The organism is Streptomyces sp. NPDC001410 (genome assembly GCF_042895235.1).
In the GTDB taxonomy this organism is placed as follows: Bacteria; Actinomycetota; Actinomycetes; order Streptomycetales; family Streptomycetaceae; genus Streptomyces.
Genome location: NZ_JBIAWE010000010.1, coordinates 170,679 through 283,492 on the forward strand (window position 1 = coordinate 170,679; position 112,814 = coordinate 283,492).

Annotated in this window: 103 protein-coding genes, 5 tRNA genes and 1 pseudogene (2 of these 109 cut by a window edge); 33 read left to right on the top strand and 76 right to left on the bottom strand. The window is 70.9% G+C overall.

The window, feature by feature from the left end:
* A protein-coding gene (gene rpsB, locus ACFY3C_RS23255) for a 30S ribosomal protein S2 (RefSeq protein WP_390772091.1) crosses the window boundary here: on the bottom strand, nt 1-383 show its beginning. 484 nt of this gene lie to the left of the window's left edge; the window shows 383 of its 867 coding nt (coding positions 1-383); it begins with the start codon at nt 381-383; its stop codon lies beyond the left edge, outside the window.
* Nucleotides 384-654: 271 nt separating this feature from the next.
* Here rpsB and ACFY3C_RS23260 point away from each other — a divergent pair, with 271 nt between their 5' ends.
* Nucleotides 655-1,218, top strand: coding sequence for a murein hydrolase activator EnvC family protein (locus tag ACFY3C_RS23260; RefSeq protein WP_386576473.1), 564 nt, complete (start codon nt 655-657; stop codon nt 1,216-1,218).
* A gap of 170 nt (nt 1,219-1,388) precedes the next feature.
* Here the strand turns inward: ACFY3C_RS23260 and ACFY3C_RS23265 are convergent, their stop codons facing one another.
* The 17 genes from ACFY3C_RS23265 to ACFY3C_RS23345 form a co-directional block, all read right to left on the bottom strand.
* On the bottom strand, nt 1,389-1,946 hold the full coding sequence (locus ACFY3C_RS23265) for a TetR/AcrR family transcriptional regulator (RefSeq protein WP_386576660.1): 558 nt from the start codon (nt 1,944-1,946) through the stop codon (nt 1,389-1,391).
* Nucleotides 1,947-2,010: 64 nt separating this feature from the next.
* Entirely contained in the window at nt 2,011-2,853 is an 843-nt protein-coding gene (whiG, locus tag ACFY3C_RS23270; RefSeq protein WP_145883421.1) for an RNA polymerase sigma factor WhiG, read from the bottom strand.
* Nucleotides 2,854-3,116: 263 nt separating this feature from the next.
* A complete protein-coding gene (gene dprA, locus ACFY3C_RS23275) occupies nt 3,117-4,277 on the bottom strand; it encodes a DNA-processing protein DprA (protein ID WP_390772092.1) in 1,161 nt (386 codons plus the stop codon).
* A complete protein-coding gene (locus tag ACFY3C_RS23280) occupies nt 4,274-5,899 on the bottom strand; it encodes a YifB family Mg chelatase-like AAA ATPase (protein ID WP_390772093.1) in 1,626 nt (541 codons plus the stop codon). Before ACFY3C_RS23280 ends, dprA begins: the two co-directional genes overlap by 4 nt.
* Nucleotide 5,900: 1 nt before the next feature.
* Complete coding sequence (locus tag ACFY3C_RS23285) at nt 5,901-6,296, bottom strand: YraN family protein (RefSeq protein ID WP_386576476.1); 396 nt, start codon at nt 6,294-6,296, stop codon at nt 5,901-5,903.
* Nucleotides 6,297-6,354: 58 nt separating this feature from the next.
* Nucleotides 6,355-6,663, bottom strand: coding sequence for a DUF2469 domain-containing protein (locus tag ACFY3C_RS23290; protein WP_386576477.1), 309 nt, complete (start codon nt 6,661-6,663; stop codon nt 6,355-6,357).
* A 56-nt stretch (nt 6,664-6,719) separates the two neighbouring features.
* Nucleotides 6,720-7,244, bottom strand: coding sequence for an NUDIX hydrolase (locus tag ACFY3C_RS23295; protein ID WP_386576478.1), 525 nt, complete (start codon nt 7,242-7,244; stop codon nt 6,720-6,722).
* On the bottom strand, nt 7,234-8,016 hold the full coding sequence (lepB, locus tag ACFY3C_RS23300; protein WP_390772094.1) for a signal peptidase I: 783 nt from the start codon (nt 8,014-8,016) through the stop codon (nt 7,234-7,236). The genes ACFY3C_RS23295 and lepB (ACFY3C_RS23300) overlap by 11 nt, the downstream gene beginning before the upstream one ends.
* 65 nt (nt 8,017-8,081) lie before the next feature.
* Entirely contained in the window at nt 8,082-8,963 is an 882-nt protein-coding gene (gene lepB / locus ACFY3C_RS23305; protein WP_390772095.1) for a signal peptidase I, read from the bottom strand.
* Nucleotides 8,896-10,038, bottom strand: a complete 1,143-nt coding sequence (lepB, locus tag ACFY3C_RS23310; protein WP_390772096.1) for a signal peptidase I — start codon at nt 10,036-10,038, stop codon at nt 8,896-8,898. The genes lepB (ACFY3C_RS23305) and lepB (ACFY3C_RS23310) overlap by 68 nt, the downstream gene beginning before the upstream one ends.
* On the bottom strand, nt 10,031-10,726 hold the full coding sequence (lepB, locus tag ACFY3C_RS23315) for a signal peptidase I (RefSeq protein WP_390772097.1): 696 nt from the start codon (nt 10,724-10,726) through the stop codon (nt 10,031-10,033). The genes lepB (ACFY3C_RS23310) and lepB (ACFY3C_RS23315) overlap by 8 nt, the downstream gene beginning before the upstream one ends.
* A gap of 45 nt (nt 10,727-10,771) precedes the next feature.
* Nucleotides 10,772-11,122 carry a 50S ribosomal protein L19 gene (gene rplS, locus ACFY3C_RS23320; RefSeq protein WP_055704359.1) on the bottom strand — a complete coding sequence of 117 codons (351 nt, stop codon included), beginning with the start codon at nt 11,120-11,122 and terminating at the stop codon, nt 10,772-10,774.
* 135 nt (nt 11,123-11,257) lie between these two features.
* The gene (gene trmD, locus ACFY3C_RS23325; RefSeq protein ID WP_390772098.1) at nt 11,258-12,091 is read right to left on the bottom strand and encodes a tRNA (guanosine(37)-N1)-methyltransferase TrmD; all 834 of its coding nucleotides are present in this window, start codon (nt 12,089-12,091) and stop codon (nt 11,258-11,260) included.
* Nucleotides 12,091-12,633 carry a ribosome maturation factor RimM gene (gene rimM / locus ACFY3C_RS23330; protein ID WP_386576484.1) on the bottom strand — a complete coding sequence of 181 codons (543 nt, stop codon included), beginning with the start codon at nt 12,631-12,633 and terminating at the stop codon, nt 12,091-12,093. The genes trmD and rimM overlap by 1 nt, the downstream gene beginning before the upstream one ends.
* A gap of 82 nt (nt 12,634-12,715) precedes the next feature.
* Nucleotides 12,716-12,955 (bottom strand): RNA-binding protein, encoded by a 240-nt coding sequence (locus tag ACFY3C_RS23335; RefSeq protein ID WP_005479813.1) that lies wholly within the window; start codon nt 12,953-12,955, stop codon nt 12,716-12,718.
* Between the two features lie 5 nt (nt 12,956-12,960).
* Nucleotides 12,961-13,380, bottom strand: a complete 420-nt coding sequence (gene rpsP, locus ACFY3C_RS23340; protein WP_071370664.1) for a 30S ribosomal protein S16 — start codon at nt 13,378-13,380, stop codon at nt 12,961-12,963.
* A 300-nt stretch (nt 13,381-13,680) separates the two neighbouring features.
* Nucleotides 13,681-14,283, bottom strand: a complete 603-nt coding sequence (locus tag ACFY3C_RS23345) for a hypothetical protein (RefSeq protein WP_386576485.1) — start codon at nt 14,281-14,283, stop codon at nt 13,681-13,683.
* Between the two features lie 522 nt (nt 14,284-14,805).
* Here ACFY3C_RS23345 and ACFY3C_RS23350 point away from each other — a divergent pair.
* Nucleotides 14,806-15,666, top strand: a complete 861-nt coding sequence (locus ACFY3C_RS23350) for a class I SAM-dependent methyltransferase (RefSeq protein ID WP_386576486.1) — start codon at nt 14,806-14,808, stop codon at nt 15,664-15,666.
* On the opposite strand, the gene ftsH is transcribed toward ACFY3C_RS23350, so the two are convergent.
* The 6 genes from ftsH to ACFY3C_RS23380 all read right to left on the bottom strand — a co-directional run bounded on the left by ftsH (nt 15,663) and on the right by ACFY3C_RS23380 (nt 25,304).
* Nucleotides 15,663-17,597 (bottom strand): ATP-dependent zinc metalloprotease FtsH, encoded by a 1,935-nt coding sequence (gene ftsH, locus ACFY3C_RS23355; RefSeq protein WP_386576487.1) that lies wholly within the window; start codon nt 17,595-17,597, stop codon nt 15,663-15,665. The two genes, ACFY3C_RS23350 and ftsH, sit on opposite strands and share 4 nt — an antisense overlap.
* 90 nt (nt 17,598-17,687) lie before the next feature.
* Entirely contained in the window at nt 17,688-19,238 is a 1,551-nt protein-coding gene (gene ffh, locus ACFY3C_RS23360; protein WP_386576489.1) for a signal recognition particle protein, read from the bottom strand.
* Nucleotides 19,239-19,321: 83 nt separating this feature from the next.
* On the bottom strand, nt 19,322-21,772 hold the full coding sequence (locus ACFY3C_RS23365; RefSeq protein ID WP_390772099.1) for a [protein-PII] uridylyltransferase: 2,451 nt from the start codon (nt 21,770-21,772) through the stop codon (nt 19,322-19,324).
* A gap of 26 nt (nt 21,773-21,798) precedes the next feature.
* Nucleotides 21,799-22,137 (bottom strand): P-II family nitrogen regulator, encoded by a 339-nt coding sequence (locus tag ACFY3C_RS23370; protein WP_030990174.1) that lies wholly within the window; start codon nt 22,135-22,137, stop codon nt 21,799-21,801.
* Complete coding sequence (locus ACFY3C_RS23375) at nt 22,134-23,477, bottom strand: ammonium transporter (RefSeq protein WP_386576491.1); 1,344 nt, start codon at nt 23,475-23,477, stop codon at nt 22,134-22,136. The genes ACFY3C_RS23370 and ACFY3C_RS23375 overlap by 4 nt, the downstream gene beginning before the upstream one ends.
* A gap of 342 nt (nt 23,478-23,819) precedes the next feature.
* The gene (locus ACFY3C_RS23380; RefSeq protein ID WP_386576492.1) at nt 23,820-25,304 is read right to left on the bottom strand and encodes a hypothetical protein; all 1,485 of its coding nucleotides are present in this window, start codon (nt 25,302-25,304) and stop codon (nt 23,820-23,822) included.
* 457 nt (nt 25,305-25,761) lie between these two features.
* Between ACFY3C_RS23380 and ACFY3C_RS23385 the strand changes: the two genes are divergently transcribed.
* Nucleotides 25,762-26,424: a bifunctional DNA primase/polymerase gene (locus ACFY3C_RS23385; RefSeq protein WP_390772100.1), complete on the top strand. Its 663-nt coding sequence runs from the start codon at nt 25,762-25,764 to the stop codon at nt 26,422-26,424.
* A gap of 84 nt (nt 26,425-26,508) precedes the next feature.
* Here ACFY3C_RS23385 and ftsY read toward each other — a convergent pair whose 3' ends face one another.
* Nucleotides 26,509-27,711: a signal recognition particle-docking protein FtsY gene (gene ftsY / locus ACFY3C_RS23390; RefSeq protein ID WP_386576494.1), complete on the bottom strand. Its 1,203-nt coding sequence runs from the start codon at nt 27,709-27,711 to the stop codon at nt 26,509-26,511.
* A gap of 369 nt (nt 27,712-28,080) precedes the next feature.
* Here ftsY and ACFY3C_RS23395 point away from each other — a divergent pair, with 369 nt between their 5' ends.
* Together ACFY3C_RS23395 and ACFY3C_RS23400 are read left to right on the top strand one after the other, a co-directional pair.
* Complete coding sequence (locus ACFY3C_RS23395) at nt 28,081-29,052, top strand: LLM class flavin-dependent oxidoreductase (RefSeq protein ID WP_389182316.1); 972 nt, start codon at nt 28,081-28,083, stop codon at nt 29,050-29,052.
* A 52-nt stretch (nt 29,053-29,104) separates the two neighbouring features.
* Nucleotides 29,105-29,290, top strand: coding sequence for a hypothetical protein (locus tag ACFY3C_RS23400; protein ID WP_386576497.1), 186 nt, complete (start codon nt 29,105-29,107; stop codon nt 29,288-29,290).
* 117 nt (nt 29,291-29,407) lie between these two features.
* Here the strand turns inward: ACFY3C_RS23400 and ACFY3C_RS23405 are convergent, their stop codons facing one another.
* From ACFY3C_RS23405 to ACFY3C_RS23420, 4 genes are all read right to left on the bottom strand, one after another.
* On the bottom strand, nt 29,408-30,823 hold the full coding sequence (locus tag ACFY3C_RS23405) for a sugar porter family MFS transporter (protein ID WP_386576498.1): 1,416 nt from the start codon (nt 30,821-30,823) through the stop codon (nt 29,408-29,410).
* Nucleotides 30,824-31,027: 204 nt separating this feature from the next.
* Nucleotides 31,028-34,615 carry a chromosome segregation protein SMC gene (gene smc / locus ACFY3C_RS23410; protein ID WP_390772101.1) on the bottom strand — a complete coding sequence of 1,196 codons (3,588 nt, stop codon included), beginning with the start codon at nt 34,613-34,615 and terminating at the stop codon, nt 31,028-31,030.
* Between the two features lie 244 nt (nt 34,616-34,859).
* On the bottom strand, nt 34,860-35,063 hold the full coding sequence (locus ACFY3C_RS23415) for a hypothetical protein (protein WP_023546484.1): 204 nt from the start codon (nt 35,061-35,063) through the stop codon (nt 34,860-34,862).
* 382 nt (nt 35,064-35,445) lie between these two features.
* On the bottom strand, nt 35,446-35,727 hold the full coding sequence (locus ACFY3C_RS23420; RefSeq protein WP_386576500.1) for an acylphosphatase: 282 nt from the start codon (nt 35,725-35,727) through the stop codon (nt 35,446-35,448).
* Nucleotides 35,728-35,913: 186 nt separating this feature from the next.
* Between ACFY3C_RS23420 and ACFY3C_RS23425 the strand changes: the two genes are divergently transcribed.
* Complete coding sequence (locus tag ACFY3C_RS23425) at nt 35,914-37,011, top strand: CAP domain-containing protein (protein WP_390772102.1); 1,098 nt, start codon at nt 35,914-35,916, stop codon at nt 37,009-37,011.
* A gap of 39 nt (nt 37,012-37,050) precedes the next feature.
* Here the strand turns inward: ACFY3C_RS23425 and ACFY3C_RS23430 are convergent, their stop codons facing one another.
* The gene (locus tag ACFY3C_RS23430; protein WP_145883450.1) at nt 37,051-37,635 is read right to left on the bottom strand and encodes a flavodoxin family protein; all 585 of its coding nucleotides are present in this window, start codon (nt 37,633-37,635) and stop codon (nt 37,051-37,053) included.
* Nucleotides 37,636-37,741: 106 nt separating this feature from the next.
* On the opposite strand from ACFY3C_RS23430, the gene ACFY3C_RS23435 reads away from it, so the two are divergent.
* On the top strand, nt 37,742-38,134 hold the full coding sequence (locus ACFY3C_RS23435) for a winged helix-turn-helix transcriptional regulator (protein ID WP_386576503.1): 393 nt from the start codon (nt 37,742-37,744) through the stop codon (nt 38,132-38,134).
* A 12-nt stretch (nt 38,135-38,146) separates the two neighbouring features.
* Here the strand turns inward: ACFY3C_RS23435 and mutM are convergent, their stop codons facing one another.
* The 8 genes and pseudogenes from mutM to ACFY3C_RS23475 all read right to left on the bottom strand — a co-directional run bounded on the left by mutM (nt 38,147) and on the right by ACFY3C_RS23475 (nt 46,448).
* The gene (gene mutM / locus ACFY3C_RS23440; protein WP_390772103.1) at nt 38,147-39,004 is read right to left on the bottom strand and encodes a bifunctional DNA-formamidopyrimidine glycosylase/DNA-(apurinic or apyrimidinic site) lyase; all 858 of its coding nucleotides are present in this window, start codon (nt 39,002-39,004) and stop codon (nt 38,147-38,149) included.
* A 90-nt stretch (nt 39,005-39,094) separates the two neighbouring features.
* The gene (gene rnc / locus ACFY3C_RS23445; RefSeq protein ID WP_386576505.1) at nt 39,095-39,919 is read right to left on the bottom strand and encodes a ribonuclease III; all 825 of its coding nucleotides are present in this window, start codon (nt 39,917-39,919) and stop codon (nt 39,095-39,097) included.
* An 8-nt stretch (nt 39,920-39,927) separates the two neighbouring features.
* Nucleotides 39,928-40,101, bottom strand: a complete 174-nt coding sequence (gene rpmF, locus ACFY3C_RS23450; RefSeq protein WP_003951102.1) for a 50S ribosomal protein L32 — start codon at nt 40,099-40,101, stop codon at nt 39,928-39,930.
* Nucleotides 40,102-40,103: 2 nt separating this feature from the next.
* Nucleotides 40,104-40,757, bottom strand: a complete 654-nt coding sequence (locus ACFY3C_RS23455; protein ID WP_390772104.1) for a YceD family protein — start codon at nt 40,755-40,757, stop codon at nt 40,104-40,106.
* Between the two features lie 164 nt (nt 40,758-40,921).
* A complete protein-coding gene (locus tag ACFY3C_RS23460; protein WP_390772105.1) occupies nt 40,922-41,980 on the bottom strand; it encodes an ATP synthase F0 subunit B in 1,059 nt (352 codons plus the stop codon).
* Between the two features lie 57 nt (nt 41,981-42,037).
* The gene (coaD, locus tag ACFY3C_RS23465) at nt 42,038-42,517 is read right to left on the bottom strand and encodes a pantetheine-phosphate adenylyltransferase (protein WP_386576662.1); all 480 of its coding nucleotides are present in this window, start codon (nt 42,515-42,517) and stop codon (nt 42,038-42,040) included.
* A gap of 26 nt (nt 42,518-42,543) precedes the next feature.
* Nucleotides 42,544-43,146 (bottom strand): annotated as a pseudogene (rsmD, locus tag ACFY3C_RS23470) (16S rRNA (guanine(966)-N(2))-methyltransferase RsmD); the annotation flags it as partial.
* Nucleotides 43,147-43,223: 77 nt separating this feature from the next.
* A complete protein-coding gene (locus tag ACFY3C_RS23475) occupies nt 43,224-46,448 on the bottom strand; it encodes a helicase-related protein (RefSeq protein WP_390772106.1) in 3,225 nt (1,074 codons plus the stop codon).
* A 202-nt stretch (nt 46,449-46,650) separates the two neighbouring features.
* Between ACFY3C_RS23475 and ACFY3C_RS23480 the strand changes: the two genes are divergently transcribed.
* Both ACFY3C_RS23480 and ACFY3C_RS23485 read left to right on the top strand, forming a co-directional pair.
* Nucleotides 46,651-48,477, top strand: coding sequence for an HSP90 family protein (locus tag ACFY3C_RS23480; protein ID WP_390772107.1), 1,827 nt, complete (start codon nt 46,651-46,653; stop codon nt 48,475-48,477).
* Nucleotides 48,477-51,422 carry a tetratricopeptide repeat protein gene (locus tag ACFY3C_RS23485; protein WP_390772108.1) on the top strand — a complete coding sequence of 982 codons (2,946 nt, stop codon included), beginning with the start codon at nt 48,477-48,479 and terminating at the stop codon, nt 51,420-51,422. Before ACFY3C_RS23480 ends, ACFY3C_RS23485 begins: the two co-directional genes overlap by 1 nt.
* 22 nt (nt 51,423-51,444) lie before the next feature.
* On the opposite strand, the gene ACFY3C_RS23490 is transcribed toward ACFY3C_RS23485, so the two are convergent.
* Nucleotides 51,445-53,145, bottom strand: a complete 1,701-nt coding sequence (locus ACFY3C_RS23490) for a DAK2 domain-containing protein (RefSeq protein WP_390772109.1) — start codon at nt 53,143-53,145, stop codon at nt 51,445-51,447.
* Between the two features lie 256 nt (nt 53,146-53,401).
* On the opposite strand from ACFY3C_RS23490, the gene rpmB reads away from it, so the two are divergent.
* Nucleotides 53,402-53,587, top strand: coding sequence for a 50S ribosomal protein L28 (gene rpmB / locus ACFY3C_RS23495; protein WP_009190838.1), 186 nt, complete (start codon nt 53,402-53,404; stop codon nt 53,585-53,587).
* A 125-nt stretch (nt 53,588-53,712) separates the two neighbouring features.
* Here rpmB and thiD read toward each other — a convergent pair whose 3' ends face one another.
* Together thiD and ACFY3C_RS23505 are read right to left on the bottom strand one after the other, a co-directional pair.
* Entirely contained in the window at nt 53,713-54,501 is a 789-nt protein-coding gene (gene thiD, locus ACFY3C_RS23500) for a bifunctional hydroxymethylpyrimidine kinase/phosphomethylpyrimidine kinase (protein ID WP_390772110.1), read from the bottom strand.
* Nucleotides 54,498-55,463, bottom strand: coding sequence for a thiamine-phosphate kinase (locus tag ACFY3C_RS23505; protein ID WP_386576512.1), 966 nt, complete (start codon nt 55,461-55,463; stop codon nt 54,498-54,500). Before ACFY3C_RS23505 ends, thiD begins: the two co-directional genes overlap by 4 nt.
* A gap of 207 nt (nt 55,464-55,670) precedes the next feature.
* On the opposite strand from ACFY3C_RS23505, the gene ACFY3C_RS23510 reads away from it, so the two are divergent.
* Complete coding sequence (locus ACFY3C_RS23510; protein WP_003997603.1) at nt 55,671-55,904, top strand: Lrp/AsnC family transcriptional regulator; 234 nt, start codon at nt 55,671-55,673, stop codon at nt 55,902-55,904.
* A gap of 20 nt (nt 55,905-55,924) precedes the next feature.
* A complete protein-coding gene (locus tag ACFY3C_RS23515) occupies nt 55,925-56,440 on the top strand; it encodes a DUF3515 domain-containing protein (RefSeq protein ID WP_390772111.1) in 516 nt (171 codons plus the stop codon).
* A gap of 15 nt (nt 56,441-56,455) precedes the next feature.
* Here ACFY3C_RS23515 and ACFY3C_RS23520 read toward each other — a convergent pair whose 3' ends face one another.
* The 3 genes from ACFY3C_RS23520 to ACFY3C_RS23530 are packed head-to-tail and all read right to left on the bottom strand — an operon-like array spanning nt 56,456 to nt 59,474.
* Nucleotides 56,456-57,613, bottom strand: a complete 1,158-nt coding sequence (locus ACFY3C_RS23520; protein ID WP_386576514.1) for a D-alanine--D-alanine ligase family protein — start codon at nt 57,611-57,613, stop codon at nt 56,456-56,458.
* A gap of 59 nt (nt 57,614-57,672) precedes the next feature.
* Nucleotides 57,673-58,683, bottom strand: coding sequence for an NAD(P)H-dependent glycerol-3-phosphate dehydrogenase (locus ACFY3C_RS23525; protein ID WP_386576515.1), 1,011 nt, complete (start codon nt 58,681-58,683; stop codon nt 57,673-57,675).
* The gene (locus ACFY3C_RS23530) at nt 58,680-59,474 is read right to left on the bottom strand and encodes a lysophospholipid acyltransferase family protein (RefSeq protein ID WP_386576516.1); all 795 of its coding nucleotides are present in this window, start codon (nt 59,472-59,474) and stop codon (nt 58,680-58,682) included. The genes ACFY3C_RS23525 and ACFY3C_RS23530 overlap by 4 nt, the downstream gene beginning before the upstream one ends.
* A gap of 199 nt (nt 59,475-59,673) precedes the next feature.
* Here ACFY3C_RS23530 and cofC point away from each other — a divergent pair, with 199 nt between their 5' ends.
* Together cofC and ACFY3C_RS23540 are read left to right on the top strand one after the other, a co-directional pair.
* The gene (cofC, locus tag ACFY3C_RS23535; RefSeq protein ID WP_390772112.1) at nt 59,674-60,312 is read left to right on the top strand and encodes a 2-phospho-L-lactate guanylyltransferase; all 639 of its coding nucleotides are present in this window, start codon (nt 59,674-59,676) and stop codon (nt 60,310-60,312) included.
* A gap of 195 nt (nt 60,313-60,507) precedes the next feature.
* A complete protein-coding gene (locus tag ACFY3C_RS23540) occupies nt 60,508-60,711 on the top strand; it encodes a hypothetical protein (protein WP_390772113.1) in 204 nt (67 codons plus the stop codon).
* 69 nt (nt 60,712-60,780) lie between these two features.
* On the opposite strand, the gene ACFY3C_RS23545 is transcribed toward ACFY3C_RS23540, so the two are convergent.
* From ACFY3C_RS23545 to leuC, 4 genes are all read right to left on the bottom strand, one after another.
* Complete coding sequence (locus tag ACFY3C_RS23545) at nt 60,781-61,419, bottom strand: HU family DNA-binding protein (RefSeq protein WP_390772114.1); 639 nt, start codon at nt 61,417-61,419, stop codon at nt 60,781-60,783.
* Nucleotides 61,420-61,555: 136 nt separating this feature from the next.
* Nucleotides 61,556-61,786 carry a hypothetical protein gene (locus ACFY3C_RS23550; protein WP_386576520.1) on the bottom strand — a complete coding sequence of 77 codons (231 nt, stop codon included), beginning with the start codon at nt 61,784-61,786 and terminating at the stop codon, nt 61,556-61,558.
* Nucleotides 61,787-62,051: 265 nt separating this feature from the next.
* On the bottom strand, nt 62,052-62,645 hold the full coding sequence (gene leuD / locus ACFY3C_RS23555) for a 3-isopropylmalate dehydratase small subunit (RefSeq protein WP_386576521.1): 594 nt from the start codon (nt 62,643-62,645) through the stop codon (nt 62,052-62,054).
* A gap of 5 nt (nt 62,646-62,650) precedes the next feature.
* A complete protein-coding gene (gene leuC / locus ACFY3C_RS23560; RefSeq protein WP_390772115.1) occupies nt 62,651-64,075 on the bottom strand; it encodes a 3-isopropylmalate dehydratase large subunit in 1,425 nt (474 codons plus the stop codon).
* Between the two features lie 209 nt (nt 64,076-64,284).
* Here leuC and ndgR point away from each other — a divergent pair, with 209 nt between their 5' ends.
* Nucleotides 64,285-65,001, top strand: coding sequence for an IclR family transcriptional regulator NdgR (ndgR, locus tag ACFY3C_RS23565; protein WP_009320373.1), 717 nt, complete (start codon nt 64,285-64,287; stop codon nt 64,999-65,001).
* A gap of 81 nt (nt 65,002-65,082) precedes the next feature.
* Here the strand turns inward: ndgR and ACFY3C_RS23570 are convergent, their stop codons facing one another.
* Nucleotides 65,083-65,592 carry a DUF4188 domain-containing protein gene (locus ACFY3C_RS23570; protein ID WP_386576523.1) on the bottom strand — a complete coding sequence of 170 codons (510 nt, stop codon included), beginning with the start codon at nt 65,590-65,592 and terminating at the stop codon, nt 65,083-65,085.
* Nucleotides 65,593-65,675: 83 nt separating this feature from the next.
* Between ACFY3C_RS23570 and ACFY3C_RS23575 the strand changes: the two genes are divergently transcribed.
* Entirely contained in the window at nt 65,676-66,323 is a 648-nt protein-coding gene (locus ACFY3C_RS23575) for a MerR family transcriptional regulator (protein ID WP_386576524.1), read from the top strand.
* 53 nt (nt 66,324-66,376) lie between these two features.
* Here the strand turns inward: ACFY3C_RS23575 and ACFY3C_RS23580 are convergent.
* The 11 genes from ACFY3C_RS23580 to ACFY3C_RS23630 form a co-directional block, all read right to left on the bottom strand.
* Nucleotides 66,377-66,449, bottom strand: a tRNA-Glu gene (locus ACFY3C_RS23580).
* A 28-nt stretch (nt 66,450-66,477) separates the two neighbouring features.
* Nucleotides 66,478-66,549: transfer RNA gene (locus ACFY3C_RS23585), tRNA-Gln, on the bottom strand.
* A gap of 20 nt (nt 66,550-66,569) precedes the next feature.
* Nucleotides 66,570-66,642 (bottom strand) — tRNA-Glu (locus tag ACFY3C_RS23590).
* A 29-nt stretch (nt 66,643-66,671) separates the two neighbouring features.
* A tRNA-Glu gene (locus ACFY3C_RS23595) sits at nt 66,672-66,744 on the bottom strand.
* A 21-nt stretch (nt 66,745-66,765) separates the two neighbouring features.
* Nucleotides 66,766-66,837, bottom strand: a tRNA-Gln gene (locus ACFY3C_RS23600).
* Between the two features lie 90 nt (nt 66,838-66,927).
* Complete coding sequence (locus tag ACFY3C_RS23605; RefSeq protein WP_390772116.1) at nt 66,928-67,659, bottom strand: HAD family hydrolase; 732 nt, start codon at nt 67,657-67,659, stop codon at nt 66,928-66,930.
* Between the two features lie 27 nt (nt 67,660-67,686).
* Nucleotides 67,687-68,076 carry a FlgD immunoglobulin-like domain containing protein gene (locus ACFY3C_RS23610; protein WP_390772117.1) on the bottom strand — a complete coding sequence of 130 codons (390 nt, stop codon included), beginning with the start codon at nt 68,074-68,076 and terminating at the stop codon, nt 67,687-67,689.
* The gene (locus ACFY3C_RS23615; RefSeq protein WP_390772118.1) at nt 68,019-69,911 is read right to left on the bottom strand and encodes a hypothetical protein; all 1,893 of its coding nucleotides are present in this window, start codon (nt 69,909-69,911) and stop codon (nt 68,019-68,021) included. Before ACFY3C_RS23615 ends, ACFY3C_RS23610 begins: the two co-directional genes overlap by 58 nt.
* 208 nt (nt 69,912-70,119) lie before the next feature.
* The gene (gltX, locus tag ACFY3C_RS23620; RefSeq protein WP_390772119.1) at nt 70,120-71,604 is read right to left on the bottom strand and encodes a glutamate--tRNA ligase; all 1,485 of its coding nucleotides are present in this window, start codon (nt 71,602-71,604) and stop codon (nt 70,120-70,122) included.
* A complete protein-coding gene (locus ACFY3C_RS23625; protein ID WP_386576536.1) occupies nt 71,597-72,382 on the bottom strand; it encodes a fumarylacetoacetate hydrolase family protein in 786 nt (261 codons plus the stop codon). The genes gltX and ACFY3C_RS23625 overlap by 8 nt, the downstream gene beginning before the upstream one ends.
* Before the next feature lie 173 nt (nt 72,383-72,555).
* Nucleotides 72,556-72,750, bottom strand: coding sequence for a hypothetical protein (locus ACFY3C_RS23630; protein ID WP_386576537.1), 195 nt, complete (start codon nt 72,748-72,750; stop codon nt 72,556-72,558).
* A 569-nt stretch (nt 72,751-73,319) separates the two neighbouring features.
* On the opposite strand from ACFY3C_RS23630, the gene ACFY3C_RS23635 reads away from it, so the two are divergent.
* From ACFY3C_RS23635 to ACFY3C_RS23670, 8 genes are all read left to right on the top strand, one after another.
* A complete protein-coding gene (locus ACFY3C_RS23635; protein WP_390772120.1) occupies nt 73,320-77,000 on the top strand; it encodes a nitrate- and nitrite sensing domain-containing protein in 3,681 nt (1,226 codons plus the stop codon).
* Between the two features lie 9 nt (nt 77,001-77,009).
* Nucleotides 77,010-77,423: a roadblock/LC7 domain-containing protein gene (locus ACFY3C_RS23640; protein WP_003973453.1), complete on the top strand. Its 414-nt coding sequence runs from the start codon at nt 77,010-77,012 to the stop codon at nt 77,421-77,423.
* A 111-nt stretch (nt 77,424-77,534) separates the two neighbouring features.
* Nucleotides 77,535-77,933: a DUF742 domain-containing protein gene (locus ACFY3C_RS23645; protein ID WP_019058642.1), complete on the top strand. Its 399-nt coding sequence runs from the start codon at nt 77,535-77,537 to the stop codon at nt 77,931-77,933.
* Entirely contained in the window at nt 77,914-78,489 is a 576-nt protein-coding gene (locus tag ACFY3C_RS23650) for an ATP/GTP-binding protein (protein ID WP_067301226.1), read from the top strand. The genes ACFY3C_RS23645 and ACFY3C_RS23650 overlap by 20 nt, the downstream gene beginning before the upstream one ends.
* 377 nt (nt 78,490-78,866) lie before the next feature.
* On the top strand, nt 78,867-82,145 hold the full coding sequence (locus ACFY3C_RS23655) for a nitrate- and nitrite sensing domain-containing protein (protein WP_390772121.1): 3,279 nt from the start codon (nt 78,867-78,869) through the stop codon (nt 82,143-82,145).
* A gap of 10 nt (nt 82,146-82,155) precedes the next feature.
* Nucleotides 82,156-82,569, top strand: coding sequence for a roadblock/LC7 domain-containing protein (locus ACFY3C_RS23660; RefSeq protein WP_004983065.1), 414 nt, complete (start codon nt 82,156-82,158; stop codon nt 82,567-82,569).
* A 96-nt stretch (nt 82,570-82,665) separates the two neighbouring features.
* Complete coding sequence (locus ACFY3C_RS23665) at nt 82,666-83,235, top strand: DUF742 domain-containing protein (RefSeq protein ID WP_386576540.1); 570 nt, start codon at nt 82,666-82,668, stop codon at nt 83,233-83,235.
* Nucleotides 83,216-83,797: an ATP/GTP-binding protein gene (locus tag ACFY3C_RS23670; protein WP_071369867.1), complete on the top strand. Its 582-nt coding sequence runs from the start codon at nt 83,216-83,218 to the stop codon at nt 83,795-83,797. Before ACFY3C_RS23665 ends, ACFY3C_RS23670 begins: the two co-directional genes overlap by 20 nt.
* 145 nt (nt 83,798-83,942) lie before the next feature.
* On the opposite strand, the gene ACFY3C_RS23675 is transcribed toward ACFY3C_RS23670, so the two are convergent.
* The 4 genes from ACFY3C_RS23675 to ACFY3C_RS23690 form a co-directional block, all read right to left on the bottom strand.
* Nucleotides 83,943-84,140, bottom strand: coding sequence for an acyl-CoA carboxylase subunit epsilon (locus ACFY3C_RS23675; RefSeq protein WP_386576541.1), 198 nt, complete (start codon nt 84,138-84,140; stop codon nt 83,943-83,945).
* A 57-nt stretch (nt 84,141-84,197) separates the two neighbouring features.
* The gene (locus ACFY3C_RS23680) at nt 84,198-85,793 is read right to left on the bottom strand and encodes an acyl-CoA carboxylase subunit beta (RefSeq protein ID WP_390772122.1); all 1,596 of its coding nucleotides are present in this window, start codon (nt 85,791-85,793) and stop codon (nt 84,198-84,200) included.
* 154 nt (nt 85,794-85,947) lie between these two features.
* Nucleotides 85,948-88,302, bottom strand: coding sequence for a polysaccharide lyase 8 family protein (locus tag ACFY3C_RS23685; protein ID WP_390772123.1), 2,355 nt, complete (start codon nt 88,300-88,302; stop codon nt 85,948-85,950).
* Nucleotides 88,303-88,323: 21 nt separating this feature from the next.
* The gene (locus tag ACFY3C_RS23690) at nt 88,324-88,821 is read right to left on the bottom strand and encodes a hypothetical protein (protein ID WP_386576664.1); all 498 of its coding nucleotides are present in this window, start codon (nt 88,819-88,821) and stop codon (nt 88,324-88,326) included.
* 275 nt (nt 88,822-89,096) lie between these two features.
* Between ACFY3C_RS23690 and ACFY3C_RS23695 the strand changes: the two genes are divergently transcribed.
* Complete coding sequence (locus ACFY3C_RS23695) at nt 89,097-89,705, top strand: YceI family protein (protein WP_386576544.1); 609 nt, start codon at nt 89,097-89,099, stop codon at nt 89,703-89,705.
* 236 nt (nt 89,706-89,941) lie between these two features.
* On the top strand, nt 89,942-90,178 hold the full coding sequence (locus tag ACFY3C_RS23700; RefSeq protein ID WP_390772124.1) for a hypothetical protein: 237 nt from the start codon (nt 89,942-89,944) through the stop codon (nt 90,176-90,178).
* On the opposite strand, the gene ACFY3C_RS23705 is transcribed toward ACFY3C_RS23700, so the two are convergent.
* Nucleotides 90,145-91,188: an FUSC family protein gene (locus tag ACFY3C_RS23705; protein WP_390772125.1), complete on the bottom strand. Its 1,044-nt coding sequence runs from the start codon at nt 91,186-91,188 to the stop codon at nt 90,145-90,147. The genes ACFY3C_RS23700 and ACFY3C_RS23705 overlap by 34 nt on opposite strands.
* Nucleotides 91,189-91,250: 62 nt before the next feature.
* Here ACFY3C_RS23705 and ACFY3C_RS23710 point away from each other — a divergent pair, with 62 nt between their 5' ends.
* Nucleotides 91,251-91,691 carry a MarR family winged helix-turn-helix transcriptional regulator gene (locus tag ACFY3C_RS23710; RefSeq protein WP_390772126.1) on the top strand — a complete coding sequence of 147 codons (441 nt, stop codon included), beginning with the start codon at nt 91,251-91,253 and terminating at the stop codon, nt 91,689-91,691.
* A 5-nt stretch (nt 91,692-91,696) separates the two neighbouring features.
* Here ACFY3C_RS23710 and ACFY3C_RS23715 read toward each other — a convergent pair whose 3' ends face one another.
* Both ACFY3C_RS23715 and ACFY3C_RS23720 read right to left on the bottom strand, forming a co-directional pair.
* Entirely contained in the window at nt 91,697-93,052 is a 1,356-nt protein-coding gene (locus ACFY3C_RS23715) for a hypothetical protein (RefSeq protein ID WP_390772127.1), read from the bottom strand.
* Nucleotides 93,053-93,112: 60 nt separating this feature from the next.
* The gene (locus ACFY3C_RS23720; RefSeq protein ID WP_390772128.1) at nt 93,113-96,124 is read right to left on the bottom strand and encodes a glycoside hydrolase family 3 N-terminal domain-containing protein; all 3,012 of its coding nucleotides are present in this window, start codon (nt 96,122-96,124) and stop codon (nt 93,113-93,115) included.
* Nucleotides 96,125-96,239: 115 nt separating this feature from the next.
* On the opposite strand from ACFY3C_RS23720, the gene ACFY3C_RS23725 reads away from it, so the two are divergent.
* The 4 genes from ACFY3C_RS23725 to ACFY3C_RS23740 all read left to right on the top strand — a co-directional run bounded on the left by ACFY3C_RS23725 (nt 96,240) and on the right by ACFY3C_RS23740 (nt 99,816).
* A complete protein-coding gene (locus ACFY3C_RS23725) occupies nt 96,240-98,105 on the top strand; it encodes a ricin-type beta-trefoil lectin domain protein (protein WP_390772129.1) in 1,866 nt (621 codons plus the stop codon).
* Between the two features lie 35 nt (nt 98,106-98,140).
* The gene (locus ACFY3C_RS23730) at nt 98,141-98,620 is read left to right on the top strand and encodes a hypothetical protein (protein ID WP_390772130.1); all 480 of its coding nucleotides are present in this window, start codon (nt 98,141-98,143) and stop codon (nt 98,618-98,620) included.
* Nucleotides 98,614-99,105 (top strand): hypothetical protein, encoded by a 492-nt coding sequence (locus tag ACFY3C_RS23735; protein WP_390772131.1) that lies wholly within the window; start codon nt 98,614-98,616, stop codon nt 99,103-99,105. Before ACFY3C_RS23730 ends, ACFY3C_RS23735 begins: the two co-directional genes overlap by 7 nt.
* 99 nt (nt 99,106-99,204) lie before the next feature.
* Entirely contained in the window at nt 99,205-99,816 is a 612-nt protein-coding gene (locus tag ACFY3C_RS23740) for a GPP34 family phosphoprotein (protein ID WP_390772132.1), read from the top strand.
* A 6-nt stretch (nt 99,817-99,822) separates the two neighbouring features.
* Here ACFY3C_RS23740 and cimA read toward each other — a convergent pair whose 3' ends face one another.
* The 5 genes from cimA to ureA form a co-directional block, all read right to left on the bottom strand.
* Complete coding sequence (gene cimA, locus ACFY3C_RS23745) at nt 99,823-101,433, bottom strand: citramalate synthase (RefSeq protein ID WP_386576554.1); 1,611 nt, start codon at nt 101,431-101,433, stop codon at nt 99,823-99,825.
* Nucleotides 101,434-101,733: 300 nt separating this feature from the next.
* Nucleotides 101,734-102,345: a TetR/AcrR family transcriptional regulator gene (locus tag ACFY3C_RS23750; protein ID WP_386576555.1), complete on the bottom strand. Its 612-nt coding sequence runs from the start codon at nt 102,343-102,345 to the stop codon at nt 101,734-101,736.
* Between the two features lie 48 nt (nt 102,346-102,393).
* Nucleotides 102,394-103,434: an agmatine/peptidylarginine deiminase gene (locus ACFY3C_RS23755; protein ID WP_390772133.1), complete on the bottom strand. Its 1,041-nt coding sequence runs from the start codon at nt 103,432-103,434 to the stop codon at nt 102,394-102,396.
* An 11-nt stretch (nt 103,435-103,445) separates the two neighbouring features.
* Nucleotides 103,446-105,188 carry an urease subunit alpha gene (locus tag ACFY3C_RS23760; protein WP_390772134.1) on the bottom strand — a complete coding sequence of 581 codons (1,743 nt, stop codon included), beginning with the start codon at nt 105,186-105,188 and terminating at the stop codon, nt 103,446-103,448.
* Nucleotides 105,185-105,880, bottom strand: a complete 696-nt coding sequence (gene ureA, locus ACFY3C_RS23765; RefSeq protein WP_390772135.1) for an urease subunit gamma — start codon at nt 105,878-105,880, stop codon at nt 105,185-105,187. The genes ACFY3C_RS23760 and ureA overlap by 4 nt, the downstream gene beginning before the upstream one ends.
* A gap of 147 nt (nt 105,881-106,027) precedes the next feature.
* Here ureA and ACFY3C_RS23770 point away from each other — a divergent pair, with 147 nt between their 5' ends.
* Nucleotides 106,028-107,536, top strand: a complete 1,509-nt coding sequence (locus ACFY3C_RS23770; protein WP_390772136.1) for a cytosine permease — start codon at nt 106,028-106,030, stop codon at nt 107,534-107,536.
* On the opposite strand, the gene ACFY3C_RS23775 is transcribed toward ACFY3C_RS23770, so the two are convergent.
* Both ACFY3C_RS23775 and ACFY3C_RS23780 read right to left on the bottom strand, forming a co-directional pair.
* Nucleotides 107,533-108,621 (bottom strand): branched-chain amino acid aminotransferase, encoded by a 1,089-nt coding sequence (locus tag ACFY3C_RS23775; RefSeq protein WP_390772137.1) that lies wholly within the window; start codon nt 108,619-108,621, stop codon nt 107,533-107,535. The genes ACFY3C_RS23770 and ACFY3C_RS23775 overlap by 4 nt on opposite strands.
* A 351-nt stretch (nt 108,622-108,972) precedes the next feature.
* Nucleotides 108,973-110,016, bottom strand: a complete 1,044-nt coding sequence (locus ACFY3C_RS23780) for a 3-isopropylmalate dehydrogenase (RefSeq protein WP_386576562.1) — start codon at nt 110,014-110,016, stop codon at nt 108,973-108,975.
* A gap of 143 nt (nt 110,017-110,159) precedes the next feature.
* Here ACFY3C_RS23780 and ACFY3C_RS23785 point away from each other — a divergent pair, with 143 nt between their 5' ends.
* On the top strand, nt 110,160-111,746 hold the full coding sequence (locus ACFY3C_RS23785; RefSeq protein WP_390772138.1) for a purple acid phosphatase family protein: 1,587 nt from the start codon (nt 110,160-110,162) through the stop codon (nt 111,744-111,746).
* Between the two features lie 92 nt (nt 111,747-111,838).
* Here ACFY3C_RS23785 and ACFY3C_RS23790 read toward each other — a convergent pair whose 3' ends face one another.
* A complete protein-coding gene (locus ACFY3C_RS23790; protein ID WP_386576564.1) occupies nt 111,839-111,970 on the bottom strand; it encodes a hypothetical protein in 132 nt (43 codons plus the stop codon).
* Nucleotides 111,971-112,190: 220 nt separating this feature from the next.
* Nucleotides 112,191-112,814, bottom strand: the 3' portion of a protein-coding gene (locus ACFY3C_RS23795) for a LysR family transcriptional regulator (protein WP_386576565.1). 318 nt of this gene lie beyond the right edge of the window; 624 of the gene's 942 nt are visible here — the last part of the coding sequence; its start codon lies beyond the right edge, outside the window; its stop codon occupies nt 112,191-112,193.

The following is a 112,814-nucleotide window of genomic DNA, read 5'->3' on the forward strand; positions in this document are numbered from 1 at the left end:
GACGCCGCGACGTCCTCGAAGTCGATCTGCTCAAGCTCCTTGAGGCGCTGCAGACGCTTGTAGACGGTCGAGAAGTTGGTGAGCATGCCGCCCAGCCAGCGCTGGTTGACGTAGGGCATGCCGACGCGGGTGGCCTGCTCGGCGATGGCCTCCTGCGCCTGCTTCTTCGTGCCGACGAACATGACCGTGCCGCCGTGGGCGACGGTCTCCTTGACGAACTCGTAGGCGCGGTCGATGTACGACAGCGACTGGAGCAGGTCGATGATGTAGATGCCGTTGCGCTCGGTGAAGATGAAGCGCTTCATCTTCGGGTTCCAGCGACGGGTCTGGTGACCGAAGTGGACGCCGCTTTCCAGCAGCTCCCGCATCGTGACGACGGCCATGGCCGTATCTCCTTGAAGTTCTCGGTTGTGCCGCGGATGCCGGACGGCTCCCGCGCCTGACGCCCACCTGCGCCGTGCCACAAAGGACCGAGGAGCGCTGACACCGGCTTGTGATCACCAGGTGTCGGGGCGTGCGAAGTCGACCCGGTGACCCGGATCGCCAGAAGAAGTGTACGGGACCGTGGGGGCACCGGGTGACGCCGCTCTCCACAACCGGGGAGTAGTCCACAGATCCCGGCCATGATCGGCGGGGGTGCGGGAGGGTCTTCGCATGCGACGAGTGATGCGATGCGTGGGCGTGTGGGCGGGATTGCTGCTGGCCTCGGCGGCGACGGCGCCGGCTCCCCCGGCCTGGGCCGCTCTGCCCCCACCTGCCCGGGAGGAACGGGTTCCGGCCATCGCCCGCGCCTGGCCGGTGGGCGTCCGCCCATTGGTGCTACGGGGCTGGCAGCCCCCGGCGACGGTCTACGGCCCCGGCCACCGGGGCGTGGACCTGGCCGCGTCCCCCGGTGCCCCGGTACGGGCGGTGGCGCCCGGCCGGGTGACCTTCGCGGGCCGCGTGGCCGGGCGTGGCGTGGTGTCCGTCCGGCTGACGGGCACGAACCTGCGCACGACGTACGAGCCGGTCAGCCCCTCGGTGCGAAAGGGGGACACGGTGGGGGCGGCCGAGGTCGTGGGCACGGTGGAGGCAACGGGGTCGCACTGCTCGGGTACGTGCGTGCACTGGGGCTTGCTGAGAGACGAGACGTACCTGGACCCGTTGTCCTTGCTGCCGCCCTGGCTCCTGCACAGGGGGCCGTCGAGACTGCTACCGGTGCTGGGAGTGCCTGCGTAGCTGCGTCAGTCGTGCCGCTGGGGCGACGGGGGTCCCTCTGCTCCAGCGAAGCCGAGAGCTTGGAGGAGGTGGGCGGTGGGGGTCCCCCCGCTCGAGCGGAGCCGAGAGTGGGGGAGGCACCGCGCACGCGCGGCCAAGCGACCCCACCCGACGGCCGGCGACGGCCGACCTCAGCCCTTCACACCGCGCAACGCCATGGCCACCGCAGCATCCGTCACCACGGAGGGATCCTCGGCGGCGCCGAGCTCGATCCGCCGCACGGCCGCGTCCACGACCCCCTGCAGCAGCATTGCCGCCAGCCGAGGCTGCCCGTGCCCCATCTCCCCCAACGCCTCGACGACCATCGCGACCAGCCCACCGTGCGCGGCCCGGATCTTCTCTCGCGCCCCCGCATCCAGCTCACTCGCCGAGATCGCCACCACAGCCCGGTGCCGCCGGTCCCCGACCAGCGCCAGCTGCTGCCGCACATACGCCTCGACCTTGTCCTCGGCCGACGACGCCCGCTCCATCGCCGCCGCGACCTCCGCCGCCCACACGGGGAAGTCGACCTCGCACAGCTCCTCGACCACGGCGGCCCGCGAGCGGAAGTACTCGTACACGGACGACCGCGCCAGCCCCGTCCGCTCGGCGAGGGCCGGGAAGGTCAGCGCCTCCGTCCCGCCCTCGGACAGCAGGGACCGAGCCGCGTCCAACAGGGCGGCTCGCTGCATCGACCGGTGCTCGGCCACGGAGGCCGCTCGAATCCTTGGCACGTCAACCACTTTACGGACACCCCACCCCGGAAGGGAGGACTCAGCGCCCGAAGCTCGCCAGCTTGGCCCGCAGCTGCAGCACCGACTTGGTGTGGATCTGGCTGACCCGGCTCTCGGTGACCCCGAGCACATTGCCGATCTCGGCGAGGGTGAGCCCCTCGTAGTAGTAGAGCGTGACGACGGTCTTCTCCCGCTCGGGCAGCGTGTTGATCGCCCGCGCCAGGAACCGCCGCAGCTCCCGGTCCTCGGCCACCTCCACCGGATTGTCGGCGGCGGTGTCCTCCAGCGTGTCCATGAGGCTGAGCCGGTCCCCGCCCTCGCCGCCGACATGCAGCAGTTCCTCCAGGGCGACCACGTTGGCCAGCGACAACTGGCTGAACACCGCATGGAGTTCGTCGACCTCCATGCCCAGCTCGGTGGCGACCTCCCCTTCCGTCGGTGTCCGCCGCAGCCGCGCCTCCAGGGTGGCGTAGGCCCGCTCGACGTTGCGCGCCTTCTGCCGGACGGACCGGGGGATCCAGTCCAGCGCCCGCAGTTCGTCGATCATCGCGCCCCGGATCCGGGTGATCGCGTACGTCTCGAACTTGATCTCCCGGTCGATGTCGAACTTCTCGATCGCGTCGATCAGCCCGAACACCCCGGAGGAGACGAAGTCGGCCTGCTCCACGTTGGGCGGCAGGCCGACGCTCACCCGGCCCGCCACATACTTGACCAGCGGCGAGTAGTGCAGGATCAGCTGCTCCCGCAGCCGGTCGTCCCCCGTCTCCTTGTACGACCGCCACAGCTCGTCGAGCGTCGAGGGAGCGGGCGGTCGCACGCTGCCACCGTCGCGGGCGGCTGCGGGGATCGCCGTCCGGTCGGACCCGGAGGTGTGCTGGGGCATTCGTCGCCTTGTGCCGTTCTGCCGTACCTGGGTGAGCTGTCTGTCTGATGTCGAGTTGGCGCGGTCTGCGCCCGGGCTTTCGTGAGCGTAGCGTGACTGGGGAGTCGCGGTGTGCGAACAGGGAGGGTCCACTCCTGCGCGGGCCTCTTCCGTCGTCCGCACCACCGCGCTCCGCAGCTCGCTCTGCGTGACCGGGCGAAGGGGTCAACTCCGGGAAATCCCAAGGGCGTAGGGGATTCCCCCGGACGGCCGAACCTCCTCGGTCAGCACGGACCGTGACACCTCCGGGCCGAGATCATCGCCTGGCGTGTCAACTTCCAGCCGTCGCCGTGTCGTTCGACGTATCCAAGTGCTCGGAGTTCGTACAGCCTCGCGATCGCGTCGTCCGGCGTGGTGCGCGCGCCGCACGCGATCTCCCCGACGCGGGCCGCGCGGCTTCCGGGCAGGGCTGCGAGGACGGCCTGGGCGGCCGGTTCCAGCAGGTCACGCGGGAGTACGGGGCCTTGCCGGGGCGGAGCCAGCTCGCCGATGTCGCCCACGAGTTCGACGACGTCCGCCGCGTCGGTGACCAGGACGGCCTCGCCGCGCAGCAGTTCGTGCACGCCGACGGAGAGTCCGCTGGTGACGGGCCCGGGCACCCCCATGGTGTGCCTCCCGAGGCGGGCCGCGGCCCGGGCCGTGACCAGCGAACCGCTGCGGCAGGCGGCCTCCACGACGACGGTGCCCCTGGTGAGCGCCGCGATCACTCTGTTCCGCAGGATGAACCGGCTCGGAGTCGGATGATCACCGGGTGGCAACTCCCCCACCACCAGCCCCTGTTCCGCGATCCTGTTGATCAGGGCGGTGTGGCCGCGCGGGTAGGGCCGGTCGACGCCGCAGGCCAGGACGGCGACGGTGGCTCCGCCGGCGGCGAGGGTGCCGCGGTGGGCGGCGCCGTCGATCCCGTACGCACCACCCGACACGACGACCCAGCCCCGCTCGGCCAGGCCCGAGGCGAGGGTGGCCGCGGCATGGGCGCCGTACTCGGTGCAGGCGCGTGCTCCCACGACGGCCACGGACCTGAGCGCCCACATCCGCAGACTGGCCCGCCCCCGCACCCACAGCCCCGTGGGCCGCCCGTCCCCGAGGTCATCGAGCTGTCCCGGCCACTCCGCGTCCCCCGGACAGACGAATCGCACCCCGGCGGCCCGCGCCACCTGGAGATCCCGCTCCGGCTCGGCCCGCCGGGCCCGCCCGAGCAGCCCGCCCCACCGGGTCCCGCTCACCCCCGGCAACGGCTCCCCGCCGTCCCGCAACCGCCGCACCACCTCCCCCACCCCGAACTCCCGCAACCACCGTCCACCGACTTCGTCCCCGGGCTCGATGACCCGAGCGAGAAAGACCCGGTCGAGCAGCTCCCCGTCCGGGTCGGGTCCTGCGGTCACGTCAGGGCTCCGAGGGCCATGGGCACGCCCCGCGGCACTCCGGTGCGCAGTTGCAGGGCGAGGCAGACGTCGGTGGCGTCCGGGCGGTCGTGGCCGACGAGGTCGGCGACCGTCCAGGCGACGCGCAGCACCCGGTCGATCCCGCGGGCGGTGAGCACGCCCCGCTCAAGATTGCGTTCGGCCTCGTCCATCGCGCCGGCGACGGCATGGAAGCGGCTGCGCAGCTCCCTTCCGGGCACCTCGCTGTTGCTGCGCCAGGGGGTTCCGGCGAGCCGGACGGCCGCCCGCTCCCGGGCCGCCCTGACCCGGTCGGCGACGGTCGCGCTGGACTCGCCGCGGGCGCCTGGTTCGGTGAGCTGGGCGCGGGTGACCGGGTCGACCTCGACCCGCAGGTCGACCCGGTCCAGCAGCGGGCCGGACAGCCGGGCCTGGTAGCGGCGGATCGCCGACGGCGGGCAGTCGCACAGGGAGTCCCGCTGCGAGAAGCGTCCGCAGGGGCAGGGGTTGGCCGCCAGGACCATCAGGAACCTCGCCGGGAACCGGACCACACCCGCGCTCCGCGCGATCACCACGTGTCCGGACTCCAGGGGCTGCCGCAGCGCGTCCAGCGTCTGGCTGTGGAACTCGGGTGCCTCGTCGAGGAACAGCACGCCCCGGTGGGCGAGAGAGACCGCGCCGGGCCGTGCGACGCCCGGGCCGCCGCCGACGAGTGACTGCATCGTGGCCGAGTGGTGCGGGGCGCAGTAGGGGGCGACGTCGATGAGCGGCTTGCCCAGAGGCAGCAGCCCGGCGACCGAGTGGACCGCGGTGACCTCCAGCGACTCCTCCCGGGTGAGCCGGGGAAGCACGGCGGGCAGGCGCTCGGCGAGCATGGTCTTGCCCGCGCCCGGCGGGCCCTCCAGGAACAGATGGTGCCCTCCGGCGGCGCACACCTCCACGGCCGTACGCGCCGAGGTCTGGCCCACGACATCGGCCAGGTCATGGTCCTGTTCGTGCTGTGCGGCACCGACGGCGTGCATTCCGGTGGCGGCGCCCGCGCCCGGCACCCGGAGGCCGGCCAGCAGGGGGTCCGGGCGTCCCTGGTCGTCCGGCTGCTCCTCGGGCACAGGCTCGTCGGTCAGCACGGCGATCAGCTGCCGAAGGCTTCGGATGCCGAGCACCGACACGCCGGGCACGAGCGAGGCCTCGGCGACTGCGCACTCCGGTACGACCACCTGTTCGTAGCCCGCGTCGGCGGCCGCGAGCACCGCGGGCAGGATGCCCCGCACCGGCCGCACCCGGCCGTCCAGTCCGAGTTCTCCGATCATGACGATGTCGGCGAGGACCCGGGGGTCGATGCGCTCGGCGGCGCCGAGCACCGCGCAGGCGACGGCCAGGTCGAATCCGGAGCCGGCCTTGGGCACGGACGCCGGGCTGAGTCCGACGGTGAGCTTCTTCTGCGGCCACTCGCCGCCCGAGTTCACCACCGCCGCCCGAACCCGGTCCCTGCTCTCCGTCAGGCTCTTGTCCGGGAGGCCCACCAGGGTGAAGGCGGCCACTCCTGGTTCCAGGTCGGCCTGGACCTCGACGACCACGCCCTCGACGCCGACCAGGGCCACGGAGCACGTACGGGCGAATCCCATCTCAGGCCACCCCCCGCGCGTGCTCGACGGACGGGGCGCCCCGGCGGGGCAGGAGGACGCCGATCAGGTCGATGCGGACGCCTCCGGGCGGGGCTCCTCCGTGGGTCTGGATCCAGCGTTCGGCCAGGGTCAGCAGCCGCTCGGCCTTCTCGGCCGTGACGGCGGCCATCGGGTGCTGGAATGTGCCGCTCCGGCGCGTCTTCACCTCGCAGACGACCAGCGTGCTCCCGTCCCGGGCCACGATGTCGATCTCGCCGGACCGTCCGCAGCGCCAGTTGCGCTCCAGGATCGTCATCCCGGCCCCGGCCAGCCGCCGCGCGGCCAGATCCTCGCCGTACCTGCCGAGTCCACTGCGTGCCTTGCTCATGTCGGCACCACCTCCGGCGCCAACCGTCACGCATCCCGCCCGGAGAAGTGGATCTTGGTGGACTACTCAGCGGTTGTGGAAAACTCCGTCACCCGCTCGGGAGCTCCAGGTCGCTCTTGTTCAGCTCCTCGATGTTCACGTCCTTGAACGTGAGGACGCGGACCTGCTTCACGAAACGGGCCGGCCGATACATGTCCCAGACCCAGGCGTCCGCCATCGACACCTCGAAGAACACCTCGCCCTGGACCGAGTGCACCTGCATCTCGTAGTCGTTGGTGAGGTAGAAGCGCCGCTCGGTCTCGATCACGTATTTGAACAGACCGACGACGTCCTTGTACTCCCGGTAGAGCTTCAGCTCCATCTCGGTCTCGTACTTCTCGAGGTCCTCGGCGCTCATGGCATGTTCCCCTTCAGCCGTGCGATCCCACCATTGTGCGCCAGTCCGACGAGCCTTCAGACGATTTCCGTGTCAAGGGTCACGGGCCTGGCCGGGGGACCTTCGTCGAGCAGCGTGCGCAGCAGCTCGGCGAGTCTGGTCGGATACACCGTCTCATGGGCCCGGGTCAGTTCCTGACACGTCCACCAGCGCGCTCCGGCGACGCTGCGCCGCTCAAGATCCGTCAGGCCCTGGGCTTCGGTCTCCGTCTGGGTCGTACGGGCCAGGTAGTACCACTCGTCCTGGTCCCAGCGGCGGCCCGCGAACGGGAAGGAGCACTGCCGGCGCCACAGCACGGGACCGAGTTCGACGTCGGTGATGCCGGTCTCCTCGACGAGTTCCCTGAGCGCCGCCTCCTCGCGCGTCTCGGTGCCCTCCAGGCCGCCGCCGGGGGTGAACCACCAGTCGTCGGCCGGGTCCTCCGGCTCATGGCCGTGCAGCAGGAGGATGCGGTCCTGGGGGTCGAGCAGCACCACTCGGGCGACCTTGCGCAGACCGCCCTCGTAGGTGTCCTCGCCCGTCCGCGTGGTCTCAGCGGGCACTGGCGGGCTCCGCGCCGGTGCGGCTGCGGGAGCGGCCCAGCCGCTTGACGATCGGGCCGTAGGCACCGCCGCCGAGCACCAGGACGGCCCCGGCGACGATCATGAATTCGATGGTCCGGACCGGGCCCGGCTGGGAGAGGGTGCCCAGCGTCTCGAAGCCGGTGGGGCGCTTGAGCAGGCCCTTCATGGGCCAGACGACGGAGTCGACACGGGCGACGACGGCGTCCTGGGACACGGTGCCCTTGGCGGCGTCGGTGAGGTGGGCGGTGGAGTCCAGGGAGCCCTGGCGTTCGTCGCCGAGGAGGAAGAGCCGGCCCTTGGGGACGGTCACGGTCGGGATGTTCTGGGTCTCGGCCAGGCTGCCGGCGGGCAGGTAGGGCTCGTCGATCTGCTTGCCGTTGACGGTGAGCTTGCCGTTCGTGCAGCAGGCGACGGTGTCGCCGCCGACCGCGACGACCCGCTTGACCACGTTGGCGTTGGTGACCCAGCTCTTGTCGCGGAAGACGACCACGTCGCCGCGCCGAACCTCGTCACCGTCGACGCGCTGGGCCAGCACCCGGTCGCCGATGGCGATCGTCGGGCTCATCGAGCTGGTGGGCACGGTGTACGGCCGGTAGACCAGCGCCGCCCAGCCGAAGCCCGCCAGGAACAGCACCAGGCCCAGCGCCATGGCCACCCCGGACAGCCGGTTCCCGATCCGGCTGCTGCCGGCCTGTGCCGTGCCTGCGCCCGCGCTGCGCGGGGCCGTACGCGTCGTGCTCTCGCCACCCATGGACCCGCACCCTACCCGGCAGTACCGAGCAGGGGCAGCCCCTCTTTCGCGGCGTGGGCCACTGCTTACCGCTTCTTGGGCTCCGGGCGGTCCGCCCGCCTGCGCCGCCACACCGCAACCGGCAGGACCGCGGCCACCGCGACACCCCCGGGCGCCACCGACAGCGACGCCGAGGCGGAGGACTTCTGGTCCAGGCCCTGGTCGAAGGTGTCCGGGACCGGCAGGGTGCCCCAGCGGTTGATCGGCCAGGCCTTGACGATGGCGCGGCCGACGACCTTGTCGACCGGGACCATGCCGTGGTTCTTGTCGGACTGGTTGTAGCGGGAGTCACGGGAGTTCTGGCGGTGGTCGCCCATCACCCAGATGTAGCCCTTGGGGACCGTCACCTTGAACTGGCCGCCCTGGTCGTCCTGGCTGCACGGCGTGTTGCCGGGGTAGACGTACGGCTCGTTCAGCGCCTTGCCGTTGACCGTCAGCGGGCCGGTGCCCTTGCACTGGATGGTGTCGCCACCGACCCCGATCACGCGCTTGATCAGGTCTTTCTCCTCCGCGGACGGCATCAGGCCGATCCAGCTGAGCACCTTCTGCACCGCGTTCGGGTTGGGCGCCGGCTCGCCCGCCAGCCAGTTGTCCGGGTCGTGGAAGACGACGACCTCGCCGCGCTCGGGCTCGGAGCCGAACCACGGGGTGAGCTTGTCGACCAGGACGCGGTCACCCTGCTGGAGGGTGTTCTGCATCGAGTCGGACGGGATCGAGAACGCCTGCACCAGGAACGTCTTGATCAGCAGCGCCAGGACCAGCGCGATGCCGATCAGAATCGGCAGCTCCTTCCAGAAGGAGCGCGGCTTCTTCGGCGGGCGTGCGGCCTCGTCCGTACCGTCACTCCCGGTCTGAGGCTGCCGGTCCTCGGGCGTGCCGTCGTCGGCCACCGAGAATCCGGAGGTCACGGACCCGTCCGGAGCCGGGACGTTCCCGTCCACGGGGTGACCGCGGTGCTCCTCGCCGTCGTGTCCCGACCGTGCGCCAACCGCCACATCCCCCACGCCAACTCCTTACTCTGTGCCGCCGCCTGCGCCATCCACGGTGCAGGCCCACCACTCCCATAACGAGCGGGAGTTCCGCAGGGGTCGGGAGTTGGGTCAATGCGTTCGGATCGTCGGAGGCAACCCTATGCGACAGCGGAGGGGCCGCGGACGACCCCGACACGGAGTTGGAAACGCTTGCGAAGGTTTTAGGTTCATCGAGGCTGGTCCAGTGCCCGACGGGCCAGCCGATGACCATGGCACGGCCGACCACGGAGTCCTCGGAGACCGTGCCGCCGTACGGGGTGTTCTGGTGGGCGCGGGAATCCGCGGAGTTGTCCCGGTGGTCGCCCATCACCCACAGACGGCCCTTGGGCACGGTGATGTCGAAGGGCGTGGAGGAGGGTGAGTTGCCCGGGTACAGGTAGTCCCCTTCGGTCAGCGGAACGCCGTTGACGGTGACCCGGCCCTGCGCGTCACAGCACTTGACGTGGTCGCCGCCGACCCCGATGACCCGTTTGATCAGGTCCTTCTCGTTGTCGGAGGGCAGCAGACCGATGAAGGTGAGGCCCTCCTTGAACTGCTTGACGACGACGGGGTCGTTCTTCTTGGTGGTCTGCTCGTCGCGGAGCCAGCCGCCCGGGTCGTGGAAGACGACGACGTCCCCGCGCTGCGGCTTGGAGCCGAACCACGGGGTGAACTTGTCGACCAGGACGCGGTCGCCGATCCGGATCGTCTGCTCCATGGAGCCCGACGGGATCACGAACGCCTGGACGAGGAAGGTCTTCAGGACCAGCGCTATGAGGACGGCGACACCGACCAGAAGGGGGATCTCCCGAACAGTCGACCGCCTGCGCTTGCGCTTCACCTTGCGCTGGAGCTTGCGCCGCTCCGCGCGCGTGCGGCCACCGCCTGGCGCGGAGGTGCGCCGCGAGCCGGTGGGCAGCAGGTTGTCGGCGGGGGTGCTGGGCACCCCGCGCGGTTTTCCGCGGTTACCCATGCGCACCGTCCGGAGCGGGCACGCGCGCGTACGCGGACGGCCGCGTCAGGTGCGTCCAGTGGTCGTACGGCCAGGCGATCCAGTCGGCCCGGCCGATGACGTCGCCGACGGGGATCATGCCGCCGCCGGGCGAGCCGAGGTGGTCGCGGGAGTCGCTGGAGTCGCTGCGGTGGTCCCCGAGGACGAACAGGCGGCCCGCGGGCACGACGACATCGAAGGGGACGGAGGACGGGGTGTCCCCGGGATGGAGGAACGCCGTCTCGTCGACCGGCCGGCCGTTCACCTCGAGCCTCCCCTCCTTGTCGCAGCAGACCACATGGTCTCCCCCCACCCCTACAACGCGCTTGATGTAGTCGGCGTCCCCGAAATACCCGGTCCCGTCGAAGACAACCACGTCACCGCGGCGTGGCTCGGCACCGAAACGGTACGCCAACTTATTTACGAGAACGCGGTCGCCGATCCTCAATCCCTGCTCCATGGATCCGCTCGGAATCTGGAACGGTTGCGCCACGAAAGCGTTGAGGAGCAGCAAGAACGCCAGGCAGGCGAAGAGGGTGAGAGTGATCCTGCCGCCCGGCAGCCACTCGGCGAGCCGCGACACCAACGCGAAACGCGACCGGCCCTCCGTCCCCGGAGTACCGGGGTGGGAGGAGCGGTCGCGTTCCGTCGGCTGTGCTTCGGTGTCCATCGGAGCCAGATGTTATCCGGCTCCGCTGTGACCCCGGGAAAGCGCTCAGCTCTCGCGCTTCTCCTTGATCTTCGCGGCCTTGCCGCGCAGGTCACGGAGGTAGTACAGCTTGGCGCGGCGCACGTCACCACGGGTGACCAGCTCGATCTTCTCGACGATCGGGGTGTGCACCGGGAAGGTGCGCTCGACGCCGACGGAGAACGAGACCTTGCGGACCGTGAAGGTCTCGCGGACACCGGAGCCCTGGCGACGGATCACAACGCCCTTGAACTGCTGCACACGGGAGCGGTTGCCCTCGATGACGCGGACGTGGACGTTGACGGTGTCACCCGGGCGGAAGGCCGGGATGTCGCTGCGCAGCGACGCGGCGTCGACGGAGTCGAGCAGGTGAGACATTTCGTCTGCTTTCTTCGCTGATGCCACAGGTCATCAACGGGAGCTAGGTGTTTGCATGAAGCCGTGTGCGGGTCGGAACGGGCGTCGTGTCCCCCTGTGGCAGGGGCGCACGCCGGACGGACGCACAACAGCGGTCTATTCTTCCACGCCCTCGGCCCGACGCCAAAATCGACCGTACGGCTTCCCGTCCGGGTCGGGTTCCCAGCCCAGGATGGAGAGCATCTCGCGGTCCTTCTTGTCGAAGGCCTTGGGGTCGCAGCGCTCGATCAGGTCGGGCCGGTTGGCCGTCGTGCGCTTCAGGGCCTCGTCGCGGCGCCAGCGGGCGATCTTGCCGTGGTGGCCGCTGAGCAGCACCTCCGGGATGTCCCGGCCGCGCCAGACGGGCGGCTTGGTGTAGACGGGGCCTTCCAGGAGATTGGCCATCGCGCCGGGCGCGAAGGAGTCGTCCCGGTGGGACTCGGCGTTGCCGAGGACGCCGGGCAGCAGCCGGGCCACGGCCTCCGTGACGACCAGGACGGCCGCCTCGCCGCCGGCGAGCACGTAGTCGCCGATGGAGACCTCGTAGACGGGCATCCGGGTGGCGTACTCGTCCATGACGCGCCGGTCGATGCCCTCGTAGCGGGCCGGGGTGAAGATCAGCCAGGGGCGCTCGGAGAGTTCGACCGCGAGTTCCTGCGTGAAGGGGCGGCCGCTCGGAGTGGGCACGATCAGCGCGGGTGCCGCTGCGCCGGTCTCGTAGCCGTCGGCGAGGACCGTGTCCAGGGCATCGCCCCAGGGGTCGGTCTTCATGACCATGCCGGGGCCGCCGCCGTACGGGGTGTCGTCGACGGTGTTGTGCCGGTCGTACGTCCAGGACCTCAGGTCGTGCACGTGCACGTTCAGCTGTCCGCGCGCGCGTGCCTTGCCGACCAGGGAGACGTTCAGCGGCTCCAGGTACTCGGGGAAGATCGTGACGACGTCGAGGCGCATCAGGACTCGTCCCGGGTCGAGTCGATCACCGCGCGGTCGTCGATCAGGCCCGGCGGAGGCGCGATGACCGCCTTCTGCTCCTCCAGGTCGATCTCGGTGACGATCTCCTCCACGAAGGGGATCATCACCTCGCTGCCGTCGGGGCGCTCCACGATGAAGAGGTCCTGGGAGGGCAGGTGCGAGATCTCGGTGATCCGGCCGACCTCCGTGCCGTCCTCGGTGACCACGTCGAGGTCGATGAGCTGGTGGTCGTAGTACTCGTCCTCGTCCTCGGGGAGTTCCTCGGGGTCGATCTCGGCGATCAGCAGGGTGTTGCGCAGGGCCTCGGCGGCGTTGCGGTCGCTGACGCCCTCGAAGCGCAGCAGCAGGCGGCCGCTGTGGACGCGGCCGGTGGCGATGGTGAGGGGCCCGGTGGAGGCCGGGTCGGTGGCCAGAACGGCGCCCGGGGCGAGCCGGAGCTCCGGCTCGTCGGTACGTACCTCGACGGTGACCTCGCCCTTGATGCCGTGGGCGCGGCCGATCCGCGCGACTACCAGCTGCACGTGTACAGATCTCCTGTCATACGACTGCGGGCCGGGGACGGCCCAGTGGCCCTCCCCGGCCCGAGCCGGTTGCGATGAAGCGTCAGCGGACGTGGTCCACGTCGACGAGGTCGACGCGGACACCGCGGCCGCCGATGGCGCCCACGACGGTACGCAGAGCGCGCGCGGTACGACCGTTGCGGCCGATCACCTTGCCGAGGTCGTCGGGGTGGACCCGGACCTCCAGCACGCGCCCGCGGCGCAGGTCGCGCGAGGCGACCTGCACATCGTCAGGGTTGTCGACGATGCCCTTCACGAGGTGCTCAAGCGCCTCTTCGAGCATGCTGCTCAGGCCTCGGTCGACTCGGACTCGGCGGCCGCCTCGTCCTTCTTCTCAGCCTTCTTCTTCTGGGTGATCGCCTCACCCTTGCCCTCGTCGTCACCGCCGAGAGCCTCGAACGACGGACGCGCGGCCTTCGGGGCGGCAACGAGCAGCGGCGCCGGGGCGGGCTCGCCCTTGAACTTCTGCCAGTCGCCGGTCTTCTTCAGGATGGCGAGGACGGGCTCGGTCGGCTGCGCGCCGACACCCAGCCAGTACGCCACGCGGTCGGCGTCCACCTCGATGACCGACGGGTTGTAGGTCGGGTGGTACTTGCCGATCTCCTCGATCGCACGGCCGTCACGGCGAGTGCGGGAGTCGGCGACGACGATGCGGTAGTGAGGCGAACGGATCTTGCCCAGACGCTTCAGCTTGATCTTGACTGCCACGGGAGTGGATTCTCCTGGATTTGACGTGGTTGGGCACGGCGAGCTGCCGCGTGGGGTTGCGGTACCCGAATGCCCGATGGACGCGTCAGCCGGAGGAGAGAGGGGTCCTGTGCGGCTGTCGAGTACAGCTAGCCATTGTGCCATACCCCGCGGGTCGCTTCCGGCCGGGGGTGATCGGGGTGCGGCTGGGCGCGGGTCAGCGGCACCCGGCGTGGAGGTGAGATCACGTCGGGTGCGCCGCCCGGTGCTGTGAAGTTGCCGTGCGCGAGTGGAATGCGGCTGCCACGAGCAGTCGCAGTCTCAGCTCGCCGCCGCCCCCACGACCTCCGGGATGCGGAACGGTTTGCCGCAGCCGCCGCACACGATGGGAGCCTGGGCCAGGACCGACGGGACCACCCGGACGTTGCGCCCGCAGTCGCAGACGGCCTTCACGCGAACGCCGCCGCCCGAGGAGCCGTGCCGGGCCGCCGGGCCGCGGAAGGTGCGGGAGGTGTCGGCGGAGGTGGCCACCGTGTGGGCCTTCAGTGCGCGCTGGAGCCGCTCGATGGTCGGGCGGTAGCGGCGCTTGGCCTCGGGGTTGAGCGTGACCAGGGAGAAGCCGCTGCTGGGGTGCGGTTCCTCGGGGTGGTCCAGGCCCAGCTCCTCGGCGATCGCGAGGAATCTGCGGTTGTGGTAGCGGCCGGCCCGGGAGGTGTCGCGCACGCCGCGGGCGGCGGCGATGCCGTGGACTGCCTCATGGAGCAGTCGCTCGAAGGAGAGTTCGTGACCGCACGCGGACGACGACTCCCCGATCAGGGACTCTGGCGCGGCAAGGTCCGGCAGCTCGGGGTGGTACCGCTGAATGTCGGCCCACGCCTGCGCCAGCTCTGCGGCGAGAACAGGTGTTGTCTGTGTCGTGCTCACGTAATCACAACGAGCGGGGGTGCCGCTGTGTTCCTATTCCGGGCCATCCCAAATAATTTGCACGTACCCGTCAGTTGGCACTGATGCGTCCTGACGAGGGCGGGTGCGCTGATCTGCGGATAAGCCGCACAGCTCATACCAAGCCGGTGCGTACTCTGACGTACGAACAGCCGTGTAGCGGCGGGACGACGGTGGGCGGCGGATGCGCAAGACGTGTTTCGGTCGCTCTCGCACGAGGCCGTCACCTCAGTCAGCGTCCGCGACGCCCGTGACGTTACCCGGCCCGTACCCGCCCCCGGCCACCGGCCCGCCCCGGGCAAGTGGACACCGTACGGTCACCCAGATTGCGTGGATGTGAAATCTCGCCACACTCGGCACGCGCCCCCAAGCCGGGCCACACGACCCCTGGACGGCACCGCGAGCCGGGAGTTACCTGGCATACGTGGATAGTGCGAGCGCACGGCACGGGGGCCACGCAATCGGGCACTGCGGCGAACTGTCGGCGGAATGGGGCGCTTACCTATGACACCTACGCTCGTGCGGGAACACCTGTCTCACCCGGGCTCCGTACCGCCCCGGGTGAACCTGTGCGCACGCGCGCGTGACTGGTCCGAGATCCAGGAGCGGATGCTGGTGCCGCTCTACGAGACCGTCTACGAGCGACTTGAAGTGGGCCCTGCCACGCGGCTGCTGGGCCTGCGCTGCGGTTCCGGACTCGCTCTGCTGATGGCGGCCTCCAGAGGGGCCGCGGTCACCGGTGTCGACTCCTCCCCCGAAAGGCTCGCCCTCGCGCGCGAGCGCCTGCTGCCGGACGATCCGCGCGGTACGCGCGCGCGTACCCGCACGAGAGTCGTCGAGGGTGCCCCGAAGGACGCGGCCGACGCGGAGACGCCCCCCTACACCCTGGTGACCGTCTTCGAGCCGATCGGCTGTCTGGCGGGCGACTCCGAGGGGCTCGGCGAGCTGCTGGCGGCCGCGCTGCCGCTGGCCGGGCACGGTGCGGCCGTGGTGCTGGCCGGCTGGGGCCCGCCGGAGCGCTGCGCGACCTCCTCGGTGCTGCGGGTGGCGACGAAGCTGGCCGATCCCCTGCGCAGCGCGCGCAGCTGGCGCCCCGCCCTGCGCGACGACCTGGAGGAGGTCGCCCAGCGGGCCGGTCTGAAACCGGACGGCTCGGGGCGGGTGGCCTGCCCGTTCGGGTACGCCGACCCCGACAGCGCCGTACGCGGTCTGCTGTCGACGGGCCTGTTCGACGCGGCGGTCGCGGCAACCGACCGCAAGCAGGTGGACAAGGAGCTGACGGAGGCGCTGCATCCGTACCGGCGCCCGGACGGCACCGTGTGGATGCCGAACGTCTTCCGTTACCTGATCGCCCGTGTGCGCTAAGCCTCCGAGTCCTTGCTGAGGCGTGTGATCCCGGCGATCCGGTAGGCGTCCGCCTCCTCCAGCGTCTCGTTCTCCAGCAGCGCCCGCGCCAAGGCGTCCAGCTGGCCGCGGTGGTCGCGGAGTTTGCGGCACGCCTCCTCGTAGCACTCGTCGACGATCCGGCGCATCTCGGCGTCGATCACGTCGAGGGTCTGCGGTGCGGCCGACAGCCCGTACGCCTGCTGGGCATCGCTCGGGAGGGCGGACAGACGGCCGACGCGCTCGCTCATGCCCCAGCGGGCCACCATCCCGCGCGCGATGTTGGTGACCTGCTCGAGGTCGTTCTCCGCGCCCGTGGTGACGACTCCGTAGACGACCTCTTCGGCCGCCATGCCGCCCAGGGCGCCGATGATCCGACCGCGCAGGTACTCCTCCGAGTGCGCGTAGCGCTCCACCTCGGGCGTGGACATCGTCACCCCGAGCGCCCGGCCGCGCGGAACGATGGTGATCTTGCGGACCGGGTCGGCGCCGGGCTGCAGCATGCCGAGCAGAGCGTGGCCGCTCTCGTGGTACGCGGTGCGGCGGCGGTCCTCCTCGGGCATCACGAGGGTGCGCTCCGCGCCCAGCTGGACCTTCTCCAGGGCCTCGGACAGGTCGGCCTGGGTCACCTGCTCCTGCTTGCGCTTGACCGCGAGCAGAGCGGCCTCGTTGGCGAGGTTGGCCAGATCCGCACCGGTCATGCCCGGGGTGACACGCGCCATCTGAGGCAGGTCCACGTCGGATCCGAGCGGGATGTCCCGGGTGTGGATCCGCAGGATCGCCTGGCGTCCGTTACGGTCCGGCGGGGCCACGTTGACCACCCGGTCGAAGCGGCCGGGCCGGGTCAGCGCCGGGTCCAGGATGTCCGCGCGGTTCGTCGCCGCGATGACGATCACGCCCTCCGAACCCGAGAAGCCGTCCATCTCCGTGAGGATCTGGTTCAGCGTCTGCTCACGCTCGTCGTGGCCGCTGACCGAGGCGCCGGCGCCGCGCACCCGTCCGATGGTGTCGATCTCGTCGATGAAGATGATCGACGGTGCCACCTTGCGGGCCTCGGCGAACAGCTCGCGGACCCGGGACGCGCCGACACCGACGATCATCTCGATGAACTCGGACGCCGAGGCGGAGAAGAACGGCACGCCCGCCTCCCCCGCGACCGCTCGTGCCAGCAGGGTCTTGCCCGTGCCGGGCGAACCCGCGAGCAGCACGCCCCGGGGCATCTTCGCGCCCATCCTGCGGTAGGTGTCGGGGTGTTTCAGGAAGTCGACGACGTCGTCCAGCTCACCCTTGACCTCGTCGATCCCGGCCACGTCGGCGAACGTCGTGCGCCCGGTGCCCGGCCTCAGCTCGACCGGCTTGGGCGGCGCCTTGCGCCCGAACATGCCGCCCGCACCGCCCAGACCCGCACCGAACCGCCGTGCGAAGAAGATCCACACCGCGACCACGATGGCGATCGGGATCAGGGAGATCAGCAGGTTGGACAGGAGGCTGCGCTCCTGCACGACGGGCCGCGCCGTCACCGTGACGCCGTGGCTGCTCAGGTTCTGCCACAGCTTGTCGTCCGCGAAGGCCGGTCGCTGCGTCTTGAACTTGGTGTACTTGCCGCCACCGTCCGGATTGCTCTGGGCGGTCTTGAGCTGCCCCTGGATGGCATCGCCCTTGGAGTAGATCTTGGCGACGTTGCCGTCGCCGACCTGCTTGCTGAATTCCGTGTACGAGATCGTCGGCTGGTTGCCCTGGCCGAGGTAGTTCAGCCCTATGTAGGCCAGCAGGAAGACGATCACCGCGGTGACGAGCAGTCCCCACCATTTGCCGCCCCTGCGTCCGCCGGTCCGCCGGGGCGACTCATCCGGTGTGCCCTCGGCGCGCCACGGCTGGTCAGGAGCCTTGCGCGGGGGCGCCGCATCGCTCATATCTGGACGTTACGGCACATCACGGTCCCAGGCACGCGCAGGGGGCGCCCCCCTGACGGAGAGGCGCCCCCAGTGGCGTACGAGCGGGACTCAGCCCATGAACTTCTTGAACTCGTCCGGGAGCTCGAAGTCCTGACCGCCCTGCTGCGGCAGCCCGAAGGCGCCGCCGCCCTGAGCGGCGGCCTCGCGGCGCTGGGCCGCCTCCAGCTCCTGCTGCTTGCGCTTCATCGGGTTGCCGGAGCGCTGCTTGCCCTTGGCCTGCTTCGGCTGCTTCTTCTGCCGGCCGGCGCCGCCGCCCATGCCCGGGATCCCCGGCATGCCGGGCATGCCGCCGCCCTGGGCCATGCGGGACATCATCTTGCGGGCCTCGAAGAACCGCTCCACGAGACCCTTCACCGCGCTGACCTCGACACCGGAACCCTTGGCGATACGGGCGCGGCGCGAGCCGTTGATGATCGTCGGGTCCTGGCGCTCGCCCGGGGTCATCGACTTGATGATCGCGGCCGTGCGGTCGACGTCCCGCTCGTCCAGGTTGTTGATCTGGTCCTTGATCTGGCCCATGCCCGGGAGCATGCCGAGCAGCTTGGAGATGGAGCCCATCTTCCTGACCTGCTCCATCTGGGCCAGGAAGTCGTCCAGGGTGAAGTCCTGGCCCTTCTTCGACGCCAGCTTGGAGGCCATCTTGGCGGCCTCTTCCTGGCTGAACGTCTTCTCCGCCTGCTCGATCAGGGTGAGCAGGTCACCCAGGTCGAGGATGCGGGAGGCCATGCGGTCCGGGTGGAACGCGTCGAAGTCCTCGAGCTTCTCGCCGTTCGACGCGAACATGATCGGCTTGCCGGTGACCTGGCGGATCGACAGGGCGGCACCACCGCGGGCGTCACCGTCGAGCTTGGAGAGCACCACGCCGTCGAAGCCGACGCCGTCGCGGAAGGCCTCGGCGGTGTTGACGGCGTCCTGACCGATCATCGCGTCGACGACGAACAGGATCTCGTCCGGAGAGACGGCGTCGCGGATGTCCGCAGCCTGCTGCATCATCTCCTGGTCGATACCGAGACGGCCGGCGGTGTCCACGATCACGATGTCGTGGACCTTGGTCCGCGCGTGCTCGATGGAGTCCTTGGCGACCTTGACCGGGTCACCGACGCCGTTGCCCGGCTCCGGGGCGTAGACGGCGACACCGGCGCGCTCGGCGACGACGCTCAGCTGGTTGACGGCGTTGGGGCGCTGGAGGTCGGCGGCGACGAGCAGCGGCGAGTGGCCCTGCTCCTTGAGCCACTTGCCGAGCTTGCCCGCGAGGGTGGTCTTACCGGCACCCTGCAGACCAGCCAGCATGATCACGGTCGGGGGCTGCTTGGCGAAGCGCAGACGCCGGGTCTCGCCACCGAGGATGGTGACGAGCTCGTCGTTGACGATCTTCAGAACCTGCTGGGCCGGGTTCAGCGCCTTGGAGACCTCGGCGCCGAGCGCGCGCTCCTTGACGTTCTTGATGAACGTGCGCACGACAGGCAGGGCCACGTCCGCTTCGAGGAGCGCGATCCGGATCTCGCGCGCGGTGGCGTCGATGTCCGCCTCGGAGAGCCGTCCCTTGCCGCGCAGGTTCTTGAAAGTCGCTGACAGGCGATCGGAGAGAGTGTCGAACACGGCGCTCGCGGTCCTCGGGGTCGGTGATGGCTGCTGGGAATCGCCCTCCAGGGTATCCCGGCGATGAACTCATCGGGGAAGGGTCATCCCCTCAGGGTCTCCTCGAGCACCCGGGCCAGCGAGTTCGCGTCCGGTCCCGGCAGGGGTGCGCCCGCTCCGGTGGTGACGTAGAACGCGTCGACGGCGTTGGCGCCCAGGGTGCTGACGTGCATGCTGCGCACCCGTACCCCGGCCTTCTCCAGGGCCATCCCGATCCGGTGCAGCAGTCCGGGGGCGTCCTGGGTCCGCACCTCGATCACCGTGGCGTGGCGGGAGGCCGCCGGGGCCACCGTCACACGGGGCGGCGGGGCCACCCAGCCGCGGCGGCGCGGGTAGGCCGCGTCCCGCTCGGCGAGGCGGCCCGCGATGTCGAGGGAGCCGTCGAGGGCGCGGACGAGGTCGGCGCGCAGCCGGGCGGCCTGCGGCAGGGAGCCGTACTCGGCCGCGACCCGCCAGTTCAGCAGCAGGACCGAGCCGTCGTCGACGTCGTCGGGCAGGCTCAGGGCGCTCAGCTCGGCCGTGCGGACGGTCAGGCGGTGCACGGCGAGAACACCGGCGACCGCGGGCAGCACGGCGGGCTGGTCGGGTACGGCGATGAGCAGCTCCACGCCGAGCGGCTCGGGCGCGCCGGAGGCCTCGTCGTCGGGCACCGGCTCCTTCTGTGCGCGCAGGGCGAGGACCGGGCTGCCGGTGCGGAAGGCCTCGATGGCGAGGCGTTCCTGCTCGGCCGTCGGCGCGGCGGGCTCGGGTTCCTCGGGGGCGTCCCCGGCGAGGACGGCGGCGACACGCCGTACGAGGTCGGCGACGAGGGAGCCGCGCCAGGACGACCAGGCGGCCGGGCCGGTGGCCAGGGCGTCCGCCTCGGTGAGGGCGTGCAGGAGCTCCAGCGTGCTCTGGGTGCCGACGGCCTCGGCGACCGAGCGGACGGTCGCGGGGTCCTCCAGGTCGCGCCGGGTGGCCGTTTCGATGAGCAGGAGGTGGTGCCGTACGAGCGTGGACAGCACCGCCACGTCCGTGCGGTCGAAGCCGATCCGGGCGGCCACGTCCTTGGCGATGATCTCGCCGGCCACGGAGTGGTCGCCGGGCCAGCCCTTGCCGATGTCGTGCAGCAGGGCGGAGACGAGAAGCAGGTCGGGGCGGCTGACCCGGCGGGTCAGCTCGGAGGCGCGGACCGCCGTCTCGATCAGGTGCCGGTCCACGGTCCAGATGTGGACGGCGTTGCGCTGTGGGCGGCAGCGGACCCGCTCCCAGTCCGGCAGGAGGTGGCTGATCAGGCCCTCCGCCTCCAGGGCCTCCCAGACCTCGACGGTCGGGCGGCCGGAGCCGAGCAGGGTCACCAGCTGTTCGCGGGCCTCGGCGGGCCAGGGCGTGGGCAGGGGGCGCACGGTGGCGGCCATGCGCCGTACGGCGTGCAGGGAGAGCGGGAGTCCGGCCTGCGCCGCGGCGGCCGCGGCCCGCAGGGGCAGCACGGGGTCGCGTTCGGGGCGTGCGGTCCGGGCGAGCACCACCTCGCCGTCCTGCTCCACCACCCCCTCGGCCAGCGGGGAGCGCTCGGCGACCGGCTTGCCGCCGCCCAGCATGGCGCGCAGGCGCGGGCGGACGGCGCGCGAGCGCAGCACGCGCCCCACCTCGCGCCAGGTGACGTCACTGGCGTACGAGATCACGCGCGCCGATTCATAGACCTGCCGCAACAGGGTGTCGGCGTCCAGCAGGCCCAGCTCGGCCGCGACCTGGTCCTGTTCCTGCAGTGCGAGCCGGTCGGTGGCCCGGCCGGTGGCCAGGTGCAGGGCGTCTCGGACGTCGAGCAGGCGCCGGCGTGCGTCGGCGAGGCCCTCGCGCGGGGCGTCGGCCAGCCAGGAGGCGGCCACGGCGCGCAGGGCGGTGGCGTCCCGGAGACCGCCGCGGGCCTCCTTGAGGTCGGGCTCCAGGAGGTACTGCAGCTCGCCCTGGCGTTCGGCGCGGTCGGCGCAGAGTTCCTGGAGTTCGGGGAGGCGCTTGGGTGCCTGGTTGCGCCAGTCGGCGAGGACGGCCGTGCGCAGTCCGGCAGTGAGGCCGAGGTCGCCGGCGAGGTGACGGGCGTCCAGGAGGCCGAGTTGGACTTTCAAATCCTCTCCGGCCGTCTTGCGGGCCTCCGCGGGGGTGCGCACGGAGTGGTCGAGGGCGAGGCCCAGGTCCCAGACGGGGTACCAGAGGCGGTCGGCCAGGGCGGCGATCGCGCCGGGGTCGCTCCCGTCGTGCAGCAGCAGGAGGTCGAGATCGCTGCGCGGGGACAGCTCACCGCGGCCGTAGCCGCCCACGCCGACGAGCGAAACGCCCTTCATGCCGTCGGCCGCAGCCGTGAAGAGTCCGGCGAGCCAGTCGTCGGTCAGTTCGGCGAGGGCGGCACGGCGCGGCGGCCCGGACCGCGCCCCCTCGCTGAGGAGGCGCAGCCGGGCCGCCGCGTAGCCGCTGGGTCCCGAGTCATCCGCTTCGTTCCGCACATCCGTACCCGTCACCCAGCGACTCCTGTCCTTCTGTCGTGTCAGAGCGCGTCCGGGCCGCGCTCGCCGGTACGGACTCGTACGGCCGTCTCGACCGGCAGGGACCAGACCTTGCCGTCACCGATCTTGCCGGTGCGGGCCGCCTTGACGATGACCTCGATCAGCTGCTCGGCGTCGTCGTCCTCGGCCAGTACCTCGATGCGGATCTTGGGGACCAGGTCGACGGTGTACTCGGCACCGCGGTAGACCTCGGTGTGGCCCCGCTGACGACCGTAACCGCTTGCCTCGGTGACCGTCAGCCCGTGGACGCCGAAGGCCTGCAGGGCCTCCTTGATCTCGTCCAGCCGGTGGGGCTTGACGACTGCGGTGATGAGCTTCATGCGTCCACCTTCTTGCTCTGCGCGGCGGCCACGGCCGGGGCGTGGGCGGCGGATCCGATGACACCGCCGCCGGCGCCGCTGAAGTCGTATGCGGTCTCGGCGTGCTCCGCCTGGTCGATGCCCGAGATCTCCTCGTCCTCGGTGACCCGCATGCCGATGGTCTTGTCGAGGAGGAAGGCGAGGACCGCGGAGACGATCAGGGAGTAGGCGAGGACCGCGCCGACACCGGCGCACTGCTTCCACAGCTGGGTCCAGCTGTGGTCGCCGTAGAGGACACCGGTCGCGGTGGACTGGCCCTTTCCGGTGGCGAAGAAGCCGATCAGCAGGGAGCCGATGATGCCGCCGACCATGTGGACGCCGACGACGTCGAGCGAGTCGTCGTAGCCGAACTTGAACTTCAGACCGACGGCCGCGGCGCAGGCGACACCGGCGATGGCGCCGACGGCGATCGCGCCGAGCGGGGAGACCGCGCCACCGGACGGGGTGATCGCGACCAGACCGGCGACCGCACCGGAGGCGGCACCCAGCGTGGTGAACGCGCCGTGCCGGATCTTCTCGTAGGCGAGCCAGGCCAGCATGGCGGCAGCCGTCGCGACCTGCGTGTTGACGAACATCAGCGCGCCGACGCCGTCGTCGTTGCCGAGCCACGAGCCGGCGTTGAAGCCGAACCAGCCGAACCACAGCAGACCGGCACCGAGCATGACCAGCGGGAGGCTGTGCGGGCGCATCGGGTCCTTCTTGAAGCCGACGCGCTTGCCGATGACCAGGATCACGCCGAGCGCCGCGGCACCCGCGTTGATGTGGACCGCCGTACCACCGGCGAAGTCGATCACGCCGAGCTTGTAGGCCCAGCCGTCGGCGCCCCAGACCCAGTGGGCGACCGGCACGTAGACGACCGTGACCCACAGGGCGATGAAGAGCGACCAGGCCGAGAACTTGACGCGGTCCGCGAGGGCGCCGCTTATCAGGGCCGGCGTGATGATCGCGAACATCATCTGGAAGACCATGAAGACGAAGATCGGGATGGTGTAGCCGTCCCACAGCTCCGTCAGTCCGATGTTGCTGAGCCCGAACCAGTCGGAGTTCCAGCCGATGAGGCTGTTGTTCGTGCCGAAGGCGAGGGAGAAGCCGTAGAGCACCCAGAGAATGGTGACGATGCCCATGCTGATGAAGCTCATCATCAGCATGTTGAGGGTGCTCTTGACTCGGACCATGCCCCCGTAGAAGAAGGCGAGGCCCGGGGTCATGATCAGCACCAGGGCGGAACAGATGAGCATGAAGCCTGTGTTCGCGGCGGACAACTTGGGTGCCTCCGCGGCAAGCGTGATGGCTGGTGCCATCGGCGTCTCCTCGTCGGTTGGTACGGCCCCGTGCGGGCGGTGCCTGAGCGGTCCGGTCAGTGAGGGGTGGGCCGGTTATGCGCCATGAGATTGGCGCAGCGCGGTTTCGACGGAAGCCCCTCGTTGTTTCGCCGGGGTGACGAAGGCGCCTGGCGTGTTACGCGTCCATGAACTGGATGATGTCCGGCGCGCCGATCGTTATCGTGGCGCAACCTTCTCCGGAGGATCCCTCCGGCGGAAAAGGGCCGACCGCGGCGGGCCTTCCGATGACCTGGCATGGGGGAGCCGAGTCGGGCAGTTCGGGAGGACCGGCCGCGGCCGGGGCATGCGTGTCCTGCGATGTCAGACGGCCTCGGCGGTCTCCGGGAGGTCGACGGCGAGCTGGTCGGAGAGGCCGACGACGGCGCTGAGATCACCGAAGTCGCGCACGGCCGTGTCGACCGTCTTTCGAATACGAGTGTTCACACGCTCCGAGCGGACCTTCTTGGCGATGTCCATGGCCTGCGAGGCGTACTCCGTGCTGCGCTCGGGCTCGCGCTGGAGCAGGTGCACGGTGGCCATGCCGATCAGGTTCAGCGCGTACGACCGCTGGTGCTCGCTGTCCTTGGCGAACAGGTCCACCGCCCGCGCCATCAGCGGCTCGGCCAGCGAGGCGTAGGTGGGGCTGCGTCCGGCGACGTAGGCGAGGTCGCGGAAGGAGTGGGAGTTCTCCCCGTACAGCTCGGCCTCGGAGAAGAAGCGGATCCAGTCGGGGTCGGGCTCGTCCCACTCGTCGGCCTCGGCGAAGGTGTTCTCGGCCATCCGGACCGCCCGCTTGCACTTGCCGGGCTGGCCCATGTTGGCGTAGGCGCGGGCCTCCATCGCATACAGCATGGCCTGGGTGCGCGGGCTCGCGCAGTCACGGCTGCCGTACTGGGCGAGGTGGATCAGCTCCAGGGCGTCGTCGGGCCGGCCGAGATGGATCATCTGGCGGCTCATGCTGGACAGGACGTACGAGCCGAGCGGCTTGTCGCCGGCCTCCTTGGCGGCGTGCAGGGCGAGGACGAAGTACTTCTGCGCCGTGGGCTGGAGCCCGACGTCGTACGACATCCAGCCGGCCAGCTCGGCCAGCTCGGCGGCGACCTTGAAGAGCTTGCGGGCGGTGGCCTCGGGCTGGGGTTCCTGGAGAAGGTCGGTGACCTCGTGCAGCTGGCCCACGACCGCCTTGCGGCGCAGGCCGCCGCCGCACTGGGCGTCCCACTGGCGGAACATCCGGGTGGTGGACTCCAGCAGGTCCAGCTCGGGCTTGGACAGCCGGCCGGGCCTGCGGGACTCGAAGACGGGCTCGAACTCGAGCTCGGACGGGGCCGACGAGGAAGGGGCCGGCACGAGCCAGCGCTGCATGGGCTCGATGAGGGACGGGCCCGCGGACAGGGCCAGCGAGGTCCCGAGGAAGCCGCGCCGCGCCAGCATCAGGTCGCTGCGCGAGAACTCGCTGAGCAGGGCCACCGTCTGCGGACCCGTCCAGGGCAGGTCGACGCCGGACGCGGAGGGTGACTGACGGGCGGCGCGCAGACCGAGGTCCTCGATGGAGACGACACAGCCGAAGCGCTCCGAGAACAGCTCGGAGAGGATCCGCGGGATCGGCTCGCGCGGGTTCTCCCCGTCCAGCCAGCGGCGCACCCGTGAGGTGTCCGTGGAGATGTGGTTGGCACCCAACTGGCGTGCCCGGCGGTTCACCTGACGGGCCAGCTCGCCCTTGGACCAGCCGCTGCGCACGAACCACGAACCGAGCAGCTCGTTGGGGCGCTTGTCAGCGTTCATTCCGCTACCGCCGTTGCCGCCCACTGGAACGCCCCCATCCCTGAGACCACTTGTCGCCGAATGCGCCAAGCCCTATCAGAATGCCGGTAAATACGGCCTCTCGTCCGCCGGTTCTCACTCTTCGAACGAGTTGACGACTCGCCTCCGGCATACCCACGGGTGCATATGCCCCCAGGACTCGCACACTCACAGTAATCCTACGATCACCCGTCCAGCCATGGCGATCCCTGAAACGCCACCATTCGCCACCCCTTCGAATGAACTCACGATGGCCTCCTCGCGATTCACTTGACATAGGACGGCCGGAAGTGGGCGGAGTGATGCACACAGGGGCGCGTGAACTCCCATGCACCACCCGTGGCACTGCAAAGCGCCGCCTTGGCCTCACAGGAGTGAGGGGAGGCGGACTCGTAGCGTCACGTTCCGCTTCCATCTCGCTCCGTGTCGTAACCACCGGCGCGCTGGACCCGTTGGAGGGGGCATGGGCTTCACGATCGGCGGCATTCGCGAGATCCGCTCCGGCACGCGTCGACGCGGCCGCTCGTCGGAGTGCACCGCCGTCGCCGAGTTCACCGGGCTGTGGGGCTGGGACGTGGTGCCGGGCGCACGGGCGGCGGCGGGCACCTGCTCCTGCGGGCACCCGGACTGTGCGGCGCCGGGCGCGCACCCGCTCGACTTCGCGCCGCAGGTCTCGGCCGGGGCCACGCTCGACGAGGTGTCCAAGGCGTGGGCCGAGTTCCCGGGCGCGTCCGTGATGCTGCCCGTCGGCCGCGCGTTCGACGTCGTCGAGGTCGCCGAGCGCGCCGGGCGCCGCGCCCTGGTCCGTCTCGAACGCATGGGCCTTCCGCTCGGCCCGGTAGCCGCGACCCCGGACGGCCGCACCCACTTCTTCGTCGCCCCCGGCGCCGCCGCCGAGCTCCCCCAGCTGCTCTACCGCATGGGCTGGGACGACCCGTCCGCCCTGGATCTGCACGGCCTCGGCCCGGGCACGTACATCACCGCCCCGCCCTCCGACCGGGGGGGCCTAGGCCCGGTGCGCTGGCTGCGCCCGCCGGCCCTGGACTCGGCGACCCGGCCACCGGCGGCACGGCTGCTGCTGGGCACGCTGGCGTATGTGGCGCACCGGTCGCGGGCCCGCGCCTAGCGCACAAGGCGAAGCGCCCGTCCCCAACTACACCTTGGGAGCGGGCGCTTCTTTGAAAGTGGGAGTAAATTTACCCCCCGGCGGTCAGTCACCGATAAGGGCATCCACGAACGCCTCCGGCTCGAACGGCGCCAGGTCGTCCGCGCCCTCGCCGAGGCCGATCAGCTTGACCGGCACACCCAGCTCGCGCTGGACCGCGACCACGATGCCGCCCTTGGCCGTGCCGTCCAGCTTGGTCAGCACGATGCCGGTGATGTCCACGACCTCGGCGAACACCCGGGCCTGCACCAGACCGTTCTGGCCGGTGGTGGCGTCGAGGACGAGCAGCACCTCGTCCAGCGGCGCGTGCTTCTCGACCACGCGCTTGACCTTGCCCAGCTCGTCCATGAGGCCGGTCTTGGTGTGCAGACGCCCTGCGGTGTCGATGAGGACGACGTCGACCCCCATCTCCTTGCCTTCCTTGACCGCGTCGAAGGCGACGGAGGCGGGGTCGCCGGCCTCCGGCCCGCGCACGGTGTAGGCGCCGACGCGCTCACCCCAGGTCTGCAGCTGGTCGGCGGCGGCGGCCCGGAAGGTGTCGGCCGCACCCAGGACGACGGTACGGCCGTCGGCGACCAGGACTCGGGCGAGCTTGCCGGTGGTGGTGGTCTTGCCGGTGCCGTTGACGCCGACGACCATCACGATGCCGGGCTTGCGGTCCTCGGGCTCGGTCTTGACCGTGCGGTCGACTTCGGTGCCGACGAGCTTGAGCAGCTCTTCGCGCAGCAGGCCGCGCAGTTCCTCGGGGGTGCGGGTACCGAGCACCTTCACGCGCTCGCGCAGCCGCTCGACCAGCTCCTGCGTGGGCTGCACGCCGACGTCGGCGGTGAGCAGCGTGTCCTCGACCTCCTCCCAGGTGTCCTCGTCGAGGTGCTCGCGGGACAGCAGCGTGAGCAGGCCCTTGCCGAGGGCGTTCTGCGAGCGGGACAGGCGGGCGCGCAGGCGGACCAGCCGCCCGGCGGTGGGCTCCGGGATCTCGATCTCGGGAGCCTCGACAGAGGGGGGCTCCTCCACGGCGACCGGTGCCGAGCCGCCGGGGAGATCCACCTCCTCGATCGTCCGGCGCGGTTCGTCGCGCGGCGTCTCGGCCTCGTCGCCGACGTGCGGCTCGGCCGGGGGCGCGGTGATGTCGGGCGCGGCGGGCGGCGGCGGGGGCAGCGGCTTCCTGCGCCGGCTGCCGACGATGAGCCCGCCGAGCGCGCCGAGCACGACCACGGCGATGACTACAGCAAGGATGACGGTTTCCATAACGGCTCCAGTATGCGCGACCCCCCTGCTCGGTCCGTCGTTCTGCGGTGCGGGCCGCGTGCCCCCGGGCCGGGCCGGCCCGCCGCCTGGCTTCAAGCCTGCGGGAAGCCCTTGAAGGGGGAGTCACAACCCGTCCGGTGTCAGCTGCGCAGCGTGCGCTGATCCGGGTCGCCCACTGGGCTGGGAGACGATCAACGCGGTGACCGGCGCCTACGCACCGAGTACGACGGCGCGGCCATGACCGACACCACCCGCACGCCGCAGGCGGCGGCGGAGGCAGCGAAGGCCGAGGAGGCCGAGCCTCTGGCCGTCTGACGCCCCGTCAGCTACCGTCCCCCTCCACCGAGTAGTACCGGAGGGGGACTTTCCATGCCCGTCACGGTCGTGCGTTTCAACCTCGTCGCTCCCGGCGCCGCCCCCGCCTCCCTCGCCGCCCGCTACCGGGCCGCCCTGGAGATGGCCGCGTACGCGGACGAGCACGGGATCACCACCGTCCAGACCGAGGAGCACCACGGCGCCGACAACAACTGGCTGCCGTCGCCGTTCGCCTTCGCGGGCGCGGTGTTCGGGGCGACCCGGAACATCGCGGTGACGGTGTCGGCGGTGATCGGCCCGCTGCACGATCCACTGCGGCTGGCCGAGGAGATCGCCGTACTGGATCTGCTCAGCGGCGGCCGGCTGGTGACGGTGGCCGGGATCGGCTACCGGCCCGAGGAGTACGCCCTGTTCGACGTGGACTGGAAACGGCGCGGCCGGCTGCAGGACGAGTTGCTGGAGACCCTGCTGAGGGCGTGGACCGGCGAGGAGTTCACGTACCGGGGCCGTACGGTACGGCTCACCCCGCGCCCGTACACCGATCCGCACCCCCTGCTGCTGGTCGGCGGTTCCTCGAAGGCCGCCGCCCGCCGGGCCGCCCGGCTCGGTCTGCCGTTCTTCCCGAGTGCGCATCTGCCGGAGCTGGAGGCGTACTACAAGGAACAGCTCACCGTGTTCGGCACCGAGGGCTGGACGATGATGCCCGCGGCCGAGACCCCGCTGCTGCACCTCGCCGAGGATCCGGACCGGGCGTGGTCCGAGTACGGCGAGCACTTCCTGCACGAGGCCCGGACCTACGCCTCCTGGCAGTCCGGCGACATCCGCTCGGCGGTGCGGTCGGCGGCCACGACGGTCGAGGAGCTGCGCGCCGAGGGCGTGTACCGGATCCTCACGCCGGAGCAGTGCGTGGCGCAGGGTCTGGACAGTCTCGTCCTGCATCCGCTGGCGGGCGGGATGCCGGTGGAGGAGGGCTGGCGCAGCCTGCGGTTGTTCGCGGAGCGGGTGCTTCCGGCGCTGGGGGGCTGAGCTGATGCGACAACCGCTCTCCGGTCTGGTCCGGCGGTGATCCACTGGGCCCATGACGCTTGGCGTGGACGTGGTCGTCCGGGGACCGAACGGCGAGTTCGACGTGCTCGACGTGCCCGAGAGGTGCGACGACTCGGCCGGGTTCGAGTCCTGGCGCTGGAAGGTGTGGGGATCGGACGTGGTGCGCTCGCCGGGTGCCCGTTACCTTCCCCTCGGCGCCCGCGTCCTCATCTGGTGACCACGCCCGTACGACACACCGCCGCCCCCGGTCCGGGCAGTGGCCGGGCCGGGGGCGACGGACGGTACGAGGAGCCGGGCAGCGGGGACTTGGCCCGTCTCCTCGGGACTGTGGGGTCTAGCCCATCTCCTCCAGCGCCTTGCCCTTCGTCTCCTTGACGAACTTCAGGACGAACGGGATGGAGAGCGCGGCGAACACCGTGTAGATCACGTAGGTGCCGGACAGGTTCCAGTCGGCCAGCGACGGGAAGCTCGCGGTGATGGCCCAGTTGGCGATCCACTGCGCGGCGGCGGCCACGCCCAGGGCGGCGGCGCGGATCTTGTTCGGGAACATCTCGCCGAGCATGACCCAGACGACCACGCCCCAGGACAGGGCGAAGAAGAGGACGAACACATGGGCGGCGACCAGGGCGATCCAGCCCTGGGTCGCGGGCAGCTTGCCGTCGACCAGGTGGTGGGAGAACGCCCAGGCCTCCAGCGCGAGGCCGACGGCCATGCCGACCGAGCCGATGAGCGCCAGCGGCCTGCGGCCGACGCGGTCCACGAAGATCATCGCGATCACGGTGCCGACGATGTTGATGATCGACGTCGTGAAGGAGTAGAAGAACGAGTCCGTCGGGTCGACACCGACCGACTGCCACAGCGTCGAGGAGTAGTAGAACGCGACGTTGATGCCGACGAACTGCTGGAAGACCGAGAGGCCGATGCCGATCCAGACGATCGGCTTGAAGAAGAAGCCACCGCCGAGCAGGTCCTTGAAGGTGGACTTGTGCTCGCTGTTCATCGCCTGCTCGATCTCGGCGACACGGGCGTCCAGGTCACGGTCCTGACCCTCGACCTCGGCGAGGATCTCGCGGGCGCGGTCACGCTTGCCGACGGAGATCAGGAAGCGCGGGGACTCGGGGATCGCGAAGGAGAGCAGGCCGTACAGCACGGCCGGGACGACCATCACGCCGAGCATGACCTGCCAGGCCTCCAGGCCCATCAGCTTGCCGCGCTGGTCGCCGCCGGCGGCGCCCAGCAGGCCCCAGTTGACCAGCTGCGAGATGGCGATGCCGATGACGATCGCGGCCTGCTGGAAGGAGCCGAGGCGGCCGCGGTACGCGGGCGGGGCGACCTCGGCTATGTAGGCGGGGCCGATGACCGAGGCCATGCCGATGGCGAAGCCGCCGACGACGCGCCAGAGGGCGAAGTCCCACAGCGAGAAGGGCAGGGCCGACCCGACGGCGCTGACCGTGAACAGCAGGGCGGCGATCTGCATCACGCGGATACGGCCGATCCGGTCGGCCATGCGGCCGGCGGTCGCGGCGCCGATGGCGCAGCCGATCAGGGCGATGGCGATGACCTGGGCGAGGGCCGCGGAGCCGATGTCGTAGCGGTCACGGATGGCCTCGACGGCGCCGTTGATCACGGAGCTGTCGTAGCCGAACAGGAAGCCGCCCATCGCGGCCGCCGCCGCGATGAAGATGACGTGCCCGAGATGCTCGGGGTGAGCCGTCCTGGCTCCTTGCTGTGCCTGCGCTGTGCTGGTCACGAAAAAAACTCCTCGGGCCACGGCAACGCTGCCGGGTGGGGGTGAGCCCTCTCAGGTGGTGACACCTGAAGGTAAAAGCAACGTTGCAGAGACTATGCCTTCAAGTTTCGAAGTCAATAGTTCATCTGCTGTGAGTTTTGAGATAGGCGGAAGGGCTCTGTGTTCAAGAAGTAAAGACAGAGTTAGTTGATCTTGAGGGTTTGTCTAGCGGAGCCGCTGAGAGATGACCTTCGACACGCCGTCGCCCTGCATGGACACGCCGTAGAGCGCGTCGGCGACCTCCATCGTGCGCTTCTGGTGCGTGATCACGATCAGCTGCGAGGACTCCTGCAGCTCCTGCATGATCCGGATCAGCCGCTGGAGGTTGGTGTCGTCCAGGGCGGCCTCGACCTCGTCCATGACGTAGAACGGGCTCGGCCGGGCCTTGAAGATCGACACCAGCATCGCCACCGCGGTCAGCGACCGCTCGCCGCCGGAGAGCAGGGACAGCCGCTTGACCTTCTTGCCCGGCGGGCGGGCCTCGACGTCGACACCCGTGGTGAGCATGTTGTCGGGGTCGGTCAGGATCAGCCGCCCCTCGCCGCCCGGGAAGAGGCGGCTGAAGACGCCCTCGAACTCGCGGGCGGTGTCCCGGTAGGCCTCGGTGAAGACCTGCTCGACGCGCTCGTCGACCTCCTTCACGACCTGGAGCAGGTCGGCGCGGGTCTTCTTCAGGTCTTCGAGCTGCTCGCTGAGGAACTTGTGGCGCTCCTCCAGCGCGGCGAACTCCTCCAGGGCGAGCGGGTTCACCTTGCCGAGCTGCTGGTAGGCGCGTTCGGCGGCCTTGAGCCGCTTCTCCTGCTCACCGCGCACGAACGGCCTCGGCCGGTTGCGCGGGTGCTCGGGGTCCTCCGGCAGCTCCTCGCCCTCGGCGGGCGGGGACGGCGGTACGAGCTGATGGGGGCCGTACTCGGACATGAGCCCCGCGGGCTCCACGCCCAGCTCCTCCAGCGCCCTGGTCTCCAGCTGCTCGATCCGCAGCCGCTTCTCGGCGCCGAGCACCTCGCCGCGGTGGACGGAGTCGGTGAGCTTGTCCAGCTCGGCCTTGAGGTCGCGGCCGGTGGTGCGCGCGGCGGTCAGCTCCCGCTCCCGCGCGGCCTTGGCGGCCTCGGCCGCGGCCCGCTCCTGCTCGGCGCGGGTCAGGGACACCTCGACATGCGCGAGCAGCTGGCGTGCGCCGGAGGCGACGGCCTCCGCGACGGCCGCCTCGTGCCGCAGCCGCGCCCGCCGCTGCTCGGCACGCACGCGTGCCTCGCGCTCCGCGCGGGCGGCGCGGTCCAGCGAGTCGGCCCGCCCGGCGAGCCCCTTCACCCGCTCCTCGTGCGTACGGACCTGGAGCCGGGCCTCCATCTCGGTCTGCCGCGCGTTGGCGCCGTCGGCCGCGAGCCGGTCCCGCACCGAGGTGTCCGGCTCCTCCTCGACCGGCATCTCCTCGGCGACGGCCAGCCGTTCGGCCAGCTCCTCGGCGTCCTGTACGGCCTTGTCGAGCGCTTCCTGCGCGCGTGCCGCAGCCGCCGTGGACCGCTCGGCCTCCCCGGCGGCACCGCGCGCCTGCCCGGCGAGCCGGCCCAGCTGCTGGGCCACGCCCGACTTCTCCCGGTCGGCGGCCCGGCGCCGCTCCCCCAGTTCCTCCACGAGCGCGGCGGCCTCGGTGCGCCGCGCGGTCGCCGCGTGCTGCGCCTCGGTGAGTTCCTCGCACCGCACCGCCAGCTCCTCCAGCTCCGCGGCGGCCTCGTCCACGGAGGCCTGTACCTCCAGCAGACTGGGCGCCCCGGCCGACCCGCCGTGCGCGAAGTGCGCGCCGAGCAGGTCGCCCTCGGCGGTGACGGCGGTCAGCTCGGGGTGGGCGTAGACGAGGTCCTCGGCGTCTTCGAGCGTGCCCACGACGACGATGCCGCGCAGCAGGCGGCGTACGGCGGGCATGAGTTCGGCGGGGCCGCGGACCAGGTCGGCGGCGAAGGGGTGTCCCTCGGGGCCGGGGCTGCCCGGGGTGCCGGCATCCGGGCCGTGCTCCCTCGAACCGCTGCCCTCCGGCACCCCCGCCAGCAGCAGCGCCGCTCGCCCGCCGTCCTGCTTGCGCAGGAGCCGGATCGCCTCGGCCGCCGATGCCGGTGTCGTCACGGCGATGGCGTCGGCCGCCGCGCCGAAGGCCGCGGCCAGGGGAACCTCGTGGCCCGGGGTCACCGTCAGCAGTTCCGCTGCCGGGCCGAGGAGTCCGGTGAGGCGGTCCCGGGCGCCCAGCAGTATGCCGGTGCCGTCCTTGCGCCTGAGGCCCAGCGCCAGCGCCTCGCGTCGGGCCTGGGTCGCGGCGCGCCTGCGTTCGGCCGCGGTGGCGGCCTCGCGGGCCGCGCTCAACGCGGACTCGGCCTCGGCGAGCCGCCGTTTCGCCGCCTCGTGCTGTTCGGCCAGGTCCGCGTCGCCGGCGTCGAGGCCGTCGACCTCGGCCTTGAGGGCCTCGTACTCCTCCTGGGCGGCGACGGCACGTTCCTGCGCCTCGTCGCGGGCGGCGGCCAGACGGTCGATCTCGGACTGGGCGGCTGCTGCTCGCGAACGGGCCGCGTTGACCTGGCCGCCCAGCCGGGCCAGGCCCTCGCGGCGGTCGGCGATCGCTCGGGCCACGTCCTTCAGGCGCCGCTCCTCGACGGCCAGTTCACGCTCCAGCTCGGCGCGGTGCGCGACCGTGTCCTCCAGGGCCCGCTCGGCCGCCTCCAGGGCTGCCTCCAGCTCGGCCTCCTGCTCGCGGATGCGGGCGGCCTCGCGCTCCATGTCCTCGGGATCGCGGCCGCGCCGCTCCTCGGGGGGTGCGGAGGTGGCGCTCTTCACCCGGGCATCGGCCAGCGAGATCGTGCCGCGCACCCGCTCGGCCAGCTGGGACAGCTCGTACCAGGTCTGCTGGGCGCGCTGCAGGCGCGGGGTGAGCTGCCGTACCTCGTCCTCCAGCAGGGCCTCCCGCTGGAGCGCCTTCTTCAACTCCTGCTCGGCGGTTTCCTTGCGCTCCTTCAGGGCCGCCTCGTCGGCGATCTCGGTCTTCAGGGCCTCGCGCAGGCGTACGAGGTCGTCGGCGAGCAGCCGCAGGCGCGCGTCGCGGAGGTCGGCCTGGATGACGGCGGCCCGGCGGGCGACCGCGGCCTGGCGGCCGAGCGGCTTGAGCTGGCGGCGCAGCTCGTCGGTGAGGTCCTGCACGCGCGCGAGGTTGGCCTGCATCGCGTCCAGCTTCCGCAGCGCCTTCTCCTTGCGCTTGCGGTGCTTGAGCACACCCGCAGCCTCCTCGATGAAGGCGCGGCGGCCCATCGGGTCCGCGTGCAGGACGGAGTCGAGCTGGCCCTGGCCGACGATGACGTGCATCTCGCGGCCGATGCCGGAGTCGGACAGCAGATCCTGGATGTCCAGGAGACGGCAGGTGTCGCCGTTGATCTGGTACTCGCTGCCGCCGTTGCGGAACATGATCCGCGTGATGGTGACCTCGGCGTACTCGATGGGCAGCGCCCCGTCGGAGTTGTCGATGGTCAGGGACACCTCGGCGCGGCCCAGCGGCGGGCGGCCGGTGGTGCCGGCGAAGATGACGTCCTCCATCTTGCCGCCGCGCAGCGACTTGGCGCCCTGCTCGCCCATGACCCAGCTGAGCGCGTCCACGACGTTGGACTTGCCCGAGCCGTTCGGGCCGACGACACACGTGATACCCGGTTCGAACCGGAGCGTGGTCGCCGAGGCGAACGACTTGAACCCGCGGAGGGTCAGGGCCTTGAGGTGCACGCCGCTGGACTCTACCTTCCGCCGCTATCTCACTCCACGAACACTCGCAACCCCACGGTTTCGCCGTTGAACATGCAGGGCACACCAGACGTTAAAGACAGTGAAAGGATGCGGGGGAAAGAAAGAAGGGACGCCGAAGCGTCCCTTGCAACTCTGACGGCTGGGTCTCAGTCGTCTGACAACTGTGCGGTTGATTACGGGCAGCCCAACCGCTGCGACTGCTGTTGTGGAGCTGATGCAGCGATCAGGTGAGCGCAGGCTCCGCCTGGTGTGCGTCGATGCTCTCCATGATCCTGTCCTGAGAGGCGGCAGCCGTCAGCGCGTCGTTCTCCGCCTGGATCCGTACGAGCTCGGACTCCAGGTCCTGGACACGCTGCTGCAGCCGTCGCATCTCGGCGAGGAGTCGAGGGTCGGAGCCGCCGACGTAACCGAGAAGCGCCTTTGCCATGATGGATGGTCCTCCACACTGAGTGACCGACCGATGCGGTGTGGGTCGTGAGGGATTCGCACCCGCGGTGCTTGACACACTCGAGTGTTGCTCTGCCGTTCTTACATGCCAAACAGCTAAGGTGCGCGGGGCTTTCAGCGTCTCACCAAAAAGTTTGACGGTCAACACGATCACGCCCTGTATTGGCGGGCAAACCCGGGGCGCGCAGCCTGTGAACGGCGGCGCTGCTGCTCCTGCGGGGCCCTCAGGGCGTGACGATCAGCTGTATCGGTGGAGCCTGCCATGCCTCGCCCTTCTTGGCAACCACCAGCTCATTTCTGCTCCGGGCATGTGCCCGGGGCAGATCGCCGCGGGTCGGCCTGCGGGGCTTTACAGAATCGGGTCAGCGGATGGCGAAGCCGTCGTAGCCGCCGCGGGGTGTGTCCCAGATCTCGGTGACACCGTCCACGTGCCCGGGCGTGTCGCCGCCCCCCAGCCAGTCCAGCAGCCCCTCGCAACCCACGCGCGGCCCTTCCGCGACCACCTGGACGCGGCCGTCGCCCAGATTGAGAGCAAAACCACTCAGACCGCCGATCTCCAGCGCCTTGGCCCGCGTGAACCAGCGAAAACCCACACCTTGGACGCGTCCACGGACCCAGGCAACCAGTCGAACATCCTCGCTCATGGATGCAACCTAACGGCCCAAAGTCGCTCGGAACACTTCCCCCCTCACTCGCATGGGGTACCGTCCCGACCCAATGAATCTCATATGAAACTCACTAGATCGAGTGAGTTGGGTTGACCGGAGGTCAATCGCCACCGAGGCGCCTGGGGCCGGGTCGACCCCGCGAGACGAGAAGAGGGCAAGGACATGGGACGCCACCGACGCTCCGCCGCCGGCCGCGGCGCCCCGGGCCGCGCCACGGGGGTCACCCACACGAACCGCCCCGTCACGGGCGGCGAAGACCCGCTGAACTCGTACGCGGGCGACCGCGCCCCCATGGGCATCGCGCCGTACCTGAACCCCGAGGCGTACGCCGAGACCAACGCCAGGAGCACGGCCTACCTGTACGCGATGGACGGCGAGCCGTCGTGGGACACCTTCGGCGGCAGCGGGTTCACCCCGGCCGGCGGTCCGTCCCATGGCCACCGGCACCGCAAGAAGGTCGCGAAGCCGGTGCGCACGGGCCTGCTCGGGATCTCCGCCGCCGTCGCCCTCGGCACGGTCGCGGTGACCACCGGTGCGGTGCCGGGCCTGCAGCACTACCAGCTCGGCGGCGGCTCGCACACCACCGGCGGCGAGCAGGTGCAGGCCGCGGACTCCCCCAGCAACACCACCACCGAGCAGGGTGGCACCTCGGGCAGCGCGGACAGCCCGGTCGGCGGCTCGTCGTCAAGCCGTGGCAGCGAACCCTCGGCGTCACCGACCCCGTCCGCGTCGGCATCCGCCTCCGAGTCCACCTCGGCCTCGGCCACCCCGACGAAGAACCCGTCGAAGAAGCCGAAGCCGGCCGCCAAGCCGAAGCACACCCCGTCGCACAAGGCACCCCAGGCGCCGACGGCATCCTCCGCGCCGGTGACGGTGTCGGCCCAGGCCGCCGCCGAGGCGGAGGTGCTGAAGCTCGTCAACGAGGAGCGGGCGAAGGTCGGGTGCAGCGCGCTGGCGGCGAACTCCTCGCTGACCAAGCTGGCCGAGGCGTTCAGCGGCGACATGGCCGCGCGCGACTTCTTCGACCACACCGACCCGGACGGGGCCACCCCGTGGGACCGGGCCGCGAAGGCGGGCATCACCGGCCTCGGCGGCGAGAACATAGCCCGCGGCCAGGCGGACGCGAAGGCCGTGATGCAGGCCTGGATGAACAGCCCCGGCCACCGCGCCAACATCCTGAACTGCGACTTCAAGACCCTCGGAGTCGGCGTGCACCTCGGGTCGGACGGCCCTTGGTGGACGCAGGACTTCGGCTACTGAGACAGCCCGTCGGGCAATGACCGCCGGGCGCTGAGCGCTCTACGCGGCTGCGCGGCCCAGTGCGAACACCTTCGCCGTCTCCGTCACCCGGCGGCCCAGGTGCTCGGCCGTGGCCACGTCGGCCTTGTGCACGCCCTCCGGGCCCTCGTCCACGTTGGTCTGGGCGGCCGCGCCCGCGAAGACGCCGAGGCGGTTGAGGTCGTGCTCGGAGCCCTCGCTGTTGTTCCAGCCGGGGTGCAGGCCGAGGTTGACCCAGTTCATGCCGTGCTGGGCGGCGAGGATCTGGAAGAACTGCAGGGTGTGCAGCTTGTCGCCGCTCTTGGAGCCGGAGTTGGTGAAGCCGGCCGCCAGCTTGTCCTTCCAGTCCTGGCCGAACCAGCGCTTGGAGGACGCCTCGGCGAAGACGTGGAAGGCGCCGGAGGCGGTGCCCATGTAGGTGGGCGAACCGAAGACGATCGCGTCGGAACGGTCCAGGGTCTCCCACTGCTCGTCGGTGATCTCGTCCACCTTGATCAGATGGACCTCGGCACCGGCCTCCGCGGCACCGGCGCGGACGGCCTCGGCGAGCACGGCGGTGTGGCCGTAGCCGGAGTGGTAGGCGATGGAAACGACAGGGGTGGTCATAGGTACTCCTCGAAAGGGCAGCTCAAAAGCAGTGACCACAGGAAAGCACTAACTTACGGTTAGTGCAACCTGGTGGTTAGCGCTGCGCCCGCGTACTCTTGCCCGTATGACCGCCACGACCCAGGAGTTCGAGGACCTCGCCTACAACGTCTTCGCCAAGGCCTGCCCCTCGCGCGGCACGCTGGAGCACGTCACTGGCCGCTGGGGCGGGCTGACGCTCGGCGCGCTGTACGAGGGCTCGCTGCGTTTCAACGAACTGCGCCGCCGTGTCGACGGGGTGAGCGAGAAGATGCTGTCCCAGACGCTGCACGCGCTGGAACGCGACGGTCTGGTCCACCGCGAGGCCCAGCCGACCAATCCGCCCCGCGTGGACTACCAGCTGACTGCGCTGGGCCGGCAGGTCGCCGAGCGGCTGCTGGCGCTCATCCACTGCGTGGAAGGGTCCATGGACGAGGTGCTGGCGGCACGCGAGGCGTACGACGCCCGGGAGCCGTCGTAGACCGACCGGGACTCAGCCCTTGCGCGGTGGCCGCTGGCACTTCGGGCAGAAGTAGCTGGACCGGTTCATCCAGGGGCGGCGGCGCATGGGGGTGCCGCACCGTTTGCAGGGCAAGCCCTCACGGCCGTACGCGTCCAGGGACCGGTCGAAGTAGCCCGACTCGCCGTTGACGTTGACGTACAGGCTGTCGAAGCTGGTGCCGCCGACGGCGAGGGCCGCGTTCATCACGTCGCGGACGTGGCCGAGCAGTTCCGTCGTGACCGGGCGGGTGAAGTTGGCCGTGGGGCGCTCGTAGTGGATGCGGGCGCGCCACAGGGCCTCGTCCGCGTAGATGTTGCCGACCCCGCTGATCAGCGACTGGTCCAGCAGGGCCCGCTTGATGGTGGTCCGCTTGCGCCGCAGGGCCAGATGGAAGGCCTCGTCGTCGAACAGCGGGTCGAGGGGGTCGCGGGCGATGTGCGCGATGACGTCGGGCAGGCCCTCGGGGGTGTTGTCGTGCAGCGAGAGGCCGCCGAAGGTGCGCTGGTCCACGAAGCGCAGCTCGGTGCCCAGGGAGTCGGCGAAGCGGACGCGGATGCGCAGATGCTTCTCGTCCGGCGCCTCGTGCGGCTGCACCAGCAGCTGGCCGCTCATGCCGAGGTGGGCCAGGACGGACTGGTTCGTCTCCTCCAGCGGCAGCCACAGGTACTTGCCGCGCCGGCTGGGAGTGCCGATGTGGTGGCCCTTGAGACGGTGCGCGAAGTCGTCGGCGCCCGCGATGTGCCGGCGCACGGCGCGCGGGTGCAGCACCTCGACGTCGGCGACGGTGCGATGGGCGACCCACCGCGCAAGACCCCGCCGGACGACCTCGACCTCGGGCAACTCGGGCATCGGGACCCCCGTACGGACCGGTGGATGAACCGAGCGCCCGCCCGGAGACAGGCTTCGGACGGGCGCTCGGTGTTGTGCTCTTGTAGGAGGTCAGGCGGTGGCGGACGACGTGTCGTCCTCGGCGGCCTCCTTGGCCGCCTTGGCACGCTCGTCCGCCGCGGCCCGGATGGACCGCCAGGCGGACTCGGCTGCCTGCTGCTCCGCCTCCTTCTTGCTGCGGCCGGTGCCGGTGCCGTACGAGACGCCTCCGACGCGGGCGGCAGCAGTGAAGGTCTTCTCGTGGTCGGGGCCGGTCTCCGTGACCAGGTACTCGGGCACGCCGAGCCCCTCGATCGCGGTGAGCTCCTGGAGACTGGTCTTCCAGTCCAGGCCGGCTCCGAGGTTCGAGGACTTCTCGATCAGCGGGTCGAAGAGCCGGTGCACCAGCTCGGACGCCGCGTCGAGGCCCTGATCGAGATAGACCGCGCCGATCACCGCTTCAAGGGTGTCGGCAAGGATGGACGCCTTGTCCCGGCCGCCCGTGCCCTCTTCACCCCGGCCGAGCCGGATGAAGGCGCCCAGGTCGAGGCCGCGGCCCACTTCCGCCAGCGCACGCGAGTTGACCACCGCGGCCCGCAGCTTGGCCAGCTGGCCCTCGGGCAGGTCGGGGTGGATGCGGTACAGCGTGTCCGTGACGACGAGGCCGAGCACGGAGTCCCCGAGGAACTCCAGCCGCTCGTTCGTCGGCAGACCGCCGTTCTCGTACGCGTAGGAACGGTGGGTCAGCGCGCGCACCAGAAGGGCGGACTCGAGCTGGTAGCCGAGCCGCCCTTCCAGAAGCGTGTGGGACGAGGCCGTGTTGTCCGCCTTCTTCTTGGCGGGTGCGTCCGCCTTGGCGTCTTCCGCCTTCTTGGGACTGGACACAGTGCCTCTCACCAGCCCGCTCAGACTTCGAGGACCTGGCGCTTGTTGTAGGTGCCGCAAGACGGGCACGCAATGTGCTGCTGCTTGGGCTCGTGGCAGCGCTCGCACGCAACCAGGGTGGGGACCGCAGCCTTCCACTGCGACCGGCGGTGGCGCGTGTTGCTGCGCGACATCTTCCGCTTCGGAACAGCCACGGCTACTTCTCCTGCTTCTCGTCGGCGTGCGCTGATGGAAGCGCGCCGCCGCTCATCTCGTCCTTCTCGCCGTCTCCGAGTGAACCGGCGAGTCCCTGCAAAGCCGCCCAACGGATGTCGACGGCGTCGTGGTGGTGGTCCGGGTCGTCCACGAGCCGCGCTCCACACTCGGAGCACAGACCGGGGCAGTCGTCCTGGCACACCGGCTGCATCGGCAGTGCGAGCACCACCGCATCACGCAGCAGAGGTTCGAGGTCGAAAAGTCCGTCCTCGAGGAAGAACCTGTCCTCGTCGTCCTCGGCGTCGTCGCCCGGTTCCGCGATCACACGGCCCCGGTCGTCGGCGTCAGGGTACGAGAACAGCTCCTGGAAGTCCGCTTCGAGCTCCAGCCCGACCGGCTCCAGACACCTTACGCACTCCCCCTCGGCCTGTGCACGGGCGGTGCCTGTGACGAGCACACCTTCCATGACCGACTCGAGTCGGAGTTCGAGCTCCAACGGGGCGCCTTCCGGCACTCCGATGACTCCCTGGATACCGAGATCCGCGGGAGCGTCGATCTCGCGGGTCAGGCGCTGCAGCGCGCCAGGACGCCGACCCAGCTCGTGCGTGTCGAACACGAGGGGGTTGCGGTGGTCGAGGCGGGCGTTGGGAGCCATTCCTGCTTTCGATCTTCGAACTCGGAGGGACGCCGCCCGTCGGTATTCCCGGGCAGCGTTGATCGCGGACGTACGCGCGACCGAAGAGCCAGGATACTGGACCTTTCGCTCAGGGCCCAATCCGGTACCCGGCCGCGGCGCATCGGAGGCGCATCGCACAGGTCCTACAGGCCCCGGCCCTGCTCGTAGGCGCGCAGCTGCTCCGCACTGATCATGCTCGTGTCGAAGAGGCTCGTCTCGTCGAGAGCGTAGCCCTGCTGGGACTGGGGTTGCTGCTGGGGCTGCTGGGGCTCGTAGCCGGCCTGCTGGGCGTCGTAGCCCTGGTAGGCGGCGTAGGGATCGGCCTGCTGGTAGCCGTACGGGTCCTGCTGGGCGTAGTCGGACTGCTGCGGGAAGCCCGCGTACGGGTCCGGCTGCTGCTGGTAGCCGTAGGCAGGCTGCGGCTCGTACGACGGCTGCGGCGGCTGGGCAGGCTGAGCCGGCTGGGACTGGGCCGGGCGTTCGGCCGGGGTGTCGGCGAGGTCGGCGAGGTAGTCGGCGTCGCTGGAGTGCTGGAACGTCGTGGTGTCGTCGGCGAGCGCGCCGAGGTCGTCCGTGGCGATCCGGCCGTGCAGCTTCTGCCGGCCGCGGCCGACGGCATCCAGGGTCTTGGCGAGCACCGCCTCGAAGGCGCCCAGCTTGGCGTCGACGTAGGCGTCCGCGTTGTGGCGCAGGGTCTCGGGGTCCTGGCTGCGCTCGGGGGCGTCCTCGTCCTCGTAGCCGTTCTCGTCCAGGCCGGGCCCGGTGCCGAGCAGCTTCTCGCGGCCGCGGCCGACCGAGCCGAGGGTCTTGGTGAGGACGACCTCGAAGTTGGCGAGCTTGGAGTCGACGTAGTCGTCGGCCTCGGCGCGGACCTCCTCGGCCTCCGTGCGGGCCTCGGCGAGGATCCGGTCGGCCTCGGCCTGGGAGCGCCGGGCGATCTCGGTGTCGGAGATCAGCGAGCCGCGTTCGGCGTGCGCGTTCCCGATGATCCGCTCGGCCTCCTGGCGGGCCTGCTCGACCATCTGCTCGCGGTCGCCGATCAGCTCCTGCGCCTGCGCGAGGGACCCGGGCAGGGCCTGGCGCACCTCTTCGAGCATCGCGAGCAGCTCGGCGCGGTTGACCACGCACGACGCCGACATGGGCATGGACCGGGCGCCGGAGACCGCGGAGACGATCTCGTCGAGCTTCTTCTGGACGTCCACCTGTGCTCGCCACTCTCTACAGCTGTGTTGGAGACGGACGGGACGACTGTAGCCCGTTCAGTCCTGGCGCAGACGCGCGTTGAGGGCCTCGAGGACGGGGGGCGGCACCAGATGGGAGACGTCGCCGCCCCAGGCCGCGACCTCCTTGACGAGCGAGGAGGACAGGAAGCTGTAGGTCGGGTTGGTCGGCACGAACAGCGTCTCGACTCCCGTGAGGCCCATGTTCATCTGGGCCATCTGGAGCTCGTAGTCGAAGTCGCTGACCGCGCGCAGGCCCTTGACGATGGCCGGGATGTCGCGCTGCTTGCAGTAGTCGACGAGGAGGCCGTGGAAGGCCTCGACGATCACGTTGCCGTACTCGGCGGTGACCTCGCGGATCAGCTCGATCCGCTCGTCGATCTCGAACAGGCCCTTCTTGGACTTGTTGATCATCACCGCGACGTAGACCTCGTCATACAGACGGGAAGCGCGGGCGATGATGTCGAGGTGTCCGTTGGTGATCGGGTCGAACGACCCGGGGCAGACGGCGCGGCGCACTTGTGATCCCTCGCTCTCCGGTCCGGTCATCGTGCGTCTTCGCACGTAGAGGCGGCGCGACCGTACCAAAACGTTCCCTCGCCGTAACGACGGGACCGGAGGGCCTCGAAGCCGTCCGGCCAGTGGAATTCACCGCCTCTGGTGCTGCGCTCCACGGTGACGAGCGCTTGCTCAGCGAGCCAGCCTTCCGAGTGGAGTGTGAGGAGAATCTCGCGAAGATCGTGATCTGTGACAACGTACGGGGGGTCGAGGAAGACGAGGTCGTACGGCTCGGCGGGAGGTGCCGTTCTGATCACTTGTTCCGCTTTGCCCGCCCTCACCTCGGCGCCGGGGAGGCCCAGGTTTTTCACGTTCTCGCGGACGATCTTCGCGGCGCGGGCGTCCGCCTCGACGAGCAGCGTGTGGCTCGCGCCCCGGGAGAGGGCCTCCAGGCCTACGGCGCCCGAACCCGCGTAGAGGTCGAGGACCCGTTCGCCGTCCAGGGGGCCGCCGAGGAGGGACTGCCAGGTGGAGAAGAGGCCCTCGCGTGCGCGGTCTGATGTCGGCCGGGTGCCTGTCCCTGGCGGGACGGCCAGGCGGCGTCCGCCGGCTGCGCCGGCGATCACGCGGGTCATTGGGAGGTCCTTCTTTGTGGGCTTCTTTACGGTTCAGTTTGGCAGGCCGCGGGGGGTGGGTGCCTGGTCGTCGTCGGCGGGAGTACTCACCTCTAGCCCTTTTCCAGGTACTGCTCTCGCTCCTCGTCCAGGAGGGCGTCCAGGGCCGTGCGCAGGGCGGGGAGGCCGGCCAGCTCCGGGTCCGCCGCCACGACCGCTGCCGCCTCCTCCCTCGCCTCCGCGATGACCTCCTCGTCCTCGATCACGGCCAGGACCCGGAGGCTGGTGCGGGCGCCGGACTGGGCCTGGCCGAGGACGTCGCCCTCGCGGCGCTGCTCCAGGTCGATGCGGGAGAGTTCGAAGCCGTCGAGGGTGGAGGCCACGGCGTTCAGGCGCTGGCGGGCGGCGCTGGCCTCGGGCATCTCGGTGACCAGCAGGCACAGGCCGGGGGCCGAGCCTCGGCCCACGCGGCCGCGGAGCTGGTGCAGCTGGGAGACGCCGAAGCGGTCGGCGTCCATGATCACCATGGCGGTGGCGTTCGGGACGTTCACGCCGACCTCGATGACCGTGGTGGCGACCAGGACGTCGGTCTCGCCGGCGGCGAAGCGGCGCATGACCGCGTCCTTGTCGTCGGGGTGCATGCGGCCGTGGAGGATCTCGACCCTGAGGCCCTGGAGGGGGCCCTTGGCCAGGTGGCCGGCCACTTCGAGGACGGCCAGGGGCGGGCGCTTCTCGGCCTCGTCCTCCGGGGACTTCTTCGCCTTCTTCGGGTCGGCCGCCTCGTCGATGTCGTCGCCGATCCGGGGGCAGACGACGTACGCCTGATGGCCGTTCTCCACCTCCTCGCGCACCCGCTCCCAGGCGCGGGCCAGGAAGTGCGGCTTGTCGGCGGCGGGGACCACGTGGGTGGCGATCGGGGAGCGGCCGGCCGGGAGCTGGTCGAGGACGGAGGTCTCCAGGTCGCCGAAGACGGTCATCGCGACCGTGCGCGGGATGGGGGTGGCCGTCATGACCAGCAGGTGCGGGGGCTGCTTGCCCTTGCCGCGCAGGGCGTCGCGCTGTTCCACGCCGAAGCGGTGCTGTTCGTCGACGACGACCAGGCCGAGGTCGTGGAACTGCACCTTGTCCTCGATCAGCGCGTGCGTGCCGATCACGATCCCGGCGTCCGCGGTGACGAGGTCGAGCAGCGCCTGACGGCGTGCCGCGGCGCCCATGGAGCCGGTGAGCAGCACGACCTTGGTGGCGTGCTCGGCGCCGCCCAGCATGCCGCCCTCGGCCAGCTCGCCCATCATCTCGACGACCGACCGGTGGTGCTGCTGGGCGAGCACCTCGGTGGGCGCGAGCATGGCGGCCTGCCCGCCCGCGTCGACGACGGCGAGCATGGCACGGAGGGCCACCATCGTGTTGTGCGTCACCGCGAAGTGGTCGGTGACATAGGCATGGCTGGGGTGCGCGACGCTGATGCACTGGACCGGCTTGCGCCCCACGTACTCGACCGCTCGGATCCCACGCCGGAAACTGTTGTACTTCGGCCGCGGGCCGACGCGCTCTGCCTTGCGGGTGAGTCTGAAGGGGGCGTACTCGTCCGGCAGTGCAACAGAGACGTTGAAGGCGGACTTCTTGGGCAGGATGCGCGCCCGGCCGCCCAGCGACCGCACAAGCCAGGCGACGTCCTCCGCCAGCCTCACCGAGGCCGAGCACAGGGAAATACTCATGCCGTTCGCGTCAACAGTGCCGTCGGTGTCCAGGAGGCCCTGCAGGAGAGCGAGACGGTTCTTGATCGATGTGTTCTTGAATTCTTCGGGGATGAACTTGCCGTGCGAAGTCCGACCCCACAGTCCCAGGTCGCGCAGGATCTGAATGACGGGATTGCGGACTCCACCCGACCGCTGAGTCAGCTGAATCGTGTAGTCACATCGGGAACCAGTGACCGGAACGAGCCGACACTCAGGCCCCACAGAAGCTCCCACCGCGTCACGGATCTCCGTGTCGATGGTGGAAATCCGCAGGTTGTGCCGGAATGAGCCGTCGCCGAGCAGGAGCCCGAACAGATAGGGGTCGAGGGGAAGTACGGAGTCGTCGCCCAGGTCCACGGGAGTCGCCGCCGGGAGGTACCACTTCGACGATCCGTTGGCCTTGAACAGGTCGTGACGGATTTCCCGTGTGGTCATCACCTTGGGCGGCTGACCGCGATGCCAGGCACAACTCGTGCCAACGATCCAGAGGTGTTCATCGTCGCATTCCACGGAACTGTCATCGGAAAGCACGATGCGCCACACATCTCGCTCGCCTTGCGGAAAGACTCCATCGATGACGGCGATCTCTCCGGCGGGCACGACGACCTCGTCCCCCACCTGCATGTCGCCCATCTGTCGGAAACCCGACGGTGTCAGCACAAGCGAGTCCAGCGGCTGCGCCTTTCCCGATCCGACTTCCCCCTGCAGCAGCCGGTGCATCGGATGCTCCGTCGCCAGGTCGTCGAAGATCTCCTTGGAGACCTTCTGCTGGCCCTCGGTGAGGGTGAAGGGCAGGCGGTCGTCGAAGGCCGTGAGGATGCCGTCGGGCTTGGGCCGGCGCGGCACGGCGGGGAGTTGGGCGTCGGCGTGGCGGCGGCGGGCCAGGGCGACCTGGAGGACGAAGGCCTCGTCCCACTTCAGCCGGGCGCGGGCGTCGGCGATGTCGGCCTTGGTGTGCGGGCGGTGGATCTTGAGCAGGGCCTCGGGGAGGGTGACCAGGCCCCGGCCCTCCCGGAGGGAGGGCGGCAGCGGGTCGAGGGCCTCCTGGGCGCTGGGCAGCACCGTCTGGACGGCCTTGCCGATCTTCCAGGACTCCAGCTTGGCGGTGGCCGGGTAGATGGGGATCAGGGCGCCGGCCCAGGTCTCGACGGTCTCGTCGCCGTCGCCGCGCAGCAACTCGTATGCGGGGTGGGCGAGTTGGAGGCGGCGGTTGAAGACGGAGACCTTGCCCGCGAACATCGCGCGGGTGCCCGGCAGCAGCTCCTTGTGGGGCTTGTGAACGCCGTTGCCGAAGAAGACCAGTTGGAGCCGGCCGCTGCCGTCCGTGATGGTGACCTCCAGGCGCTGGCCCTTGCCGCGCGGGGCCTTGGCGGAGGCGAAGGTGTGCAGGCGGGCGTCGGCGACCTGGGCGACCACCGTGACGTGTTCGTCCATGGGGAGGTCGGCGAGGTGCGTGAGCTGGCCGCGCTCCTCGTATCTGCGCGGGTAGTGGTGCAGCAGGTCGCCGACGGTCTGCAGGCCGAGGTGCTCGGCCATCACCTTCGCGGTGGCGGGGCCGAGCACCTTCTTCAGTGGTTCTTCCAGTGCGGGCACGAGATCCATTGCACACCACTGCACTGACAATGCCGAAGACGTGCCCCCTCGGGTCCGCGCCCTCGTGCCGTATACGTGCTCGGAAGCGCTGGTCAGGGGTGCTGTTCCGGGCCTAGGATGGCGCGCTCCGGCCATCCCCCGCGGTCACCGCCCCATCCGGGACCGCCCGACCCCGCGCCGAAGGCAGGCTCCCCCCACCGGCGCTGCGACGATGGACTCCCAGACCCCACAGTCATCCCAGGCATCCCAGTCACCTCATACGTTCCAGGTCGACCTGCGTGGTCTGGTGGACCTGCTCTCCCATCACCTCTACTCCAGCCCCAAGGTCTATCTGCGCGAGCTGCTGCAGAACGCGGTGGACGCGATCACCGCCCGCCGGGCCGAGGATCCGGGTGCCCCGGCCCGGGTGCGCCTGCACGCCGTGGGCGGCGCCCTGCGGGTGGAGGACAGCGGCATCGGGCTCACCGAGTCGGACGTGCACAGCCTGCTGGCGACGATCGGCCGCAGTTCCAAGCGGGCGGACGGCCTGCAGGAGGCCCGGTCCGACTTCCTCGGCCAGTTCGGTATCGGCCTGCTGGCCTGTTTCGTGGTCGCCGAGCGCATCCGGGTGGTCAGCCGCAGCGCCCGTACGCCCGAGGCCCCGCCCGTGGAGTGGACGGCCCACGACGACGGCTCGTACACCGTGCGGACGCTGCCCGACGCCGAGCGGCCCGAGCCGGGCACCACCGTGCACCTGGTGGCCCGGGCCGGCGCGGCCGAGTGGCTGGCGCCCGAGCGGGTCCGCGCCCTGGCCCGGGACTTCGGCTCGCTGCTGCCGTACGACGTCCGGGTGGGCGAGGATGCGGTCACGGACCTTCCGGCGCCCTGGGACCGCGCCTATCCGAGTCCCGCCACGCGAAGGGTGGCGCTGGCCCGGCACTGCCACGAACTCTTCGGTTTCACCCCGCTGGACTCGATCGAGCTGGACGTGCCGCTGGCCGGGATCCGCGGGGTGGCGTACGTGCTGCCGTCGGCGGTCAGCCCGGCCCAGCGGGCCACGCACCGCGTGCACCTGAAGGGCATGCTGCTGACCGAGCGGGCCGAACAGCTGCTGCCCGACTGGGCGTTCTTCGTGCGCTGTGTCCTGGACACCGACAGCCTGCGGCCCACGGCCTCGCGCGAGTCGCTGTACGAGGACGAGACCCTGGCCGCCGTGCGGGAGGCGCTCGGCGAGCGGATCCGGTCCTGGCTCACGGGGCTCGCGGCCGGCGATCCGGAGCGGCTGGCCGCGTTCCTCGCCGTGCATCACCTGGGTGTGAAGTCGCTGGCCCGGCACGACGGCGACATGCTGCGCACGATGCTGCCGTGGCTGCCGTTCGAGACGACCGACGGGCAGCTGTCCCTGGAGGAGTTCGCGCAGCGGCACCCGGTGGTGCACTTCACGCGGACGGTCGAGGAGTACCGGCAGGTGGCGCCGATCGCCTCGGCGCAGGGCGTCGGGGTGGTCAACGGCGGTTACACGTACGACAGCGAGCTGGTCGAGGCGCTGCCGTCGGTGCGGCCGGGGACGGTGGTCGCCGAGCTGGACGCGGACACCGTGACCGCGCACCTGGACGCGGTGGACCCGGCCGAGGAGCTGGCGCTGTCCGGCTTCCTGGCGGCCGCGCGCGCGAAGCTCGACCCGCTGGGCTGTGACGTCGTGCTGCGCGCCTTCCACCCGCTGTCCGTGCCCGCGCTGCACCTGGACGACCGCGCCGCCCGGCACGAGCAGGCGCGGGCCGAGGCCGAGGAGCAGGCCGACGACCTGTGGGCGGGCATCCTGGGCTCGCTGCGCGGCAGCGCCCCGCGCGCGCGTCTGGTGCTCAACCATCTCAACCCGCTGATCCGCAGGATCAGTTCGCTGCGGGACCCGGAGCTGATCGGCACCGCCACCGAGTCGCTGTACGGGCAGGCGCTGCTGATGGCGCAGCGGCCGCTGAGGCCGGCCGACTCGGCGTTGCTCAACCGGGCGTTCATCGGCCTCCTGGAGTGGGCCACACACGGGGAGAACGGTCACTGATGGGTGAACTCGACGGGAGCACGGACTTCGACGCGCTGCGCCGGGCGATGGCGGAGAACTCCGAGCAGCCGGAGGGTCCCGCGCGCAACGCGCGCGCGGAGCAGCTGCTCGCCGAGGCCGAGAGGCTGAACATCCCGCTCGCCGTGATCGAGGCCCTCGGGCACCAGCTGAAGGTCTACAACTACAGCTCCGAGAAGGACCGGATGTTCGTCCCGTTCGCGCGGCTGCTGCGCCTGTGGGACGAACATCCGGAGGACTTCGACGAGTACGAGGCGCACTCGCTGCACTGGGTCTTCAAGTGGGTGTCGGCGGGCATGCTGGACCAGCCGCACATCCCGCTCGCCTCGATCGAGAAGTGGCTCGGCGAGATGGAGCACCGCTACCGGCTCGCCGGTCACTCCGAACGGGCGGTGCGCAGCGCCGAGTTCAGTGTCGCGGCGCACATGGGCGACCTGGAGCGCGCGGAGCGGGCGTACGCGGCCTGGCTGGCCGCGGACCGGGACCGGATGGCCGACTGCCACGCGTGCGAGCTGCACGGTCAGGGCACCTGGCAGGTCAAGCGCGGCCGGGACGAGGACGCGCTGGGGTTGTGGCGGCCGGTGCTGGAGGGCGAGTACAGCTGTGCCCACGAGCCGCACACGATCCTCGCCTCGTCGCTGACTCCCCTGCTGCGCCTGGGCCGCCTGGACGAGGCCCGCGCCCACCATCTGCGGGGCTTTCGCCTCGTGCGCCCCATGGAGAGCATGCGGGGCGCCTACGCGGACCACCTGGAGTTCTGCGCGCTCACCGGCAACGAGGCGCGCGGTCTGGAGCTGCTCGCGCAGCGACCGGCGTACTTCACGGACACCGGGCAGCCGCGCAGCCGGCTGGACTTCATGGCCGTGGTGACGCTGCTGGCGGACCGGCTGACCGAGCTGGGGCTCGGCGAGCGGCAGGTGCCGGGTCCTGCCGGACGGTCCTGGACGGCACGGGAACTGGCCGCCCACGCGCGCGCGGAGGCGCTGGAACTGGCCGGGCGGTTCGACCGGCGCAACGGCACGTCGTACGTCGGCGACCGCGTCCGCGCGCGCATGGCCCAGCGCCCGCTGGTGGACCGGCTGCCGCTGGGCGTGCGCACGGTGCGCTCCACGCCGCGGCCCATGGTCCCGCCCCCGGCACCCGAGGCGCCCCGGGTACCCGATCAGCCGGACCTGTCCGCCCTGATCATCGAGGCGCGCCGGCTGTCGGACACCCTGCAGCCGCACGCCCTGGAGGCCTGGGCGGCGGTCGCACGGGCCGCCGAGGTGACCGAGCTGGACGCCCGCGACCGCGCGGAGATCGCCGACCACGAGGCGATGGCCCAGGGCCCCGAGGGCATCGCCCTGTTCGAACAGGCCGCCGCGCTGTACGCGGAGGCGGGCGACCCCGGGGAGGCCCTGGCGGCACGCGCGCGCGGGGCGTACATACGCGCACTGACGGGCGAGGTGGACGAGGCCCTGACAACGGTCGCCGCGCTGTACGACGAGGCCCTCGCGCTGTACGCCGAGGACGCCACCGGAGTACGGCAGACGGCGTCGGTCGTGATGAGCCGGGCGCGGATCCTGATGCGAGGGGTGCACGAAGGCACCGAGGGCGCGGCGGGCCCGGAGGTGCGTGCGGCGGCCGAACGGGCCGTGCTCGAAGTGCTGGCGCTCGTCGACGGGCGGGCGGGAGACGACGTGCGCCTGGCCGCGCGGGCCGCCGAGGCGCGGGCGATGCTCGCCGAGCTGGCCGGGGAGTCCGGAGACGTCGAACGGACGGCGGGCCTGTTGCGGCGGGCTGCCGCCGAGTACGTGGGCGCCGGGCTGCCGTGGTTCGCGGTGGAGTACGAGGTGCAGGTCGCGGCGCTGGCGCAGCAGCGCGGCGATGCGGCCGAGGCCGAGCGGGCGCTGCGGGCCGCCCTGGAGCACGGCGGGCCGTACGTGGAGACCGCCGGGCGGGCCCAGCTGCATCTCCAGCTCGCCGAGGTGCTCGGCCTGCGGGACGAGGTCGTGGAGGCGGCGGAGCAGGCCCTTCAGGCCGCGCACTGGGCCGACGAGGCGGGCGAGAGCGCCACGCTGGGCGTCTGGGCGCGGCATCGGCTGGGCGGCTTCCTGCTGCGCCAGGGGCGGTGTGCGGAGGCCGCCGAGGTGCTGGAGTCGGCGCTGCCCGACCTGTCCGCCGAGACGCACGGCGACGGGGCCGTCGTACAGGCGCAGTGGTGGCTCGGGGACTGCCTGAGCGAGCTGGGCGAGCACCGGGAGGCGGCCGAACACCGGCTGCGGGCCGCCGAGATCGCCCGGCACTGGCCCGAGCAGCAGGACCACGCCACGCTCGCCCATCTCGCCGCCGAGTCCCTGAGCAACGCCGGGCTGCTGGAGGAGGCCGATCAGGCCTACGCGCGCGCGGGTGAGCTGTGGCGCTCGCTCGGCAACCCGCACTTCCTCGTCCGCTCGCTGCGCGCCCGCGGCTGGCTGGCGCTGCGCGGGGAGGCCGGAGCGGAGGGCGCGCGGGAGCTGATGACGGAGGCGGTGCGCGCGTGCGAGCGTGCGCGGGAGGCCGCGGCGGACCCGGCGGCCCGGGAGCAGCTGTCCGCGGAACTCGGCAACACCCACCGCCAGTTCGGCGACCTGCTGGCCCGCTCGGCGGCCGAGGAGGACGAGGAGCGGCGCGGGGTGGTCCAGGGCGCGTTCGAGGCCGCGGTGACCCAGCTGGACCGCGCGGCCGCGGTGTTCGGCACGCTCGGCGCGCAGGGGCTGCACGGCCGTACCGGTGCCGAGCTGGCCGCGGGCTGGCTGGAGGCCGAGCTGGGCCGCCCCGCCGAGGCGGTGGCACGCGCGCGTGGCGTGCTCGCGGCCTACGAAGGCGCCGACGGCACGGACGAGACCGTGCGGGAGCGGCGGGCGGAGGCGACGCAGATGCTCCGGCTGGACCGGGCCGGGCAATGACCCGGAATGACCCGGAGCCGGTTCACTCCACGCCGATGAGCAGCAGCGCCCCCTGCCGGCCGCCCCGGTACACCACGGTGTCCACCGCGAGGTAGGACTCGCGGACGCGTGATTCCAGGCGGTCGGCGACGCTCTCGGGCGCCTCGTCGCCCACGACGAGGGTGACCAGCTCGCCGCCGGCCTGGAGCATGCGGTCCAGCACGGTCTCGGCGGTGGCGGTGACGTCCGGGCCGATCACCGCCACGTCCCCGTCGATCAGGCCCAGGACGTCCCCGGCCTGGCAGATGCCGGCCGTCGTCCAGGACTGCCGTTCCGCGACGACGACCTCGGCGTAGCGGGTGGCGCCCGCCGCCGAGGTCATCTGGACGACGTCCTCGTCGAACCGGCGCCCCGGCTCGTGCACGGCGAGCGCGGCGATGCCCTGCACGGCCGAGCGGGTCGGGATCAGAGCGACCCGGATGCCCTCGGTGCGGGCCTGCTCGGCGGCCGCGGCGGCCGTGTGCCGCAGCTCGGCGTCGTTGGGCAGCAGCACGACCTCGCGCGCGTGGGCCCGCCGTACGGCCTGCACCAGCTCCCCGCTGGCGGGCGGCTCCCCGGGGCGCGCGAGGACGGCGGTCGCGCCGGCCTCGGTGTACAGCCCCGCCAGGCCCTCGCCGGGCACGACGGCGACGACCGCCCGCTGGGCGCGCTCCCGCGGCGGCCGCTCACCGCCGGTGTGCACGTCGCCGAGCCCGAAGTGCGTGATCCGGATCCGGTACGGCCGGCCGGCCTCGACGCCCGCCTCCACGGCGGCGCCCGCGTCGTCGACGTGCACATGGACGTTCCACAGCCCGTCGCCGCCGACCACGACCAGGGAGTCCCCGAGGGGGTCGAGCCGCTCCCGCAGCCGGGCCACGGCCTCGTCGCCGGCCTCCAGGAGATAGATCACCTCGTAGGCGGGTCCGCCGTCCTCGGCGCCCTCGGCGCACAGGTCCGCCTCGGAAACGGCCACCACGCGCGCGGGTGCGTCGGAAACGACCACGGACACGGGGACGGCTTCCGGTGCCTTCGGGGCCTCGCGCACCGCCTCCCCCGTGCACGCCTCCACCAGCGCCCCCAGCACGGCCACGAGCCCTCGGCCGCCCGCGTCGACCACCCCGGCCCGCTCCAGCACGGCCAGCTGCCCCGGAGTCGCCGCCAGGGCCACGCTGGCGCCCTCGTAGGCGGCCCGGGCGACCGTTCCGCAGTCGCCCTCGGCTCCCTCGGCGGCGTCCGCCGCGGCCGAGGCGACCGTCAGCACCGTGCCCTCGACCGGGTGGGCCACGGCCTCGCGTGCGGAGTCGGCGGCCTGCCGCAGGGCCAGCCGCAGCCCCGCGCCGTCGATGCGGGACCCGTCACGGGCCTCCGCCTCGGCGAGGACCTGGGCCATGCCGCGCAGCAGCTGGGCAAGGATCGTCCCGGAGTTGCCCTGGGCCCCGATGAGCGCGCCGTGGGCCATCGCGTGCACGGCGTCACCGAGCGAGGGCTCCTGCGCCCCCGTCCCGTACCCGGCGAACACGGCCTCCACGGCGGTCGCCGCCGACTCCAGCGTCAGGTAGAGGTTGGTCCCGGTGTCCCCGTCGGCCACGGGGTAGACGTTGATCGCGTCGATCTCCTCGCGCGCCCGTCCCAGCGCCCCCAGCGCCAGACCGCACCAGGTGCGCACCGCGAGAGCATCGAAGAATGTCTGCGGCACCTGCGCCACCTGCGCCTCCCTGACTGGCTGGACGTGGACGCAGCGTAGACCCCGGAGGGGGTTGCTCCGGAAGAGGGCCGGGAGCGGGCCCCTGATCAGCCATGGTAGTTTCGTTGTGCTGGCGCAGTCGTTGTATGCTGCTCCGGTTGCCCGATCCAGATCGGGCCGTTCCCCTGGCAACGCCACCCAGATCTCTGATCCTGCGATCTCGATCCCGGCCTGCCGGGATTATCCGTAAGTGCATCTGAAGTCTTTGGAGTGACCCGTGGCTGCCAACTGCGACGTCTGCGGCAAGGGGCCGGGCTTCGGCAACAACATCTCGTTTTCGCACCGCCGTACGTCCCGTCGCTGGAACCCGAACATCCAGCGTGTGCGTACCGTGGTCGGCGGGACGCCGAAGCGCGTGAACGCTTGCACCTCGTGCATCAAGGCCGGCAAGGTCTCGCGCTGACGCTACAGCTGAGCGCGCGGCCACTGCTTGGTTCGCTGCACAGAGCCGGTCCACCTGAGGGTGGACCGGCTTTTTGCCGTACCCGCGCCCGGTTCAGTTCCTGAACGGTTCCGTTCCCGAACGGCTCAGTTCCTGAACCGCCACCCGTGGTCCACCGGCCCGATCCCCGCCCCCAGCGCGAACCCGGCGGCGATCGCCCCGGTGACGTACTCCTTGGCCGCCGTGACGGCCTCCGGCACGGTCAGCCCCTTCGCCAGCCCCGAGGCGACCGCGGAGGCGAGCGTGCAGCCCGTGCCGTGCGTGTGCCGGTTGTCGTGGCGGGGTGCCCGCAGCCAGTACTCTGCGGAGCCGTCCGTCAGCAGGTCCACCGCCTCGTCCCCGGACAGATGCCCGCCCTTGATCAGCGCCCACCGCGGCCCGTACTCCAGCACGGCCGCCGCGGCCCGTCGTAGATCGTCCTCGGACTCGACGTGGACCCCCGTGAGTTGGGCCACTTCGTCGAGGTTCGGCGTCGCCACGGTCGCCACCGGCAGGAGCTTCGTGCGGACCGAGTCCAGCGCGGAGGCGGCCAGCAGCGGGTCGCCGTGCTTGGAGACGCCCACCGGGTCCACCACGGCCGGCGCGTCCGTGCCGGAGATCAATTCGGCGACCGCCTCGACCAGTTCGGCCGAGGCCAGCATCCCGGTCTTCACGGCCTGTACGCCGATGTCGTCCACGACGCTGCGGTACTGGGCCCGTACGGCCTGAACCGGCAGCTCCCAGGCGCCCTGCACGCCCAGGGAGTTCTGCGCGGTCACGGCCGTGATCACGCTCATCCCGTGCACACCGAGCGCCAGCATGGTCTTCAGGTCGGCCTGGATGCCCGCGCCGCCGCCGGAGTCGGAGCCGGCCACCGTGAGAACCCGGGGAATCATGACTCCATGTCCCCGAAGTGGTCCCAGCCGCCCTTGCTGGTCCAGGGCGCCCCGTCGACCGTCACCTGGGGCAGCGCCGAGGGGTTGAGGACCTCACCGATGACCTTCCAGCGGGCCGGCAGCTTGGCGTCCGGCGGGAAGGTCGCCACGATCGCGTGGTCCTCTCCCCCGGTCAGCACCCACTGCAGCGGGTCCACGCCGACCGCCTGCCCGATGTCGTTCATCTGCGTGGGGATGTCGATCGCGCCGGAGCGGATGTCGATTCGGACCTTGCTGGCCTCGGCGATGTGCCCGAGGTCGGCGATGAGTCCGTCGCTCACGTCGCACATCGCGGTCGCGCCGAGCGCGGCGGCGGCCGGACCCGCGTGGTACGGCGGCTCGGGGCGCCGGTGGGCCTCGACGAAGGCACGCGGGGAGCGGAAGCCGCGGGAGAGCACCGCGTAGCCGGCCGCGGACCAGCCCAGCCAGCCCGTGACGGCCACGAGGTCGCCGGGCTGGGCTCCGCCGCGGGTCACCGGCTCCTGGTTGCGCAGATCGCCGAGCGCGGTGATCGACACCATGATCGTGTCCCCGCGCACGACGTCCCCGCCGACCACGGAGGCGCCCGCGACCTGGCACTCGTCGCGCAGGCCGTCCATCAGCTCGCTGGGCCAGGTGACCGGGAGTTCGGCCGGGACGACCAGGCCGAGCAGCAGCGCGGTCGGTACGGCGCCCATCGCGGCGATGTCCGCGAGGTTCTGCGCCGCCGCCTTGCGGCCGACGTCGTACGCCGTGGACCAGTCGCGGCGGAAGTGCCGCCCCTCCAGCAGGATGTCGGTGCTGGCAACCACCCGTCGGTCGGGCGCGGCGACCACCGCGGCGTCGTCGCCGGGGCCGATCCGGACCGCCGGGGTGGTGGTGAGACGGGAGGTGAGCTCCCTGATGAGCCCGAACTCCCCCAGCTCACCGACAGTGCCCTTCATGCCCCTTGCTCCCCTTCTGTCCCTTGCCATGTGCCCGGTCGCGCGTCATCAGTGTCCCCGATACGGTCGAGGTGACCGTCAACTTCTGTCGTGCCTGCACCCTGGCGCGCAAGCCCGGTTCCCGCAGGTCTCCCCGCGAGGAGCGGCGACGCGATACCGTGGCGTTCCTTTTCCCCACATGATCCTCGTGGCCGCCCTGGAGGTTCCGTGGTACAGGCGTACATCCTGATCCAGACGGAGGTCGGCAAGGCGTCGACCGTCGCCGAGACGATCAGCAAGATCCCTGGAGTGATCCAGGCCGAGGACGTGACGGGTCCGTACGACGTCATCGTGCGCGCTCAGGCCGACACCGTCGACGACCTCGGTCGCATGGTGGTCGCGAAGGTCCAGCAAGTGGACGGCATCACCCGCACCCTGACCTGCCCGGTCGTGCATCTGTAGCCCCCGTCTACGCTTGGCCGGTGAACATCTTCCGTCACCGGCCTCTCGGCCTGCTCGCGCCCGTGCTGCTGATCGCGGTCGCGGGCTGCTCAAGCGCAGACGACAGCGCCACGGTGGCGGTTCCCAGCCCCGACGCGAGCACGGCGAAGGTGTGCCGGGATCTGCACCGGGTGCTGCCCGCGAAGCTGGACGGACGGGGACGTCACGACCCCGAGCCCCGGTCCGCCTACACGGCGGGCTGGGGAAGCCCGGCGATCATACTGCGCTGCGGTGTCGCACGGCCGCCGAAGATGGTCGACCCGAAGGTGGCCGAGGGCGGGGACCGGGACGCCATGGCCGGCGGAGTCGACGGCGTCGACTGGCTGATGGAGAAGCAGGGCGACGGCACCTGGCGGTTCACCACGGCCAGCCGCGTGGCCTATGTGCAGGTGAGCCTGCCCGAGGGGATGTCCGGGCCGGACGGCACTCCGGTGCTCACCGGACTCGCGCCGGCCGTGAAGAAGGCGATCCCCGAGGGGATCGCCTCCATGCGCTGACAGCGGTGGTGCGGGTCAGCGAAGCCCGGTCGAGCGGCGCAGCGCGGCCTGCACCAGGCGGTCCACCAGCTCCGGGTAGCCGATGCCGGTGGCCTGCCACATCTGCGGGTACATCGAGATGGGCGTGAAGCCGGGCATGGTGTTGATCTCGTTGATCACGAACTCGCCGTCCTCGGTGAGGAAGAAGTCCGCGCGGACCAGGCCCTCGCAGGACGCCGCCTCGAACGCCTCGACCGCGAGCCGCCGCACCTCGGCGGTCTCCTCCTCGGTGAGCGGCGCCGGGACGATGCCGGGCGTGGAGTCGATGTACTTGGCCTCGAAGTCGTAGTACGCGTGCGCGTCCGGCGGCGGGATCTCGGCCGGCACGGAGGCGCGCGGCCCGTCCTCGAACTCCAGGACGCCGCACTCGATCTCGCGGCCGCGCAACGCGGCCTCCACCAGGATCTTCGGGTCGTGCCGCTGCGCCTCGGCGATCGCCTCGTCCAGGCCGGAGAGGTCGTCGACCTTGGTGATGCCGATCGACGAACCCGCGCGCGCGGGCTTCACGAACAGCGGCCAGCCGTGCTCGCCGGCGAAGTCGATGATCTTCTTGCGGGCCGCGGACTCGTCCTGCGCCCACTCGCGCGGCCGGATCACCACGTACGGGCCGACCTTGAGCCCGAAGGAGGTGAACACCCGCTTCATGTACTCCTTGTCCTGGCCGACGGCCGAGGCGAGCACACCCGCGCCCACGTACGGGATGCCGGACAGCTCCAGGAGGCCCTGGAGGGTGCCGTCCTCGCCGTACGGGCCGTGCAGCACCGGGAAGACCACGTCGACCTCGCCGAGGGCCTTGGGCACGGAGCCGGGCTCGCTGTAGACCACCTCGCGGCTGGCCGGGTCGACGGGGAGCACCACGCCGCCCTCGCTCGACTCCGCCAGTTCCGCCACGTTGGGGGTACGGCGGTCGGTGATGGCCATCCGCTCCGGCTCGTCCGCCGTCAGGGCCCAGCGGCCGTCCGCGGTGATACCGATCGGCAGGACCTCGTACTTCGTCCGGTCGATGGCCTTGAGGACGGCGCCGGCGGTGACCACGGAGATCCCGTGTTCGGAGCTGCGCCCGCCGAACACGACGGCCACGCGCGGCTTGCGGGACGGCTGCTCAGGGCTCTGGGGGAGGTTCTCGGTGCTCATATCGCGTTGAGAGTACCCGTTGGTAGAGCCCGGATACAGCGTCGCCTCAGGGGGTTCGCTCAGCGTCGCTCGGACTTCGCACTGCGCGACATCAGCTCCTTCAGCGCGACCACCGGAGGCTTGCCCTCGTGCACGATGTCCACGACCGTCTCGGTGATGGGCATCTCCACACCGTGCCTGCGGGCCAGATCGGCCACGGACTCGCAGGACTTGACGCCCTCGGCGGTCTGCTTGGTGACCGCGATGGTCTCCTCCAGGGTCATGCCCTTGCCGAGGTTGGTACCGAAGGTGTGGTTGCGGGACAGCGGCGAGGAGCAGGTGGCCACCAGGTCGCCGAGGCCCGCGAGGCCGGAGAAGGTCAGCGGGTCGGCGCCGAGCGCCATGCCGAGCCGGGTGGTCTCGGCGAGGCCGCGGGTGATGAGCGAGCCCTTGGCGTTGTCGCCCAGGCCCATGCCGTCGGCGATGCCGACCGCGAGGCCGATGACGTTCTTGACCGCGCCGCCGAGTTCGCAGCCGACCACGTCGGTGTTGGTGTACGGCCGGAAGTACGGCGTGTGGCAGGCGGCCTGGAGCCGCTGGGCGACCGTCTCGTCGGTGCAGGCGACCACGGCGGCGGCCGGCATGCGGGCGGCGATCTCCCGGGCCAGGTTGGGGCCGGTGACCACGGCGATGCGGTCGGCGCCGACCTTGGCGACGTCGTCGATGACCTCGCTCATGCGCATGGTGGAGCCGAGTTCGACGCCCTTCATCAGGGAGACGAGCACGGTGCCGGGCGCGAGCAGCGGGGTCCACTCGGCGAGGTTGGCGCGCAGGGTCTGGGAGGGGACGGCGAGGACGGTGAAGTCCGCGTCCCGCAGGGCCTCGGCGGCGTCCGCGGTGGCGCGCAGGTTCTCCGGGAGTTCGACACCGGGCAGGTAGTCGGGGTTGGTCCGCGTCGAGTTGACCGCCTCGGCCAGCTCGGGGCGGCGGGCCCACAGGGTGACCTCGCAGCCCGCGTCGGCGAGGACCATGCCGAAGGCGGTGCCCCACGAACCGGTGCCCATGACGGCAGCCCGGACAGGCTTGCTCACTTACCGTGCCCTTCTGTCTGCTTGTCGTGCGTGTTCTCCTGCACCTGCGGCCTCGCCTGCGCGTGGGTGCGGCGCCGCTGCTCCAGCCGCTCCTGGCGCGGGTCGTACGGCGACGCGGGGGCCTTCTCGCCGCGGATCTCCTCCAGCTGGCGGGTGATGGCGGCCATGATGACCTCCGTGGCCTCCTTGAGGAGTTCGGGGGTCATCTCCTGGTCGTAGAAGCGCGAGAGGTCCACCGGCGGGCCCGCGAGGACCCGGTGGGTCTTGCGCGGGAAGAGGTGGGGCTTGCTGGCGTAGGGCGGCAGCAGTTCGTTGCAGCCCCACTGGGCGATCGGGATCACCGGGCACTTGGTCTGCAGGGCCACTCGGGCGGCACCGGTCTTGGCGGTCATCGGCCAGCCGTCCGGGTCGCGGGTGAGGGTGCCCTCGGGGTAGAAGGCGACGCACTCGCCGCGCTCCACGGCCTCGATGGCGGCCCGGAAAGCACTGAGCGCGTCCGTGCTCTCGCGGTAGACGGGGATCTGCCCGGTGCCGCGCATCGCGGCACCGACGAATCCCTTCTTGAAAAGTCCGCTCTTCGCCAGGAATCGCGGAACCCGTCCGGTGTTGTACTGATAGTGCGCGTACGCGAAGGGGTCCACGTGGGAATTGTGGTTGACCGCGGTGATAAATCCGCCGTCGGCCGGAATGTGCTCCATTCCACGCCAGTCCCGCTTGATCAGAACCACCAGCGGCGGTTTGCAGAGGACCGCTGCGAAGCGGTACCAGAACCCGATTCTGCGGCGGGACACGCGGACACCTTCCTCTAGGACTTGCTCGGGGCCCGGGGGCCGCACAAGTGTCGCCCCAGGCCGCCGGTCTGTCGAGAACACCGTACGCCCGCCCGTCACCCACCACCGCCCTTCCAAGGGGCTTCGCGCCCCTCCCCGATCCCGGCGCGCCGGATGCCACGGGCGACAATGAGCGCGACAAGAGAGGGGCGGTACGCCGGTGCAGTGGACCTTGGTCATCCCCCTGAAGCCTTTGGCGCGGGCCAAGAGCAGGCTCTCCGACACCGCCGGCGACGGGGTGCGCCCCGGGCTGGCCCTCGCGTTCGCGCAGGACACGGTGTCCGCGGCGCTGGCGTGTCCGGCGGTTTCGGATGTGGCGGTAGTCACGGACGACGCGCTGGCCGGCCGGGAGCTGGCGGCGCTGGGCGCCCGAATCGTCCCGGACACACCGGCGAGCGGCCTGAACGCCGCTCTGGCGCACGGCGCGGCCGCCGTACGGCAAATGCGCCACCGCGCCGCGGTGGCGGCCCTGAACGCCGATCTCCCGGCTCTGCGCCCGCTGGAATTGTCCCGGGTGCTGGATGCCGCGGCCGAATTCCCGCGCGCCTTTCTCGCGGACGCGGCCGCCCTCGGCACCACCCTGCTGGCCGCGGCCCCGGACCAGGAATTGCGGCCCGCTTTCGGCACGGATTCCCGGTCCCGTCACCGCACCTCGGGCGCGACGGAACTCGCCCTCACCGAGGTCGATTCGGTACGCCAGGACGTGGACACCGGCGAGGACCTGCGCGCGGCGCTGGCACTGGGCGTGGGGCGGCACACGGCGGTGGCATCGGTGGGGTTACTGATTCCGGGGTCGTGAGGTGCCCGGTACGGGGGCTGGGCGGGGGCGGGTTCCGCTTGCCAAGGGCGCTGTAACTCCCTAGGGGCGCGGGCCTGTGTCGATATGCGGCTCCGCCGCGTGGGCGCGACCAGCCCCCACGCACCCGCACCCGGCAACGGCCCAGCAAACCCTACGGCGCGCCCCCGAACCACCGCGGGCATTAGGCTGGCCGCTATGCAGGCGACCGCATACAGGTACGACCCCGAAACCCGCGCCGGGCAGGTGCTCCTCGACGACGGCACCCCGGTTCCCTTCGACGCGGCGGCGTTCGACGCGGGCGGGCTGCGGCTGCTGCGCCCCGGGCAGCGGGTGCGGATCGAGACGGAGGGTGCCGGAGACGGCCTGCGGATCACGCTGGTGACCCTGCAGACACTCTGAGGCTCCGGAAAACGCCGCGGGCCGGGCTCCCCAGGGGAGTCCGGCCCGGCGCGTGAATGCCCTGGCGACTTACGACGCCTTGCGGGCAGTGGCCTTCTTCGCGGTGGTCTTGCGGGCCGTCGACTTCTTGGCCGGGGCCTTCTTGGCGGTGACCTTCTTCGCCGGGGCCTTCTTGGCCGTCGTCTTCTTCGCGGCGGCCTTCGCCGTGGTCTTCTTCGCAGCCGCCGTCGTCTTCTTGGCGGCGACCTTCTTCGCCGTGACCTTCTTCGCCGTGACCTTCTTCGCGGGCGCCGCCTTCTTGGCGGTGACCTTCTTCGCGGCCGCCTTGGTGGTCTTCTTGGCCGCGGCCTTCTTGACCGTCGCGGCAGCCCCGCCGGTCAGGCTGCCCTTGGGCGCCTTCTTGACGGCGACCTCGCCGCCGCGCGGGAGCTTCTTCGAGCCGCTGACCAGGTCCTTGAAGCCCTGGCCCGCACGGAAGCGCGGCACGGAGGTCTTCTTGACCCGAACCCGCTCGCCCGTCTGGGGGTTACGGGCGTAGCGGGCGGGGCGGTCCACCTTCTCGAAGGACCCGAAGCCGGTGACCGAGACCCGCTCGCCCGCGACGACCGCGCGGACGATGGCGTCCAGGACATGATCGACAGCATCGGCGGCCTGCTGGCGGCCACCCATCTTGTCGGCAATCGCTTCTACGAGCTGCGCCTTGTTCACGTCTTCCCCTTCGGAGACATCGCCAGAACGAAAGTGTTCAAGCTTTTTCGCACGTTAGGCAGATATATACCGCAAATCAAACACGAAACGGGCTTATCACCCTTGTGCCGCAACGGACTCGGTTGTCTCGGGCTGTTCAGCGGTCCTCGTCGGGGATCCGACCCTCGTCGAGGTCCTTGGTGAACCGCTCGAGGCGCCTTGCCGCATCGGCGATGTCGTGCTTGGCCGCGGCCGTAATGACCAGCAGCTTCCGGTTCAGCGCCATCCGTACGCCCTCCGGGACTTGCAGTGCGCGCACTCTTGTGTGCGCTTCCTTCAGTTGGTCCGCGACCGCCGCATAGAGCTCGAGTTGGCCGTCGTGTTCCATGCACAGATTGTGCCATCTGGGGCGAGTTGTCGCCTGCGCAGGGTATAACTGCCGCCTCAAAAGGCCTTCCGGGCCCTTGCCAAAGCCGCGTTCACAACACTCGCGTACCCAGGCAACAGCCTTCTTAACGTGGGGAGTTGAGTGGACCTGCGAGAACGCGCGGAGCCGTTCGGGTGCAGAAACGTCCGTACCCCCGATCGTGGCGATCGGGGGTACGGAGAGGGTGTTGAGGTGGCCGGATCTCGACCCGGTCGGGGGACCTGGATCAGATCTGGAGCGTGCGCGGCTTGTAGCCCGGCCGCTTGGCCTCGTAGGCGGCGATGTCGCCCTCGTTCTGGAGGGTGATGGAGATGTCGTCCAGGCCGTTCAGCAGCCGCCAGCGGGAGTTCTCGTCCAGCTCGAAGGAGGCGGTGACGCCCTCGGCGCGCACCTCGCGGGCCTCCAGGTCGACGGTGATCTCGGCCTCAGGGTCCCGCTCGGTCAGCTCCCACAGCGCGTCCACGACCTTCTGGTCGAGAACCACGGTGAGCAGGCCGTTCTTCAGCGAGTTGCCCCGGAAGATGTCCGCGAAGCGGGAGGAGATCACGGTCTTGAAGCCGTAGTTCTGCAGCGCCCAGACGGCGTGCTCACGGGAGGAGCCGGTGCCGAAGTCGGGGCCGGCGACCAGGACGGTGGCGCCCTGCCGCTCGGGCCGGTTGAGGATGAAGGACTCGTCCTTGCGCCAGGCCTCGAACAGCCCGTCCTCGAAGCCGTCCCGGGTCACCTTCTTGAGCCAGTGAGCAGGGATGATCTGGTCGGTGTCGACGTTGCTGCGGCGCAGCGGGACGGCCCGGCCGGTGTGGGTGGTGAAGGCTTCCATGGTTCTCAGACTCCAGCGGGCGCAGGGGCGTCGGACAGGTCGGCGGGCGAGGCCAGGTGGCCCAGGACGGCGGTCGCGGCCGCGACCTGCGGCGACACCAGGTGGGTACGGCCACCCTTGCCCTGCCGGCCCTCGAAGTTGCGGTTGGAGGTGGACGCGGAGCGCTCACCCGGGGCCAGCTGGTCGGGGTTCATGCCGAGGCACATCGAGCAGCCCGCGTGCCGCCATTCGGCGCCGGCCTCCTTGAAGACCACGTCCAGGCCCTCGGAGACGGCCTGCAGACCGACCCGCGCGGAGCCCGGGACGACCAGCATCCGTACGCCGTCGGCGACTTTACGGCCGCGCAGCAGGTCCGCGGCGGCACGCAGGTCCTCGATACGGCCGTTGGTGCACGAGCCTACGAAGACGGTGTCCACGTTGATGGAGCGCAGCGGCTGACCGGCCTCCAACCCCATGTACTCCAGGGCCTTTTCGGCGGCCAGGCGCTCCGAAGCGTCTTCGTACGAAGCCGGGTCGGGGACCGACGCCGAAAGCGGCGCGCCCTGGCCGGGGTTGGTGCCCCAGGTGACGAACGGCGACAGTTCCTCGGCCTTGATGACGACCTCGGCGTCGAAGACCGCGTCCTCGTCCGTCTTCAGGGTCTTCCAGTACTCGACCGCGGCGTCCCAGTCGGCGCCCTCGGGGGCGTGCGGACGGCCCTTGAGGTACTCGAAGGTGGTCTCGTCGGGGGCGATCATGCCCGCGCGGGCACCGGCCTCGATCGACATGTTGCAGATGGTCATCCGGGCCTCCATCGAGAGCTTCTCGATGGCGGAGCCGCGGTACTCCAGGATGTAGCCCTGGCCGCCGCCGGTGCCGATCCGGGCGATGATCGCGAGGATCAGGTCCTTGGCGGTGACGCCCTCGGGCAGCTCGCCGTCGACCGTGATGGCCATGGTCTTCGGACGGGCCAGCGGCAGCGTCTGGGTGGCCAGCACGTGCTCCACCTGGGAGGTGCCGATGCCGAACGCCAGCGCGCCGAAGGCACCGTGCGTGGAGGTGTGCGAGTCGCCACAGACGACGGTGGTGCCCGGCTGGGTCAGACCCAGCTGCGGACCCACGACGTGCACGACACCCTGCTCGACGTCGCCCAGCGGGTGCAGGCGCACCCCGAACTCGGCGCAGTTCTTGCGCAGCGTCTCCAGCTGGGCGCGGGAGACCGGGTCGGCGATGGGCTTGTCGATGTCGAGGGTCGGGGTGTTGTGGTCCTCGGTCGCGATGGTGAGGTCGAGACGGCGCACCTGGCGGCCGTTCTGGCGCAGACCGTCGAAGGCCTGCGGGCTGGTCACCTCGTGCAGCAGGTGCAGATCGATGTAGAGGAGGTCGGGCTCGCCCTCGGCGCGCCGGACGACGTGGTCGTCCCAGACCTTCTCCGCGAGTGTCCTACCCATCGCTTTCCCTCCGGCCGGCAAACGTCCACCGGCCCAACTAGAGATCTTGAGGAAGCGGCGGCTGTGCCTTTTTAGGGGCCCCTGAAGTCGTGATTCCGGGCGTCCACCGCCAGGCCCGTTGGTCTGCGGGCCGCTGTGTGGTTCCAGGGTGGCGCGTTCCACGGAAAATTGAACTTGCGTTTCACAGAGTGAGACGTGAGTATCGTTTCATGGACAACAGTAGCGGCGTCGGCGTTCTGGACAAGGCGGCCCTCGTCCTGAGCGCTCTGGAGTCCGGTCCGGCCACCCTCGCGGGTCTGGTCGGAGCCACCGGACTGGCAAGACCCACGGCCCACCGCCTGGCCGTGGCCCTGGAACACCACCGCATGGTGGCACGCGACATGCAGGGCCGGTTCATCCTCGGCCCGCGCCTCGCGGAACTGGCGGCGGCGGCCGGCGAGGACCGCCTGCTCGCGACGGCGGGCCCCGTGCTCACCCACCTCCGCGATGTCACCGGCGAGAGTGCACAGCTCTACCGTCGCCAGGGTGACATGCGGATCTGTGTGGCCGCGGCGGAACGTCTGTCCGGCCTGCGGGACACGGTCCCGGTCGGCTCCACGCTGACCATGAAGGCGGGCTCCTCGGCACAGATCCTGATGGCCTGGGAGGAGCCGGAGCGCCTGCACCGCGGGCTCCAGGGCGCCCGCTTCACGGCGACGGCCCTGTCAGGCGTACGACGCCGCGGCTGGGCCCAGTCCATCGGCGAGCGCGAGCCGGGCGTGGCGTCCGTCTCGGCGCCCGTACGCGGCCCCTCCAACCGCGTGGTGGCCGCGGTGTCCGTCTCCGGCCCCATCGAGCGCCTGACGCGCCACCCGGGCCGTATGCACGCCCAGGCGGTCATCGACGCGGCGGCCCGCCTGTCGGAGGCCCTGCGCCGCTCGGGCTGAGCACCGCCTCCGGGACTCCGGGACGCCGAGGAGGGCCTGCCTCAACGCCGCGGCAGGCCCTCCTCGCTACCCGCCCCCCGTTCAGCCGGTCTTCTCGGCCACCGACGCCCGCTGCGACCGGTGGGCGAACCGGTCCTTCGCGTACCGGCCCCGCTTCTCCAGCGGGATCTGACCGTGCGCGGCCGCGAGGCCGAACGCCGGCATGTCCCCGTAGATCGCCTCGTACGACCCCTCGGGCACGACGTACGTCTCGTGCCAGATGCCGACCTGCCCGCGCAGCTTCCCGGCCCGCTCCTTGCGGTTGAGGCGCGCCCAGGCCTTGTGATGGAAGGCCTCCGGCGCGGTCGCGTAGGCGTACAGCTTCTCCTTGGACTCCCAGTACTGCACGACGTAGTACGTCCGCGGCGAGGCCGTGAGCAGGACGCGGCTGAGCAGACCCCGCTCGGGTTCCTTCCGCAGATCCCGCAGCATGCGGAGCATCGCGAGCATCACCGGCAGCCAGAGGTGCACCGCCCAGAAGCGGTTGATGCGCATGCCGATCAACAGGACGACGACCTCGCCCTTCGCATCGGCAGTCGTACGGGTCACCATGACCACTTCCCCCTCGTTGGTGAGCGGAGCTATCCAAGTAGTGGTGCTTGGATAGTGCCGTTATCCGAGAGGGAGCGCAAGAGATGCGGTTGGCGGAACTCAGCGAGCGCAGCGGTGTGTCCACCGCGACGATCAAGTACTACCTGCGCGAAGGGCTGTTGCCGCCGGGCCGCCAGGTCAACGCCACGACGGCCGAGTACGACGAGGAGCACCTGCGCCGGCTTCGGCTGGTGCGGGCGATGATCCAGGTCGGCCGGGTGCCGGTGGCGAAGGTGCGCGAGGTGCTCGGGCATGTGGACGACGACTCCCTGGGCCGCTCGCTCCGCCTGGGCGCGGCTCTGTGGGCGCTGCCGCAGGTGCCGGAGCCGGACGAGGAGGACGAGTACGTCCAGGCCGCACACCAGGAGGTCACGGCCCTCCTGGACCAGCTCGGCTGGGAGAACGCCAAGCAGCTCACGACCGTCTCCCCCGCATACCGCTCGCTGGTGGTGTCGGTGGCCGCGCTCCGCCGGCTCGGCTACGACTTCGGGTCCGAACTGCTCACGCCGTATGCCGAGTTGATGTACCGGACAGCCGTCCTCGACCTGGACAACATGGAGTCGTACTCGTCGCAGGAGGAGGAGCGGATCGAGTTCGCGATCCTGGGGGCGATCCTCAACGAGCCGGTGCTGCAGGCGCTGCACCGGCTGGCCCAGGAGGAGGAGACGACACGGCGGTACGGCTTCGAGTAGCCGGCGCCGGGCACGACGAAGGCCCTCCGCCGAAGCGAAGGGCCTTCTTCCTGTACCCCCGACCGGATTCGAACCGGCGCTACCGCCTTGAGAGGGCGGCGTGCTAGGCCGCTACACAACGGGGGCGTGGACTCTGCGTTTCCGCAGGTCCGAGCTGGTCTACCTGGACTCGAACCAAGACTAACTGAACCAGAATCAGTCGTGCTGCCAATTACACCATAGACCAATGATGGTTTAGACCAGTCGTACCCCCGACCGGATTCGAACCGGCGCTACCGCCTTGAGAGGGCGGCGTGCTAGGCCGCTACACAACGGGGGCCCTAGCGATCTCGAGTTGATCGAGATCAGTACCCCCGACCGGATTCGAACCGGCGCTACTGCCTTGAGAGGGCAGCGTGCTAGGCCGCTACACAACGGGGGCTTTGCAGATGAGCTCTGCGAGCTGGCCTACCTGGACTCGAACCAAGACTAACTGAACCAGAATCAGTCGTGCTGCCAATTACACCATAGGCCACTGGAACTCAAGCCCCTGCGGGGTTCTCGTTCTAGCTTGCTCCTCGGGGCTCCGGCCTTTCGGCCCGCTCCCCTCGGCGCAGGAAGAACATTACCCGAAGGTGGACGGGGCTCCAAAACGGGTATCCGCACGGACTAGCGCGGGGAGTTCGGCGAGGGTCGAGATCCGGTGTGCGGCCACCGTGTCCGGGGCTTGCGCGTACACCCCGCCGCGGTCGATCCAGACGGACAGCAGCCCGGCCTCGGCCGCGCCCCGCCCGTCGATCTCCGGGTGATCGCCGACGTACGCCACCTCGTACGGGGGCAGGTCGAGAGCCTCGCAGGCCGCGAGGAACGCGCCGGCCTCCGGCTTGGAGACGCCCAGCTCGGCGGCGCACAGCAAGCTCTCGAAGCGGTCGCGGACGCCGAGGGTGCGCAGCTTGTGCTCCTGGACCGTGAGGCTGGAGTTGGACAGCACCCCGTGCCGGTGGCTGGCGGCGAGGGCGTCCAGGGCGGGCAGCACGTCCGGGAACAGGCTCCAGGCGGCCTCGTAGTGAGCGATGTAACGCCGGAACCAGACGTCGGCCTCGGCGTCGGACAGCTCCTGCTCCAGGAAGACCCGTACGCGGTCGCGCCGCTGCCCCTCGAAGGACACCTCCCCCGCCGAGAAGCGCGCCCACTGCTGATCGGTGACCTCCCGCCACCGCACGAGCGCCTGCTCCGGGCTGTCGTATCCGGAGAGCAGGCCCTCCGCCGCCAGATGGGCCCGCATGCCCTCGCGGTCCGCGGTCGTGTAGTCGAAGAGGGTGTCGTCCACGTCCCAGACCACGGCTCTGATCGTCATGAGAGCGACCGTACCTTCCGCGCGCCGTCAGCCGAGGGCCATCGTGCCGGTCAGGGCCAGCATCCTGCCCTGACCGTCGCGGGGCCGGGCGGTGAGCTTCCAGGTGTACCTGCCGGAATTGACACCGGCGCCGCTGTCGGTCCTGCCGTCCCAGGCCGGGCGTACGGCCGCTCCCGTGGAGGCGCCGGTGAGGGTGCGCAGGACCGTGCCGGAGGACGTGGCGAGCGTCAGGGTCCAGGTGGACGGCTTGTTCAGCTGCCACACCGGCGACCACGGCATCGACGTGCCGATGACGGACGGCGAGGGGACCTGCGCCTCCATCTGCGCGAGCGGCGAGGTGGGGACGCCGCTGGGGACGATCACCACCTGGCCGTAGGTCGCGGTGAGGTAGGCGATCTGGCCGCCGAAGCGGTCCACGGCCCACGGCCGTTGCTGCCGCCGGTGTTCTGGTCCGTCCTGGGCAGGACGGCCACGGTGCGGGTGTGCGCGGTACCGGTGTGGACGTCGGTGAGCCGCAGTTCGTGCGTGGTGCGGTTCTCGCGCACCACGAAGCCGTCGGCGAGGCGGGCCGGGGAGGGGCCGGCGGGGACCGGGATGTTCCGCCTGGCCGCCCGGTCGTGGACCCCGGCCGGGCCGGTGGCGCCGCAGCTCCAGTAGAGCCAGGTGTTGACGGCCTGGATGTCGGTGGGCATGCACGGGGCGCCGGTGGCCACGGTGGTCGCGGTCCGGCCGGTCTTCAGATCGCGGCCGGTGATCGACCCCCTGGCGCTGCCGGGCGTCCACAGGACCTGGCCCCAGACGGCCGCGGTGGTGCGGCCACGGCTGAGCGCGACCGTGCCGGAGGTGGCGCCACGCGGGAAGTCGACGATCTTCTGCACGCCGGGCGTACCGCCGTTGTAGAGCACGTAGCGACCGGTGCCACGGGAGTCGGCCGTCGGCACCCTCGGCAGATCGCCGGTGTCGAAGCCGGTCTCGATCACCGACTCCTGGCCGGAGTGGTCGGTGAACAGGAAAGCGACCCGTCCGTCGCCGAGAGCTTCCATCTGCGGGCAGGCGGCGTCGCCCGTGAGGCAGGTCGGGGCGGCCAGCGCGCGGCTGCGCCGGGTCTGCGGTCCGGCCGGGCGGCCGGCGCCGTCGAGCGCGAAGCTGAAGAACCGGTGCCCGTCCCCCTCCCTGCCGTCCAGGAACAGCTCGCCCCCGGCGAGGGCCAGGCCCTCCACCCGGATCCGGTCGGCCGGGATCTGGGCCACCTTCTCGGTGGCGGTCCCGCCGTCCGCCGTGGGGGTGATGCGGTGGACATTCCAGTCGAGGCTGGACGGCCCTGCCGTGGCGAGCGCGCCGCCGTCCGGGGTCGCCGCCATCCCTCCGGAGGAGTCCGCGAGGACGGTGCGGGTCTCGCCGGTGGCCAGTGAACGGGCGGTCAGCGCGGGCTTGGTGCCGGCCTGGACGAAGGTCGGGTTGCCGATGAGGAGCTGGTCACCGACGACGGCCACCAGGTCGGCGCCCCAACGGGTGAGCCCGGTGGGCTCGGTGCCGGGGGCGGCGTCGGTGCGGAGGTACTTCCAGTCGGCGACCAGCCAGCGGTCGTTGAAGCGGACCGGCGGGGCGGCGGCCACGCCCGTGACGTAGGTGCGGAAGGTGCCGTCCCGCAGGTCCACGAGCCCCACGGAGGTCGTGCCGTCCAGGGTGTAGACGATCGCGACGCGGCTCACCGAGCCGCCCGGGACGTAGTCGGTGGGCCGGGCGCCCGCGGGGAGTCCGGTCACCGGAAGGTCGGTGGTGGAGCCGTCGGCCGCGGCACGCAGCACGTGCGGGGTGCCGGAGGCGTCCTCGGTGAGCACGCTCCAGCCGGACGTGGTCGCACAGGTCTGACCGGCCGGGATCGTGACGGTGGCGGTCACGCCCGTGGAGCGGTGCTGCTGCGTGACCTTGGCACCGTCCCTGGTGCTGACCACGTCGGTGCCGGTGGCCAGGTCGTCCGGGCCGGCGTGCGCGGGCGGGACGAAGCCCGGGTAGCCCACCCAGGTGCCGAAGCTGATCTCGTTCCGGGCACGCCACTGGAACCCGGACGCCCCCGTCCACAGGTAGTTGACGTAGGTCGGCTGCTCCGACCTGAGCGTGACGGTGCCGGCCGGCGCCGCGACGGCCTGCGCGGGCGCGGTCGCCGCGGCACAGGTCAGCGCCACCGCTCCGGCGACGACCGCCGTGGCCAGTCTTCGCGAACGGATCGCCTCGCCTCGTGAACGGGTCACGTCCCCCACCCCCTGAACAGGCGGCGCATGCACATCACGCGCACAGGGAGCATCCAACGTCCGTTCGGGAAGCGGAGCTTGGCCGCAGGGGCGAACGCCGGACGACGGCTCGGTGGACGGACGAAGGGCGGCGCCCGAAATGGACGCCGCCCTGTCTCAGCCGTGTTCCGCGAAGAGACGCCGTACGAGGAGTCGCTACGAGGAGTGGCTACGCGGAGAGCTTGGCCAGCGCCGCGTCGATGCGGGCCAGCGTCTTCTCCTTGCCGAGGACCTCCAGGGACTCGAACAGGGGCAGGCCGACCGTGCGGCCGGTGACGGCCACGCGGACGGGGGCCTGGGCCTTGCCGAGCTTGAGGCCGTGGGCCTCGCCGGCGGCCAGGACGGCCTCCTTGAGGGCCTCGGCCGACGTCCAGTCCGCGGACTCCAGCTTCTCGCGGGCGGTGCGAAGGAGGGCGTCGGAGCCTTCCTTCATCGCCTTCGTCCAGCTCGCCTCGTCGAAGACCGGCTCGGCGAGGAACAGGAAGTCGACGTTGTCGGTGATCTCGGAGAGGACCTTGAGGCGGGTCTGGGCGTGCGGGGCGATCGCCTGCCACTTGGCCTCGTCGAAGTCCTCCGGCGCCCAGGGGGCGAACGGCGCCTTCAGCCAGGTGCGGCAGCGCTCCGTGAACTCCTTCACATCCAGCATGCGGATGTGGTCGGCGTTGATCGCCTCGCACTTCTTCAGGTCGAAGCGCGCCGGGTTCGGGTTCACGTCGCCGATGTCGAAGGCGGCGACCATCTCGTCGATGGTGAAGATGTCCTGGTCGGCCGAGAGCGACCAGCCGAGCAGCGACAGGTAGTTGAGCAGGCCCTCGGGCAGGAAGCCCTGCTCGCGGTAGAGGTTGAGGGACGACTGCGGGTCGCGCTTGGAGAGCTTCTTGTTGCCCTCGCCCATGACGTACGGCAGGTGGCCGAAGGCCGGGGTCCGCTTGGCGATGCCCAGCTCGGTCAGGGCCTTGTACAGGGCGATCTGGCGCGGGGTGGAGGAGAGCAGGTCCTCGCCGCGCAGGACGTGGGTGATCTCCATCAGGGCGTCGTCGACCGGGTTGACCAGCGTGTACAGCGGGGCGCCGTTGGCGCGGACGATGCCGTAGTCCGGGACGTTCTCCGGGGTGAAGGTCAGCTCGCCGCGGACCAGGTCCGTGAAGGTGATCGTCTCGTCGGGCATCCGGAAGCGGACGATCGGGGTGCGGCCCTGGGCCCGGTACTGCTCGACCTGCTCGGCGCTCAGGTCGCGGCAGTGGCCGTCGTAGCCGGACGGCTTGCCGGCGGCGCGGGCGGCCTCGCGGCGGGTGTCCAGCTCCTCCTGGGAGCAGTAGCAGTGGTAGGCGTGGCCGGCGTCGAGGAGCTTGTCGGCGACGTCCTTGTAGAGGTCCATGCGCTGCGACTGGCGGTACGGCGCGTGCGGGCCGCCGACCTCGGGGCCCTCGTCCCAGTCGAAGCCCAGCCAGCGCATCGCGTCGAGCAGCTGGTTGTACGACTCCTCGGAGTCGCGGGCCGCGTCGGTGTCCTCGATGCGGAAGACCAGGGTGCCCTGGTGGTGCCGGGCGAACGCCCAGTTGAACAGGGCGGTGCGGACCAGGCCCACGTGGGGGTTACCGGTGGGCGAGGGGCAGAAACGGACGCGTACGGGGGAGCCGGATGCGCTAGCCACGCTTGACAACCTTGTTGGTGAGAGTGCCGATGCCTTCGATGGTGACGGCGACCTCGTCGCCGACGTTCAGGGGGCCGACCCCTGCGGGGGTGCCGGTGAGGATGACGTCGCCGGGCAGCAGGGTCATGGCCTCGGAGATGTTGACGATCAGGTCCTCGATGGAGTGGATCATCTGGCTCGTGCGGCCCAGCTGGCGCTGTTCGCCGTTGACCGTGAGCTGGATGGTCAGGTCGTTCGCGCGGTCGAGGTCCAGGCCCGTCTCCACCCAGGGGCCGAGCGGGCAGGAGGTGTCGAAGCCCTTGGCCCGGGCCCACTGCTTCTCGCGCTTCTGCACGTCGCGGGCGGTGACGTCGTTGGCGCAGGTGTAGCCGAAGATCACGTCCTTGACGCGCTCGCGCGGCACCTCGCGGCACATGCGGCCGATGACGACGGCCAGCTCCGCCTCGTGGTGCAGCTCCTGCGAGAAGGACGGGTACTGGATCTCGTCCCCGGAGCCGATCACCGAGGTGGACGGCTTGAAGAAGGCGAACGGGGCCTCGGGCACCTCGTTGCCCAGCTCCTTGGCATGGTCGGCGTAGTTGCGGCCGAACGCCACGACCTTGTTGGGGAGAACCGGCGGGAGCAGTCTGACCTTGCTCAGCGGCACCTTCGTCCCGGACAGCTCGTAGTCCGCGAACGGGATGCCCTTGATGATGTCGAGGACGAGTTCGTCCTGCTTTTCGCCCTCGACCGCGCCGAAGGCTACGTTCCCGTCGATGGAGAACCTGGCGATGCGCACGGGATCCTGCGCCCCTCACTGAGTACCGGCGTACTGACGCCCCAGGTTAACCGGTCGGGCCTGCCTCGTTCGGGAAGGCGGCGGACGCCGGGGACGAGTGCGGCCCGGAAGATCATCGTGCCTGCGACGATCTTCCGGGCCGCGCTCGCCGTGCGTGTGCGGTGCCCGCTCGGCTACTCGCCGGCCGCGACCGCCGCGGCCACCGGGATCTCCATGAGAACCGTGCGCCGCGGGTTCGCCGTCTGGGCGGGGAGGTCGACGGAGTGCTCCGGCAGCTCGGGCGTCTGCAGTTCGTCGGCGTCCTCGAGGTGCGCCAGAGTCGTGCGCCGCGGGTTGGCTATGTTGCGGAACATCATCGTCGTCTTCACCGTTGTACGTCCTGTGGCCTCGTGTCGGAGTTGGCAGAGTCGCCCATCTTGTAAAGCGCCAGGCTAAACATGCGATTCCCCGCCTCAGACATGAACTCCCCATGATCTGCATGTGAGTTTGCTCACGAATCCATGGGCAAACCGGTCAATTCCGGCCGACAACTCTCCCCGCCGAAACGGACATTGACCCCCTGAAGCAGTCATTCCGCTCCTGATCATGGCGACTGGGACACGTGACACCAGGAGGCGATTCGCGGGGATGCATCCGCTTTGGCCTGGATCACGGCCCACAGCCGGTAACACTTACCCCACAGTCCGTCACGTAGGTCACAGCTCGGGACACGGCCCTTGTTGGAGATCCGGCACTGTGCTGGAATTCCACGGACCGCCGCGGGATCGAGCCGGCGCGCAGGGGCGCAACGCAGCGCCGAGTGGCGGCGAGATAGGGGGGAACCTGCGCCGGTCACTCCAGACCACTCGGAGAGCGCATTCAGGGCGTTCTCCAATACGCCGACACCGTGTCCCTCCGTTCAACCGGAGGGGTGCCTGGTCCAGAGGTTGCGACGCTAGTGCAGGGACGTTTCAAGAGGGATGGCAGCGCTTCGGCGGAGCCGGAGGCGCACGGCGGGACCGACCGTGGCTCCACGCCCCAGCACGCCCAGATCCCGGGCCCGGCCCCGTCCGGGGACAGCGGTGGGCGCCCCGGCGCGTCCTCCTCGGCAGGCCCCACGAAGACCGGGAACCCCACCCCGGCCGTGAAGCCCGTCCAGGGCTCGACCGGCTCCGGTTCGCGCGTTGCCCTGCGCAACTGGCGCATCTCCACGCGTCTGGTCTCGCTGCTCGCGCTCCCCGTGGTGGCGGCCACCTCGCTGGGCGCGCTGCGCATCGACCAGAACATCACCGACATCCAGCAGCTCGACAACATGAAGCTGCTGACGGAGATGACCAAGCAGGCCACCGAGCTGGCTCAGGCGCTCCAGGAGGAGCGCGACCAGTCCGCCGGTCCCCTGTCCCACGGCCTGAAGTCGACCGACTACCAGATCAAGGGCTACCAGGACAGGACCGACCGGGCCCGCGAGAACTTCCTCAACGCCTCCGAGGAGATCGACGAGGCGAGCAAGAACGGCAACCTCCAGGGCGTCCGCGACACCCTGGTGAGCCTCGCCAACCAGCTGGACGACCTGGCCAAGATCCGCCGGTCCGCCTACCAGGCGAAGGGCAACTCGACGCAGACCGTCGAGTCGTACCACCGGCTGATCACCCAGCTGGTCGACCTCTCCCAGGCCATGGCCGAGGCGTCCAGCAACCCCGAGATGATCACGCGCACCCGCGCCCTGGCGGCCTTCTCCAGCGCCAAGGAGTACGCGTCCGTGCAGCGTGCCGTCATCGCCGCGGCGCTGACCACCAGCGGCAACACCAAGGGCACGCTCTCCTCGAACGACCGCCTCTACGGCCAGTCGGCGTACGAGAGCGAGAACTCCGAGATCGCGATCTTCCGGAAGATCTACAGCAGCCAGAACCCGGACGAGCTGCTCAAGCCGATCGAGGAGAACAACCCGACGATCCAGGGCGCCGACCTCTACGCCAAGCGGACCTTCGAGTCTCCCACCGGCCTCGACGGCCTGCCGGCCCGCTCGTACCGCGACTGGGTGGACGACAGCTCGTCCAAGATCGACCAGATGAAGAAGATCGAGCACACCCTGCTCGAGGACATGGAGCAGAAGGCCCGCGAGCTGCGCAACGCCTCCGAGCGCGACGCGATCATCTCCGGTGCCCTGATCCTGATCGTCCTCGGCATCTCGCTCGTCGGCGCATTCGTCGTGGCCCGCTCCATGATCCGCTCGCTGCGCCGTCTTCAGGAGACCGCCACCAAGGTCGCCCAGGACCGCCTGCCCGAGCTGGTCAAGCAGCTGTCCGAGTCCGACCCGCAGGACGTCGACACGTCCGTGGAGTCGGTCGGTGTGCACTCCCGGGACGAGATCGGCCAGGTGGCCGCGGCCTTCGACGACGTGCACCGCGAGGCGGTCCGCCTCGCCGCCGAGCAGGCCCTGCTGCGGGGCAACGTCAACGCGATGTTCACCAACCTCTCGCGCCGCTCCCAGGGCCTCATCCAGCGTCAGCTCTCGCTCATCTCCGAACTGGAGTCCCGCGAGGCGGACCCGGACCAGCTGTCCTCCCTCTTCAAGCTCGACCACCTCGCGACGCGTATGCGCCGTAACGGTGAAAACCTCCTCGTTCTCGCCGGTGAAGAGCCCGGCCGCCGCTGGACCCGCCCGGTCCCGCTGGTCGACGTGCTCCGCGCCGCCGCGTCCGAGGTGGAGCAGTACGAGCGCATCGAGCTGGCCGCGGTCCCGACCACCGAGGTCGCCGGCCGCGTCGTCAACGACCTCGTGCACCTCCTCGCCGAGCTGCTCGAGAACGCCACCTCCTTCTCCTCGCCGCAGACCAAGGTCAAGGTCACCGGTCACGCCCTGCCCGACGGCCGGGTGCTGATCGAGATCCACGACACCGGTATCGGCCTCTCCCCCGAGGACCTCGCGGCGATCAACGAGCGGCTCGCCTCGCCGCCCACCGTGGACGTCTCGGTGTCCCGCCGCATGGGTCTGTTCGTGGTCGGTCGGCTGTCCCAGCGCCACGGCATCCGCATCCAGCTGCGCCCCTCCGACTCCGGTGGCACGACCGCGCTGGTCATGCTCCCCGTCGACGTCGCCCAGGGCGGCAAGAAGCCCGCGGGCAAGCCCGGCGCCCCCGCGCCGACCGGTGGTCCGGCCGCCGCGCAGGCCGCGGCCGGTGCTGCCGCCGCCCGCCGCAACAACGGCGGCAACGGCTCGGGCGGTGCCCTCGGCGGTGCCCCGTCCGGCGGCGGCCTCCTCGGTGCCGGTCCGTCCCCGCGTGGCCAGGTCGGCTCCGGCCAGGGTCCCCGGGCCGCGCTGCCCGGCGCCGGCCAGGGCGGCCGTCCCGGTGCGCCGGGTGGCGCGCGTGGTCCGCAGGGTCCCGGTGCCTCGCAGCAGGGCCGGCAGGCGCCGGCCGGTGCGGGTGCGGGCGGCTTCGGCGGTCCGGGTGCCACGCAGGGCCTGCAGTCCGGGGGCCTCGGCGGATCGCAGCAGGACGCCTTCGGTGGTCGTGGTCCGGCGCAGCCGCGCGGTGGCGCGGGCGCTGCCGACCAGGGCCGTCAGCAGCTGTCGCCGCGCGGCGGTCCGCGGGCCGAGCTGCCCGGCAGCAACCCGCCCGCGCGCACCCAGGACTGGAGCGACAACGCCCAGGCCCCGCAGTCACGCGCCTCGCTGGACACCCCGCGCGGCCACGACGAGCAGGACCCGGCGCAGACCTCGCGCATGCCGCGCGTCGACGACCGGCAGGGCCCGGGCGCGACCGCGGAGATACCCCGCATCGACGCGCAGGGCCCGTCCGCCACGGGCGAGTTCCCCCGCCCGGACTTCGGCGCCAACAACTCCACGGGCCAGTTCCCGCGCCCGGACCTGAACGGCACGAGCAGCTCCACGGGCCAGTTCCCGCGTCCCGGCACCCAGCAGGGCAACGGCCAGTACGGCCAGCAGGACAACAACGGGTTCGTCCGCCCCGACGTGTACGGCACGTCGGCGCCCGGGCAGCAGGCCCCGCAGAGCACCGGCCAGTTCGCGGCCCCGCAGGCCTACGACGCCGGCTTCGACGGCAGCTCCACCGGCCAGTTCGAGCGGCCCCAGCAGGGCGGCAACCGCGGCGACTTCGGCGCCTCGCGCCCGCCGGCCCCGCAGCAGCGTCCGGCCCGCCGGGAGCCGGAGGCACTGCCGCCGGCCACCGGTCCGGTCGACGGTCGTACCCCGCTGTACGACACTCTGGAAACCAACTGGTTCCACGGCACCCAGCCGGAGAGGCAGCCGGACAACCCCCCGGCTCCGTCCCCGGCATCGCAGCAGCAGGCGCCCGCGCCCGCTCCGCAGCGCTCCGCCGCCACCGGCTCCTGGCGCACCTCGCCCAACGACGAACTCGTCCGTCAGGCGGAGCGCGTCCGGCAGCCCGCGGCGGGTGGCATCACCACCTCCGGCCTGCCGCGCCGGGTGCCCCGGGCGAACCTCGTCCCGGGCACGGCTCAGCAGCAACAGCACCAAGCCGGTCCGCAGGTCTCGCGTGCGCCTGACGACGTACGCGGCCGGCTGACCAATCTCCGTCGGGGTATCGCACAGGGTCGTCAGGTCGGCAACGGCCAGACCGGCAGCTACCCGAACCCCACTCACCAGCAGGAGCGTTAGTTGAGAGCGATGAGCCAGGCGGCACAGAACCTGAACTGGTTGATCACCAACTTCGTGGACAACACCCCCGGGGTGTCGCACACGGTGGTGGTCTCCGCCGACGGCCTTCTGCTGGCGATGTCCGAAGGCTTCCCGCGGGACCGCGCCGACCAGCTCGCCGCCGTCGCCTCCGGGTTGACCTCCCTCACGGCCGGGGCGTCCCGGATCTTCGAGGGCGGCAACGTGGCACAGACGGTCGTCGAGATGGAGCGCGGTTTCCTCTTCCTGATGTCCGTCTCGGACGGGTCGTCCCTCGCGGTCCTGGCCCACCCGGAGTGCGACATCGGCCTTGTCGGCTACGAGATGGCACTGCTCGTCGACCGCGCGGGTGCGGTACTCACCCCGGACCTGCGCGCCGAACTCCAGGGCAGTCTGCTCCACTGACCCGCCCCGGCACCACCCACCTCACGAAAACACCGTCCGGCCGCCACAATCCCCCCACCGGCCCTGTCAGACGGCTTGACTGACCGACTTGCTGTCCCGCCCGGAGGATTCATGACCCCGCCCACCGCCTCTCATGATCCGTACGCGGAGCCGTACGGTGATGAGGGCGACCAGCCGCTGGTACGTCCGTACGCGATGACCGGCGGCCGGACGCGGCCGCGCTATCAGCTCGCCATCGAGGCGCTGATCAGCACCACGGCCGACCCGGCAGCGCTCATGGGACTGCTCCCGGAGCACCAGCGCATCTGCCACCTGTGCCGTGAGGTCAAGTCGGTCGCGGAGGTGTCGGCGCTGCTGGCCATGCCGCTCGGCGTGGCCCGGATCCTGGTGGCCGACCTCGCCGAGGCCGGCCTGGTCGCCATTCACCAGCCGGGTGGCGACGAGAACAACGGCGGCGCTCCGGACGTGACGCTGCTCGAAAGGGTGCTCAGTGGACTTCGCAAGCTCTGACGCGGGCCGGGCCACCACCTCGGCGAAGATCGTGGTGGCGGGCGGCTTCGGCGTGGGCAAGACCACGTTCGTCGGCGCCGTCTCGGAGATCAACCCGCTGCGCACGGAGGCCGTCATGACGTCCGCCTCGGCGGGCATCGACGACCTGACCCACACCGGGGACAAGACCACCACCACGGTGGCCATGGACTTCGGCCGTATCACCCTGGACCAGGACCTGATCCTGTACCTCTTCGGTACGCCGGGCCAGGACCGCTTCTGGTTCATGTGGGACGACCTGGTGCGCGGCGCCATCGGCGCGGTGGTGCTCGTGGACACCCGGCGCCTCGCCGACTGCTTCCCGGCCGTGGACTACTTCGAGAACAGCGGTCTGCCGTTCGTCATCGCCCTCAACGGCTTCGACGGCCAGCAGCCGTACACCCCGGACGAGGTGCGCGAAGCCCTGCAGATCGGGCCGGACGCGCCGATCATCACGACCGACGCCCGCCACCGCGCGGACGCCAAGAGTGCGCTGATCACGCTGGTGGAGCACGCTCTGATGGCCCGCCTGCGGTAGCACTCAAGTGCGACGTGCGGTACGGCAGTTGTCGTAATGCAATCGGAGCCGACTGTGGCCTTTGACACGGTCGGCTCCGCTGTTCATAACAGTTCGGCAGAGGAATCGCCCGGTATCACCACGCGACGCGGTCGAGCGGTGCCGCTGTGCTCACAAACGCCCCGCCTTTTGGCGGGGCTCGCTCTTTATGACCGTTTTATCTAGGGCTTACAAGCGCACCCTCCGGGGGTTTCCACTGTTTGGAAGTGCGCTGGTCCACGTGCTGGAATGCCTGAACTGCCCAATAGTCAAAGACGTACCTAGTGGTCGATGACGAACGGGGCTCTGAGAGACTGCGGCACGACGAAGGTGCCGACCGCCGAGAGGTTGTTGGTCGAGTGAGGCGAAGCAAGAACGGTCCCGAGCCGTCGGCGCGGGGCAACTTCACCCCGCCGCCGCGCGCTGCGGCGCCCACCCCTGTGCCCGGTTCGGAGCCGGCGGCCGCACCCGCGAAGAGCGGCGGCCGTTTCTCCCCGCGCAACTGGCGCGTGCCGACCAGGCTGAACGCGATTCTGCTCATACCCGTGGCGGTGGGTCTCGTCATGGGCGGCTTCCAGGTGAAGGCCTCGATCGACACCTGGCAGCAGGCTCAGGACGCGGAGAACACCGCCCGTCTGGTGCGCGCCGCCCTCGCCTACGCCGACGCCCTCGAGAACGAGCGTGACGTCACGGCGGCCCCGCTGCTCCTGAACAAGAAGGACGCCACCAGCAAGGCGAGCATCGACGGGGCGCGCAAGGCCACGGACCAGGCCGCCAGCGCCTTCGACCAGGCCGCGCAGAACATGCCGGACAAGTCCGGTCTGCAGCGCCGTCTTCAGCAGTTCCGCAAGGCCGAGACCAAGCTGTCGACGCTGCGCCAGGTCGCCTACACCAGCAAGACCATCGGCGTGCAGACCGAAGAGGGCTACATCGGGGTCAGCCACCCCCTGATGGAGTTCGCCAACGAACTCGGTCTGGGCACCGGCAACATCACCTCCTACGGCCGTACCGTCTACGCCATCTCGCTGACCAAGGCGGCGCTGTCGCTGGAGCGGTCGATCGGCACGCACCTGCTGGTCAAGCCCGGCCCGGACGCCCCGAACCTGGCGACCCAGCGGGTGTCCCTGTCCTCGTACGCCTACCTGGAGCGCATCGCCCTGGAGGAGTACATCGGCGGTGGCACCGACGCCGACGCGCAGAAGCTGACCGACGCGCAGGCGAAGATGAAGACGGACGGCGCCGCCATGGCCGCGGCCGCCAAGCAGCAGAACCCTAAGTACGTCCCTCCGCCGTCCAAGCCGGAGACGATGGTCTCGGCACTGGTCCTGCTGAAGGACACCGATCCGCTCACGCGTGACGCGCTCGCCACCAAGGGCATCACCGCCGACAACTGGTGGGCGGTCAACACCCTCAAGTACAAGGCCTACCGCCAGATCGAGTCGGATCTCACCGACAAGGCGGTGAACGAGGCCTCCGACATCGCCGACGACGCCAAGACCTCCGCGATCATCACCGGCGCCGTGGTCGTCGTCGCCCTGCTCTTCGCGTTCATCCTGGCCGGTACCGTCGCCCGCCAGATGAGCCGCTCGATGCGCCAGCTGCGCAACGCCGCCTTCGGCATCGCCGAGCAGCGCCTGCCGATGCTGGTCGACCAGCTCTCGCGCACCGACCCCGGCCGCGTCGACACCCGCGTCGCACCGATCCCGATCAACTCGACGGACGAGATCGGCGAGGTCGCCCGGGCCTTCGACCAGGTCCACCGCGAGGCCGTCCGGCTCGCCGCCGAGCAGGCCCTGCTCCGGGGCAACATCAACGCGATCTTCACCAACCTCTCGCGCCGCAACCAGTCGCTGATCGAGGGCCAGCTGACCCTGATCACCGACCTGGAGAACAACGAGGCCGACCCGGACCAGCTGGAGAACCTCTTCCGCCTGGACCACCTCGCGACCCGTATGCGCCGCAACGGCGAGAACCTGCTGGTCCTCGCCGGCGAGGAGCCCGGCCGCCGCTGGGACCAGCCGGTCCCGCTGGTCGACGTCCTGCGCGCCGCCTCCTCCGAGGTGGAGCAGTACGAGCGCATCGAGCTGTCCGGTGTCCCGGAGGCCGAGATCCACGGCCGTGCCGTGACCGACCTCGTGCACCTGCTCGCCGAGCTGCTGGAGAACGCCACGACGTTCTCCTCCCCGCAGACCAAGGTCCGCGTCACCGCGACCCGTCTCCCCGACGGCCGCGTGATGATCGAGATCCACGACAAGGGCATCGGCCTCACCGCCGAGGACTTCGCGGACATCAACCACAAGCTGGCCAACCCGCCGACCGTGGACGCCGCGATCTCGCAGCGCATGGGCCTCTTCGTGGTCGGCCGGCTGTCCGACCGGCACGGCATCCGCGTCCAGCTGCGCCCCTCGGGCGAGCAGGCCGGTACCACGTCGCTGGTCATGCTGCCGGACGCGATCACGCACGGCGGTGGCGGCGAGGCGCCGCTGGACCGCGAGGAGTTCACGGTCTCCCAGATCATCCCGGAGCAGCAGTTCGGGGGTGAGAACTTCGGCCAGGTGGCGCCCATGCGCACCGCTGCCGAGCTGGGCTTCGACGACAGCCGCTACGTCGACGTCCCCGACGACATCCGCGGGCTGGACCCCGTCGGCCGCTCTCTGATGCGCGAGGGGCGCCGGGCGGCTCTGGAGTCCCAGAACCACGGCCAGCCGCAGGAGACCGCCGAGCGGTCCGCGTACCAGGACGAGTTCGACGCGCAGCAGGGCTACGACGGCAGCAGCACGGGCTACACCGAGCAGCCGGCGTACCAGGAGCAGCCGCAGCAGGGGTACCAGGAGCAGACGTACGAGGAGCAGCAGCACACCTCGTACGAGGAGCCGTACGACGACCAGTACTACGCTCCGAACGGCGGCCTGCCGCAGCGCGACGGCTTCACCCAGAACGGCGGCGGCTACCCCGAGCCCGCGTATTCGGAGCCCGCTCAGGACCAGCACGCGCCCGCGCACGCCTCCGGGTCCGACGGGTTCGGCTCCTACGAGAGTCAGTCCTACCAGGACGACTGGCCGCAGCAGCCGCAGCAGGACGGTTACCAGAACGGCTATCCGGCCCAGTACGCTCCGGAAACGGAATCCGCGCAGGCCGGTGACGCAGATGAGCGGAACCGCGTAGGCTTCGACCGTCCGGGACCGGCCACTCCCGCCGCCCACACGCTGACCGACGCCGGGCTGCCCCGCCGCGGTGCCGTCCCGAGCGGCTCCAACGGTTCGAGCGCCACCAACGGCACGGCACGCGTGCAGCAGGAAGCGCCGGCTCCCGCGCCGGGCAACTCCCCGGGGCAGAACGGCGACAGCGGCTGGCGTTCGGCGAACGACGAGCGCTGGCAGCAGGCCTCACAGCTCCGGAAGCCCAAGGCGGGCGGGGTCACCTCCTCCGGCCTGCCGCGGCGGGTACCCAAGGCCAACCTGGTCGAGGGCACCGCCGAGAGCACCCCTCAGGGAGGCCCACAGGTCTCCCGCGCCCCGGAGGATGTCCGGGGCAGGCTGAGCAACCTGCGTCGGGGCGTCCAGCGCGGACGCAGCGCAGGCAGTGAAACGAACGGCCAGGGCTTCGGCCCTGACAGCACCTACAACCAGGAGCGTTAGTGTGAGCCCGATGAGCCAGGCGGCACAGAACCTGAACTGGTTGATCACCAACTTCGTGGACAACACCCCGGGGGTGTCCCACACGGTGGTGGTCTCCGCCGACGGACTCCTTCTGGCTATGTCCGAAGGCTTCCCCCGCGACCGCGCCGATCAGCTCGCGGCCGTCGCCTCCGGTCTGACGTCTCTGACGGCAGGCGCCTCCCGGATCTTCGAGGGGGGCAGCGTGAACCAGACGGTTGTGGAGATGGAGCGGGGATTCCTGTTCATCATGTCCATCTCTGATGGTTCGTCACTCGCCGTTCTGGCTCACCCGGAGGCGGACATCGGCCTCATCGGGTACGAGATGGCCCTTCTGGTGGACCGCGCGGGCACGGTCCTCACCCCGGATCTGCGTGCAGAACTCCAGGGAAGCCTTCTCAACTAACAGACGAACGGTGCGTATACGCGTCCCGGGGCCGTAAGGTTTCGGGACGCGGCTCCACAGGGATGGGTGCCCGGCACGGTCGGAGGAGGAGAGAAAGTGGCAACACCCCCAGGCGGTTCGAATAACGGCAACTGGTCGTACGGCCCTGCCCAGGGCCAGGGCGACGGTTCCGCGAACCGGTACAACTTCCCCTCCGCCCCGAGCCACCGGCAGCCGTACGCGCCGCAGGGCCCCGGTCCGTCGCCGTACGACCAGCCGCCGGCCCCGCGTATCCAGCCGGTACAGCCCCAGCGCCGCCCCGAGCCGGCGCCGGCCACGGCTTCCAACAACCCCCTGGTGCGTCCGTACGCCATGACCGGCGGCCGGACCCGCCCGCGCTACCAGCTCGCCATCGAGGCACTGGTGCACACCACCGCGCAGCCGCACCAGATGCAGGGCCAGCTGCCCGAGCATCAGCGGATCTGCAACCTGTGCCGGGAGATCAAGTCGGTGGCCGAGATCTCGGCCCTGCTCACGATCCCCCTCGGCGTGGCCAGGATCCTCGTCGCCGACTTGGCGGAGGCGGGCCTGGTCGCCATCCATCAGCCCGGCGGCGACGAGAACGCCGGTGGCCAGCCAGACGTGACACTGCTCGAAAGGGTGCTCAGTGGACTTCGCAAGCTCTAGCGGCGGTCCTTCCCGCTCCACCACCTCAGCGAAGATCGTGGTGGCGGGCGGCTTCGGCGTGGGCAAGACCACGTTCGTCGGCGCCGTCTCGGAGATCAACCCGCTGCGCACAGAGGCCGTCATGACGTCCGCCTCGGCAGGCATCGACGACCTCACCCACACCGGAGACAAGACCACCACCACGGTGGCCATGGACTTCGGCCGTATCACCCTGGACCAGGACCTGATCCTGTACCTCTTCGGTACGCCCGGTCAGGACCGCTTCTGGTTCATGTGGGACGACCTGGTGCGCGGCGCCATCGGCGCGATCGTCCTGGTGGACACCCGCCGTCTCGCCGACTGCTTCCCCGCGGTCGACTACTTCGAGAACTCGGGCCTGCCGTTCGTCATCGCCCTCAACGGCTTCGACGGCAACCAGCCGTACCAGCCGGACGAGGTTCGTGAGGCTCTGCAGATCGGCCCCGACACCCCGATCATCACGACGGACGCCCGCCACCGCGCGGACGCCAAGTCGGCGCTGATCACCCTGGTGGAGCACGCGCTGATGGCGCGCCTGCGCTAGCCGACCGCCTTGCAGAAGGGCCCTCCCCGCACGGGGAAGGGCCCTTCTGCTTTCCGCTGCGGCGGCGCTTCTCTCCTGTGCCCGCACACCAAGAAGGGCCCCTCTGCAGCAGAGGGGCCCTCAAGAACCGGCTGAGCGGCGCAGCTTATCCGTGCCAGCTGTGCGGCGCCCGGAAGCCGGGCTCGCGCTCCAGGCGGCGCCAGCCGGCCTTGGCACGGCCTCGGTGGGTCTGGGACGAGGCCGCCGGCTGGGCGGCCGCACGGGCCAGGAGGACGGCCGTGATGGCGGCGACTTCCTCGGGCTCGGCGTGGCCCTTCTCGACGCGGATGTCAGGCGTGTTCATGGATGTCAGTCTCCGTGAGAGAGAGGTCCGCGGGGTTGCCGCGACGGGTCCGCTCGGTTACTGCGGGGGGTTGCCGTGCTTGCGGGAGGGCAGGTCGGCGTGCTTCGACTGCAGCATCGCCAGGGACTTGACCAGGACCTCGCGGGTCTCGGCGGGGTCGATGACGTCGTCCACCAGGCCGCGCTCCGCCGCGTAGTACGGGTGCATCAGCTCGGCCTTGTACTCCTTGACCATCTTCTGCCGCATGGCCTCGGGGTCCTCGGCGTCGGCGATCTGACGGCGGAAGATGACGTTGGCCGCGCCCTCCGCGCCCATCACGGCGATCTCGTTGGTGGGCCAGGCGTAGGTGAGGTCGGCGCCGATCGACTGGGAGTCCATGACGATGTAGGCACCTCCGTACGCCTTGCGCAGGATGAGCGAAATCCTCGGCACGGTCGCGTTGCAGTAGGCGTACAGCAGCTTCGCGCCGTGGCGGATGATTCCGCCGTGCTCCTGGTCGACACCGGGCAGGAACCCCGGTACATCCAGGAAGGTCACGATCGGGACGTTGAAAGCATCACACATCTGGACAAAGCGTGCAGCTTTTTCGCTTGCCTCGATGTCCAGGACGCCGGCCAGGACCTGAGGCTGGTTGGCGATGATGCCGACCACCTGGCCGTCCAGACGGGCCAGCGCGCAGATGATGTTCCGCGCCCAGCGCTCGTGGACCTCCAGGTACTCGCCGTCGTCGACGATCTCCTCGATGACCTTGGCCATGTCGTACGGCCGGTTGCCGTCCGCCGGGACCAGGTCGAGCAGGACGTCGCTGCGGCGGTCCACCGGGTCACCGGTCTCCACCCGGGGCGGGTTCTCGCGGTTGTTCTGCGGGAGCAGCGAGAGGAGGTAGCGCACCTCGGCGATGCAGGTCTCCTCGTCGTCGTACGCGAAGTGGCAGACACCGCTCGTCTCGGCGTGCACGTCCGCGCCGCCCAGGCCGTTCTGGGTGATCTCCTCGCCCGTCACCGCCTTGACCACGTCCGGGCCGGTGATGAACATCTGGGAGGTCTCGCGGACCATGAACACGAAGTCCGTCAGCGCCGGGGAGTAGGCCGCGCCGCCCGCGCACGGGCCCAGCATCACGGAGATCTGCGGGATGACGCCCGAGGCCTTCGTGTTGCGCTGGAAGATGCCGCCGTAGCCGGCGAGGGCCGAGACGCCCTCCTGGATACGGGCGCCCGCACCGTCGTTCAGGGAGACCAGCGGCGCACCGGCCGCGATCGCCATGTCCATGATCTTGTGGATCTTGGTGGCGTGGGCCTCGCCCAGCGCGCCGCCGAAGATCCGGAAGTCATGGGCGTACACGAAGACGGTCCGGCCCTCGACCGTGCCCCAGCCGGTGATGACACCGTCGGTGTACGGCTTCTTCGCCTCCAGGCCGAATCCGGTCGCCCGGTGCCTGCGCAGCTGCTCGACCTCCTGGAAGGACCCCGGGTCCAGGAGCAGCTCGATGCGCTCCCGCGCCGTCAGCTTGCCCTTGGCGTGCTGCGCCTCGGTCGCCTTCTCGCTGGGGCCTGCCACGGCCTGCGCACGGATCTCGTGCAGCTCGGCGACCCGTCCGCGCGCGTCCGTCGGCTCGCCGGTCGGCTCACCCGTCGTCTCTTCCAAAACGGTCATGTAGCGACCTTACGAAGGACACCAAGGAAAGCGAGCCGTCGACTCCGTACAGTCTCCAGCCCGTTTTCCTGGTGCCACCAAACAGAACCAGAGGGGCATGCAGCCGTTCCGACTGCTCAGGGGGCGTCGGCGTTGTAGGGAGGCGACAAAGGTGTCACCTGAGAGCCAGCTCACATTCGTGTGTGGAGCATGCCATCCCTGGAGTGACACGGAGCCTCGGACGCGGCCCTGTCGAGAGGACTTCGACGGTGTCGTCGGCACGGACGACCGAGCGCACGGGGTGGTCCCAGACGATCTCCAGGGTAGTGCCCGTGCGGGGCGGCTCGCTGACGCAGAGGGTAGCGGTCCCGCCGCGGCGCCGGACGAGCACGCTCGCGCCCGCGGAGGCGGTCAGGCCACCCACCGTACCGGCTTCCCACAGGTTCGCCGCGGTCAGGCCGAGCGCGGGCACGGCGACGGCCTGGCGGCGGGCGTCGTTGGCGAGGACGCACAGCCAGTGACGGTCGGCGGCCCGGGCGGCGACCTCGGCGCGGGAGGCGCCGGGCAGCAGGACATAGGCGTACGCGGCGGCGGCCGGGTCGGTGCCGTGGTCGAGCCAGAGGGTCTGCCAGCGGCGGGTGCGGCGCTCGGCCGTACTGGTGGAGTTGATGTCGGACCAGGAGCCGGTGCGGTCCTCGCGCAGGCTGCGCAGCTCGCCGCCGCACGGCAGGATCCAGCCGCCGTGGCCCTCCAGATGGGCCCAGCCGGGGCCGCGCACGAGGGCCTGGGTGCCGTTCTCGCCGAGGTTGCGGTTGTCCACGACCGTCTCGACGGGGACGCCGTCCGCGCAGGTGATCCCGGCGCCCAGGCAGACGACGGCGTCGTCGAGGAAGAACCAGGACTTGCGGGCCTGAAGCGTCGACCCGAGCCCCTTGAGGTGCTGGCCGACGGCCGCGTACTCGCCGTCGGTGACGCCGCCGACCCAGCGGACGTCCGGCTTGGGGGCACCCCACTCGCCGCCGGCCCGGTCGGCCAGGCGCCTGGTCGACACGGTCGTACCGGGGAGGCGGTACCAGTCCACGGTCGGCCAGAACCAGTCCGTGTACTGATCGGACCGATCGGACCGATCGGACCGATCGGACCGGTCGTCACCCCCGGTCGGCCACCAGGAGAGCATCCCGGCGCCGGTGTGCCAGCCGCGCGGGTTCTCGCCGTTGCCGCACTCGTAGTGCGCGATGCGGTCGGAGGCCATGGAGAGCGCTGCGGTGAAGCGGGGGCGGCGGTGGACGGCCCGGTCCATGGCCGGAAACAGGTGGTGCCCGACGGGTTCCGGGCTCGCGGGTACGGCCGCGTCGGCTACGGCGTGCAGCCGGGCGAGGTCGGCGACCTCGAACTGATCTGCCGTCAGGATCGGTGTCACGGTGTCGCGTTGGATCCAGCCCTTGATCCGGCCGTGCCACCGCTCCCGCTCCGCCTCGCTCGCACCGCCCGCGAGCAGGGTGATGGCCGCGATCAGGGCCTGTCCGTGGAAGTGGTCGCTGCGCATGATGTGCAGGTCGTCGCCGAGCAGGTAACCCCGGCTGATGGCACGGCCGTTGACGCAGTCCATCACCAACCCGTCGTGGATCAGGGGCGCACAGGCGTGCTCGACGCTGTCCAGGACGTTCTGCCGGGCCGGGTCGGTGACCTCCCACGGCGACCCGGCGAGCAGGGCGAACAGCCGTCCGAGGCCGTCGAGCAGCACCTGGCCGTACGTTCCGGAGTAGGCGACCCAGGTGTGCTGGACGAAGGAGCCGTCGGCGTAGAGGCCGTCGCCCCGGGTGACGTACGGGAAGACCGGTGAGAGGGCGTCCCGGGCGAGCGCGACACGGTCGCCGGACCGGCCGAGGATGCCGCGCAGGGCGACGGAGCGGCACATGTCGACGCGGTTGGCGCCGGTGGAGGTGCCGGAGTAGTCGGTGAGCATCGCGTCGGGGATGAAGTGGTCTACCGCGGCACAGGCGGCCGCGACCCGGGTCTCGTCGAGGTGGTCGTACAGGGCGGCCGTGAGGTCCATGAGGAGCCGGGGGCTGCCGATCTGCCATTCCCACCAGTTGCCGTAGCGGGTGGTGGCCGGGTTGTAGACGGTGGCGGAGAGGTGGTCGAGTCCGCGCAGCACGTCGGCGAGGAGGGTGTCGTCGCCGGTGGAGCCGGTGCCGGGCTGGATGTAGGCCTGGGCCATGGTCCACAGGCGGCCGTAGCTGAAGGTGATGCCGGCGGGCGGGTCGAAGGGGTGGCCGGGCCAGAGGGAGGTCGGGGCAGGGACCATGGTGCCCATGAAGTCCCTGGCCAGTGCCCCGAGTTGGGCGAGCCGGGAGACGTACGGCTCGGCGGCCGGGTCGTATCCGGTGCCGAGGGCGATGTCGAGCCAGCGGCGGCGGAGGGTGTCGTAGGGGCCGGCGGCGGGTGCCGCGCGGGCCCGGGGCGCCAGGGTGGCGGTGAGGGCGGCGGCCAGCAGCAGGGCGCGCCGCGTCGGTCCGGTCGTACCCATGCCGGTGGTCACCGCCCCTGTTCAGCAGCCGCCGCAGTTGTAGTAGAGGACGTCCCAGTGGTTGCCCTCGTCGGCGTAGATGTTTCCGGAGCCGGACCGGTACTGCGGGGCGCCGTCCCCGCGCAGACCGATGTAGGTGAAGTTGCCCTTGATGTACGACGTGACACAGGTGTTCTTGCCGTAGTCGAGCTTGTAGCCGTTCCAGTGGGAGTAGGTGCCGGAGGCGTGGCCGGCCTCGGTGCCGCCGGTGATGTTGAGGGCGCAGCCACTGGCCCGCTTGAGGGTCTGGGCGCCCTGTGCGGTGGCGAGGTTGAGCTGTTCGAAGGACGTACAGGTGGGGTTGTTCCGGTCGGAGCAGTTGCCCGAGGAGGACCAGGTGATGCCGACGTCACGGAACATCTGGGTGGCGGTCGCGTGGCTGATCTTGGTGACGGCGAAGGCGTCGGTGGCGGTGCCGACGACGGCGACGCCGGGGGCGACGACGAGGGCGAGCGCGGTCAGGACGGAGCGGACCTTCATGACCTTCGTGGCCTTCATGGGGACCCTTCCTGCGGATGGCCGTGCTTCCTGTGGGGCGGCTGTGCAGGTGGTGCACGCCGATGGTGCCCGAGCCCTGCACGGGTCCACCAGAGGGCGCACGCGGTGACTCCTGGTTACCGTGAAGACACGGTACGGATGATGTTGAAAACCGAACGGAATAGGTCTACGGTCGGTGTCGTTAGGTTCGTTGAACGTTAAACAGAAAGGCCGCGGCTTCGGCCTCGCCGACCGCGCCCGTCCCCAAGGAGCACGTCATGGGTATTTTCGGCCGCAAGGAAAGCACCCCCGCCCCCGCCTCGGCACCCGCCACCGTCAGCCCCGATCTGGCCGCGCTGACCGGTGACTACACGCTCGACCCCGCGCACACCACGATCGGCTTCGTGGCCCGCCACGCGATGGTCACCAACGTCAAGGGCAGCTTCCTGGACTTCACGGGCACCCTGCACCTGGACGGCGCCGACCCCGCCAAGTCCACCGCCACGATCGACGTCCGGATGGAGAGCGTCGAGACCGGCAACGCCGACCGTGACGGCCACCTGAAGTCCTCGGACTTCTTCAAGACCGACGAGTTCCCGACGATGACCTTCCGCTCCACCAAGGCCGAGGCCCTGGGCGGCGACGACTACCGCATCACCGGCGACCTCTCCATCCTCGGCGTGACCAAGCCGATCAGCATCGACCTGGAGTTCAACGGCGCCGCGAAGGACCCGTTCGGCAACGAGCGCGTCGGCTTCGAGGGCAAGACCGAGATCCTGCGCTCCGAGTGGGGCCTGACCTGGAACGCGGCGCTGGAGACCGGCGGCTTCCTGGTCTCCGACAAGATCAAGCTGAACTTCGACATCTCGGCGATCAAGAACGCGTGAGCCTCCGGCGGTTCAGCCGCCCCCGAGACCTCCGCACCCTGAGCACGCCCGCCCTCCACTCCCCCGAAAAGAGAGGGCGGGCGTTCGCCCGTTCGTGTCAGAGTGGTCCGATGGCAGCACTCTCCGAGCACGAAGAGACCGACTGGGTCCATCTCGCCTCGTTCCCGAACCTGCCCGGGCATCCCCACCCCGGTCGCTTCCTGCTCGGTTGACTGCGCGAGCGCGGTATCGACTGGATGCCGTTCGCGCAGGAAGAGATACGGGTCGACCTCATGTGCCGCATGGACGAGGACGGACACTGGCACGGCACGCTCGGCGTGAACGTCGACGCCCGGGCGCTGTGGCGGCTCGGACTGCATCCGGATCAGCCGACCTCCGTCGTCGACGGGCCCTCCCCGCCCGCCTGGTGGCACGCCGCCGGTGAGCGTTACGCCGGCCGTCATGCCGTACGCCGACGCCACGACTTCCGCTGAACCGGCAGCAGGAACCAGGCCGCCCCGACGGACAGCACCGCGCCGACGGCGATCGCGGCCAGGCGCGTGGGCAGCAGGCTCTGCGCGTCCTGGCCGAAGTAGCCGAGGAGCAGGGAGAGGGCCGTGGTCATGCCGGCCGCCCAGTAGGCGTAGGTGAGCGGGCGCAGCCACAGGGCCACGGCCAGCACGGCGAACAGCACGACCATCGCCGTGCGACCCGTGATGCCGGCCGCCGCCACGCCGGTGGCGAGCAGGGTGCCGGCGCAGGCGCCCAGGAAGCGCTCTACTCCCTTGCGCAGTACGTCGGTTCGGCCCCGGTTGCCGCTTGCGACGACGTACGCCGTCAGGACCAGCCACGGCCAGTGGTCGTCGTAGAGCAGTCGGCCGAGCGCGAAGGACGCGGCCACCCCCGCCGCCATCTGTACGGCCATCCGCGTGCTGGGGCGGGGGCGCAGCCGGGAGGGCCGGCGCGGGGTGCCCGGGTCGGCTTCGGCCGGCCAGGGGCCGTACCGGTCGGCCGCCGTCTGCACCAGCCACACGCTCGCCCATGCCAGTACGCCGATGATCGCCGACCACGCCCAACTCACCAGCTCCCCCTGCGCCTCGGGTGGGAGGGCAGGGCCGGGGACCACGAGGAGCGCCACCAGCGGGAGGGTGATCAGGGTGCCCGCCCTGGTGGCGGCCGGGCCGTAGCGGCGGATCCAGATCGCCAGGGAGATGCCCGCGGTGAAGACGGCCGCGCCCAGCCAGTAGTGGGCGGCGATCAGGCGGCCGACCAGGGCGCAGACCGCCGACACCGCCGACAGCAGGGCCAGCGCCCCGAGGCGGCCCCGGGTGTCCGCCGTCCGCTGGGTCCGAGCGAGCATGACGGTCAGGACCACCGCGAGGACGACCGAGTCGGTGTGCAGTCCGGCCGCACCCTCCAGCCACAGGGCGATCGACCAGGAGAGCAGGACGGCCGTCATCGTCACGGCCACTTCGTACGCGTTGCGTATTAGTTTGTCAGCCATCACGGCAGAATATTGGGCCACGCAGGACGAAGACAGTACGCATTCACGTATCATTCTTGGTCATGGATCACCTTTCCGAGGCCGCCCTCCTCCGAAGTGCCATCGTCCGGCTCAACCGACGGCTCAGGCAGGAGCGCGGGGACGGGAGTCTCAGCCCCAACCAGCTCGTGGTGCTCGGGTATCTGCACCGGCGCGGATCGGCCACGCCCGGTGAGATCGCGGCGGCGGAGCGGCAGCGGCCGCAGTCACTCACCCGGGTATTCGCCGAGCTGGAGACCGATGGGCTGATCGCGCGGGAAGCGGGTACGACGGACCGGCGTCAGGCCGTGCTGACGCTCACCGAGCCCGGGCGGCGGGCGCTGGAGCGGGACATGGCCGAGCGGGACGCCTGGCTGGCCGAGGCCCTCGGGGCGCTGGGCGATACGGAGCGCGGGGTGCTGGTGCTGGCCGCGGCGGTGCTGGAGCGGCTGGGCACGATGGACGTGCCCGCGCGGGACGACTGACGCGCTCAGAAGCCCCCGCCGAAGTCCCCTCCCCCTCCCCCGCCGCCGTCGAAGCCCCCTCCGTCGCCGAACCCGCCGCCGAAGTCGCCGGAGTCGAAGTCGGCACCGGACACGTCGCCGCCCTCGTAGCCGCCGCTGCCGAAGTCGCCGTACCCGGTGCCGTAGTCGGCGGCGTACGACGGTGTGGCCATCATGCTGCCGAGCAGGGTGCCGACGAGCAGGCCGGGGAGGATGCCGCCGCCGAAGTAGCCGCCCGCCCAGGGGCCGTAGGCCGGGCCCGCGTCCCAGTAGGGGCGGCGGCCGTAGTCGGTGTCGACCTCGCGGATCACGGGGTCGCGGCCGTCGGCCAGCCGGGTGGCGTCGGCCGCGCAGACCGGGACCTCGCGGGGTGCGCCGCCGGGCGGGGTCCAGGCGGCGTCGGTGACCGAGGGGCCGTGCCGGGGGTCGAAGAAGCAGGGCGGGCGGCGCTCCGGGAGGGGGCGTCCCTCGCGGCGGGCGGCCAGCTGGGCCAGGGAGAAGCGGCCGTCCTCCAGCGCCTCGGTGACCGCGCGGACGTCCTCGGGTTTCCGGGCGTCGGCCATGTACTGCTTGGCTTTGTCGTAGGCGTCCAGGGCCCGTTCGTAGTCCCCGCGCATGGCGTCGTCGGCGCCCGTCCCGGCCGGGTGGAAGTCCAGCCGGTCGAGTTCCTCGCCGAAGGCGGTGATGTCCTCGTCGACGACGACCCGCAGGCGGTCGAGGGCGGCCCGCTGCTCCTCGGCGTGGCGGCGGCGGTTGCGGCGGACCAGGGCGTAGGCGCCCGCGCCGCCGGCCACGAGGACAGCGGCCGTGGTGATCAGTGCCGTGGTGGACACTCCACCGCCCTTGCCGGAGGAGCCCCAGGACGCGGGGGCATGGCCGCCCATGTTGGCCAGGGCCCGGTCGGTGAAGTCGGTGAGCTGGGTCTTGGCGTCCTCGCCCTGGACGCTGGTGACCAGGTTCTGGACGGCGCTGCGCGGGAGCACCGAGGAGTCGGCGCGGGCGTCGAAGCGGTCGCCGAGACGGATGGCGTACAGGCCGGTGACGCCGGTGGCCGTGCGCAGCTCGGAGAAGAGGTTCTGGGTGGGGTAGCCGGCGGGCAGGACCGCGATGAACAGGGGTTTGTTCGCGCCCTTGATCTGTTTGGCGAGTGTGTCGGCGTCCGCGGCGGACAGCTGGGCGGAGGCCGCCGGGTCGACGTAGACCGGGCCCTTGCGGAGGGCCTCGGCGATGGTGGAGATGCTGGTGGCCGCCATCGCACAGGGGGTCAGCGCGGTCACGATCACCAGGGTGAGGACGGCCAGCAGCAGCGCTGGGAGGCTTCGGGTCCGCAGGACGGCCTTCATCCTTCGAAGCTACCCGAAGCCTCCCAAAATTGGGCATCCTTCCAGATCGGACGGAGGGGCTCACGCGGCCCGGTACGCCTCCGTCAGCTTCTGCACCGCCTTTCCGTACCTGCCGGTCAGCAGCAGATGGTCCGCGTCGGCGAAGGGCTTCGCGACGGCGTCCGTGATCGCCTGCCCCACCTTCTGCTGGACGAGCAGCCGCGCCTTCGCGACCAGCTCGCGTCCGGTCCGGTCGGCGCCCACCCGTTCGGCCGCCGTCGCCGCCAGGGCGAGCGCGCGCAGGGTGGTGGTGCCGCCCTGCGGGACCCGGGTGAGCGTGGTCAGGCCCCAGCCGTAGGGGAACTGCGGGTCGTACGACGTGTCGCCGACGTTGATCGGCAGTTGGGACTCGGACCTGGGCCAGGTGACCGGGAGCTGTCCGGTGAAGGGGAGCCTGCCGTAGAGGACGTCGGCGACGCCCTCGCCCTCGGTGCCGGGCAGCCAGGAGGCCACGAGCGCGTCGATCCCCGCCAGCCGGTCGCCGATCAGCTGCGGGCGCCCGGAGACGATCAGCACCGCGCACTTCATGGCCGCGCACACCTTGTCCACGGCGGCCCGGTCGGCGGCGGACAGCTGCAGGGAGTGGCCGTTGCCGACGTCGCCGACGCCCTCGGCGTACGGGGTCTCGCCGACGACGACCACGCCGGCGTCGTAGCCGTCGGTCGGTGCGGAGGCGTCCTTGGAGTAGGTGACGTTCCCGCCCGCCTCGCGCATCCCCTGGAGGACGGTCGTGCCCGGGGTGATGTTCCCGGAGGAGCCCTGCCAGGTGAGGGTCCAGCCGCCGGACTGGTTGCCGATGTCGTCGGCGTTGGACCCGGCGACGTACACCTTCTCGCTCTTCTTCAGGGGCAGCAGCCCGCCGGTGTTCTTCAGCAGCACCTGGGACTCGGCGGCGGCCCGGCGGGCCACGGCCCGGTGTTCCGGGGAGCCGATCGCGGCGGCGCCGCCGGTGTCGGCGTAGGGGTGCTCGAACAGGCCCAGCCTGAACTTCTGGGTCAGGATGCGGGAGACGGCGTCGTCGATCCGCCGCTCGCTGATCCGGCCGGCCTTCACCTCGTCGACGAGCGTGCCGGTGAAGTCCTTGTAGGTGTACGGCACCATCATCATGTCCAGGCCCGCGTCGACCGAGGTGCGGACGTGGGACGCGTAGTCGCCGGGGAGCTGGTCGATGGCGTTCCAGTCGCTGATGACGAAGCCGTCGAAGCCCATGCGGTCCTTGAGGACGCCGTTGATCATGTCGGCCCGGGCGTGCATCTTCACCGGGCCCTGCCCGTCGCCGAGCACGTCCAGGGAGGAGTAAGACGGCATGACCGTGCCGACGCCCCGGTCGACGGCGGTCTCGAACGGCGCCAGGTGGACGGCCTCCAGCTGCTGCCGGGTGACCTTGGTGACGCCCTGGTCGATCTTGTACGTCCCGGTGGTGGAGGAGCCGTACTCGGTGCCGCCGTCGCCGACGAAGTGCTTGGCGGTGGCGAGGACCTTGTCGCTGCGGCTCAGGTCCCTGCCGTTCGCGCGGCCCTGGAGGCCCTGGATGACGGTCTCCATGGACTGGACGAGCGCCGGGTCCTCACCGAAGGACTCGTAGGAGCGGCCCCAGCGTTCGTCGCGGCTCACGCACAGGCAGGGTGCGAAGTCCCAGGGGATGCCGGTGGCCCGCACCTCGGCGGCGGTCACCGCACCCGCCTGCTCGGCGAGCCGGGGGTCGCGGGTGGCGCCGATGCCGATGTTGTGCGGCATGACCGTGGCGCCGGACAGGTTGTTGTGGCCGTGGACCGCGTCGACGCCGTAGATCAGCGGGATCTGGAAGCGGGTCGCCCGGGCCCGCAGCTGGAAGGCGTCGATCATCTTCGCCCACGCCTCGGGGGTGTTGGGCGTGGGCGTCGAGCCACCGCCGGACAGGAGTGACCCGAGGGCGTACGTCGCGATGTCGCCGCCACCCCCGACGGCCCCGCGCTCGGCCTGGGTCATCTGGCCGGCCTTCTCCGCCAGGGACATGCGGGACACGAGGTCGGCGACGCGCTTCCTGACCGGCAACTTCGCGTCCAGGTACGGCAGTCCGTGGGCGTCGACGACGATCTGCGGGGTCTCGGCGGGTGCCTTGGCGCCGGTCACCGTGAGCCGGAGCGGGACGGTCTCGGCGGACTCGGCGGCCTTGTCCCTAAGGGTGGGCACCTCGATGGTCTTCGAGGTGCCGGAGACGGTGCCGGCCGGGAAGGTGAGGGTGCCGTGGACCGGGGTGTAGTCCTTGCCGGGGTCGGCGCTGCCGCCGGCGGTCTCGTAGGCGACCGTCACCGGGTCGTCGATCGGCGCGGAGCCGGTGGTGGCGACAGTGACCTTGACGGCCGCCGTACCGCCCTCCTTGACGGGGTACACGGCGGCGTCCGTGGTGACGTTCGCCCGCAGGGACTGGTCGGCCCTGCCGTACAACTCGACGTCGTCCATGGCGAACCGGCCCTTGACGCCGGCCGGGAGCGTGACGGCGTAGCCCCACATCCCGGTCAGCCCGAGGACGTGGTCGATGCCGCCGACGGGCTGGTAGTCCGTGCGGTAGACGAAGTCGGTGAAGGGGATCTCGACCTGTCTCCAGCCGGTCCAGTCGTCGGTGAAGGAGGTCGTCCACAGCTCGGAGGCCTCGCCGTTCGCGCCGCCGTCCTTGATCTCGAAGGCGATCTTCCTGCCGTTGTCCTGGCCGTCCCACCAGAAGCGGATGCCCTGGTGGGCGGACCAGTCGTGGGCGGGTTCGGTCGCGGCGAAGTCGTGGGTGAAGCCGCCGTAGCCGCTGATGTCATAGCTGCCGGTGAGGACCTTGGCGCCCTCGGGGGCGTCGGAACGGGCGGTCAGTTGCAGGGCCGGCGGGTCGTCGGTGTCACTCCCCCAGGTGAAGATGCCCTCGGCGGGCTGGGAGGCGAAGGGGACCTCGCCCTCGAAGCGGTCGACGGGGACGGGTGCGGGGTCGTCGGCCGCGTGGGACACGGCCGGCGAGAGCAGAGCTGCGAGCAACGCGGCGGACACGAGCAGGGCGGTTCTTGGCATAGACCATCCTCGACTCTCGTGGTTCACTCAGGACTTAGATCACGCCGTGAGTTAACTAACGACCCACAGACCCGTCAAGACGTCACGTCAGACATTCCGGGAAGGGCGACGCCCCATGAGGAGATCCCCCCGCGCGGTCCGGCTGCTGCTGGCCGGACTGCTCTCCACGGCCGGCCTCACCGCGGCCACCACCTCCGCGCACGCGTCCGGTGAGCAGGTCACGGCCTGGCTCACCACGACCGACGACTCCGCCGGACGGCGTGTCGTGCGCGGGCTCCAGGCGCAGACGCCGTTCGCCTTCCAGTCCGGGACCGGCGGGAGCGGTGAGAACATCACCGTGGACGAGAACACCCGCTACCAGAGCTTCACCGGCGGCGGTGCGTCCTTCACGGACACCGCGGCCTGGCTCATGAACAGCAGCGGGGCGCTGTCGCAGAGCACGCGGGACGCGACCATGCGCAAGCTGTTCTCACCGGCGGACGGGATCGGGCTGTCGTTCCTGCGCAATCCGATGGGCGCCTCGGACCTGGCGCGGTACGGCTACACGTACGACGACGTACCGGCCGGCCAGACGGACCCGTCGCTGTCGAAGTTCACGATCGCGCACGACCTCGCGGACGTCGTCCCGCTGACGAAGCAGGCGCTCCAGCTCAACCCCTCCCTGACCGTGATGGCCTCGCCGTGGACGGCGCCGGCCTGGATGAAGGACAGCGGCTCGCTCAACGGGGGCTGGCTGAAGGCGGAGGACTACGGGGCGTACGCCTCCTACTTCGTCAAGTACCTCCAGGCGTACAAGGACCAGGGCGTCGACGTCTCGTACGTCACCGCGCAGAACGAGCCGACGTGCTGTTCGGGCTACCCGTCGATGAGCTGGAACGCGAGCGGTCTCGCCTACTTCACCAAGAGCGAGCTGCTGCCGAAGCTGCAGGCGGCGGGCCTGTCGACGAAGGTGCTGGCGCACGACTGGAACTGGGACGTCTACGACTCCTACGCGGCCCAGACCGTGGACGACGCGGCGGTCCGCAACCACCCCAACTTCGGCGGGATCGCCTGGCACGGCTACGGCGGTGACATCGCCAAGCAGACCTCCGTGCACAACCAGTACCCGACGCTGGACGCCTTCGGCACCGAGCACTCCGGTGGCACCTGGATCGCCAACCAGCAGCGCGAGGACATGTCCAACATCATCGACTACACGCGCAACTGGGCGAAGTCGGTGACCAAGTGGTCGCTGGCGGTGGACCAGAACATGGGCCCGCACAACGGGGGGTGCGGCACCTGCACCGGTCTGATCACCGTGCACAACGGGGACGGGGCGAGCGGGACCGTCGACTACACGGTCGAGTACTACGACATGGGCCACCTGACGAAGTTCGTCCGCCCGGGCGCCCAGCGGATCGCGTCCACGGCGTCGACCGCGGTGCCGAACGTGGCATGGCGCAACCCGGACGGCAGCAAGGCGCTCATCGCGTACAACGACTCCTCCTCCGCCCGGACCGTGACGATCAACTGGGGCTCCCAGCACGCCACTTACTCCCTCCCCGGCAAGACCTCGGCGACCTTCACCTGGTCCGGCACCCAGTCGGGCGGCGGCAGCCGGTCGGGGGCCTTCGTGGGGCTGGCCGGCAAGTGCCTCGACGTGGCGGGCGGTTCGAGCGCGAACGGCACGGCCGTCCAGCTCTACGACTGCAACGGCAGCGGCGCCCAGCAGTGGACCGTGCAGACCGACGCTTCGGTCCGGGCGCTCGGCAAGTGCCTTGACGTGACCTCGGGTTCGACGGCGGACGGGGCCAAGGTGCAGTTGTACGACTGCAATGGAACCGGTGCCCAGCAGTGGTCGTACAACGCCTCCACCGGTGATGTGGTGAACACGGCGGCGAACAAGTGCCTGGACGTGACGGACAACTCGTCGGCGAACGGAGCGAGGGCACAGATCTGGTCGTGCACCGGGGCCGCCAACCAGAAGTGGCACTTGCAGTAGGGCGGGCCGCGTCCCGCCCTCGGAGGGGGCGGGACGTGAAACGCAGGGGAGCCGTGCTGGGCACGGCGGCCGGGTGTCTGCTGCTCGGTGGGTGCAGTCCGGCCTATCTGTCGTTGGCCGCCGTGTGGCTGGACGCCGACGGAAAGCCGATGGTGAGTGTCCGGCCGTGCGGGGACGACCGGGTGCGCAGGCTGTCGCTGAGCAGCCCGGAGGACCCCGGGACGTCGGACGACAGCTTCTGGGAAACGCGCGACGTCAGAAGCGGGGACGTCACCTTCCCGCTCTTCTCACCTCCCCGCTCCTGGAACGTGGACCGGCGGGGCCCGCAGCAGCTGGTCGCCGGCCGCACCTACTGGTTCTCGGGGTCCGTCGGCCACGGCGACAGCGTCGACTACTACATCGTGGTCACCTTCTCCCCGGCCGACCTGGCCCGGCTCAAGCCCGGTCAGGTCTGGGCCGACAACCGGGCGATGAGCCGGGAGGACTTCGACGGGTCTCTGGGGGACACGTGCTGAGGCGACGGGCGGCCGGTGTGTTCGGTGTCGTGGGCGGGATGCTTCTGCTCAGCGGGTGCACGGCGGTCGATCTGCCGCTCGCCGGGGTGCGGGTCGGGACGGACGGGGTGCCGTACGCGCTGTTCCGGCCGTGTGGCGACGACGGCTATCAGGGGCCGTACCTCGACGGGCGGGCACGGAACGGCGGTGAGGGGCCCGTCACCACCGGGTGGGACGTGCGCAAGGAGGGGCTGCACGGGGATGCCGAGTTCCCCCTGTTCGCACCGCCCGGGCGCTGGAAGGCCCGGCACCGCGGCGCACAGCGGCTCCTGCCCGGCCACCGGTACGTGCTCGGCTTCGGGCACTACGTGACCGGCGACTCGTACAACGCGATCGTGACCTTCACCGCAGAGCGGATCGAGCGGCTCGAGCCCGGGCAGGTCTGGGCCGACGGCCGGGCGATGAGCCCCGGGGCGTTCGAGAAGCTCGCCCGGGACTCGTGCTGAGGAGCGGGCGCTCAGTGGGTGGGGGACGATGAAGGGGTCCGAGGAGACGCACCCGAACGACCCCGGGCCACGCCTGACGTATCCGACCTGGAGGACGGCATGAGCACAGCGCGGGACCTGTTGATCGTCGCTCTGGACGTCCCGTCCGGCCGGCCCGTCGAACAGGGGGACCTCTCGCTCGCCCTGGCCGGGGCCGAACTGGTCGACCTGATCGACGCCGAGGCCGTCACCCTGGACGACGTGCGCATCGTGCCCGGCCTGCAGCCGGCCACCGGTGACCGGCTGCTGGACGCGGCGGAGGCGGCGCTCACCCGGACGACGCCGTACGAGTCCGTCGAGGACTGGCTGTGGCGCCGCGGGCGCGGTCTGGCCGCCGCCTACGCCGACGATCTGCAGGAGCGGGGGCGGCCGGCCACCGGAGCCCGGCACCACTGGCTGCCCTGGCGGAGCGGGGACGACACCTCGGCCGACACCCCGGAGCGACGGCACGCCACCGACCGCTGGGCCTCCCACGAGCCCGTCCTCATCGGTCTCGCGGCCGCCCTGGGGATCCCCGAGGGCGCGCCGGAACAGGCCCCGGAGGACCTTCCCGGCGACGCGGTGGTGACCGTCCTGGCGGCCGTCAACGACGCGCTGACGGAGCTGGAGGCCGTGCGGCAGCGGCGGCGCATCGAGAAGGACGCCTACGACAACGTCTGGCGTGCCCCCTGAGGCGGACTACTCGGCCGGCTCGACCCCGGCGCGCAGCAGGCCGTAGGCGTAGGCGTCCTCCAGGGCCTGCCAGGAGGCGGCGATGACGTTGTCCGCCACACCCACCGTGGACCACTCGCCCGTGCCGTCGGAGGTGGAGATCAGGACGCGGGTGGTGGAGGACGTGCCGTGCTTGCCCTCCAGGATGCGGACCTTGTAGTCCACCAGGTCCAGCTTGGCGAGCTGCGGGTAGATCTTCTCCAGGGCGACGCGCAGCGCCCGGTCCAGGGCGTGGACCGGGCCGTTGCCCTCCGCGGTGGCGACGATCCGCTCGCTCTTGGCCCACAGCTTCACCGTGGCCTCGTTGGCGTGGGTGCCGTCGGGGCGGTCCTCGACGATGGCCCGCCAGGACTCGACGTCGAAGTACTTCAGGGGCCTGCCCTCGACCTCGGCGCGCAGCAGCAGCTCGAAGGAGGCGTCCGCGGCCTCGTACGTGTAGCCCTTGAGCTCGCGCTCCTTCACCCGCTCGACCACCCGGCCGACCAGTTCGCGGTCGCCGCCCAGGTCGATGCCGAGTTCCTTGCCCTTCAGCTCGATGGAGGCGCGGCCCGCCATGTCGGAGACCAGCATGCGCATCGTGTTGCCGACCTGCTCGGGGTCGATGTGCTGGTACAGGTCCGGGTCGACCTTGATCGCGGAGGCGTGCAGGCCGGCCTTGTGCGCGAAGGCGGAGACGCCGACGTAGGGCTGGTGGGTCGACGGGGTGAGGTTCACGACCTCGGCGATGGCGTGCGAGATGCGGGTCATCTCGCGCAGGTGGCCGTCGGGCAGCACCTTCTTGCCGTACTTCAGCTCCAGGGCCGCGACCACCGGGAAGAGGTTGGCGTTGCCGACGCGCTCGCCGTAGCCGTTGGCCGTGCACTGGACGTGGGTCGCGCCGGCGTCCACCGCGGCCAGGGTGTTGGCGACGGCGCAGCCGGTGTCGTCCTGGGCGTGGATGCCGAGCCGGGCGCCGGTGTCGGCGAGGACCGTGGAGACGACCGCCTGGACCTGGGCGGGGAGCATGCCGCCGTTGGTGTCGCAGAGGATGACGACGTCGGCGCCGGCCTGCGAGGCGGTGCGTACGACCGCCTTGGCGTACTCCGGGTTCGCGCGGTAGCCGTCGAAGAAGTGCTCGCAGTCGACGAACACCCGGCGGCCCTGCTCGCGCAGGTAGGACACGGTGTCCCGGACCATCTCCAGGTTCTCGTCCAGAGTGGTGCGCAGCGCCAGCTCCACATGCCGGTCGTGCGACTTGGCGACCAGCGTGATCACCGGGGCACCCGAGTCGAGGAGCGCGTTGACCTGCGGGTCGTCGGCGGCCTTGGCGCCGGCGCGGCGGGTGGCGCCGAAGGCGACCAGCTGGGCGTGCCGGAAGTCGATCTCCTGCCGGGCGCGGGCGAAGAACTCGGTGTCCCGCGGGTTCGCGCCGGGCCAGCCGCCCTCGATGAAGCCCACGCCGAAGTCGTCCAGGTGCCGTGCGATGGCGAGCTTGTCCGCGACGGTGAGGTTGATCCCCTCGCGCTGCGCGCCGTCGCGCAGCGTGGTGTCGAAGACGTGGAACGAGTCGTCGAGCTCGCTGGTTGCCGTCTCGGTCATGGTCTCAAGGCTCCTGATTGTGGATCTTCGGTCTTACCGGAATGACCGGCTCCACCGTCCCCCCAATAGTCCCTCGCGCTCCGTTCCCGGCTGAAGGTGGGCCGGAAAACCAAAAAACCCCTCGCGGGTGCGAGAGGTCTGCGCGCGGGTCGAGGACGACGGTGGCCACCCGTACCTGGTCGTACGTGGTGGTCACAGCGGACCGGCGCGCCTGCTGCCAATAATCATGGCGAACGAGAGCACGGAGGCAGTCTGGCACAGCGCTGCCCCTGGCTCACCGACTGTCTCAGGATGCGGTCGTCAGGTGTCCGGCGTGAGGAGGGTCTCCGCGAGGAACTCCCGCACGTGGGCGATCACTTGTTCCCGTCCGGTGCCGCGCAACCCGATGGCAACGTGGATGGAGAAGCCGTCAAGCAGCGCACGCAGCCTCGCGGCGAAGCGGTCGGCGTCGACCGGGCGGAACTCGCCGCGCGAGACGCCCTCGGCGAGCAGCGCGACCAGGTCGCGGTGCCAGGCGCCCTCGATGGCGGCCTGCCGCTCGCGGGCGTCGTCGTCGGCGTTCTGCGAGCGGTTCCAGACCTCCAGCCAGAGCGTCCAGTGCGGGTCGCGGTGGCCGTCGGGGACGTACAGCTCGACGTACGCCTCCAGGCGCTCCCGGGCGGTGCCGGGGCGGGTGAGCAGGCGGCTGCGCTCGGCGCCGAGCCTGCCCTCGCTCCACTCCAGGGTCTGCAGCAGCAGCTCGTCCTTGGAGCGGAAGTAGTACAGCAGATGGCCGCTGCTCATCCCGACCTCACGGCCGAGCCCCGCCATGGTGAGCTTCTCCAGACCGCGCTCGGCGATCATGTCCATGGCGGCGACGAGAACCTCCTCGCGCGGCGGCGCGTTCCTGCGCGCACGGGCCGCACCGGCCATCTGCTGCTCCTGTGTGTGTCAGACCTTCGTGTGTCAGGCCCTCGTGTGTCAGACCTTCGGCTGCTGCTGGGTGATGCAGTGGATGCCACCACCACCGGAGAAGATCGTACGGGCGTCCACCAGGGTGACCGTCCGCCCGGGGAAGAGACGGCGGAAGATCCCGGCGGCGATCTCGTCGCGCGGGTCGTCGAAGCCGCACAGCACGACCCCGCCGTTGCAGAGGTAGTGGTTGATGTAGGAATAGTCGGCCCAGTGGCCGTCGGCCTCCAGGACGGTCGGGGCGGGCACCTCGACCACCTCCAGCGTGCGGCCGCGCGCGTCGGTCGCCGACTTCAGGATGCCGATGACCTCCTTGGTGACCTCGTGGTCGGGGTGGGCCGGGTCCGGCTGGTGGTGGGCGACGACCACACCGGGGCGGGCGAAGGCCGCGACGATGTCGACGTGGCCGAGGGTGCCGAAGCCGTGGGGAGGGTAGTCGCCGGTCAGGCCGCGCGGCAGCCAGATCGCCTTGCTGGTGCCGAGGTGGGCGTGGATCTCCGCCTCGACCTGCGCCTTCGTCCAGCCCGGGTTGCGCTCGGGGCCGAGCTGCACGGTCTCGGTGAGCAGCACCGTGCCCTCGCCGTCGACGTGGATCGCGCCGCCCTCGTTGACCAGCTTCGAGGCGTACGTCTTCGCGCCCGCGAGGTCCGAGACATACGCGGCGATCTTCGAGTCGTGCTCCCAGCGGGCCCAGTCCTGGGCGCCCCAGCCGTTGAACGTCCAGTCCACGGCGGCCAGTTCGCCCCGGCCGCCGGTGAGGAAGGTGGGGCCGATGTCCCGCATCCAGGCGTCGTCCAGATCGCGCTCGACCGTGTCGACGCCGGGGCCGAGCAGCACCTGCGCGTCCGTCGACTGACCGGGGCCGCACACGACCGTCACCGGCTCGAAGCGGAGGATCGCGCGGGCCACCGAGGCCCAGGCCATGCGGGACAGACGGAGGTCGTCCGGGTCGTCGAAGGTGGGGTTGGGGCCCGGCCACGCCATCCAGGTGCGCTCGTGCGGGGCCCACTCGGCGGGCATGCGGAAGCCGTCGGCAGCGGGGGTGGTCATGTCGCGGGTCCTTACAGGAAGTAGAGGCGGTTGAGCGAGACGGAGTCGGCGGGCTCGGAGCGCAGCGGGTCGCCGTCGAGGGTGACCAGGCCGGTGCGCCGGTCGACGTCGACCGCCCCGATGCGGGCGTTCAGCCGCAGATCGGCGGGGCCGATGCCCCGGGTGCCGCGTACGGCGACCCGGCGGCGCCGGGTGGGCATCCGGTCGTTGCCCTGGTCGAGGGCGGCCTGTGCGACGAACGCGACCGAGATGTCCGCGGGCGTGGCGCCGTGCGCACCGAACTGCGGGCCCAGGACGAGGGGTTCGCAGGTGTCGGTGGCCGCGTTCGGGTCGCCGACCACGCCGTACGCCGGGAAACCGGACTTGAGGACCAGCTGCGGCTTTGCGCCGAAGTACTCCGGGCGCCACAGCACGATGTCGGCGAGCTTGCCGACCTCGATCGAGCCGACCTCGTGCGCGAGGCCGTGCGCGATGGCGGGGTTGACGGTCAGCTTGGCCATGTAGCGCAGGACGCGGGCGTTGTCGTCGCCCTCGCCGTCGCCGGCCTCCCCGTCATGGGGAAGCAGGGGCCCCAGCTCGGCCTTCATCTTCCCGGCCATGGCGAAGGTACGGCGGACCGTCTCGCCCGCGCGGCCCATGCCCTGCGCGTCGGACGAGGTGATGCCGATCGCGCCCAGGTCGTGCAGCACGTCCTCGGCGCCCATCGTGCCGGCCCGGATGCGGTCGCGGGCCATGGCGGCGTCGCCGGGCAGGTCGGTCTTCAGGTCGTGGACGGAGACGATCATGCCGTAGTGCTCGGCGACCGCGTCCCGGCCGAAGGGCAGGGTGGGGTTGGTGGAGGAGCCGATGACGTTCGGGACGCCGGCCATCTTGAGCACGTTGGGCACGTGTCCGCCGCCGCAGCCCTCGATGTGGAAGGCGTGGATGGTCCGGCCCTCCAGCACCTTCAGGGTGTCCTCCACCGACAGGCACTCGTTCAGGCCGTCGCTGTGCAGGGCGACCTGGACGTCGTGCTCCTCGGCGACCCGCAGGGCCGTGTCGAGCGCGCGGGTGTGGGCGCCCATGTCCTCGTGCACCTTGAAACCTGAGGCACCGCCCTCGGCGAGGGCCTCGACCAGCGGGGCGCTGTGCGAGGACGAACCCCGGCCCAGGAAGCCGATGTTGACCGGCCAGGCGTCGAAGGCGTTGAAGGCGTGCTTGAGGGCCCAGGGCGAGTTGACGCCGACGCCCCACACCGGGCCGAACTCCTGGCCGATGATCGTGGTCACGCCGGAGGCGAGGGAGGCCTCCATGATCCGCGGCGACAGCAGGTGGACGTGGGTGTCGACGGCGCCGGCGGTGGCGATGAGCCCCTCGCCGGACACGATCGACGTACCCGTGCCGACGACGACGTCGACCCCGTCGAGGGTGTCCGGGTTGCCGGCCCGCCCGATCGCGCAGATCCGGCCCTCGCGGATGCCGATGGACACCTTGCGGATGCCCTGGGCCGCGTCGATCACGACGACGTTGCTGATCACGACGTCGCAGGTCTCGCGGACGGCGGCGGCCTTCAGATGCAGCCCGTCGCGGGCGGTCTTGCCGAACCCGGCGAGGAACTCGTCGCCGTACTTCTGCGAGTCGGACTCGACCCGGATCACCAGGCCCGAGTCGCCGAGCCGGACCCGGTCACCGGCGCGGGGGCCGTGGGTGGCCGCGTAGGCGTGCGGGTCGATGTGGACCGACTCGTCGATCTCGCGCCCCTTCGAGCGGCTCATCGCTCGCCTCCTTCCGCCGTGACTCCCAGATAACCGCAGGCAGCGGCCCTGCGCAGGGCTTCTTCCCGGGCTCCGGGCGCGTCCAGCGGCCCGTCGACCAGACCGGCGAAGCCGATAGCGATCCGCTCGCCGCCGATCGGGACCAGCCCGACCTCGGCGCTCTCCCCCGGCCCGAACCGCACGGAGGACCCGGCGGGTACGGCGAGCCGCATGCCGTAGGCCCGCTCGCGTACGAAGTCCAGCCGCGGGTTGGCCTCGAAGAAGTGGAAGTGGGAGGTGACGGAGACCGGCACGGTCGCGGTGTTGGTGACCGTGAGCCGGACGGCGGGCTCGGGCTCCGCGTGCTGGGGGCCCGGCAGCAGTGCGCCCGGGCCCTCGACGCCGGCACCGTTGCCGATCGGGTCGGAGACCACGGCGAGCCGGGAGCCGTCGTCGAAGACGGCCTCGACCATCACCTCGGTGACGACGTCGGCGACGCCCGGCAGCACATCCTCGGGGCCGAGGATCGACCGGGCGGCCTCGATGGCCTCCACGAGCCGTCGGCCGTCCCGCGCGGCCTCGCAGACGGTGTCCGCGATCAGCGCGGTGGCCTCCGGCACATTGAGCCTGAGACCGCGTGCCCGGCGGGCCCGGGCCAGCTCCGCGGCTCCGAAGAGCAGCAGCCGGTCACGTTCCGTGGGGGTCAGTCTCACGACGCGGCACCTCCTTACCTTCCACACATTTGAGCATCACTCTAAACGCACTCTTCAGGAAACTGAAGCATTGACTGACGGCCTCAGCACACGTCACATTGAGCGTCGCTCAAACTAACCGAGGCGGCCGTCGAAGGAGACCCAGCCATGCCGATCGAACAGCGCGGTGTCGACACCATCCCGGACGAGGAACGGACCAGCGGTCCACGGGACCTGGTCTCGATCCTGCTCGGGTCCAACCTCTGCCTCGGAGTGATCATCTTCGGCTGGCTGCCGCCCTCCTTCGGGCTCGGTTGGTGGGCGTCGGTCAGCTCGGTCGTGGCGGGCACGGTGATCGGCACGCTGTTCACGGCCCCGCTGGCGCTGGTCTCCCTGCGCACCGCGACCAACCTCTCCACCTCCTCCGGCGCCCAGTTCGGCGTGCGGGGCCGGCTGGTCGGCTCGGTCGTCGGTCTGCTGCTGGCCCTCGGCTACACCGCCCTGACCGTGTGGATCGGCGGCGACGTGATGCTGAGCGTGCTCGGCCGGCTGTTCGGGCTGCCCGCGGACGGGGTGTCGTACGCCGTCGTCTACGCGGTGCTCGCCGCGGCCACGGTCGCGGGCGCGGTCTACGGCTACCGGGTGCTGCTCGCCATGTCCCGGGTCCTGGCCATCGGCATGACCGCCCTGCTGGCCCTCGGGATCTTCGCCTACGCCCCGCACTTCACGACCTCGGCCCTGCCCGGGGCGGGCGGCTATCTGCTGGGCTCCTTCTGGCCGACCTGGCTCCTGGCGGCCGTGGCGGCGGGCCTGTCCGGACCGATCGCCTTCATCACCCTGCTCGGCGACTACACCCGCTACATCTCCCCCGCCCGCCACGCCGGCCGTCGCGTCCTGCACGCCACCTGGCTCGGCCTGATCCTGGGTCTGCTGGTGCCCCAGCTGTTCGGCACCTTCACGGCGTACGCGGCCCGCGCGGCCACCGACTACGCCGGGCCCCTGGTGTCCGCCTCCCCCACCTGGTACCTGGTCCCGCTGCTGCTGTCCGCCTCCGCGGGCTCGGTCGGCAACGCGGGCCTGATGCTCTACTCGATGGGCCTCGACCTGGACGCGATCCTGCCCCGCGCCTCCCGCGCCCGCGCCACCTACACGGTCGCCGTCGTGGCCACGGCCTGCGTCTTCGTCGGCCACTACGCCTGGAACGCGCAGTCGGCGATGACGTCCTTCGTCCTGCTGCTCACCGCCATCGGCACGCCGTGGGCGGTCATCACCCTGATCGGCTTCGCCCGGTGCCGCGGTGTGTACGACGCCGACGCCCTGCAGGTCTTCAACCGCCGCTCCCGGGGCGGGATCTACTGGTACCGGGCCGGCTGGAACATCCCGGCCGTCGTGTCCTGGGCCGCCGGCGCGACGGTCGGCCTGTTCGCGGTGTCCCTGCCGTCGTACGAGGGCCCGCTGCTGCGCCTCACCGGCGGGGTGGACTGCAGCTTCCTGCTGTCGGGGCTCGTGGGTGGACTGGTGTACCTGTTGCTGACGCAGTCAGCAACAGGCAGGGCGCGCCCCGAAGGGGCGCGGGGCGGTATCCAACATGCGGCTACCGCCGCGTGCGCGCGACCAGCCACAACGGACCCGCAGACGCCCGACGCCCCAACGCGGCACTTCGAACCGCGACCTTAACCGATCTTGTGCATCCAGCCGTGCTTGTCCTCGGACTTGCCGCGCTGGATGTCGAGGAGGGCCTGGCGCAGGCGGAGAGTCACCTCACCCGGCTCTCCGCCACCCTGCTTCCACTCGGCAGAGGCACGCTTCACCGTGCCGACCGGCGTGATGACGGCCGCGGTGCCGCAGGCGAAGACCTCGGTGAGGGTGCCGTTCTCGGAGTCGGCCTGCCACTGCTCGATGGAGATGCGGCCCTCCTCGGACGCGTAGCCGAGGTCGCGGGCGACGGCCAGCAGGGAGTCACGGGTGACGCCCTCCAGGATGGAGCCGGTCAGGGCGGGCGTGATGATCTTGTCGCCGTACACGAAGTACAGGTTCATGCCGCCCAGCTCCTCGACCCACTTGTGCTCGACCGCGTCGAGGTAGCAGACCTGGTCGCAGCCCTGGGCGGCGGCCTCGGCCTGGGCGAGCAGGGAGGCCGCGTAGTTGCCGCCGGTCTTCGCGTCGCCCATGCCGCCGGGGACGGCGCGGACGCGGTCCTCGGACGCCCAGATGGAGACCGGCTTCACGCCGCCCGGGAAGTACGCGCCGGCCGGGGAGGCGATGACGATGAACAGGTACTCGTTGGCGGGCTTGACGCCGAGACCGACCTCGGTGGCGATCATGAACGGGCGCAGGTAGAGGGACTCCTCGCCGCCGTGCGCGGGCACCCAGTCCCTGTCCTGCTGGACCAGGGCGTCACAGGCCTCGACGAACGTCTCGACCGGCAGCTCGGGCATGGCCAGGCGCTTGGCGGAGCGCTGGAAGCGCTTGGCGTTCTGGTCGGGGCGGAAGGTGGCGACCGAGCCGTCGGGCTGGCGGTAGGCCTTCAGGCCCTCGAAGATCTCCTGGGCGTAGTGCAGGACGTTGGTGGCCGGGTCGAGGGGGATCGGCGCGTACGGAACGAGCTGGCCGTCGTGCCAGCCGCGGCCCTCGGTCCACTTGATCGTCACCATGTGGTCGGTGAAGTGGCGGCCGAATCCGGGGCTGGCCAGGATCGCCTCGCGCTCCGCGGCGGCGAGCGGATGGGCGGAGGGCTTGAGCTCGATCGTGGGCGTCGTCATGAGTAGGCGTCCTTCGCTTCCTGATATGGGGCGGCGCAGCTCCGGTCTTTCGGCCGGGGGTCCGGGGGTTGTCCCCCGGGAAATGCAGTACCGGTTGTGGTGAACGGGCCGCGCTCACTCCCGTCACCGGCTTGCGCCGGTGTTAGGACGTCCGAGCTTTCCCTCATACCGCGGCTCCGCGTTCGATTATCGCGCGGGGCTCTGGTCGGAAGGAATCAGGGTGAATGCGACCCAGGGTTGATGGTGGCACCCGGCGACCGCATAGGAAAAGCCGCCGGGTGCGGATGCGACCCGACGGCTTGGTGTGTAGCGGTGGGGGTGCCCCCACGCCCTTCAGGCAGTGGGGGAGGGTCAGCCGGCTACTCGTACGGCGAGCGCATCGCCGATCTCCGACGTACTGCGGGCGGGCTTGCCGACGCGTTCGGTGAGGTCGGCGGCGACCGCGGTGTCGATGCGGTCGGCTTCGGCGTCGTAGCCGAGGTGGCGCAGCAGCAGGGCGACGGACAGGACCGTGGCGGTGGGGTCGGCCTTGCCCTGGCCGGCGATGTCCGGGGCCGAGCCGTGGACCGGCTCGAACATGGACGGGAACTCGCGGCTCGGATTGATGTTGCCGGAGGCCGCCACACCGATGCCGCCGGAGACGGCCGCGGCGAGGTCGGTGATGATGTCGCCGAACAGGTTGTCGGTGACGATCACATCGAACCGCTCGGGCTGGGTGACCAGGTAGATGGTCGCCGCGTCGACGTGGATGTAGTCGGTCTCGACCTCGGGGAACTCCGCGGCGACCTTGTTGAAGATGTTCGTCCACAGGTGCCCGGCGAAGGTCAGCACGTTGTTCTTGTGGACCAGCGTGAGCTTCTTGCGCGGGCGGGCCTGGGCGCGGGCGAAGGCGTCGCGGACCACACGCTCGACACCGAAGGCCGTGTTGACGGAGACCTCGGTGGCCACCTCGTGCTCGGTGCCCTTGCGGATGGTGCCGCCGTTGCCCGTGTAGGGGCCCTCGGTGCCCTCGCGGACGACGACGAAGTCGATCTCCGGCTGGCCGGCCAGCGGGGTCGCGACACCGGGGAGCAGCTTCGACGGGCGCAGGTTGACGTGGTGGTCGAAGGCGAAGCGGAGCTTGAGCAGGAAGCCGCGCTCCAGGACGCCGGACGGGACGCTCGGGTCGCCGATCGCGCCGAGCAGGATGGCGTCGTGCTGCTTGAGGGCGGCGAGGTCGGCGTCGGTGAGGGTCTCACCGGTGGCGTGGTAGCGCTTGGCGCCGAAGTCGTACTCCTTGGTCTCCAGCTTCACATCCTGCGGCAGGACGGCGGAGAGGACCTTGAGACCCTCGGCCACGACTTCCTGGCCGATGCCGTCACCGGGGATCACTGCGAGATTGATGCTGCGAGACATGTCGGCACCCTACTCCTCGTCCCAGGGGATGACATGCCCTGTCCACCATACGGACACCCGTACGGGTTGCAGGTGTCCTCCCGTCGGCTGTCGTTCACCCGTATGTGGCACGGGTGTTGGACCCCGGTGGAATCTTCCCCAGCATGGCTGCCCTTTCCAGGGGGACACCCCCCGGACCCCCCGTCCCCGACTTCGGCATCCCGCGCCCGCTCGCGGCGCGGATGAGCATGGCCGAGCAGTACGAGTACCTGCGCACCCGAATGGTCCGCCGCCGCACCCTGGTGACGGCGGGCGCGGTCGCGGGCGGCCTGCTGACCGGCTGCTCGTCCGGCTCCGGCGCGGCGGCGCACCCGGCCTCGGCCGCCTCGCGGGTGTCCGGCTCGGTGGTCCGCCCCTTCGGCCGCCATCTGGCCTTCGGCGCCGACCCGAAGACTCAGATGCGGGTCTCCTGGCAGGTGCCGCTCGCGGTGAAGCGGCCGTACGTGCGCGTCGGACTGCGCCCCGACGACCTCGGCCGCCGGATCGAGGCAGAGGTGCGCAACCTGCACACGCCCGGGGTGCAGGGGGTGCGGCCCGCGGTCGAGCAGTACTACCTGCACGCGGCCCTGGACGGCCTGAAGCCCGGCACGACGTACTACTACGGCGTCGGCCACGACGGCTGGGACCCGGCCGCTCCCGCCCACCGCGCCGGCCTCGCCTCGTTCCGCACCGCGCCCGCGACCCCGGAGCGCTTCGTCTTCACGGCCTTCGGCGACCAGGGCGTGGGGCAGGCCGCGAACGCCAACGACCATCTCGTGCAACGCCAGAACCCCGCCTTCCACCTGCACGCGGGCGACATCTGCTACGCGGACGTCAACGGCGCCGGAAAGACCTCGGACGGCTACGACCCCACGTTCTGGGACCAGTTCCTGCAGCAGAACGACCCGGTCGCCAAGTCGGTGCCGTGGATGGTGACCACCGGCAACCACGACATGGAAGCCTGGTACTCGCCGGACGGCTACGGCGGACAGCTGGCCCGGTTCTCCTTGCCGGACAGCGGCTTCGACCCGCACGGGACACCGGGCGCCTACGCGTTCACCTACGGCAACGCCGGCTTCGTCGCGCTGGACGCCAACGACGTGTCGTACGAGATCCCGGCCAACTTCGGGCACAGCGGCGGCCGACAGACCAAGTGGCTGGACGCGACGTTGGGCGAGCTGCGCGCGACGAAGGGCGTGGACTTCCTGGTCGTCTTCTTCCACCACTGCGCGTACTCGACCTCCCAGCACGCCTCCGACGGTGGTGTCCGCAAGGAGTGGCTGCCGCTGTTCGCGAGGCACCAGGTGGACCTGGTGATCAACGGGCACAACCACGTGTACGAGCGGACGGACGCGATCAAGGCCGGTGAGGTCGGCAGGTCCGTCCCGATCGGCGCGTCGACCGATCCGACGCGGGACGGGATCGTGTACGTCACCGCGGGCGGCGGCGGCCGGGACCTGTACTCCTTCCCCTCGGGCGTCAAGGACAGCTACGACGGTCATGTCACCCGGCACGACGCCGTGGAGACCTTCGCCTGGACCAAGGACAAGGAGCACGCGACGGAGACGGCCCAGTGGTCGCGGGTGCGCTACACCGGCTTCTCACTGCTCTCGGTGGAGTCGCGACCGGGCCCGTCACCGCGGCTCACCGTGTCGGCGCTGGCCGAGGACGGACGGCGGATCGACCACTTCGAGGTGCGGCGCGGCGGGTGAGATCCGAGGTGCGGCGCGGCGGTGAGGCCGCGCCGCACCCCTGCGGGTGCGGCTCCCGGATCAGTGGCGGCGCACGGGCCGGCTTCGGCGGCTCAGTGGCCGGTCTCGCCGCCGTTGTCGCGGCGGTCGAGGGCGCGCTGGAGGGCGGCGGCGGCGTTCTTGCGCTCGGACTCGCTCGCGCGGGACACGTGGCGGACTCGGCGGCGGACGGTCGTCTCGGCCATGGAAATCGACTCCTTCGGCAAACCGGAGTGCGGCAAGGGGGGTTGCGAGACGCCGGAGGGGCGGGGAGCGGTGCCGCAGGGGTTGCCTGCAAAGGGCCCGGCTCACGACCGCCATTCGCTTGATCGAGCGAGACGTTCGGCTCCTACAAAAGTAAGGGAGCCGGCCGCGCCTGTCTGCACAATTACTCGGACTTCCTACTATCTGAGACGGTGGACTGGGTCACACCGTCGTGACCTGCTCTTTTGCCGTCCGCGGGTGGAGTGAGCGCAGCTCCCGGACGAGCGCCCGAACGGCGGAGGCCGTGGCCAGTTCCGGGGTGGTGACGTAGCCGACGCAGCGGGACGGCCGCTCGGGTCCGAGGTCGGTGACGGCCACCGAGGGCGGGGCACCGGTGAGGGAGAGCGCGGGCATGATGGCCATGCCGAGACCGCTGCCCACCATCGACAGCACCGCCCCGTCGTCCTCGGCGCGCACGGTCGCAGCCGGGATCCAGTCCTGGGCGGCCCACCAGTCGCGGGTGTAGGAGCCGCAGTTCTCCATCCAGTCGACCAGCGGGAGGGTGCGCGGGGCAGGGTGTCCGGCGGGGTGGACCAGGGAGTACGGCTCCTCCAGCAGCACGTCGCCGACCAGCCCGGCGGGCAGGGGCGAGCCGCCGCCGAGGGTGGCGATGCCGAGGTCGGCCCGTCCTTCGGCGACCTCGCCCGCGGTGCCGGGGCCCAGTTCCCGTACGACGGTGACGGTCACCTCGATGCCCGGGTGCCGTTCGGCGAGCCGTTCCAGGGCGGGCGGCAGCAGATGCAGGGCGGCGCTGCGGAACGCGGCGACGCGCAGTGCGCCGGTGGT

What these genes read in the sequence shown, in the direction of transcription:
- ACFY3C_RS23260 (WP_386576473.1), top strand. Translation starts at nt 655, where the DNA reads ATGCGACGAGTGATGCGATGCGTGGGCGTGTGGGCGGGATTGCTGCTG.
- whiG (WP_145883421.1), bottom strand. Translation starts at nt 2,853, where the DNA reads ATGCCCCAGCACACCTCCGGGTCCGACCGGACGGCGATCCCCGCAGCC.
- ACFY3C_RS23280 (WP_390772093.1), bottom strand. Translation starts at nt 5,899, where the DNA reads ATGGGATTCGCCCGTACGTGCTCCGTGGCCCTGGTCGGCGTCGAGGGC.
- ACFY3C_RS23290 (WP_386576477.1), bottom strand. Translation starts at nt 6,663, where the DNA reads ATGAGCGCCGAGGACCTCGAGAAGTACGAGACCGAGATGGAGCTGAAG.
- lepB (WP_390772094.1), bottom strand. Translation starts at nt 8,016, where the DNA reads ATGGGTGGCGAGAGCACGACGCGTACGGCCCCGCGCAGCGCGGGCGCA.
- lepB (WP_390772096.1), bottom strand. Translation starts at nt 10,038, where the DNA reads ATGGGTAACCGCGGAAAACCGCGCGGGGTGCCCAGCACCCCCGCCGAC.
- lepB (WP_390772097.1), bottom strand. Translation starts at nt 10,726, where the DNA reads ATGGACACCGAAGCACAGCCGACGGAACGCGACCGCTCCTCCCACCCC.
- rplS (WP_055704359.1), bottom strand. Translation starts at nt 11,122, where the DNA reads ATGTCTCACCTGCTCGACTCCGTCGACGCCGCGTCGCTGCGCAGCGAC.
- trmD (WP_390772098.1), bottom strand. Translation starts at nt 12,091, where the DNA reads ATGCGCCTCGACGTCGTCACGATCTTCCCCGAGTACCTGGAGCCGCTG.
- ACFY3C_RS23335 (WP_005479813.1), bottom strand. Translation starts at nt 12,955, where the DNA reads ATGCTCGAAGAGGCGCTTGAGCACCTCGTGAAGGGCATCGTCGACAAC.
- ACFY3C_RS23350 (WP_386576486.1), top strand. Translation starts at nt 14,806, where the DNA reads ATGACACCTACGCTCGTGCGGGAACACCTGTCTCACCCGGGCTCCGTA.
- ftsH (WP_386576487.1), bottom strand. Translation starts at nt 17,597, where the DNA reads ATGAGCGATGCGGCGCCCCCGCGCAAGGCTCCTGACCAGCCGTGGCGC.
- ACFY3C_RS23370 (WP_030990174.1), bottom strand. Translation starts at nt 22,137, where the DNA reads ATGAAGCTCATCACCGCAGTCGTCAAGCCCCACCGGCTGGACGAGATC.
- ACFY3C_RS23375 (WP_386576491.1), bottom strand. Translation starts at nt 23,477, where the DNA reads ATGGCACCAGCCATCACGCTTGCCGCGGAGGCACCCAAGTTGTCCGCC.
- ACFY3C_RS23385 (WP_390772100.1), top strand. Translation starts at nt 25,762, where the DNA reads ATGGGCTTCACGATCGGCGGCATTCGCGAGATCCGCTCCGGCACGCGT.
- ftsY (WP_386576494.1), bottom strand. Translation starts at nt 27,711, where the DNA reads ATGGAAACCGTCATCCTTGCTGTAGTCATCGCCGTGGTCGTGCTCGGC.
- ACFY3C_RS23395 (WP_389182316.1), top strand. Translation starts at nt 28,081, where the DNA reads ATGCCCGTCACGGTCGTGCGTTTCAACCTCGTCGCTCCCGGCGCCGCC.
- ACFY3C_RS23400 (WP_386576497.1), top strand. Translation starts at nt 29,105, where the DNA reads ATGACGCTTGGCGTGGACGTGGTCGTCCGGGGACCGAACGGCGAGTTC.
- ACFY3C_RS23415 (WP_023546484.1), bottom strand. Translation starts at nt 35,063, where the DNA reads ATGGCAAAGGCGCTTCTCGGTTACGTCGGCGGCTCCGACCCTCGACTC.
- ACFY3C_RS23420 (WP_386576500.1), bottom strand. Translation starts at nt 35,727, where the DNA reads ATGAGCGAGGATGTTCGACTGGTTGCCTGGGTCCGTGGACGCGTCCAA.
- ACFY3C_RS23425 (WP_390772102.1), top strand. Translation starts at nt 35,914, where the DNA reads ATGGGACGCCACCGACGCTCCGCCGCCGGCCGCGGCGCCCCGGGCCGC.
- ACFY3C_RS23430 (WP_145883450.1), bottom strand. Translation starts at nt 37,635, where the DNA reads ATGACCACCCCTGTCGTTTCCATCGCCTACCACTCCGGCTACGGCCAC.
- ACFY3C_RS23435 (WP_386576503.1), top strand. Translation starts at nt 37,742, where the DNA reads ATGACCGCCACGACCCAGGAGTTCGAGGACCTCGCCTACAACGTCTTC.
- mutM (WP_390772103.1), bottom strand. Translation starts at nt 39,004, where the DNA reads ATGCCCGAGTTGCCCGAGGTCGAGGTCGTCCGGCGGGGTCTTGCGCGG.
- ACFY3C_RS23455 (WP_390772104.1), bottom strand. Translation starts at nt 40,757, where the DNA reads ATGGCTCCCAACGCCCGCCTCGACCACCGCAACCCCCTCGTGTTCGAC.
- ACFY3C_RS23475 (WP_390772106.1), bottom strand. Translation starts at nt 46,448, where the DNA reads ATGGATCTCGTGCCCGCACTGGAAGAACCACTGAAGAAGGTGCTCGGC.
- ACFY3C_RS23480 (WP_390772107.1), top strand. Translation starts at nt 46,651, where the DNA reads ATGGACTCCCAGACCCCACAGTCATCCCAGGCATCCCAGTCACCTCAT.
- ACFY3C_RS23485 (WP_390772108.1), top strand. Translation starts at nt 48,477, where the DNA reads ATGGGTGAACTCGACGGGAGCACGGACTTCGACGCGCTGCGCCGGGCG.
- thiD (WP_390772110.1), bottom strand. Translation starts at nt 54,501, where the DNA reads ATGATTCCCCGGGTTCTCACGGTGGCCGGCTCCGACTCCGGCGGCGGC.
- ACFY3C_RS23505 (WP_386576512.1), bottom strand. Translation starts at nt 55,463, where the DNA reads ATGAAGGGCACTGTCGGTGAGCTGGGGGAGTTCGGGCTCATCAGGGAG.
- ACFY3C_RS23520 (WP_386576514.1), bottom strand. Translation starts at nt 57,613, where the DNA reads ATGAGCACCGAGAACCTCCCCCAGAGCCCTGAGCAGCCGTCCCGCAAG.
- ACFY3C_RS23540 (WP_390772113.1), top strand. Translation starts at nt 60,508, where the DNA reads ATGCAGGCGACCGCATACAGGTACGACCCCGAAACCCGCGCCGGGCAG.
- ACFY3C_RS23550 (WP_386576520.1), bottom strand. Translation starts at nt 61,786, where the DNA reads ATGGAACACGACGGCCAACTCGAGCTCTATGCGGCGGTCGCGGACCAA.
- leuD (WP_386576521.1), bottom strand. Translation starts at nt 62,645, where the DNA reads ATGGAAGCCTTCACCACCCACACCGGCCGGGCCGTCCCGCTGCGCCGC.
- leuC (WP_390772115.1), bottom strand. Translation starts at nt 64,075, where the DNA reads ATGGGTAGGACACTCGCGGAGAAGGTCTGGGACGACCACGTCGTCCGG.
- ndgR (WP_009320373.1), top strand. Translation starts at nt 64,285, where the DNA reads ATGGACAACAGTAGCGGCGTCGGCGTTCTGGACAAGGCGGCCCTCGTC.
- ACFY3C_RS23570 (WP_386576523.1), bottom strand. Translation starts at nt 65,592, where the DNA reads ATGGTGACCCGTACGACTGCCGATGCGAAGGGCGAGGTCGTCGTCCTG.
- ACFY3C_RS23575 (WP_386576524.1), top strand. Translation starts at nt 65,676, where the DNA reads ATGCGGTTGGCGGAACTCAGCGAGCGCAGCGGTGTGTCCACCGCGACG.
- ACFY3C_RS23605 (WP_390772116.1), bottom strand. Translation starts at nt 67,659, where the DNA reads ATGACGATCAGAGCCGTGGTCTGGGACGTGGACGACACCCTCTTCGAC.
- ACFY3C_RS23640 (WP_003973453.1), top strand. Translation starts at nt 77,010, where the DNA reads ATGAGCCAGGCGGCACAGAACCTGAACTGGTTGATCACCAACTTCGTG.
- ACFY3C_RS23645 (WP_019058642.1), top strand. Translation starts at nt 77,535, where the DNA reads ATGACCCCGCCCACCGCCTCTCATGATCCGTACGCGGAGCCGTACGGT.
- ACFY3C_RS23660 (WP_004983065.1), top strand. Translation starts at nt 82,156, where the DNA reads ATGAGCCAGGCGGCACAGAACCTGAACTGGTTGATCACCAACTTCGTG.
- ACFY3C_RS23675 (WP_386576541.1), bottom strand. Translation starts at nt 84,140, where the DNA reads ATGAACACGCCTGACATCCGCGTCGAGAAGGGCCACGCCGAGCCCGAG.
- ACFY3C_RS23680 (WP_390772122.1), bottom strand. Translation starts at nt 85,793, where the DNA reads ATGACCGTTTTGGAAGAGACGACGGGTGAGCCGACCGGCGAGCCGACG.
- ACFY3C_RS23685 (WP_390772123.1), bottom strand. Translation starts at nt 88,302, where the DNA reads ATGGGTACGACCGGACCGACGCGGCGCGCCCTGCTGCTGGCCGCCGCC.
- ACFY3C_RS23690 (WP_386576664.1), bottom strand. Translation starts at nt 88,821, where the DNA reads ATGAAGGTCCGCTCCGTCCTGACCGCGCTCGCCCTCGTCGTCGCCCCC.
- ACFY3C_RS23695 (WP_386576544.1), top strand. Translation starts at nt 89,097, where the DNA reads ATGGGTATTTTCGGCCGCAAGGAAAGCACCCCCGCCCCCGCCTCGGCA.
- ACFY3C_RS23700 (WP_390772124.1), top strand. Translation starts at nt 89,942, where the DNA reads ATGCCGTTCGCGCAGGAAGAGATACGGGTCGACCTCATGTGCCGCATG.
- ACFY3C_RS23705 (WP_390772125.1), bottom strand. Translation starts at nt 91,188, where the DNA reads ATGGCTGACAAACTAATACGCAACGCGTACGAAGTGGCCGTGACGATG.
- ACFY3C_RS23710 (WP_390772126.1), top strand. Translation starts at nt 91,251, where the DNA reads ATGGATCACCTTTCCGAGGCCGCCCTCCTCCGAAGTGCCATCGTCCGG.
- ACFY3C_RS23715 (WP_390772127.1), bottom strand. Translation starts at nt 93,052, where the DNA reads ATGAAGGCCGTCCTGCGGACCCGAAGCCTCCCAGCGCTGCTGCTGGCC.
- ACFY3C_RS23720 (WP_390772128.1), bottom strand. Translation starts at nt 96,124, where the DNA reads ATGCCAAGAACCGCCCTGCTCGTGTCCGCCGCGTTGCTCGCAGCTCTG.
- ACFY3C_RS23725 (WP_390772129.1), top strand. Translation starts at nt 96,240, where the DNA reads ATGAGGAGATCCCCCCGCGCGGTCCGGCTGCTGCTGGCCGGACTGCTC.
- ACFY3C_RS23740 (WP_390772132.1), top strand. Translation starts at nt 99,205, where the DNA reads ATGAGCACAGCGCGGGACCTGTTGATCGTCGCTCTGGACGTCCCGTCC.
- cimA (WP_386576554.1), bottom strand. Translation starts at nt 101,433, where the DNA reads ATGACCGAGACGGCAACCAGCGAGCTCGACGACTCGTTCCACGTCTTC.
- ACFY3C_RS23750 (WP_386576555.1), bottom strand. Translation starts at nt 102,345, where the DNA reads ATGGCCGGTGCGGCCCGTGCGCGCAGGAACGCGCCGCCGCGCGAGGAG.
- ACFY3C_RS23755 (WP_390772133.1), bottom strand. Translation starts at nt 103,434, where the DNA reads ATGACCACCCCCGCTGCCGACGGCTTCCGCATGCCCGCCGAGTGGGCC.
- ACFY3C_RS23760 (WP_390772134.1), bottom strand. Translation starts at nt 105,188, where the DNA reads ATGAGCCGCTCGAAGGGGCGCGAGATCGACGAGTCGGTCCACATCGAC.
- ACFY3C_RS23770 (WP_390772136.1), top strand. Translation starts at nt 106,028, where the DNA reads ATGCCGATCGAACAGCGCGGTGTCGACACCATCCCGGACGAGGAACGG.
- ACFY3C_RS23775 (WP_390772137.1), bottom strand. Translation starts at nt 108,621, where the DNA reads ATGACGACGCCCACGATCGAGCTCAAGCCCTCCGCCCATCCGCTCGCC.
- ACFY3C_RS23780 (WP_386576562.1), bottom strand. Translation starts at nt 110,016, where the DNA reads ATGTCTCGCAGCATCAATCTCGCAGTGATCCCCGGTGACGGCATCGGC.
- ACFY3C_RS23785 (WP_390772138.1), top strand. Translation starts at nt 110,160, where the DNA reads ATGGCTGCCCTTTCCAGGGGGACACCCCCCGGACCCCCCGTCCCCGAC.
- ACFY3C_RS23790 (WP_386576564.1), bottom strand. Translation starts at nt 111,970, where the DNA reads ATGGCCGAGACGACCGTCCGCCGCCGAGTCCGCCACGTGTCCCGCGCG.